102 protein-coding genes and 4 tRNA genes (1 of these 106 only partly in view) are annotated in these 113927 nt (G+C 64.7%); 73 read left to right on the top strand and 33 right to left on the bottom strand.

Annotated features, from left to right (window positions below):
- Positions 1–55: 55 nt before the first annotated feature.
- Both JQ566_RS16345 and JQ566_RS16340 read right to left on the bottom strand, forming a co-directional pair.
- Positions 56–694: a glutathione S-transferase family protein gene (locus JQ566_RS16345; RefSeq protein ID WP_212373455.1), complete on the bottom strand. Its 639-nt coding sequence runs from the start codon at positions 692–694 to the stop codon at positions 56–58.
- Between the two features lie 383 nt (positions 695–1077).
- Positions 1078–1530 (bottom strand): VOC family protein, encoded by a 453-nt coding sequence (locus JQ566_RS16340; protein ID WP_212373453.1) that lies wholly within the window; start codon positions 1528–1530, stop codon positions 1078–1080.
- Positions 1531–1884: 354 nt separating this feature from the next.
- Between JQ566_RS16340 and JQ566_RS16335 the strand changes: the two genes are divergently transcribed.
- On the top strand, positions 1885–3471 hold the full coding sequence (locus JQ566_RS16335) for a hypothetical protein (protein WP_212373451.1): 1587 nt from the start codon (positions 1885–1887) through the stop codon (positions 3469–3471).
- Positions 3472–3624: 153 nt separating this feature from the next.
- On the opposite strand, the gene JQ566_RS16330 is transcribed toward JQ566_RS16335, so the two are convergent.
- Positions 3625–4284, bottom strand: a complete 660-nt coding sequence (locus JQ566_RS16330; protein WP_212373449.1) for an oxidoreductase — start codon at positions 4282–4284, stop codon at positions 3625–3627.
- Positions 4285–5182: 898 nt separating this feature from the next.
- Between JQ566_RS16330 and JQ566_RS16325 the strand changes: the two genes are divergently transcribed.
- Together JQ566_RS16325 and JQ566_RS16320 are read left to right on the top strand one after the other, a co-directional pair.
- Positions 5183–5383 (top strand): hypothetical protein, encoded by a 201-nt coding sequence (locus JQ566_RS16325; protein WP_212373448.1) that lies wholly within the window; start codon positions 5183–5185, stop codon positions 5381–5383.
- 10 nt (positions 5384–5393) lie between these two features.
- Positions 5394–5969: a Fic/DOC family protein gene (locus tag JQ566_RS16320; RefSeq protein ID WP_212373447.1), complete on the top strand. Its 576-nt coding sequence runs from the start codon at positions 5394–5396 to the stop codon at positions 5967–5969.
- Here JQ566_RS16320 and JQ566_RS34580 read toward each other — a convergent pair.
- Positions 5944–6090: a DUF3072 domain-containing protein gene (locus JQ566_RS34580; protein ID WP_249139495.1), complete on the bottom strand. Its 147-nt coding sequence runs from the start codon at positions 6088–6090 to the stop codon at positions 5944–5946. The genes JQ566_RS16320 and JQ566_RS34580 overlap by 26 nt on opposite strands.
- A gap of 130 nt (positions 6091–6220) precedes the next feature.
- On the opposite strand from JQ566_RS34580, the gene JQ566_RS16310 reads away from it, so the two are divergent.
- On the top strand, positions 6221–6415 hold the full coding sequence (locus tag JQ566_RS16310) for a hypothetical protein (RefSeq protein ID WP_349643327.1): 195 nt from the start codon (positions 6221–6223) through the stop codon (positions 6413–6415).
- On the top strand, positions 6409–6636 hold the full coding sequence (locus JQ566_RS16305; RefSeq protein ID WP_212373445.1) for a hypothetical protein: 228 nt from the start codon (positions 6409–6411) through the stop codon (positions 6634–6636). Before JQ566_RS16310 ends, JQ566_RS16305 begins: the two co-directional genes overlap by 7 nt.
- Positions 6637–6854: 218 nt before the next feature.
- On the opposite strand, the gene JQ566_RS16300 is transcribed toward JQ566_RS16305, so the two are convergent.
- On the bottom strand, positions 6855–7157 hold the full coding sequence (locus tag JQ566_RS16300; protein ID WP_212373444.1) for a hypothetical protein: 303 nt from the start codon (positions 7155–7157) through the stop codon (positions 6855–6857).
- Between the two features lie 427 nt (positions 7158–7584).
- On the opposite strand from JQ566_RS16300, the gene JQ566_RS16295 reads away from it, so the two are divergent.
- The 4 genes from JQ566_RS16295 to JQ566_RS16285 all read left to right on the top strand — a co-directional run bounded on the left by JQ566_RS16295 (position 7585) and on the right by JQ566_RS16285 (position 9234).
- The gene (locus JQ566_RS16295) at positions 7585–7881 is read left to right on the top strand and encodes an HU family DNA-binding protein (RefSeq protein ID WP_008558895.1); all 297 of its coding nucleotides are present in this window, start codon (positions 7585–7587) and stop codon (positions 7879–7881) included.
- Positions 7882–7932: 51 nt separating this feature from the next.
- The gene (locus JQ566_RS16290; protein ID WP_212373443.1) at positions 7933–8088 is read left to right on the top strand and encodes a hypothetical protein; all 156 of its coding nucleotides are present in this window, start codon (positions 7933–7935) and stop codon (positions 8086–8088) included.
- Positions 8089–8298: 210 nt separating this feature from the next.
- Positions 8299–8433: a hypothetical protein gene (locus tag JQ566_RS34865; RefSeq protein WP_283814352.1), complete on the top strand. Its 135-nt coding sequence runs from the start codon at positions 8299–8301 to the stop codon at positions 8431–8433.
- A 603-nt stretch (positions 8434–9036) separates the two neighbouring features.
- A complete protein-coding gene (locus JQ566_RS16285; protein WP_212373442.1) occupies positions 9037–9234 on the top strand; it encodes a hypothetical protein in 198 nt (65 codons plus the stop codon).
- On the opposite strand, the gene JQ566_RS34860 is transcribed toward JQ566_RS16285, so the two are convergent.
- Positions 9231–9356 (bottom strand): hypothetical protein, encoded by a 126-nt coding sequence (locus JQ566_RS34860; RefSeq protein WP_283814351.1) that lies wholly within the window; start codon positions 9354–9356, stop codon positions 9231–9233. The genes JQ566_RS16285 and JQ566_RS34860 overlap by 4 nt on opposite strands.
- 380 nt (positions 9357–9736) lie before the next feature.
- On the opposite strand from JQ566_RS34860, the gene JQ566_RS16280 reads away from it, so the two are divergent.
- Positions 9737–10024, top strand: coding sequence for a hypothetical protein (locus JQ566_RS16280; RefSeq protein ID WP_212373441.1), 288 nt, complete (start codon positions 9737–9739; stop codon positions 10022–10024).
- A gap of 78 nt (positions 10025–10102) precedes the next feature.
- Here the strand turns inward: JQ566_RS16280 and JQ566_RS16275 are convergent, their stop codons facing one another.
- Positions 10103–10267 (bottom strand): hypothetical protein, encoded by a 165-nt coding sequence (locus JQ566_RS16275; protein ID WP_162832225.1) that lies wholly within the window; start codon positions 10265–10267, stop codon positions 10103–10105.
- 253 nt (positions 10268–10520) lie between these two features.
- Here JQ566_RS16275 and JQ566_RS16270 point away from each other — a divergent pair, with 253 nt between their 5' ends.
- The 4 genes from JQ566_RS16270 (at position 10521) to JQ566_RS16255 (ending at position 12968) form a co-directional block, all read left to right on the top strand.
- Positions 10521–11282 carry an SIR2 family NAD-dependent protein deacylase gene (locus tag JQ566_RS16270; protein ID WP_212373439.1) on the top strand — a complete coding sequence of 254 codons (762 nt, stop codon included), beginning with the start codon at positions 10521–10523 and terminating at the stop codon, positions 11280–11282.
- Between the two features lie 198 nt (positions 11283–11480).
- The gene (locus tag JQ566_RS16265) at positions 11481–12143 is read left to right on the top strand and encodes a cold-shock protein (protein WP_212373438.1); all 663 of its coding nucleotides are present in this window, start codon (positions 11481–11483) and stop codon (positions 12141–12143) included.
- 151 nt (positions 12144–12294) lie between these two features.
- On the top strand, positions 12295–12780 hold the full coding sequence (locus JQ566_RS16260) for a DUF192 domain-containing protein (protein ID WP_027574477.1): 486 nt from the start codon (positions 12295–12297) through the stop codon (positions 12778–12780).
- Between the two features lie 111 nt (positions 12781–12891).
- A tRNA-Pro gene (locus JQ566_RS16255) sits at positions 12892–12968 on the top strand.
- Between the two features lie 235 nt (positions 12969–13203).
- Here JQ566_RS16255 and JQ566_RS16250 read toward each other — a convergent pair.
- Positions 13204–13362 carry a hypothetical protein gene (locus tag JQ566_RS16250; RefSeq protein ID WP_212373436.1) on the bottom strand — a complete coding sequence of 53 codons (159 nt, stop codon included), beginning with the start codon at positions 13360–13362 and terminating at the stop codon, positions 13204–13206.
- A gap of 242 nt (positions 13363–13604) precedes the next feature.
- Positions 13605–14777: an OpgC domain-containing protein gene (locus JQ566_RS16245; protein WP_212373434.1), complete on the bottom strand. Its 1173-nt coding sequence runs from the start codon at positions 14775–14777 to the stop codon at positions 13605–13607.
- Between the two features lie 254 nt (positions 14778–15031).
- Between JQ566_RS16245 and JQ566_RS16240 the strand changes: the two genes are divergently transcribed.
- The 4 genes from JQ566_RS16240 to JQ566_RS16225 all read left to right on the top strand — a co-directional run bounded on the left by JQ566_RS16240 (position 15032) and on the right by JQ566_RS16225 (position 18299).
- Positions 15032–15337, top strand: coding sequence for an ETC complex I subunit (locus JQ566_RS16240; RefSeq protein WP_212373431.1), 306 nt, complete (start codon positions 15032–15034; stop codon positions 15335–15337).
- 296 nt (positions 15338–15633) lie between these two features.
- Positions 15634–16128: an Lrp/AsnC family transcriptional regulator gene (locus tag JQ566_RS16235; RefSeq protein ID WP_212373429.1), complete on the top strand. Its 495-nt coding sequence runs from the start codon at positions 15634–15636 to the stop codon at positions 16126–16128.
- 220 nt (positions 16129–16348) lie between these two features.
- Positions 16349–16648, top strand: coding sequence for a DUF3551 domain-containing protein (locus tag JQ566_RS16230; RefSeq protein ID WP_212373427.1), 300 nt, complete (start codon positions 16349–16351; stop codon positions 16646–16648).
- A gap of 265 nt (positions 16649–16913) precedes the next feature.
- Complete coding sequence (locus tag JQ566_RS16225; protein ID WP_212373425.1) at positions 16914–18299, top strand: TIR domain-containing protein; 1386 nt, start codon at positions 16914–16916, stop codon at positions 18297–18299.
- A 12-nt stretch (positions 18300–18311) separates the two neighbouring features.
- Here JQ566_RS16225 and JQ566_RS16220 read toward each other — a convergent pair whose 3' ends face one another.
- Positions 18312–19340 (bottom strand): AraC family transcriptional regulator, encoded by a 1029-nt coding sequence (locus JQ566_RS16220; RefSeq protein ID WP_212373423.1) that lies wholly within the window; start codon positions 19338–19340, stop codon positions 18312–18314.
- 111 nt (positions 19341–19451) lie between these two features.
- Here JQ566_RS16220 and JQ566_RS16215 point away from each other — a divergent pair, with 111 nt between their 5' ends.
- From JQ566_RS16215 to JQ566_RS16200, 4 genes are read left to right on the top strand one after another with little or no spacing between them, the layout of a single operon-like run.
- A complete protein-coding gene (locus JQ566_RS16215; RefSeq protein WP_212373417.1) occupies positions 19452–20624 on the top strand; it encodes an isovaleryl-CoA dehydrogenase in 1173 nt (390 codons plus the stop codon).
- Positions 20625–20648: 24 nt separating this feature from the next.
- Positions 20649–22253: a carboxyl transferase domain-containing protein gene (locus JQ566_RS16210; RefSeq protein WP_212373414.1), complete on the top strand. Its 1605-nt coding sequence runs from the start codon at positions 20649–20651 to the stop codon at positions 22251–22253.
- A gap of 4 nt (positions 22254–22257) precedes the next feature.
- Positions 22258–24261 (top strand): acetyl/propionyl/methylcrotonyl-CoA carboxylase subunit alpha, encoded by a 2004-nt coding sequence (locus JQ566_RS16205; RefSeq protein WP_212373411.1) that lies wholly within the window; start codon positions 22258–22260, stop codon positions 24259–24261.
- Between the two features lies 1 nt (position 24262).
- Complete coding sequence (locus JQ566_RS16200) at positions 24263–25174, top strand: hydroxymethylglutaryl-CoA lyase (protein ID WP_212373409.1); 912 nt, start codon at positions 24263–24265, stop codon at positions 25172–25174.
- 127 nt (positions 25175–25301) lie between these two features.
- Here JQ566_RS16200 and JQ566_RS16195 read toward each other — a convergent pair whose 3' ends face one another.
- The 4 genes from JQ566_RS16195 to JQ566_RS16180 all read right to left on the bottom strand — a co-directional run bounded on the left by JQ566_RS16195 (position 25302) and on the right by JQ566_RS16180 (position 29197).
- Positions 25302–26228 (bottom strand): dihydrodipicolinate synthase family protein, encoded by a 927-nt coding sequence (locus JQ566_RS16195; RefSeq protein WP_212373407.1) that lies wholly within the window; start codon positions 26226–26228, stop codon positions 25302–25304.
- Between the two features lie 76 nt (positions 26229–26304).
- Positions 26305–27285 (bottom strand): TRAP transporter substrate-binding protein, encoded by a 981-nt coding sequence (locus tag JQ566_RS16190; RefSeq protein ID WP_212373406.1) that lies wholly within the window; start codon positions 27283–27285, stop codon positions 26305–26307.
- Between the two features lie 23 nt (positions 27286–27308).
- Complete coding sequence (locus JQ566_RS16185; protein ID WP_212373405.1) at positions 27309–28574, bottom strand: TRAP transporter large permease; 1266 nt, start codon at positions 28572–28574, stop codon at positions 27309–27311.
- Positions 28574–29197, bottom strand: coding sequence for a TRAP transporter small permease (locus tag JQ566_RS16180; protein WP_434057822.1), 624 nt, complete (start codon positions 29195–29197; stop codon positions 28574–28576). The genes JQ566_RS16185 and JQ566_RS16180 overlap by 1 nt, the downstream gene beginning before the upstream one ends.
- Positions 29198–29416: 219 nt before the next feature.
- On the opposite strand from JQ566_RS16180, the gene JQ566_RS16175 reads away from it, so the two are divergent.
- The gene (locus JQ566_RS16175) at positions 29417–30100 is read left to right on the top strand and encodes a GntR family transcriptional regulator (RefSeq protein WP_212373404.1); all 684 of its coding nucleotides are present in this window, start codon (positions 29417–29419) and stop codon (positions 30098–30100) included.
- Between the two features lie 117 nt (positions 30101–30217).
- On the opposite strand, the gene JQ566_RS16170 is transcribed toward JQ566_RS16175, so the two are convergent.
- From JQ566_RS16170 to JQ566_RS16160, 3 genes are read right to left on the bottom strand one after another with little or no spacing between them, the layout of a single operon-like run.
- Positions 30218–31576 carry a TRAP transporter large permease gene (locus JQ566_RS16170; RefSeq protein ID WP_212373403.1) on the bottom strand — a complete coding sequence of 453 codons (1359 nt, stop codon included), beginning with the start codon at positions 31574–31576 and terminating at the stop codon, positions 30218–30220.
- Positions 31573–32127, bottom strand: coding sequence for a TRAP transporter small permease (locus JQ566_RS16165; RefSeq protein ID WP_212373400.1), 555 nt, complete (start codon positions 32125–32127; stop codon positions 31573–31575). Before JQ566_RS16165 ends, JQ566_RS16170 begins: the two co-directional genes overlap by 4 nt.
- Positions 32124–33146, bottom strand: coding sequence for a TRAP transporter substrate-binding protein (locus JQ566_RS16160; protein ID WP_212373398.1), 1023 nt, complete (start codon positions 33144–33146; stop codon positions 32124–32126). The genes JQ566_RS16165 and JQ566_RS16160 overlap by 4 nt, the downstream gene beginning before the upstream one ends.
- A 331-nt stretch (positions 33147–33477) precedes the next feature.
- Between JQ566_RS16160 and JQ566_RS16155 the strand changes: the two genes are divergently transcribed.
- Positions 33478–33723, top strand: coding sequence for a pentapeptide MXKDX repeat protein (locus JQ566_RS16155; RefSeq protein WP_027574497.1), 246 nt, complete (start codon positions 33478–33480; stop codon positions 33721–33723).
- Between the two features lie 128 nt (positions 33724–33851).
- Here the strand turns inward: JQ566_RS16155 and JQ566_RS16150 are convergent, their stop codons facing one another.
- On the bottom strand, positions 33852–34199 hold the full coding sequence (locus JQ566_RS16150) for a DUF6481 family protein (RefSeq protein WP_212373396.1): 348 nt from the start codon (positions 34197–34199) through the stop codon (positions 33852–33854).
- Between the two features lie 266 nt (positions 34200–34465).
- Between JQ566_RS16150 and JQ566_RS16145 the strand changes: the two genes are divergently transcribed.
- The 3 genes from JQ566_RS16145 (at position 34466) to JQ566_RS16135 (ending at position 35958) form a co-directional block, all read left to right on the top strand.
- Positions 34466–34702, top strand: coding sequence for a hypothetical protein (locus JQ566_RS16145; RefSeq protein ID WP_100230447.1), 237 nt, complete (start codon positions 34466–34468; stop codon positions 34700–34702).
- 76 nt (positions 34703–34778) lie between these two features.
- The gene (locus JQ566_RS16140; protein ID WP_212373394.1) at positions 34779–35015 is read left to right on the top strand and encodes a hypothetical protein; all 237 of its coding nucleotides are present in this window, start codon (positions 34779–34781) and stop codon (positions 35013–35015) included.
- Positions 35016–35187: 172 nt separating this feature from the next.
- Entirely contained in the window at positions 35188–35958 is a 771-nt protein-coding gene (locus JQ566_RS16135; protein WP_212373392.1) for a hypothetical protein, read from the top strand.
- Between the two features lie 374 nt (positions 35959–36332).
- Here JQ566_RS16135 and JQ566_RS16130 read toward each other — a convergent pair whose 3' ends face one another.
- A complete protein-coding gene (locus tag JQ566_RS16130; RefSeq protein ID WP_212373390.1) occupies positions 36333–36494 on the bottom strand; it encodes a hypothetical protein in 162 nt (53 codons plus the stop codon).
- 215 nt (positions 36495–36709) lie between these two features.
- Here JQ566_RS16130 and JQ566_RS16125 point away from each other — a divergent pair, with 215 nt between their 5' ends.
- Positions 36710–36853 (top strand): hypothetical protein, encoded by a 144-nt coding sequence (locus JQ566_RS16125; RefSeq protein ID WP_249139493.1) that lies wholly within the window; start codon positions 36710–36712, stop codon positions 36851–36853.
- A gap of 552 nt (positions 36854–37405) precedes the next feature.
- On the opposite strand, the gene JQ566_RS16120 is transcribed toward JQ566_RS16125, so the two are convergent.
- Together JQ566_RS16120 and JQ566_RS16115 are read right to left on the bottom strand one after the other, a co-directional pair.
- Positions 37406–37624: a hypothetical protein gene (locus JQ566_RS16120; protein ID WP_249139492.1), complete on the bottom strand. Its 219-nt coding sequence runs from the start codon at positions 37622–37624 to the stop codon at positions 37406–37408.
- Positions 37625–37764: 140 nt separating this feature from the next.
- Positions 37765–37841: transfer RNA gene (locus JQ566_RS16115), tRNA-Arg, on the bottom strand.
- A 404-nt stretch (positions 37842–38245) separates the two neighbouring features.
- Here JQ566_RS16115 and JQ566_RS16110 point away from each other — a divergent pair.
- The 6 genes from JQ566_RS16110 (at position 38246) to JQ566_RS16085 (ending at position 49471) form a co-directional block, all read left to right on the top strand.
- Positions 38246–43450, top strand: a complete 5205-nt coding sequence (locus tag JQ566_RS16110) for an alpha-2-macroglobulin family protein (RefSeq protein ID WP_212373387.1) — start codon at positions 38246–38248, stop codon at positions 43448–43450.
- Positions 43451–43573: 123 nt separating this feature from the next.
- A complete protein-coding gene (pbpC, locus tag JQ566_RS16105; protein ID WP_212373585.1) occupies positions 43574–45682 on the top strand; it encodes a penicillin-binding protein 1C in 2109 nt (702 codons plus the stop codon).
- A gap of 50 nt (positions 45683–45732) precedes the next feature.
- On the top strand, positions 45733–47475 hold the full coding sequence (locus tag JQ566_RS16100) for an ArnT family glycosyltransferase (protein WP_212373385.1): 1743 nt from the start codon (positions 45733–45735) through the stop codon (positions 47473–47475).
- A gap of 1 nt (position 47476) precedes the next feature.
- Positions 47477–48322, top strand: coding sequence for a phosphatase PAP2 family protein (locus JQ566_RS16095; RefSeq protein WP_212373384.1), 846 nt, complete (start codon positions 47477–47479; stop codon positions 48320–48322).
- A 76-nt stretch (positions 48323–48398) separates the two neighbouring features.
- Complete coding sequence (locus JQ566_RS16090) at positions 48399–49136, top strand: glycosyltransferase family 2 protein (RefSeq protein ID WP_212373383.1); 738 nt, start codon at positions 48399–48401, stop codon at positions 49134–49136.
- On the top strand, positions 49133–49471 hold the full coding sequence (locus JQ566_RS16085; RefSeq protein ID WP_027574511.1) for a lipid-A-disaccharide synthase N-terminal domain-containing protein: 339 nt from the start codon (positions 49133–49135) through the stop codon (positions 49469–49471). Before JQ566_RS16090 ends, JQ566_RS16085 begins: the two co-directional genes overlap by 4 nt.
- Positions 49472–49480: 9 nt before the next feature.
- On the opposite strand, the gene JQ566_RS16080 is transcribed toward JQ566_RS16085, so the two are convergent.
- Complete coding sequence (locus tag JQ566_RS16080) at positions 49481–51172, bottom strand: Na/Pi cotransporter family protein (protein WP_212373382.1); 1692 nt, start codon at positions 51170–51172, stop codon at positions 49481–49483.
- A gap of 132 nt (positions 51173–51304) precedes the next feature.
- Positions 51305–52489, bottom strand: coding sequence for a cystathionine beta-lyase (gene metC, locus JQ566_RS16075; RefSeq protein ID WP_212373381.1), 1185 nt, complete (start codon positions 52487–52489; stop codon positions 51305–51307).
- Positions 52490–52869: 380 nt separating this feature from the next.
- On the opposite strand from metC, the gene JQ566_RS16070 reads away from it, so the two are divergent.
- The 7 genes from JQ566_RS16070 to JQ566_RS16040 all read left to right on the top strand — a co-directional run bounded on the left by JQ566_RS16070 (position 52870) and on the right by JQ566_RS16040 (position 64455).
- A complete protein-coding gene (locus JQ566_RS16070; RefSeq protein ID WP_212373380.1) occupies positions 52870–53886 on the top strand; it encodes an amino acid ABC transporter substrate-binding protein in 1017 nt (338 codons plus the stop codon).
- Positions 53887–53911: 25 nt separating this feature from the next.
- Positions 53912–55117 (top strand): amino acid ABC transporter permease, encoded by a 1206-nt coding sequence (locus JQ566_RS16065; RefSeq protein WP_212373379.1) that lies wholly within the window; start codon positions 53912–53914, stop codon positions 55115–55117.
- Entirely contained in the window at positions 55114–56634 is a 1521-nt protein-coding gene (locus JQ566_RS16060; RefSeq protein WP_212373377.1) for an amino acid ABC transporter permease, read from the top strand. The genes JQ566_RS16065 and JQ566_RS16060 overlap by 4 nt, the downstream gene beginning before the upstream one ends.
- Before the next feature lie 11 nt (positions 56635–56645).
- The gene (locus tag JQ566_RS16055; protein WP_249139490.1) at positions 56646–57383 is read left to right on the top strand and encodes an amino acid ABC transporter ATP-binding protein; all 738 of its coding nucleotides are present in this window, start codon (positions 56646–56648) and stop codon (positions 57381–57383) included.
- Between the two features lie 98 nt (positions 57384–57481).
- A complete protein-coding gene (locus JQ566_RS16050; protein WP_212373376.1) occupies positions 57482–59713 on the top strand; it encodes an O-linked N-acetylglucosamine transferase family protein in 2232 nt (743 codons plus the stop codon).
- Between the two features lie 114 nt (positions 59714–59827).
- Entirely contained in the window at positions 59828–62098 is a 2271-nt protein-coding gene (locus tag JQ566_RS16045) for an O-linked N-acetylglucosamine transferase, SPINDLY family protein (protein ID WP_212373375.1), read from the top strand.
- 119 nt (positions 62099–62217) lie between these two features.
- On the top strand, positions 62218–64455 hold the full coding sequence (locus tag JQ566_RS16040; RefSeq protein WP_212373374.1) for a tetratricopeptide repeat protein: 2238 nt from the start codon (positions 62218–62220) through the stop codon (positions 64453–64455).
- 58 nt (positions 64456–64513) lie between these two features.
- Here the strand turns inward: JQ566_RS16040 and JQ566_RS16035 are convergent, their stop codons facing one another.
- Positions 64514–65548: a cysteine synthase A gene (locus JQ566_RS16035; RefSeq protein ID WP_212373373.1), complete on the bottom strand. Its 1035-nt coding sequence runs from the start codon at positions 65546–65548 to the stop codon at positions 64514–64516.
- A gap of 865 nt (positions 65549–66413) precedes the next feature.
- On the opposite strand from JQ566_RS16035, the gene JQ566_RS16030 reads away from it, so the two are divergent.
- The 7 genes from JQ566_RS16030 to JQ566_RS16000 all read left to right on the top strand — a co-directional run bounded on the left by JQ566_RS16030 (position 66414) and on the right by JQ566_RS16000 (position 76802).
- Positions 66414–67871, top strand: a complete 1458-nt coding sequence (locus JQ566_RS16030; RefSeq protein ID WP_434057824.1) for an efflux transporter outer membrane subunit — start codon at positions 66414–66416, stop codon at positions 67869–67871.
- Positions 67861–69252 (top strand): efflux RND transporter periplasmic adaptor subunit, encoded by a 1392-nt coding sequence (locus JQ566_RS16025; protein ID WP_212373371.1) that lies wholly within the window; start codon positions 67861–67863, stop codon positions 69250–69252. The genes JQ566_RS16030 and JQ566_RS16025 overlap by 11 nt, the downstream gene beginning before the upstream one ends.
- A 37-nt stretch (positions 69253–69289) precedes the next feature.
- Positions 69290–72439, top strand: a complete 3150-nt coding sequence (locus JQ566_RS16020; RefSeq protein ID WP_212373369.1) for an efflux RND transporter permease subunit — start codon at positions 69290–69292, stop codon at positions 72437–72439.
- The gene (locus JQ566_RS16015) at positions 72439–75543 is read left to right on the top strand and encodes an efflux RND transporter permease subunit (protein ID WP_212373368.1); all 3105 of its coding nucleotides are present in this window, start codon (positions 72439–72441) and stop codon (positions 75541–75543) included. The genes JQ566_RS16020 and JQ566_RS16015 overlap by 1 nt, the downstream gene beginning before the upstream one ends.
- Positions 75544–75580: 37 nt before the next feature.
- Entirely contained in the window at positions 75581–76321 is a 741-nt protein-coding gene (locus tag JQ566_RS16010) for a tRNA-uridine aminocarboxypropyltransferase (protein WP_212373367.1), read from the top strand.
- 84 nt (positions 76322–76405) lie between these two features.
- Positions 76406–76479: transfer RNA gene (locus JQ566_RS16005), tRNA-Cys, on the top strand.
- Positions 76480–76655: 176 nt separating this feature from the next.
- Entirely contained in the window at positions 76656–76802 is a 147-nt protein-coding gene (locus JQ566_RS16000) for a hypothetical protein (RefSeq protein WP_212373366.1), read from the top strand.
- A gap of 80 nt (positions 76803–76882) precedes the next feature.
- Here JQ566_RS16000 and JQ566_RS15995 read toward each other — a convergent pair whose 3' ends face one another.
- Positions 76883–77077, bottom strand: a complete 195-nt coding sequence (locus JQ566_RS15995; protein WP_212373365.1) for a hypothetical protein — start codon at positions 77075–77077, stop codon at positions 76883–76885.
- 258 nt (positions 77078–77335) lie between these two features.
- Here JQ566_RS15995 and JQ566_RS15990 point away from each other — a divergent pair, with 258 nt between their 5' ends.
- The 15 genes from JQ566_RS15990 (at position 77336) to JQ566_RS15920 (ending at position 96270) form a co-directional block, all read left to right on the top strand.
- Positions 77336–77596, top strand: a complete 261-nt coding sequence (locus JQ566_RS15990) for a hypothetical protein (protein ID WP_212373364.1) — start codon at positions 77336–77338, stop codon at positions 77594–77596.
- A 479-nt stretch (positions 77597–78075) separates the two neighbouring features.
- Positions 78076–78960: an ABC transporter substrate-binding protein gene (locus JQ566_RS15985; RefSeq protein WP_212373581.1), complete on the top strand. Its 885-nt coding sequence runs from the start codon at positions 78076–78078 to the stop codon at positions 78958–78960.
- Positions 78960–80582: an amino acid ABC transporter permease/ATP-binding protein gene (locus JQ566_RS15980; protein WP_212373363.1), complete on the top strand. Its 1623-nt coding sequence runs from the start codon at positions 78960–78962 to the stop codon at positions 80580–80582. The genes JQ566_RS15985 and JQ566_RS15980 overlap by 1 nt, the downstream gene beginning before the upstream one ends.
- 43 nt (positions 80583–80625) lie before the next feature.
- Positions 80626–81867, top strand: coding sequence for an acetamidase/formamidase family protein (locus JQ566_RS15975; protein ID WP_212373361.1), 1242 nt, complete (start codon positions 80626–80628; stop codon positions 81865–81867).
- A gap of 274 nt (positions 81868–82141) precedes the next feature.
- Positions 82142–84472 carry an acetamidase/formamidase family protein gene (locus JQ566_RS15970; RefSeq protein WP_212373579.1) on the top strand — a complete coding sequence of 777 codons (2331 nt, stop codon included), beginning with the start codon at positions 82142–82144 and terminating at the stop codon, positions 84470–84472.
- Positions 84473–84485: 13 nt separating this feature from the next.
- Entirely contained in the window at positions 84486–84869 is a 384-nt protein-coding gene (locus JQ566_RS15965; protein WP_212373359.1) for a RidA family protein, read from the top strand.
- Between the two features lie 693 nt (positions 84870–85562).
- Positions 85563–86726 carry a PspA/IM30 family protein gene (locus JQ566_RS15960; RefSeq protein ID WP_212373357.1) on the top strand — a complete coding sequence of 388 codons (1164 nt, stop codon included), beginning with the start codon at positions 85563–85565 and terminating at the stop codon, positions 86724–86726.
- A gap of 10 nt (positions 86727–86736) precedes the next feature.
- A complete protein-coding gene (locus JQ566_RS15955; protein WP_212373355.1) occupies positions 86737–87402 on the top strand; it encodes an OB-fold-containig protein in 666 nt (221 codons plus the stop codon).
- A 31-nt stretch (positions 87403–87433) separates the two neighbouring features.
- Complete coding sequence (locus tag JQ566_RS15950; protein ID WP_212373352.1) at positions 87434–89128, top strand: flotillin family protein; 1695 nt, start codon at positions 87434–87436, stop codon at positions 89126–89128.
- A 222-nt stretch (positions 89129–89350) separates the two neighbouring features.
- Positions 89351–89425 (top strand) — tRNA-Asn (locus tag JQ566_RS15945).
- 212 nt (positions 89426–89637) lie between these two features.
- Complete coding sequence (locus tag JQ566_RS15940; RefSeq protein WP_212373350.1) at positions 89638–89817, top strand: hypothetical protein; 180 nt, start codon at positions 89638–89640, stop codon at positions 89815–89817.
- A 139-nt stretch (positions 89818–89956) separates the two neighbouring features.
- Complete coding sequence (locus JQ566_RS15935; protein ID WP_212373348.1) at positions 89957–90619, top strand: protein-L-isoaspartate O-methyltransferase family protein; 663 nt, start codon at positions 89957–89959, stop codon at positions 90617–90619.
- A 204-nt stretch (positions 90620–90823) separates the two neighbouring features.
- Positions 90824–92209: a TolC family outer membrane protein gene (locus JQ566_RS15930; RefSeq protein WP_212373577.1), complete on the top strand. Its 1386-nt coding sequence runs from the start codon at positions 90824–90826 to the stop codon at positions 92207–92209.
- 302 nt (positions 92210–92511) lie between these two features.
- Positions 92512–93267 (top strand): PopZ family protein, encoded by a 756-nt coding sequence (locus tag JQ566_RS15925; protein ID WP_212373346.1) that lies wholly within the window; start codon positions 92512–92514, stop codon positions 93265–93267.
- A 126-nt stretch (positions 93268–93393) separates the two neighbouring features.
- On the top strand, positions 93394–96270 hold the full coding sequence (locus tag JQ566_RS15920) for a valine--tRNA ligase (protein ID WP_212373345.1): 2877 nt from the start codon (positions 93394–93396) through the stop codon (positions 96268–96270).
- Between the two features lie 14 nt (positions 96271–96284).
- Here JQ566_RS15920 and JQ566_RS15915 read toward each other — a convergent pair whose 3' ends face one another.
- Positions 96285–96887, bottom strand: coding sequence for a DNA-3-methyladenine glycosylase (locus JQ566_RS15915; RefSeq protein WP_212373344.1), 603 nt, complete (start codon positions 96885–96887; stop codon positions 96285–96287).
- A gap of 130 nt (positions 96888–97017) precedes the next feature.
- Between JQ566_RS15915 and lipA the strand changes: the two genes are divergently transcribed.
- Positions 97018–97974, top strand: a complete 957-nt coding sequence (gene lipA / locus JQ566_RS15910; protein ID WP_212373343.1) for a lipoyl synthase — start codon at positions 97018–97020, stop codon at positions 97972–97974.
- 6 nt (positions 97975–97980) lie between these two features.
- Positions 97981–98451, top strand: a complete 471-nt coding sequence (locus JQ566_RS15905) for a type II toxin-antitoxin system RatA family toxin (RefSeq protein ID WP_212373342.1) — start codon at positions 97981–97983, stop codon at positions 98449–98451.
- Positions 98452–98620: 169 nt separating this feature from the next.
- Here JQ566_RS15905 and JQ566_RS15900 read toward each other — a convergent pair whose 3' ends face one another.
- Together JQ566_RS15900 and JQ566_RS15895 are read right to left on the bottom strand one after the other, a co-directional pair.
- The gene (locus tag JQ566_RS15900; protein WP_212373340.1) at positions 98621–99229 is read right to left on the bottom strand and encodes a CinA family protein; all 609 of its coding nucleotides are present in this window, start codon (positions 99227–99229) and stop codon (positions 98621–98623) included.
- Between the two features lie 3 nt (positions 99230–99232).
- Positions 99233–100429, bottom strand: a complete 1197-nt coding sequence (locus JQ566_RS15895) for a bifunctional 2-C-methyl-D-erythritol 4-phosphate cytidylyltransferase/2-C-methyl-D-erythritol 2,4-cyclodiphosphate synthase (protein ID WP_212373338.1) — start codon at positions 100427–100429, stop codon at positions 99233–99235.
- Positions 100430–100706: 277 nt separating this feature from the next.
- Between JQ566_RS15895 and dusB the strand changes: the two genes are divergently transcribed.
- From dusB to ntrC, 3 genes are read left to right on the top strand one after another with little or no spacing between them, the layout of a single operon-like run.
- Entirely contained in the window at positions 100707–101708 is a 1002-nt protein-coding gene (dusB, locus tag JQ566_RS15890) for a tRNA dihydrouridine synthase DusB (RefSeq protein WP_212373575.1), read from the top strand.
- On the top strand, positions 101705–102880 hold the full coding sequence (locus JQ566_RS15885; protein ID WP_212373336.1) for a two-component system sensor histidine kinase NtrB: 1176 nt from the start codon (positions 101705–101707) through the stop codon (positions 102878–102880). Before dusB ends, JQ566_RS15885 begins: the two co-directional genes overlap by 4 nt.
- A 9-nt stretch (positions 102881–102889) precedes the next feature.
- A complete protein-coding gene (gene ntrC / locus JQ566_RS15880) occupies positions 102890–104332 on the top strand; it encodes a nitrogen regulation protein NR(I) (protein ID WP_100230498.1) in 1443 nt (480 codons plus the stop codon).
- A 183-nt stretch (positions 104333–104515) separates the two neighbouring features.
- On the opposite strand, the gene JQ566_RS15875 is transcribed toward ntrC, so the two are convergent.
- Positions 104516–104662 (bottom strand): hypothetical protein, encoded by a 147-nt coding sequence (locus JQ566_RS15875; protein ID WP_212373334.1) that lies wholly within the window; start codon positions 104660–104662, stop codon positions 104516–104518.
- Between the two features lie 177 nt (positions 104663–104839).
- On the opposite strand from JQ566_RS15875, the gene JQ566_RS15870 reads away from it, so the two are divergent.
- The 4 genes from JQ566_RS15870 to hflX all read left to right on the top strand — a co-directional run bounded on the left by JQ566_RS15870 (position 104840) and on the right by hflX (position 110483).
- Entirely contained in the window at positions 104840–107206 is a 2367-nt protein-coding gene (locus JQ566_RS15870; protein WP_212373332.1) for a sensor histidine kinase, read from the top strand.
- Positions 107207–107223: 17 nt separating this feature from the next.
- Positions 107224–108594, top strand: a complete 1371-nt coding sequence (gene ntrX, locus JQ566_RS15865) for a nitrogen assimilation response regulator NtrX (RefSeq protein WP_212373331.1) — start codon at positions 107224–107226, stop codon at positions 108592–108594.
- Positions 108595–108840: 246 nt separating this feature from the next.
- Entirely contained in the window at positions 108841–109089 is a 249-nt protein-coding gene (gene hfq / locus JQ566_RS15860; protein WP_007591126.1) for an RNA chaperone Hfq, read from the top strand.
- An 11-nt stretch (positions 109090–109100) separates the two neighbouring features.
- Positions 109101–110483: a GTPase HflX gene (gene hflX, locus JQ566_RS15855; protein ID WP_212373330.1), complete on the top strand. Its 1383-nt coding sequence runs from the start codon at positions 109101–109103 to the stop codon at positions 110481–110483.
- 44 nt (positions 110484–110527) lie between these two features.
- Here the strand turns inward: hflX and mazG are convergent, their stop codons facing one another.
- Positions 110528–111382 (bottom strand): nucleoside triphosphate pyrophosphohydrolase, encoded by an 855-nt coding sequence (gene mazG / locus JQ566_RS15850; protein WP_212373329.1) that lies wholly within the window; start codon positions 111380–111382, stop codon positions 110528–110530.
- 127 nt (positions 111383–111509) lie between these two features.
- On the opposite strand from mazG, the gene queC reads away from it, so the two are divergent.
- A complete protein-coding gene (gene queC, locus JQ566_RS15845) occupies positions 111510–112223 on the top strand; it encodes a 7-cyano-7-deazaguanine synthase QueC (protein WP_212373328.1) in 714 nt (237 codons plus the stop codon).
- Between the two features lie 171 nt (positions 112224–112394).
- Here the strand turns inward: queC and JQ566_RS15840 are convergent, their stop codons facing one another.
- The 3 genes in view from JQ566_RS15840 to nthA are tightly spaced (each overlapping or abutting the next) and all read right to left on the bottom strand, a layout consistent with a single transcriptional unit that may run on beyond the window.
- Positions 112395–112772, bottom strand: coding sequence for a nitrile hydratase accessory protein (locus JQ566_RS15840; RefSeq protein ID WP_212373327.1), 378 nt, complete (start codon positions 112770–112772; stop codon positions 112395–112397).
- Positions 112772–113431 carry a nitrile hydratase subunit beta gene (nthB, locus tag JQ566_RS15835; protein ID WP_212373326.1) on the bottom strand — a complete coding sequence of 220 codons (660 nt, stop codon included), beginning with the start codon at positions 113429–113431 and terminating at the stop codon, positions 112772–112774. Before nthB ends, JQ566_RS15840 begins: the two co-directional genes overlap by 1 nt.
- Positions 113428–113927, bottom strand: partial view of a nitrile hydratase subunit alpha gene (gene nthA, locus JQ566_RS15830; RefSeq protein WP_212373324.1) — the 3' portion only. The gene runs 130 nt beyond the window's last position; 500 of the gene's 630 nt are visible here — the last part of the coding sequence; the start codon falls outside the window, past its right edge — the gene reads right to left on this strand; it ends in the stop codon at positions 113428–113430. The genes nthB and nthA overlap by 4 nt, the downstream gene beginning before the upstream one ends.

The following is a 113927-nucleotide window of genomic DNA, read 5'->3' as shown; positions in this document are numbered from 1 at the left end:
CGCGCCGGCACGCCGATTCCTCGCGCGATCGTCGCAGCTTGCGCCGTGCCAGCGCTCACGACATCGGCGGTGCGACGAATTGCGCAAATCCGGGCCGCTTGCCGAGCTCGGCGAGCCAGCGGGTGAGGTGCGGCTGCGCCGGCCGGCTGATGCCTTCGACGCCGAGCCAGCGCCGCGCATAGGACCCGATCGCGATGTCCGCCAGCGTGAACTGTTCGCCCTCGATGAAGCGGCGCGTGGCGAGCAGGCGGTCGGCGATGGCCCAGACCTCGGCGGCGGCATCGGCATCGCGCTGTACCTGAATCATGTCGCGCTCGGCGGGCGCCGTGCGCACGATGCCCCAGAACACCGGGCGGTCGACCGGCTGCACCGTCGACAGCGTCCAGTCGAGCCAGCGGTCGATCGAGGCGCGCGGCTTCGGCGCGTCAGGGTAGATCGGCGTGCCGTGCCCATGCGCGAGGCAGAGATAGCGCATGATCGAATTGGACTCCCACAGCACGAAGTCGCCCTCGACCAGCGTCGGGATCCGCGCGTTGGGATTCATCGCCAGATACTCGGCCTCGCGGGTCTTGCCGTATTGCATGCCGGCGTCGATGCGTTCGTAAGCGAGGCCGAGCTCGGTGAGGCACCACAGCACCTTCTGCACGTTGACCGAATTGGCGCGGCCCCAGATCGTCAGCTTGGCGTCAGGCATGAAAGCGTCCCCCGCGGCGTTGTTGTGTCGTAGCCCGGATGGAGCGAAGCGCAATCCGGGGTGCTTCGATTGTGGCAGTCCCGGATTACGCTTGCGCTCCATCCGGGCTACAAATCCACCTCGCGTGGGTGATAGCGGAATTCGGTGCCCGGAGCGATGCGCGTTGCCGCGCGCCCCTCATGCAAAAAGCTCCGCACGCGGCGGAGCTCTCATTGCAAAGTTGAACCCGACGGTCAGCGGCCGAAGAACAGCCACAACAGAATGATCACCGGGATCGGCACGCCAAGCATCCACAGCAACAGCCCTCTCGCCATCGCATCCTCCTCCAATCGGCTTCGTTGGAGGGTGAACGCCGGCCGCGAGTGCTCGTTCCCGCGCAAAACCTACCAGTGGCCGGTGTTGGGCATCGATGCCCACGGCTCCTGCGGCGGCTTCGGCTCGCCCTTCTGCAACAGCTCGATCGAGTGCAGGTCCGGCGAGCGGACGAAGGCCATGTTGCCGTCGCGCGGGGGACGGTTGATGGTGACGCCGGCCTTCATCAGCCTCTCGCACGTGGCGTAGATGTCGTCGACCTCATAGGCGAGATGGCCGAAGAAGCGGTCCTCGCCGTACTTCTCTTCATCCCAATTGTAAGTGAGCTCGACCAGCGGCGCGCCGCGCGTCTGCGGCTGCTTCTTCAGCCCTTCGAGATCGTCCGCAGAACAGAGGAAGACCAGCGTGAAGCGTCCCTTGTCATTCTCGATCCGCCGCACCTCCTTCAAGCCCAGCGCATCCTGGTAAAACTTCAGCGCGACATCGAGATTGCGCACGCGCAGCATGGTGTGGAGGTATCGCATGGTTGTTGCTCCCTGGTGGAGGGTTTTGTCTTGGGCCGGGACGGCGGGGGTAGGAAATAGCAGGAAAAGGGCAGGAGGGGCAGGGGCGGGATGCACATGCGGGTGAAGGAAGCGGCTGTTCAAACGGAGATAAGGCCGCTGAGGACGGATGCCGTCCAATTTGATGCACTAGACCGCACCCGCGAAGCGAGATGATGATTCCGGAAGTTCCTTCATTTGCCGCACGATCTATCGAATGTTATCATCAACAAATTGTTCTCCTGCCCAGCCCGAGCGACAAAACTGATCGCCCCCGTGGAAATTGACCCATCCCTCCTTTATAGCGCACTCCGCGCCGGAGAGTCCGCCGGGAAGTTGAACGCAACCTTGAAGGCTCACGGCCTTTACAGCTCATTCCAGTATGTGTTGCGACTCTCCCCCGCTGTACACAAGAAGCTTGCGGAAGTGGGAGGTGGAATAAAGACGTCACGTGAAGCCGGCTTCGACGGCGCGCAGGCCTTTTCCACCTTGCTCCACGAGACGGTTCACTGGTGGCAGCATATCGGCTCGACTTACGGCCTCATGCTGAGCCTTACCTACCCCGTGCAGGCGCACGCAAATTACAAGGCCCTGAAAGAACTCGCCGACAAAGTCGGATTCAAAAAGTCGGTACGGCAGCTTATCGGGCAACTCTCCGGCCCGACGGGGCCCGGAACAATCAGAGGGCTTGCGAATACGATTGTAAACAATCACTTCGATTTCGGGGCATTCCGCGACCTGACCTTCAATCAGAAGACGGCCCGTGCGGCAGCAGAGAATCCTTTCTTTGAATCTGTCGGGCATTCACACGAGATAACCTACGGCAACAACTTGTTGGTTCTGGCCGCAACGCTTGACCCGGAGTTTCGCGCCTTCCAACACCCCCGCGATTGGGAAGGTCCCTTTCAAGAGCTAAGGGAAGCCAAGACACCCGGCTTCTACTACGGATCCCGTGTCACACTCTGGCCGGTCGGGGTGCACGAAATATTCGAAGGGCAAGCCTGCTTCTGCCAACTCCAATATCTAACCTTCGCATCTGGCGGGCGCTTGGGTTGGGATGACTACCGCATGCTTGGTATGCTGCATGGCGTCTATGAAAGGGCCTTTCAATTATTCCTGAAGGAGACCGGCTTGCCATGGCCATCTACGGTCGATCATCCAACGGTCGCCTTGTTCCTGCTGATTTGCGACATGGCCATTAATCCCGGGGCGGGCTTTCCATTTCCCATTACGCATCACTTTGCGTCGTTCATCACCGATACCGATCCAGGTGCGCGGTTCACGATGCTCTCAGCGCTTGTTCGGATGAAGTGCCCTGACGCGGCAACCATGATACGCCGCTATTCCAGAGCAGAGTATGAAGCTGTATCGACCATGCTGGCAGCCCAACTGCTCGTCGAGAGTCCCATGTCTATCGCCGAACGCTGCTCCAAATGGAGTGCACCGGGCGCACCCTTTGAGAGTTTGATGCGGGAAAAAGACACCTTTGACTACGCGCCTACAAACCTGCCAGTGCGCGTCTTGTTCTCTCACTTCCTCGCATTCATGCAGGACAAGTTCAGCCGGCCCGAATACTTCTGCTGGCCGGGCGCGTGGATGGCTGGAGAGCGCGCGGCAGAGGAGGCAAGGCGGCTCTTCGAGAAGCATCAGGCGCTTTTCATTGACAAGGAAGATGATGACGGCGTCTTCCCCCGGCTGCACCCGGACAAAGAAGAGGCGCAAGTGCAAAAAGTCTTTAGCGCGTTCTACGCGACTACCGTCACCTACGACTTGACGGACCAATGGATTTCGCAACCTGGGCCCTTCCGCTACGGCTATGACTGGCTTTCGCAGACGACCGACACGAGCGTGATGAAGGCTTTCGCAGATGGAAACTTCCGCCAGGTCTACGGGATATATCCCGATGATGTTGAGTGCCTCTGAATTGGCCTCGAACTCGGATTTCAGAATGGGTGCATTATCGCTTGGTACGGGTACGGTGACAGTTTCGTCACGCCACAAGGCCCTTGATGGGTTTCGCTTCGCTCTATCCATCCTACGAGCTTTCACCGCGATGGCGATTCCGCTCGGACTGCATCACGTTCGAAGCAGTGCCGCCATTTCTTTCCAATGATAGATCCGCACCTTCTCGGTTTGATGCCGCGCGGCTTTGGCGATGGCGTGCGCGATGTCGTTGCCGGAGAGCCCGCGATAACGGTCGGCCGGGCCAACGAGCAGCGGATTGAGCACGCCCCATATCGCGATGATGAGGCGTTCACGCGGGCGGTCTTCGTCCCGCGCGCCGAGGATCATCGACGGGCGGAAAATATGCGTGTGCTCGAAATCGAGCGAGAGAATGTCCCGCTCCACCTCGCCCTTGGTCCTGAGATAGAACACGCCGGAGCCGGCATTGGCGCCAACGGCCGTGACCAGAAACACCGACCGCGCGCCGTTCGCCCTGGCGATCTCGGCCGCCAACACCGGATAATCATGATCGATCTTGTAGTACTCGGCCTCGTCAGGGGTGTGCTTGCGCGTCGTCCCCAGCGCGATGAAGATCTCGTCCGCAACCAATTGCGGCTTGAGTGCGGGCAGGGAAGCGAGATCGCCGATCAGCACCGTGAGCTTCGGATGGCTCACCGCCAGCGGCTTGCGGGCCACCGCCACAACCCGCGAATAGTCGGGACTGTCCAACAGGTCGCGCAGCAAATGCGAGCCGATGAAGCCGGTTGCGCCGAAGACAAGTGCGGTTTTCATTCAAGCCACCATTTTGCGTTGATTGCCTGATCGCTTGTTGAAAGTCAGCTCGTAGGATGGGTAGAGCACTTGCGAAACCCATCATGTTTCGTCGCGCAACAAGGCCCTCGATGGGTTTCGCTTCCCTCTACCCATCCTACGAGCTACGAGCTGTCACCGTAATTCTCACCATTCCTCTCGCGTGACGAGGCCAGACGGATTTCCAAGGCGATCTCTCGTATCCCCGATTTGCTGAAGCCTCGAGGGTGAGTGCCGGGGCGTACCCCGGCGCTCGTGCTCAGTAGCGTGCCCGGTTGCCGCCGCCAGGGCTGGGAGCGTTCTTGAGGGCCGCTCTGGCAGCGGCACATTGCCCGGCGTTTCGCAACTGTTGGCAGGTGGGATTCTGGTTACAGACCATGTTGGCACAGGAATTTTGCTGGCTAAGACTCTTTAGGGTCTCTCGGGCTGCGGCACACTTCCCTGCATCACGCAGCTGCTGGCACGTCGGATTCTGATGACAAACTAAGCTGGCACAAGAACTCTGCGCTTGAGCAGTCACTGTCAAAGCAAGCATCGAAAAAACAATTATGCAGATCGATTTCATAGATAACTCCCCCAATGAACGGGAGGACCTTATCGACTGCCAACAAAACCACAAGTAGCCGTTGCAAGAACACTCAATGTTCTGCATCATCGGGATATGGAGAACATTCATAAGCGCGGAGGCCGGCGGAATTACGGTGCAGCTCGTAGGATGGGTAGAGCACTTGCGAAACCCATCATGTTTCGTCACGCAACAAGGCCCTCGATGGGTTTCGCTTCGCTCTACCCATCCTACGAGCTGGGGAGTCATCGGGTCCGAAGGTTTTTTGGGGGGAGGATGCATGGTAAAACGACAAGAACGTGATAGGTTCGAACAATGCCAAAGCAAAAGCGACAGATTGGAAAAACCGGCAAGGGCGGCTTCGTTGTTGGCCGTGCCGGCTTTGCGAAGATCAGCGCTGTTGAAGGCATTCGGCTGAAGCCTGCCATGACAAAACGGGCCGCCGAAGCGGCGGCCAAGGGCCTCTCGGCGGAGGAGTATCGCCGTACGATCTTGCGTAGCTATCGCAAGGGCTAATCGTATTCGCATGTACGATGGGATTGACGATCCCTATACATACGAAAACTCCACCGTTCTTGTTAACAAGCTCGGCCTGCGGAAGCAGGAAGACCTCGACGATTTCGAAGCCGAAATCTCCAGCGCTCGATCGGCCGAGCCATTGCCTGAAGGCCAGCTGGACTTCGCGCACTACTGTGCCGTTCATCATCACCTCTTTCAGGACGTCTACGAGTGGGCAGGGAAACCACGGACGGTCCGAATATCGAAGCAAGGCAGCCCATTCTGCTTTCCTGAATATATCGACGCCCAGGCGGCGAAGCTTTTTCGGCAATTGAAGGCCGACCATTTCTTGAAGAACCTACCCGCGGCCGAGTTCGCAGCAAAAGCCGCGCACTTCCTTGCTGAGCTGAATGTCATCCATGCGTTCCGCGAAGGAAACGGGCGTTCTCAACTGTCGTTTTTTGCCATGTTGGCTGAGCGGGCAGGTCATCCCCTCGATCTTGAAAGGCTCGATCCCGGTGCCATGCTCGACGCCATGATCGCCAGTTTTGACGGGGATGAAACCGAGTTGGCCCAAATCATAGCGCGCCTCGTGAGGGCATAATTCTCGGGCAGGTCTTGATGCGCCTGCTCGGCGAGGGTCTTGAGTAGGATTCCTGGGCTCCCGTCATCGGGTTGTCCCCGGAAACCCAGTCCTTTGGTTCCTTCCGGGTGTTGCCCGCCATCGCAAGCCTCCTTTTTCCGTAGAACGTCGGACTCGACTCTTCGTTCCGTTTTTGTTCTCTTTGAGCCATATTCAAATCGCGAGGCCCAGACATGCCGGACCTGGACTTTGTCAGGCGGGAGATCGAACGGATGCGCATCCAAATCGGCAGGCAGAGGAAGGAGATCCTCCAGCTGCAGCGGGCGGGCATCGGGACGGCTTCGGCCGAAGCGCTGCTGTCGCGGATGGAGGCGAAGGTCGAAAGTCTCTGCGCCCAGCGCGACGCGCTGAAGAGTGCGGAGCCGCATCACAACAAGGGCAGGGTGCTCGGTGGGAGGACATGGTGAGCAGGCGATGGTTCGACGATGAGAGAGACCTGTCGCCCTTCTTGACTGCGCTCGAGGACGTTCGCCGCAAGGCGACGCGGGAAGGGTGGTGCTATGCCCACGTCCAGGCCATCATCGTGGCGATCGACCAGTATGCGGAAGCCGCGACAGGCAACCGCGAGTATTTCCTCAACAAGCCGGTTTCGATCGGCGACGGCCGGAAGGCCGCGGACATTCCGTGAGCGGGCAATGCCCTCGTATCGTTGCCCGTGCATCGCATCGAGGCTCGTCGCTGGTTCTACGCCGATGTTCGCCAAGCGACGGCGCGCAGCTACGCCGTCATCGCAAACTTTCCGCTGCGCTCTCGTTACGAAGGCGAGATCGCAGCATAAGGTGAAAGCACGCGCGCTCGCTGCTCTGCTGCGGAGCGGCGTCGCCGGCAAGCAAGCCTTGCAGGAGGCTAGGCCGCAAGCCGTTGATCGACAGGGACCGTCAGCAATTTGAGCGCTTCTGCATGTGCAAGGTCGGGGACCGCGATCGCCGTGTGGCTGTACATCGCATGCGTCCGCGATTTTGCAATCCTGTCCAGGATCTCGCTGCCCTTGATGACGTGGAGGCCCATGCCATCATCGGTGGGGAAAATCGCCAGCACCACGTCGTAAGCCGCGATGACGGCCCTGAGCGCTTCGGCTTTGTCTTCGGCGACGTCGACAAAAATACGAACATCAGCTGCGAGTTCACGCAGCTCGTTAAAATCCAGCACTGTGAGGATACTCCAACGCAACCAACCTGATTGGAGCTTGGCCGCGTTAGGTTACTGAAGTGTCAACAACGCCTGCGGAGCCACAGGTTTCACGCCGGGGTGACACGGCGGGTGGGATCAACAGGAGTCTCGAACAGCGAAAGCCCCGCCTGGGGGACAGCGGGGCTCTCTGGCGGGGTGAAGCTTCAAGGACTGCAATCATAAGACGCGGCAGCCGCCGAGTGGTTCAAAAGAAAGCGGGCATGTCCCGGCGGCATCGTTCACAGCAGGCCGGGCATCCCTGAGAACCCGTGCTTGCGTTTTCGGCCTCGATGGGTTCTAAGCCCGATCACTTCATGACTTCTGGCATGAATCAGCAGCGTGCCCCCGCGGTCCGGCGGCGTCCCCAGCAGGAATTGCGCGCGCCCCCATTCAGAGGAATTCAGACATGGCGAAGATGACGAAGACCCAATTGATCGATGCAATTGCCGAGGGCACGCAGCTTTCGAAGAACGACGTGAAGTCGGTGATCGAGTACATGGCGACGGTCGGCTACAAGGAGCTCAACGAGTCCGGCGAGTTCGTCATTCCCGGCTTCGTGAAGATGTCGGTGGTGAACAAGCCGGCGACCGAGGCCCGCATGGGCATCAATCCCTTCACCAAGGAGCCGATGCAGTTTGCGGCGAAGCCCGCGAGCAAATCGGTCAAGGCCTCGCCGTTGAAGGTGGCGAAGGACGCCGTCTGAGCCGCCGGCGATGTCGTTGCGGCGGGCTCTTTCGCGACGGCGCAACGATCAATGACTGAAGAAGAGGTGGTGCTCGGCGATGGCGATGCCGAACACCGCCACGACGATCGGGGCTTCGCAAGAAAAAACCCCGCGCTTTCGCGCGAGGCTCTTCTCCTGACGGCGTTGGGATTTCAGCGCCTGGCCGTCAGCATACGCGTAACTTAAAGTTGAAATTCCAAAAAGCAACAGCGCCGCGATGACGGAGTATGTTCGTCAGGCGGCGCTGCCGTGTGACTGGGCGCTGAAATCCCCAGCATCCATAGGTGCTTGCCGCGCCGAAAAGGTTCAGCGCGAAAATCTCTCGCGGGAGGCTGGACTTTTCGTTCTCTTTTTGTTCTAGTATGAGCCGCCTTGGTGGACCATTGGGAGGTGCTCATGACCGTCGAAAAGCAGCGCGAAGTGATCAGGCTGTGGAACGAGCTCAGGAAGCTCGAAGGCCCTGCCGCAGAAGAGCTCCGCATCCAGATCCTCGAATGCTTCGCGAAGGACAAGCCGAAGCGGGCGGCTTGATCTACCGTCGACGACACGCGGCAAGGCGCAAGCGCGGCCCCGTTCTGGCGGCTCGCGCTTGTTTGTCGCCGCAGAGTTTGCCCGCGAGGAGTCCTGCCGCTGACGCTGCGAGCGCGCACGCTTTCATCGATCGTTAGGAATCGCTCCACGCTGATTTTTGCGACTCCGATTCGTTCTTCGAGAACGAAATGGAGTCGGATGCAGAACAAGTTGCGCCTGCCGGCGCTTGCGCAAAGGTAAGGCCATCGGAGCCGCAAGTGCCGCGGCCGGAATCGACGTCGACCGATGAGACGTGATCGGAGCGTGGCGCACCGTTTGTTAAGAACTGCTCCGCGCCGATTTCTGCGATTCCGATTCGTTCTTCGAGAACGAAATGGAATCGAAGCTGGAACAAAACCGCGGCCGGTGTTTCGCCGCTCGTTGCGGCAGAGGTGCCGCCTCTGGTCTGCCTAACGATAGCTTGCGCGGATGCCGATAACCCTATCCGGTTAGGTTAAAAGCCCAATCGCGTTGCGCGTGCCGCGGGTTGGGGTAGGTGTCTGGCAAAGACAAGCAAGAAACGACTTTGCCAACAAGCAATTTTGGCCAAGAGGCGATTTTGCCATGATGCCTTTTTCAGAGCCGTCCTTTTACCAAGGCGACCGGCACACCTACCGGCGCGTCGCCATCGTCGGCGCGCTGTTCTGTCTCGCTTTCGTGATGATCAGCTTCTCGCTGCGGCCGCAGGCCGAGGACACGCGCGTTGCGGTCAAGGCCGACCGGCTGGTGCGCACGGCAGGCCAGGCGGCGCGCGCCAATTAGCGCTCGTCGCCGCAGCTGCGCTCGTCGGCCGGTGCTTGCGGCCAGGCGCCGCCGCGCGAGGCGAGCGCCACGAAGCCGGCATAGCCGGACAGGTTGAGCAAGATTTCGAGCCAGACGGGCATGTCGGGCCTCTTTCCTTCCGCTCAGCGTGGGGAGGACTCAACGTCCGCGCGCAATCCCGGTTCCTTGCTCCCGCAAAGAAACTCAAACGGGAGAGGAGGGGTCCTCCGCCCCGCTGGCAGCAATCATGGTCTGCTGCCCAATTGCTCCCGTGAAACTGAAAACCCCGCCAGCATCGCGGAGATGCTGACGGGGCTTCGTGCTGTTTGCCTCTACCCGGATGGCGGAGGCTCTCGCACTTAACAAGTCAATCCGCATCCGGCGATTTCGTTCCCGCTGCATCGACGTTTTTGACCGCGGTCGGTTCCCGGTCGGTTCCTGCCGCTTGCGCAACCATCGCAGGCGCCCGCGGTTATCCCCGCAAGACGCGAAGGAGGACATCATGAAGAGAACACTGGCAGTTCTGGCCACCATCGCGGCCGTCGGCGTGACGGCAGTTGCGGCTCCTGCGCCGGCCGAGGCGCACCGCCGCGGCATCGGTCCAGGCCTCGCATTCGGCCTTGCCGCCGGCGCGATTACCGCGGGCGCGATCGCAGCCTCTCGCCCCTATGGCTATTACGGTCCCGGCTACGGCGATTATTACGGCCCGAGCTATTATTATGGACCGGGTCCCTACGCCTATTATGGCGGACCGTACTACCGCCATCGCCACTACTGGCGCCATTGGTAGTCGCCAATAGCGAAAAGCCCGGAGCGAGGCTCCGGGCTTTTTCCATTCGCATGCTTCGCGCCTGCTTGCGCGACGATCCTACGGCCAGAGCGATGGCCGCTCGACCTTGCGGGCATTCTCCAGCGTCGACACGAAATATTCTTCGCGCTCGCGCTTGAACTTTTCCTGCGTGGCACGGAAGGCGGCGACACGGGCGGCGATCTCGTCACGCTCACGCGCTTTGCGTTCTTCGTCTTCGGTCATGTCAAATCCCCTCTATACATTGAGTATGGGCACATCCGAACCCAAGCGCTGCCGCCGCAATCACGTTGAGTCGCGTCAACACATCCATTGGCGCTCCTGAATGGGGCGTCAATGGGGAGGAGGCATTGCAGGATTGTGATAAGCGAAGGCCGAAAAAAATTGCCGGGCGCGTTGCGTTCGCGCTTGATAAGAGCGTCAACGATCTTGCCGCTTGCGCATGTTGCTGTCAGGCAAAACGAGTCGGGAGGCGTGATTGATCGCATCGGATCTTCAGCGCGGCGTCGAGCGCCTCGGCGACCTGATCGCCGAGGCCAGGGCCATCGTACCGTTCACCGGCGCCGGCATCTCGACCGAGTGCGGCATTCCCGACTTCCGCTCGCCGGGTGGGATTTGGACGCGTCACCGTCCGATCCCGTTCGACGAGTTCGTTGCGAGCCAAGAGGCGCGGGACGAATCCTGGCGCCGGCGCTTTGCGATGGAGGAGGTCTTCGCGGCGGCGAAGCCCGGCCTCGGCCATCGCGCCTTGGCCTCGCTCTACCGCGCCGGCAAGGTTCCCGCCGTCATCACCCAGAACATCGACAATCTGCACCAGGCCTCGGGCTTTGCGCCGGAACACGTGATTGAACTTCATGGAAATACAACTTATGCGCGTTGCATCGGGTGCGGGCAGTCCTATCAGCTCGACTGGGTGAAGCGCCGCTTCGACGACGATGGCGCGGCGCCCAACTGCACCGCCTGCGACGAGCCGGTGAAGACCGCCACGATCTCCTTCGGCCAGATGATGCCGGACGACGAGATGCAGCGCGCGACCGCGCTGTCGCAAGCCTGCGATCTCTTCATCGCGATCGGTTCCTCGCTCGTGGTCTGGCCGGCCGCGGGCTTTCCGATGATGGCCAAGCGCGCCGGTGCACGTTTGGTGATCATCAATCGCGAGCCGACGGATCAGGACGACATTGCCGATCTCGTCATCCACCACGACATCGGCGAGACGCTCGGGCCCTTTGTCGGCAATTGAGGCATCAATTTGATTCGCGGCTGTGCAAGCTGTTCATAGGTTCCGGCGAATCTCTTTTTTGTCTATGCGCCGCAACCGGGAGTGTTATCTTTTGAGTCGAAAGATTCGCGTCGCGTCGAATTGAGAACATTCTCTTAAGACGCGTGATTCGAGCGCCGCCAATGTGGCGGGTTGCATGGCAGTGTGGGGTCCGGGGTTATGGGGTCGTCGGACGGATTTGAGTCCAAGAAGCTTGGAGTTCCCGGGCAGGGCACGTCGCCCGGGCGAATGACGCCGGGCGAACACGGCGGTGCCGGCCGCGAGAGCGCACTCAGTCCATTCAGCGGGCTTGGTGAGGCCGGCGCCAATCTCGTCGAGGTCCACGGCGTCATCAAATGGTTCGACGCCTCCAAAGGCTATGGCTTCATCGTTCCCGACAATGGCTGGCCGGACGTCCTCCTGCACGTGACCGTGCTTAGGCGCGACGGCTTCCAGACGGCTTATGAAGGTGCTCGCATCGTCGTCGAGTGCATCCAGCGCGCCAAGGGTTACCAGGCCTTCCGCGTCGTCTCGATGGACGAGTCGACCGCGATCCATCCGGCGCAAATGCTGCCGCCGCGCACCCACGTCACGGTCACCCCGACCAGCGGGCTGGAACGGGCCCAGGTCAAGTGGTTCAACCGGCTGCGCGGCTTCGGCTTCCTGACCTGCGGCGAGGGCACGCCCGACATTTTCGTGCACATGGAGACGCTGCGCCGCTTCGGCATGACCGAACTCAGGCCGGGCCAGTATGTCCTGGTCCGCTTCGGGCCCGGCTCCAAGGGCATGATGGCGGCCGAGATCCATCCCGAGACCGGATCGCCGGGATTGCAGTCGCACTAAGCGCGGGGAGACTCTCGCTCTGGCTTCCAATCCCGCCAGCTTCCAATTCCCGCAATCGTGAGCAGAGGCGCGCTGGCAACCCAGTGCGCCTCTTTCTTTTCCGGCGGCCGCCGCGTAAGGACTGGCCCAGTCCCACGCCTCGAGAGCCCCCATGAACTTTGATCGAAAGGCCGTCTGGTCCGCTCTGAAGGGCTGGCTTGCCGCCATCCTCGTCATCGCCGGCTGGGCCGTCGCGAGCGCGCCTGTCGGCGCCGCCAGCTTCCAGCCGCTCGAGATCGTCACCAAGAACGGCGTGCAGGTGTTCTCGGTGGAAATGGCAACGACCGAGGAGGAGAAGCAGACCGGCCTGATGTATCGCAAGGAATTGGCCGACGGCAAAGGCATGCTGTTCGACTTCAATCCCGAGCAGGAAGTGTCGATGTGGATGAAGAACACTTATGTTTCGCTCGACATGATCTTCATCCGCGCTGACGGCCGCATCCTGCGCATCGCCGAGAACACCGAGCCGTTGTCGACGAAGATCATCTCGTCCCGGGGGCCCGCCCGGGCCGTCCTGGAGGTGGTGGCGGGAACGGCACAGAAGTACGGCATCCGACCTGGTGACCGCGTCGGCCACCCCCTGTTCGGCAGCAAATAGGGCGGGCAGGGGCGATTGCGCCCCTGGCCGGCGGCTTTGGAAGCTTGCTGGCGCCTTTGGAAGCTTGCTGGCGCTCCGGGAAGCGTGTATCGACGGGGCTCGCCGGACATTCGGGGTATAGCGCAGCCTGGTAGCGCGGCAGTTTTGGGTACTGCAGGTCGTTGGTTCGAATCCAGCTGCCCCGACCAGTCCCGAGGTTGAATGTCATGTGGCGCTGGCCTCAGGTCAGCATCTAACCGGCAATGGCCAGGCATCCACACGTCCAGCCGCCCGCGTCGCGCGGCATCGGAAAGGCTTCATCGAACCTTCGGGCGTCGCCATAGACAAATCTGTGTTGGGGATTTCAGCGCCCAATGTCTAAACGGACGCCGCCAAGCGATGATACTCCGCTTGCGCGGCGTTGCGCTTTTCCAGCCGCGCTGGTCAGCTCGACGCGTGCCAGCCGGGCGGAAACGGGACGAACGACCAGGCCGCCTGGTTGTCGTTGGCGGCTTGCGGCGGCTCTTGTGACGGCGTTCTCACCATCGGCGCGGGCGGCACCATTCGGAGCGCGAGGCGCAGACGCGCACATTGCAGTTTCATTATTGTTGTTCCCCCGCAAACCAATTGTTTCCAAACGTCCGGTTGCTTGCAAAGTTCAGTCTAGAAATCACCGTGCGCCGAAACGGCGCGCTCGTTCTCAAATCACATGCATTCTAGAGAACCCGGCGCTGGCTTTCAACCGATCGCGCCTGCTCAAGAAGTAAGGTTGATCGGTTAGGTTAAAGGCGCGCGGCTGTTGGCGAAGAGGCGGCGTAGCTGCCGCCTTTCTCAGGCAGCCTTTCTCAGGCAGCCTTCGGCTCTGCAGCCGGCTTTGCCGGTGGCGGCTTCAGCGGCTTGTCCTGCTTCTTCGACCACGAGATGTAATAGGCCACCGTCGTCATGATCGCGATGCCGGCGACGCTGACGAAGATCTGCGCGAGCAGCGAGCCCGAGCTCATCGACAGCTCGAAATGGCCGACGAAGGACAGGAACACGCCGACGCAGAACACGGCGAGCGACTGCTGGCCACAGACGATCAAGGGATCGAACACCCTCCACTCCAGCCCCGGCCACTCCTTCGGCACGAACCGGATCACCAGGATCACGATCACCACGAAATGGAGGAACCGGTACGGCGCAAGATTGGTCTTGTCATTGGGGTTGAAGGCCGAGAACAGCCATTCCGGGAACATGCCGCCGAGGGCGGGGAAGCGGCCGGCCATGGTCATGACCAGCGCGAACAGGAGATAGAAGAGGCAGACCCACAGGGTGATCGGCGAATTGATCAGCGCGATCGAGCGCCGCGCACCGCCCATCGCGCACCAGGCGCCGAACACGAACAGCACCTGCCAGCAATACGGGTTGAAGTACCACTGTCCGGCCGGATAGGCGTTCAGATTCCAGCCGAAGTGGCGCGCCGCCAGCCACAGCACGATCGCCAGCACCATCGTCAAATCGGGCTTGCGCAGCATGAACCACAGCACCGGCGGAAACAGGCCCATCAGGACGATGTACAGCGGCAGCACGTCGAGATTGAGCGGCTTGAAGCGCAGGAACAGGCCCTGGCGCAGCGTCTCGGTGGCGTTGTCGACGAGGCCGGCGACGTTGAACTCGTTGATCATCTCGGAATCGCCGAAGCGCAGCGCCAGATAGCTGATCGAGGCGATGTAGATCACGAACAGGATGATGTGGGCGACATACAGCTGCCAGACCCGCTTGGTCAGCCGCGTCGCGCCGACGATGAAGCCGCGCTCCAGCATCATCCGCGCATAGACGAAGGAGGCGGTATAGCCGGAGATGAAGACGAACAGATCGGCCGCGTCGGAAAAGCCGTAGTTGCGGGTCGTGATCCAGTTCACGACGTTGTCGGGGATATGGTCGAGAAAGATCGCCCAGTTCGCGACACCGCGAAACAGGTCGAGCCTGAGGTCACGGCCCTTTTCAGGGAGCGTGGCGTTGATGTTCAGGAAGGCCATGCGACGGGGGCTCTCGAAGAGGTCGAAGACGCTGATATCGGCGAGACGGTACCGCCGGGCGGGATGCCGGCGTGGGAGGCGGGTACGCAATTGTCACGGTGCAGCATAATGACTATACCGTTGCTGAGGGTGCCGGGGGCCGGAATCACCGTTCAGTTTCCAATCGGTGTCTCTATACTATCCCCGAGATTTCCACCAACTGCCACCGTGACGCATCGAAATCGAACGAAAAGACGAAGAGGCCCGGACCAGCCATGACCGCACGCATTTTCAAGCCCGCCAAGAACGCGATGCAATCCGGCCGGTCCAAGACCAAGGAATGGCAGCTCGACTACGAGCCGGAGCTGCCGCGATCGGTCGAGCCGCTGATGGGTTGGACCTCGTCGAGCGACATGAAGCAGCAGATCACGCTGCGCTTCCACAGCAAGGAAGAGGCGGTCGCCTATTGCGAGCGCAAGGGCATCGCCTACCAGGTGATCGAGCCGCAGGAATCGATCCGCCGGCCTGCCGCCTATGCCGACAATTTCTCGTTCCGCCGCGGCGAGCCCTGGACGCATTAAGGGGCCGTTCTGATCAGAGATGGGGCCGCGTGAGCTCGGCCTGCATGGTTCGCCCGGCGATGCGGAGCATCGTCCGGACGCCCGCTTTGGGCGGGCCCCTCACCATGAGGGTCTAATATCCTGCCGCGAAACGTGACCTCATCCTGAGGGCCCGTCGGAGGCGGGCGTCTCGAAGGATGGGCCGCGGGCAAGCTTCCCGCCACGCTTTTCCAGCCTCGGGGAAGCCTAAGGTGGTTGGCACCAATCTCGCCCCGTGCTTCGCTGCCTCGCATGACACGACCATGGCGAGGTAGGGTATGGCGGGGCGTGACCAGCTCGACGGCGTCGACCTGAAGATACTATCCGAACTGCAGCAGGACGGGCGGGTGCGCAACAACGAGCTGGCGCTGCGCGTCGGGGTGTCCGCGCCGAACTGCCTGCGGCGGCTGAAGTCGCTGTTCAGCCGCGGCGTGATCCGGGCGGTGCGCGCCGTCATCGACGAGCGACGGCTCGGTTTTGAGGTGGTGTCGTTCGTCTCGATCCAGCTCGGCAGCCAGGCCCAGCCGGTGCTGGAGGCGTTCGAGAACTCGATCGCCGCGATTCCGCGCATCCAGCAGTGCTGGCGGATTTCGGGCGACACCGACTATCTCCTCAAATGCGTCGCGCCGAGTGTCGAGAGCATGCGCCAGCAGCTCCTGCATTTCGCCGCGATGCCGAACGTAAGGAACGTCCGCAGCTTCCCCGTGCTGGGCGTCGCAAAGGATGTGCCGCTGCCGTTGCAGGAGGTCGCTGCGGCGGCGCCGGCGGGATAGGGATCCGAATGCTCCCGCGGACAAAACGGAACTTCACGCAATCCGAATTATGATGCATGAGTCAATCACCTAACTGTGACATGTGAGTTGCGAAGTCCTGCAATGCGCTGAGCCGTGATTGTCGGTTTCCCGGGCCCGCCTAGATGCCAGGTGTGACCCTCAGCGCGCCCGGGCATGCCGAGGGACTCTTTTGTGGGACCCTGAAGCAGGAAAAGACGCCATGACATCGATTTCGAGGACGTTCGTCGCATCCGCTGCGACGCTGTTTGCATCTGCGTTTCTCATGATGACCGCACCGGCTGCCAAGGCCGATGACTTCTGCATCACCAACGGCGCGCAGGCCGCGCACGGCTGCGGCTATCCGACGATGGAAGCCTGCCGCCAGGCCGCCGGCGGCATCGGCGGTACCTGCTCGCAGGTCGGTGGCGCGAAGACCAATACCGACGCATTCGCTTTCCAGCCGAAGCAGACCCAGCCGCGCGGCAAGCTTCGCTCGGGCGGCCAGACCAACTCCAAGTGATGCCTGAATTCGAGACCGGTTTTGAGGTCTTGCGGCTTCCGAGGCTTATCTCGGGGGCCGTAAGTTCTTGAGAGGCGCGACATCGCGTGCCGCATGTCTCATCGCGAGCCTCAGCCCCAGGCGATGCCGAAGGGGAGGACGTCGACCCCAAAATTAGACGCGGCCGTGTGAACTGCCTCACAGAGTGGCGATCCGCGCGGGTCCATGCTTTCCAGAGGTCGCCCGAATTGTAGACGGGCCGGATTGAAACCTGGGGAAGCGCGTCATGGCTCCCAACCCGATTTTCATCAGCCACCGGTCTGAATACGGCCGGATAGCCCGTGCGATGAAGAAGGTCATTGAGACCGCTTCGCACGGACAAATCGATGTCTTCATTTCGGAGGACATCCCGCGCGGCAATGAATGGCGGCCCTCTATCGAGCAACATCTTCGCACAGCGCAAAGCCTGTTCCTGCTTTACGGCGCGCCCTATGAGGACTGGTCCTGGTGCTTTTATGAAGCCGGATATTTTGCCGCCGCAAAACCGGCAGCCACCGATCGCCGGATCTTCTGCCTGATCCGCCCGAACGTGACCCCGCCGGGTCCGCTCAGCCACCTGCAGATGCTGACGAGCAAGGATCAGCTCATCAAGGAGTTGATCGGCATTTTCGAGAGGAACGCCATCGACGTCGATGCCAGCGAGTTGCGCGGGCTGGTCGGCAAGCTGGATAGCGGTCTGTTCAGCGAGATTCGCGAATTCGACGGCTATCCGCGCGTGCATTTCGTGGCCTCCGACGCCGAACTCGCCCATGGGGAGATTCCCCCTGCGGCCCAGTTCACCGGCGACGACAATGTGCTCGGCGATCTCTTCACCATCCAGGCGCAGTCCGTACCCTGGTGCAGGGTCCAGAGGCTGGCAAATACCGAAACTGGAAGGCAGAACTTCGTCTACAAATGGCTCGAGGAAACCGCGCAGATAGTGCTTGCGGCGCGCGAGAACGAATTCGTTGCGCCGCAGGCCGTACTGATCGGGCGCGGCGGCCGGCGCTACCGGACCTTGCTGCACCGGGCTCGTGTCCAGGGCGATGGCGATTACCGCTGCGAATTCCTGGCGATCGAGGAGGTCGGCGGGCCCCTGACCGGATTGTCGAGCAAGCTGCTCTCGCTATTGACCGCCATCCGCATGGGCTACCGGTTCAGGTCCGAGATCATCCAGAAATTCCCTGCCGATTTCGACGCGCAATCGTCCGACGAGCGCGAGCGCCGGATCCAACAGATCCCGCGCGTGATCGAGGACCTGACGGTTGAATCGCGCACACGTGGCAATATCAGCACGGAGGACTTTCTGGCGGCATTCGACGAGGTCGAAACCGAGAAGATGTCGCGTCTGCTGGACTACTGGCCGATCCTGGCCCGCGAGATGTACAAATCGCTGGGGCTGTCGAGCGATGGAAAAACCGTCATTCGGCCGGGCCTTGTCGGTTCGGAGGTCGAACGCTATCGCACGGTCCTCAAGGCCATGCGGCTGCTCAACATCGAGTTCCTGTCGCGGAGCTGCGCGCGCGTCGCACAGATGATGAAGCGATCCGAGCAGGAATTGACCGACAACGCCAAGGCGCTCGAAGACGCCGTCAAGGCGCTGACCGGTCCGGATGTCAAGACGGCGGCGTGATGCCTGCGCGGCTCACCGATACCGGCCGCGAAAATCGCGCGGGCTTGTGCCGGTCCAGCTGCGGAAGGCGCGCGAAAAGCTCTTCTCGTTGCGGAAGCCGGCGATCTCCGCGATGCGCTTGATCGAGGTGCGGCCGCGCATCAGCTCCTGCTTTGCCAATTCGAATTTTGCTTCTTCCTTGAGATCGCGCAGCGAGGTGGACTCCTCTCGCAGGCGGCGATGCATGGTGCGGGTGGAGAGCGCGAGCTCGCTCGCGACGTCCTCGGCACCGAGCACCCGCCCGCGCGCAGTGCGCAGCACGCGGCGGACGCGCTCGACCAGCAGCCGGTCGCGCCGATAGGGCAGCACGGTGAGCCGGAGCGCGCCCTTGAGCATGTTGTCGAGATCGGCGGCGCTGCGGGTCAGCGGCAGCGAGAGATAGTGCTTGTCGAAGACGATGGCCGCGCGATCCGCATCGAAGCGGACGGTTCGGCAAAAGATGGTCGGATAGACCGACACGTGGGCGGGCTCGGGGAAAGGGAACCCAGCCGCGCGGAGCGCGATCTGGGAGTCGACAGCCCAGCACGAGAAGCCGAGCACGTAGCGGAACAGGGTGACGAGACAAAACTCGCGGAAGGGCCCGAGGTCGCGCAGCTCGCGGATCGAAACGACAGCGGTCTCGTCGCCAACCTCGAGATCGAGCAGCACATCCTCGGTGACCAGGCGGTGATGCCGGCACCAGCGCTTGAGCGCGACCTCCAGCGTCGGTGCGGCGATCGAGGCCCGGCACAGCATGCCATAGGTGCCCCATGGCAACCGGCGCGAGAACCAGCCGAGCGCCTCATCGTCGAGCTCGCGCATGGCATGGTCCGCCAGGGCCTCGAACTGGGCGGCGGTGACCCTGCCATCCGGAGAATTGACAAGCTCCGGGGTGACCTGGCCCCGGCTCAGCGCCGCCGCGGGATCGCGGCCGTATCGCTCATAAGCGGCGACCACGCCGCGGACGAAGGCGGCGGGGGTCACGGCGCGGCGCGGGATTGCGGTGGCAGCTTGAAAAGGCATCGGAATTCCCTTGGAAAATCCTCGCCAAGTTTGGCAGAAAATGCAACCTTTTCGACCGCAACAGGGCCGGGACCGGGCTAGGTTCGGACCCCAAAACACGGAGGAATCGCCTTGAACATCCCGAGCATCGATTTCGATCTGGGCGAGGACATCAGCCTGCTGCGCGACACGCTTCGCTCCTTCGTGGAGGCGGAGATCACCCCGCGCGCCGCCGAGATCGAGAAGGCCAATCTTTTCCCCGCAGACCTCTGGAAGCGCTTAGGCGACCTTGGCCTGCTCGGCATGACCGCGCCGGAGCAATATGGCGGCTCCAACATGGGCTATCTCGCCCATATCGTCGCCATGGAGGAGATCTCGCGCGGCTCGGCGGCCGTGGGCCTGTCCTACGGCGCCCATTCCAACCTCTGCGTCAACCAGATCCGCCGCAACGGCAATGACGCGCAGCGCCAGCGCTATCTGCCCAAGCTGATCTCCGGCGAGTATGTCGGCGCGCTCGCGATGTCCGAGCCCGGCGCCGGCTCCGACGTGGTCTCGATGAAGCTACGCGCCGACAAGCGCGGCGACCGCTACGTGCTCAACGGCTCGAAGATGTGGATCACCAATGGCGGCGACGCCGACGTGCTGGTGGTCTACGCCAAGACCGATCCGGAGGCCGGCCCGCGCGGCATGACCGCGTTCCTCATCGAGAAGGGTTTCAAGGGCTTCACCCACGGCCAGCATCTCGACAAGCTCGGCATGCGCGGCTCCAACACCTATCCCTTGTTCTTCGACGAGTGCGAAGTGCCGGAGGAGAACGTGCTCGGCAAGGTGGGCGAGGGCGTCAAGGTGCTGATGTCCGGCCTCGATTATGAGCGCGCGGTGCTCTCCGGCGGCCCGCTCGGGATCATGGCGGCCTGCATGGACGCTGTCGTGCCCTACATGCACGAGCGCAAGCAGTTCGGCCAGCCGATCGGCGATTTCCAGCTGATGCAGGGCAAGCTCGCCGACATGTATTCGACCTGGCAGGCCACGCGCGCCTATGTCTATGCGGTCGGGCGCGCCTGCGACCGCGCCGACCACGCGCGCAGCTTACGCAAGGATGCGGCGGCTGCGATCCTCTATTCCGCAGAGAAGGCGACTTGGATGGCGGGCGAAGCGATCCAGGCGCTCGGCGGGGTCGGCTATACATCCGAATTCCCTGTGGGGCGTCTCTGGCGCGACGCAAAACTCTACGAGATCGGCGCCGGTACCTCCGAGGTGCGCCGCATGCTGATCGGCCGCGAGCTGATGGCCGAGACGGCTTAAATCCTTCACCTCATTGGAATCAACATGCAGCTCCATTCCAGCATCGATCCTTCTTCGTCGGACTTTGCACGCAACGCCGAATCCATGCGCGGCCTCGTCGCCGATTTGCGCGAAAAGCTCAGCCAGGTCTCCGGCGGCGGCGGCGAGGCCTCGCGCAACCGCCACACCGCGCGCGGCAAGATGCTGGCACGCGAGCGCGTCGACCTCCTGGTCGATCCCGGCACCTCGTTCCTGGAGCTGTCGCCGCTCGCGGCCTACGGTCTCTATGGCGGCGATGTGCATTCGGCCAGCGTCGTCACCGGGGTGGGGCGCATCTCGGGGCGCGAATGCGTGATCGTCGCCAATGATGCCACCATCAAGGGCGGCACCTACTATCCGATGACCGTGAAGAAGCATCTGCGCGCGCAGGATATCGCGCGACAGAACAATCTGCCCTGCGTCTACATGGTGGATTCCGGCGGCGCCTTCCTGCCGCTGCAGGACGAGATCTTTCCGGACGAGCGCCATTTCGGCCGCATCTTCTACAATCAGGCGCAGATGTCCTCGCAGGGCATTCCGCAGATCGCGATCGTGATGGGCTCCTGCACGGCCGGCGGTGCCTATGTCCCCGCGATGTCCGACGAGAGCATCATCGTGCGCAACCAGGGCACCATCTTCCTCGGCGGTCCGCCGCTGGTGAAGGCCGCGACCGGCGAGGTCGTGAGCGCGGAGGAGCTCGGCGGCGCCGACGTGCATTCGCGGCACTCCGGCGTGACCGATCACTATGCCCAGAACGATGCCCATGCGATCGGGATCGCCCGGCGCATCGTCGGCACGCTCAAGCCTTCCACGCGGCCGAACCTGAACATGCATCCGCCGCGCGATCCGCTGTTCGCGGCGGAGGAAATCTACGGCGTGGTGCCGGTGGACGGCCGCAAACCGTTCGACGTGCGCGACATCATCGCGCGTGTCGTCGACGGCTCCGAGTTCGACGAGTTCAAGAAACTCTACGGCACGACACTGGTGTGCGGCTTTGCCCATATCTGGGGCTATCCCGTCGGCATCATCGCCAACAACGGCATTCTGTTCAGCGAGAGCTCGCTGAAGGGCGCGCATTTCATCGAGCTGTGCTGCCAGCGCGGTATTCCCCTGGTGTTCCTGCAGAACATCACCGGCTTCATGGTCGGCAAAAAATACGAGGCCGGCGGTATCGCGCGCGACGGCGCCAAGCTGGTGACCGCAGTTGCGACCGCCTCCGTGCCGAAATTCACCGTCGTGATCGGCGGCTCCTACGGCGCCGGCAATTACGGCATGTGCGGCCGCGCCTACGCGCCGCGCTTCCTCTGGATGTGGCCGAACGCGCGCATCTCGGTGATGGGCGGCGAGCAGGCCTCGATGGTGCTGAGCCAGGTCCGCCGCGACAATATCGAGGCCAAGGGCGATAGCTGGTCCAGGGAGGAGGAAGATAAATTCCGCGAGCCCATCCGCGCGCAGTATGAGAGCCAGGGCCACCCATATTACGCGACCGCGCGCCTGTGGGACGACGGCGTGATCGACCCCGCCGACACGCGCCTCGTGCTCGGCCTCGGGCTCTCGGCGGCGTCGAATGCGCCGATCGAGCCGACGAAATTCGGCCTGTTCAGGATGTGATGCGATGGACCGCTCAAAGCTCTACCGCCGTTTTCGCACCCTCCTGATCGCCAACCGCGGCGAGATCGCCTGCCGCGTCATCCGCACCGCGCGGGCCATGGGCCTGCGCACGGTCGCGGTCTATTCCGACGCCGATCGCGACGCGATGCATGTCGCGCTCGCAGACGAAGCCGTGCTGCTCGGGCCCGCACGTGCCCGCGACAGCTATCTCAATGTCGAGCGGCTGATCGAGGCCGCGCGCAAGACCGGCGCCGAGGCCGTGCATCCCGGCTACGGCTTCCTTTCGGAAAATGCCGAATTTGCGCGAGCCTGCTTCGACGCCGGGCTGGTGTTCGTCGGCCCGACTGCCGGGATGATGACGGCAATGGGCTCGAAGTCCGGCTCGAAAGAGCTGATGGAGAAAGCCGGCGTGCCGCTGGTGCCCGGCTATCACGGCGATGCGCAGGACAATGCGACGCTGGCGAAGGCGGCCGAGAAGGTCGGTTTCCCGGTTCTCGTGAAGGCCTCCGCCGGCGGCGGCGGCCGCGGCATGCGCATCGTGCGCTCTGCGGCCGAGCTGGAACCTGCGATCGTCAGCGCCAAGCGCGAGGCGCTGGCCGCGTTCGGCGACGACCGCATGCTGATCGAAAAGTACGTCGATAATCCCCGGCATATCGAGGTGCAGATCATCGGCGACAGCCACGGCAATCTCTTGTCGCTGTTCGAGCGCGAATGCACGTTGCAGCGGCGACACCAGAAGGTGATCGAGGAGGCGCCATCGCCGACGCTCAATCCTGCCCAGCGCGAGACGGTCTGCGCCGCCGCGCGGAAGGCGGCGGGCGCGGTGAACTATGTCGGCGCCGGCACCATCGAGTTCGTCTCCGACGGCAAGGACGTGTTCTTCATCGAGATGAACACGCGCCTCCAGGTCGAGCATCCCGTGACCGAGCTGATCACCGGCGTCGATCTCGTCGAATGGCAGCTTCGCGTCGCCTTCGGCGAGGCGCTGCCGCTGAAGCAGGACGAAATCCGGCTCAACGGCCACGCCGTCGAGGCCCGCGTCTACGCCGAGAACCCGACCAAGAATTTCATGCCGTCGGTCGGGAAGATCTCGACCTGGCGGCTGCCGGCGGAGACCGGGGGCCTCCGCATCGACGCCGGCTATCGCGAAGGCGATACGGTCTCGCCGTATTATGACGCCATGCTGGCCAAGGTGATCGCGTGGGCGCCGACGCGGGATGTTGCGATCGAACGGCTCAATCGCGGGCTGGAAGAGACCGACGTCCGCGGCATCGTCACCAACATCCCGTTCCTGTCGTCGCTGATGACGCATCCGAAGGTGCGGACGAATGCGATCGACACCGGCTTCATCGAGCGCGAGCTGGCGGTGCTGACCGCCGCAGCGCCGGCGCCCGGAGAGCTAGAGCTCTGCGCCGCCGTCGCCGCAATCGTCAACGAGGAGCGGCAGGCCGCGCTAGCCGACGCGAGTTCACCTTGGCAGACCTTCGGCTGGCAGCCGGTCGGTCGCCGCCAGCGCAGCTTTGCCTTCCGCGTCGGCCATGGGCCGGAGCAGAAGATCACGCTGAACTATGGCAGCGGGCCGTCCACGCTGGTGATCGGCGAACGCGAGCTGGCGTTCACGATCACGGCGAAGGACGGCGGCTTCGATCTGACGCTCGACGGCGTCAAATCGTCCGTCGCCGCCGTGATCGACGGCCATGAGCTGTATTTGCGCACGCGCAACGGCCGCTTCGACCTGCACTGGGTCGATCCGTTCGGCGGCGAGAGCGAGGAGCATGTCGGCGAGGACAAGATCGCAGCGCCGCTGCCGGGCACGGTCGTCGCCGTGCTGGCCGAGGAGGGGGCCAAGCTGGAGAAGGGTGCGCCGATCCTCACGCTCGAGGTGATGAAGATGGAGCAGACGCTGCGCGCGCCCTTTGCCGGCGTGCTGAAGTCCATCAAGTGCAAGATCGGCGATATCGTGCAGGAGGGCGTCGAGCTCGCCGTGGTCGAGCCTGCGGGAGAATGACATGAGCGATCAGGTCCGCATCATCGAGATGGGGCCGCGTGACGGCCTCCAGAACGAGAAGACGCCCGTCAGCGTCGAGGCGCGCATTGCCTTTATCGAGGCGCTGGTCGGGGCCGGCCTCGATACGGTCGAGGTCGGCGCCTTTGTCTCGCCCAAGGCGATCCCGCAGATGGCAAGCTCGGACGCCGTGCTGCGCGGCGTCGCGCATGTGAAGGGCGCCGAATTTCACGTGCTGGTGCCGAACGAGAAGGGCTATGACGCCGCGCGTGCCGCGGGCGCCAAAGTGGTCTCCGTGTTCGCGGCGGCCTCCGAAGGGTTTTCGCGGGCGAACATCAATTGCACGATTGCGGAGTCCATCGAGCGCTTCAAGCCTGTGCTGGCGCGCGCCAGGGACGATGGCGTCAAGGTGCGCGGCTATATTTCCTGCGTGCTGGGCTGCCCGTTCGATGGCGAGATCAAGCCGAAGGCGGTGGCCGATCTCGCGAGCACGCTGTTCGAGCTCGGCTGCTACGAGATCTCGCTCGGCGACACCATCGGCGTCGGCACGCCTGTTAGGGCGAAGGAGATGCTGCGCGCGGTCGCCGCCGACATCCCGGCGGCCAAGCTCGCGATGCATTTCCACGACACTTACGGCCAGGCGCTCGCCAACCTCTATGCGGGGCTGGAGGAGGGCGTCCGCGTCATCGACGCCGCCGCGGGCGGCCTCGGCGGCTGTCCCTACGCGCCGGGCGCGACGGGTAACGTCGCGACCGAAGACGTCGTCTACATGCTCGAGGGCATGGGCATCAGGACCGGCGTTGATATGGAGAAGCTGCTGGCGGCGACGAACGCGATGAGCATCGTGCTCGGCAAGCCGCCGGTGAGCCGCGTGGCATCGGCGTTGAATGCGAAGAAGAAGCGGGCTGCGACGTAAACCCGCTTGCGGCGCATTCAGGTGCCCTAGGGTGGGCAAAGGCGCGAAGCGCCGTGCCCACGATCTTTCGCGATCATTGGCAGAAGGTGGGCACGCTTTCGCTTTGCCCACCCTACGAGACCTGCCGTTAAGCCGCCTTCAGCCCGACATCCGGCAGGCGCGGGCGGTTCTTGAGCGCCCTGGCCATCATGGCCTCGACCTCGGCCTTCTCCTGCGGCAGCAATGCAAGGCGGGGCGGGCGGGTCAGCGCGGTGCCGCGGCCCATGATGTGCTCGCACAGCTTGATGCACTGGACGAGATCGGGGCGGGCATCGAGATGCAGGAGCGGCATGAACCATTCGTACAGCGGCATGGCTTCGGCATAGCGCCCAGCCTTGGCGAGGCGGAACAGCGTCTCGCCCTCGCGCGGGAAGGCGTTCGACATGCCGGAGACCCATCCCACGGCGCCCATGGCGACGCTCTCGACGATGACGTCGTCGAGGCCTGCGAACAGCACGAAGCGGTCGCCGACCATGTTGCGGGTGTCGATGAAGCGACGCGTGTCGCCCGAGGAATCCTTGAAGCAGACCACGGTCTCGACGTCCGCGAGCGAGGTCAGGATATCCGGCGTGACGTCGTTCTTGTAGATCGGGGGATTGTTGTAGAGCATCACCGGCAGGTCGGTGGCGCTGGCGACGGCGCGGAAATGCGCGGCGGTCTCGTGCGGCTTGGACGAATAGACCAGCGCCGGCATCACCATCACGCCGTCGATGCCGACACGCGCGGCTTCCTTGGCGGTCTCGACCGCAAAGGCGGTGGTGAATTCGGCGATGCCGCACAGCACGGGCACGCGGCCGGCCGCGACCGACTTCGCCGCTTCCATGATCGCGACCTTCTCCTTGCGCTCCAGCGAGGTGTTCTCACCGACCGAGCCGCAGACGATCAGGCCGGAGACGCCGTCGCGGATCAGTCCGTCCATGACCCTGGCGGTCGCATCGATGTTGAGCGACAGGTCGTCGTTGAATTGCGTGGTAACGGCCGGGAAGACGCCTTCCCAGGAGATGCGTGGGCTCATTGTTTGGCTCCGATTGACATTGTGCCGGCGGATCGTTCGATCCGCCGGGCATTTGACGTGAAGGTGGTGGACGAGGTCAGAGCGTCGCGCCGACCTTGCGCAGCTCGGCGAGGACGGGGGCTTTCGGCAGCCAGATCTTGTCGAACTCGGCAATGACGGCCTCGGTGTCCTTGGCATCGACCTGGCGGATCGGGATCGGCGCGTTCTTGAAGTTCTCGATCAGCGTGGGCTCGTTGCCGGCGAGCCCGTCGATCTGCGCGTCCAGCGTCGACTTGATCGTCTTGGTGATCAGCTCGCGGTCGGCCGCGGGGAGCGATTGCCAGACCCGGCCCGAGACGACCGCCGCCATCGGCATGAAGACGGCATTCATCTGCAGGATCACCTTCGACACCTTGTCGAAGCGCTGGTTCCAGGAGAATTCGAGATCGGCCTCGAGGCCGTCGACCTGGCCGTTGGCCATGGCGTCGAACACCTGGGGCGTCGGGATCGGCGTCGGCGCCGCGCCCAGCGAGGAATAGAAATCGCGATAGACCGGCGTCGGGTTGATGCGCAGCTTCATGCCGCGGATGTCCGCCAGCGTGTTCAGATCCTTGGAGGAGAACACCGCGCGCATGCCGGTGATGCCCCAGCCGAGCCCGATGGTGCCGGTCTCCTGCGGCAGCACGTCGAACAGCTTCACCGCTGCCGGATGTCGCACGAACTTTGCCACCGCCGGCGTCGAGCGGACGATGTAGGGCGCGTTGATCGCGGCGATGTGCGGCACGCGCGAGCCGAGCTCGGCGGCCTGGATGAAGCCCATATCGAGCGCGCCGGACTGCAATTGCTGCATCATCGCGGTCTCGTTGCCGAGCTGGCCGGAGTGGAACACGGTCAATGTCAGGCGGCCGTTGGTGGCGGCCTTGAGATCGTCGCCGAATTTGAGCGCAGCCTTGTTCCAGGAATGGCCGTTCGGCGTGATCAGGCCGAGGCGGAATTCCTTGGCCTGGGCGAGCGCCAGCGATGGTGCGAACACCGAGGCGGCAGTGGCAGCGAGAAAACGGCGGCGTGAAAGCGGCATGGTCGGGTTCCTTTCGGATAGGCCTATTTGACGAGGATCAGCGAGAGTGACGGGTAGAGCGAGAGCAGCACCAGGAGGACGCAGGAGATGACGAAGAAGGGCAGCGTCACCATGAACATCTTGCCGGGCTTGGCGCCGGTGACAGCGGCCGCGACGAAGAAGCAGAGCCCGACCGGCGGCGACAAAAGGCCGAGCACGAGGTTGATCACCACCACGACGCCGAACTGCCGGGGATCGATGTGATAGACCTCGGTCGCAACGGGCAGCAGGATCGGCACGGTCATGATCAGGCCGGGAATGCCGTCGATGACAGTGCCGATCACCAGCAGGATGACGTTGCAGATCAGCATGAAGCTGACCGGGTCCTTGGCGGCCGTCTGGATCCAGGCGGCGGTCTCCTGCGGCACCTTGCCGAAGATCAGGACCCAGGAGAACACGGCCGCAGCCGCCACCAGGAACAGCACGATCGCCGAATAGATGGCGCTGCGCAGCATCATCTGCGGCAGCTGCGAGAACTTGAATTCTTTGGTCCAGTATTTTCCGACCAGCGCCGCTGCGACCGCACCGACTGCCGCCGATTCCGTGGCGTTGGCGAGGCCGCCAAGGATGGTGCCGACGATGACGATCGGGATCAGCAGCGTCGGCGAGGTCCGCAGGATGGTCATGACGCGCTGGCGCGGCGTCTGGTGGTCCGCGCGGGGATAGTTGTAGATGTATCCCATCAGCGCGATGACGAGGCAGAACATCACCGTGAGAATGACGCCCGGCACGATGCCGGCGATCAGCATGTCGCTGACCGAGACCTGCGCCAGCACGCTGTAGACCACGAACATCACCGAGGGCGGGATGATCGGGCCGAGCATGCCGCCATAGGCGGTCAGGCCCGCCGCGAAGGTCTTGTCGTAGCCCTTCTTCTCCATCTCCGGCACCATGATCTGGGCCATGATCGCGACCTGCGCGGTCGCCGATCCCAGGATCGAGGAGATGAACATGTTGGCGAGGATGTTGACGTAGGCGAGCCCGCCCTTGAGCGAGCCGACGAACGCCATCGCCATGTCGACGATGCGTCGCGTGATGCCGCCGCCGTTCATGATCTCGCCGATCAGGATGAAGAGCGGAATGGCAATCAGGCCGTAGCTGTCGACGCCGCCGAACAACTGGAGCGGATAGGACTGGAACAGCACCGGGTTGCCGGACGCGGCGATGTAGACCAGGCCGGCGAGGCACAGGCACAGGCCGATCGGCACGCCGACCAGCATGAACGCCATGAAAGCCGCTGACGTGATCATCAGTTGACCCCGTCCAGCTCGGAGAGCTGAAAGCCCGTCAGTGGCGTACGCGGGACCAGCTCGAGATCTTCCAAGAGATTGGCGAGACCGTGGATGGTCATCGACACCGCGAAGATCGGCAGCGTCAGATAAAGCATCCAGGTCGGCCAGTTCAGCGTCTGGGTGCGCTCGGTGTAGAGGAAGTTGAAGGTCTCGGCCGCGAGCTTGCGCCCGTCGAAACCGGCGCGGGCGAGCCCGACCGGGTCCATCCAGAGCACGCAGGTGACGATCAGGGCGACGCCGAACACGACGACGAGGCCGGTCGAAATCACCTTGGCGATCTTCTGGTGCTGCGGCGAAAGACGCTCCGTCAACATGTTGACCGCGAAGTCGAGCCGCAGCCGCGTCATGGCGGAGGCGCCGATGAAGGTCAGCCAGACCACGCAATAGACGGCGGATTCATCGATCCAGTAGATCGGGAAATGCGAGTAGCGGGTGACGACGTTCACCAGGATCAACCCGGTGAGCAGGTACATCAGGCCCATCAGCGCCAGACGCTCGAAGGCGAGCAGGGCGCTCGACATCCGGACGATCGTATGTCGGAGGCTGAGCGCGTGCGTGGCCGGCATGGTCTGCTCGATCATGAAAGAGGCCCCAGCCCCCGAAAGATTTGTCGTGCGATTGCCAAATGTATAATTTATACATTTTGGGAGTCAAACGGAGTTTGCGGTCATTTCGGCGGCTGGGCGCGCTTATGCTGGGCACTTTGCTTTTGCGGCGTGCTCGGCTTTTGCCGGCCCCCTCAACATGCAAGACAGGGACCGCTTCGGCCGAACGAGTCGAGAAGGACAACAGACGATCAGATGAGACAGCCTCTGAAGCATCGCACCTTGTCGGCTGCGATCGTCGACCAGCTCCGGCAGGCGATCCTCGACGGCACCTATCCGGCCGGATCGCAACTGCGCCAGGACGCGCTTGGGGATGCCTATGGCGTCAGCCGCATCCCGGTGCGCGAGGCGCTATTCCAGCTCGAGGCCGAAGGGCTGGTGCGGATCGTGCCGCAGAAGGGCGCCATCGTCTCGGAGCTGTCGCTGGATGAGATCAACGACGTCTTCGACCTGCGCCGCATCCTGGAGCCGCGATTGCTGGCGCAGTCGGCGCCGCGCTTCACCGCGGAGGATTTCGAGGGGCTCGACGACATCCACAGGAGCTTCGAGAAGGCGATCAAGGCGAGGAACGTCAGCGAATGGGGCCAGCTCAACGCCGACTTCCACATGGCGCTCTATGTTCACGCGCCGCAGCCCCGCACGCGCGCGATCGTGCTGTCGCTGCTCCAGACCAGCGACCGCTACACCCGCCTGCAGCTCTCCAACACCAAGGCGATGGGCATTGCCGAGAAGGAGCACGCCCAGCTGGTCGCGCTCTGTCGCGCAGGGAAGGTCGAGGAGGCCTGTCGGTTCCTGGAGCGGCACATCGAAGCTGTGCGCAAGGATCTGTTGCAGGTGGTGGCGACGGCGCCGAAGTCACGGCGGAAGAGCGAGCCATAACAACTACACTCGTAGGGTGGGCAAAGGCGCGCAGCGCCGTGCCCACCATCTCTTCCTGATCGCCGACAGGTAGTGGGCACGCTTCGCTTTGCCCACCCTACGATAGCTACCGCAGCGTCACCTGCTGCCGTCCGGCCCCATCACCAGATCCGGCAGCCAGGTCGAAATCCCCGGCACGAAGCACAGCAGCAGCACCGCCAGCATCATCAGCAGCACGAACGGCAACGTGCCCCAGATCACCTCGCGCAAGGGGATGTCCGGCGCGACGTTGCGAATGACGAAGATGTTGAGGCCGACCGGTGGATGGATCAAACCCATCTCCATCACGATGGTCATGACCACGCCGAACCAGATGATGTCGAAATTGGCGGCGCGGAGCGGTGGCAGGATGATCGGCGCCGTCATCAGGATGATCGAGACCGGCGGCAGGAAGAAGCCGAGCACGACGACCATGACGAGGATCGCGAACAGCAGTTCCCAGCGCGGCAGGTGCATCGCGACGATGGATTCGGCGACCGATTGCGAGATGTGCAGATAGCTCATCACGTAGGAATAAAGCAGCGACATGCCGATGATCATCATCAGCATGGTCGATTCCCGGATCGTCGATTTCATGATGGGCGCGAGGTCACCCGGCCGCCACACGCTGTAGATCGCGGCGATCAGCGCCAGTGCCAGGAGGCCGCCGAGGCCGGCGGTCTCCGACGGGGTGGCGTAGCCGCCATAGAGGGCGATCATGACGCCGGTGAGCAGCAGCACGAACGGGATCACCCGCGGCAGCACGCTGAAGCGTTCGGCGAGCGTGTACTCGTCGCGGATCAGGATCGCAGCCTCCGGGCCGCCATTCTTGTAGGCCGCTTCGGCCGCGGCATATTCCTGGCGGAAGCGGATCACGGCATAGGCTCCGAACAGGGTGACCAGCAGCAGGCCCGGCCCGATGCCGGCGAGGAACAGTCGCCCCAGCGACTTTTCGGCCGCGACCGCAAACAGGATCATGGTGATCGAGGGCGGCAGCAGGATGCCGAGTGTGCCGCCGGCGGCGATGATGCCTGCGGCAAAACCGCCGGAATAACCGCGCTTGCGCATCTCGGGAATGCCGGCCGAACCGATCGCCGAGCAGGTCGCCGGGCTCGAGCCCGCCATCGCCGCGAACAGCGCGCAGGCGAAGACGTTGGCGACCCCTAAGCCGCCGGGGACGCGATGCAGCCAGGCATGCAGGGCCGAATAGAGATCCTGGCCGGCGCGCGACTTGCCGATCGCGGCGCCCTTCAGGATGAAGAGCGGGATCGACAGCAGCGTGATCGAGGCCATTTCCTCGTAGACGTTCTGCGTCACCGTATCGAGCGAGGCCGAGGGCATGTAGATGCCCATGAACACGACCGCGACCGCGCCGAGCGCGAACGCAATCGGCATCCCTGAGAACATCACCAGCAGGGTCGCAATCCCGTAGGCGAGGCCGATACCGAAGACACTCATGAACGCCTGGCTCCGGTGAAGGGCAGCGCAAGCTGCACGAGGATCTGGATGCAGAGCAGGCTCATCCCGAACGCCATCAGCGAATAGGGAATGGCGAGTGGCGGGGACCACATCGAGTTCGAGACCTGGCCGTCGACATAGGCCTCGTGGGCCAGTGTCCAGGATTTCCAGGTGAAGAAGGCGCAGAACAGGAACGTCGCGGCGTCGACCAGCCAGAGCCGGACCCGGTTCGCGAATGGCGACAGCAGGCCGACGAAGGCCTCGATGCCGATGTGACCGCGGTTCTGCTGCACATAGGCGGCGGTCATGAAGGTGGCGCCGACCAGCAGGAACACGGCGGCCTCGTCCTGCCAGTAATTGGCGGCCTTGAACAGCGCGCGGCTCAGCACGCTGTAGCTCAGGATGGTGCAGGCCGCGACCAGCGCGATCGCGGCGAACACGACGATGATGCTGTTGAGGACGGCGAGACCGCGATCGATTGCCGCCGCAGGGCCGGTCCCTGCGGCAACGCTCGCCTGGTCGTCACGATCCGGAAGCGGACCGTGGCTCATGCCGCGACGTCGATGGCGAGCTTGAGCAGGTTTGCGGCGGTCGCGGTCTTGGCGCTGTAATCCTTCCACGCGGTGTCGCGCGCGATGTCACGCCATTTGCCGACGGTGGCGGCATCGAGCACCGAGACCTTGGCGCCGGCCTTCTCGTAGACCTTGGCGACCTCGACGTCGTCGTCCTGCGCGCCCTTGCGGCCGAAGGCTTCGAGCTCGGTGCCGACCGCGAGCAGGATGTCCTGATGGTTCTTCGGCAGCTTGTCGAAGATCGCCTTCGACATCATCAGCGGCTCGAGCATGAACCAGTACGAGGTGCCCGCGCCCGAAGTCAGGGACTTCGCGACCTCTTCGAGGCGGAACGAGATCAGGCTGGTGGAGGAGGTGATGCCGGCATCGCAGGCGCCGGTCTGCATCGCCGCGTAGATTTCGTTCGAAGGCACCGACAGCACCGAGGCGCCGGCGGTCTGCAGCACCATGTCCATCTCGCGCGAGCCGCCGCGCACCTTCATGCCCTTGGCTTCCTCGGGCGCGACGATCGGCTTGGAGCGGCTGGCGACGCCGCCGGCCTGCCAGACCCAGGTGAGCAGGATGATGCCCTTGTCGGCGAGGAAGTCGGTCAGTGTCTTGCCGACGGGCTCCTTCTTCCAGCGCAGGCCCTGGTCGTAGGTGGTCACCAGGCCCGGCATCAGGCCGATATTGGTTTCCGGCAGCTCGCCGCCGGCATAAGGCATCGGATAGAGCGAGATGTCGAGCGCGCCCTTGCGCATCGCGGAGAACTGCGCGTTGGTCTTGATCAGCGATGAGTTCGGATAGATCTCGGCGGCAATGTCGCCGTTGCTGCGCTTGGCAACTTCAGCGGCGAACATGCGGCAGAGCCGGTCGCGGAAATCGCCCTTGTCGATGGTGCCGCCCGGAAATTGATGTGAGATCTTCAGCGTGGTCGCGGCCTGCGCGGTGCCGGTGCCGAAGCGCAGGATGGCGGGTGTCGCGACGGCGGTCGCGATCAGATGTCGGCGCGTAATCATGGTGTGATCCCCTTGAACGTTTCTTTGGACTGTTCTTGTCGGCGTGATTTGGGTCGGGTCTTGTCAGACCGGCGTTCAGGCCCATCCTAGCCGGTCTTCCACCCGATCTTCTCTCATTTGATAGTTCGAGACCGAATGCCCCGGCAAGTGCCGGCCGTGCTGCGCTGCACACTTCCGATCCCGGTTGCGAGCGCGGAATACGCCGTACAACGGATAGCGGTGGGCTCGCCAAAATTTACCGGCGGCGGCGTAACAAGTCCGGATGTCGATCCGTCGAGATCAAATAGCGGCGTCCGTCGCTGACAACACCATCTCGAAGGGAAGATGAACCATGACCATTCGCACCCGCATCGTGCTCGGCGTCTCGGCTGCCGCTCTTTCGCTTGGCCTCGCGTTTGCCCCGGCCGCCTTTGCTCAGGACAAGATGAGCAAGGATGACGGCATGATGAAAAAGGACACGATGTCCAAGGACGGCATGATGAAGAAGGACACCATGTCCAAGGACGACGGCATGAAGAAGGACCACATGTCGAAGGACGGCATGAAGAAAGACGACGGGATGATGAAGAAGAATTGATCCTTCGGCGTCGTCGCGCAGCGCCCGCCTCGGGCGGGCCGCGCACTCGCGAATTCCGGCGGCGGCCTTTGAGACCGCCTCCGGAATGGTGCTTTCGTTCAAGTTCAATTGAACGTGAGCAGCGACCCTTACTTGCGCTTGGCCTTGCGGGCGGCGTAGCGCGCATCGCGCTTGGCCTTTTGCTCGGCTTCGAGGGCAGCCTGTCTCTCGGCGGCTTCCTGGGCCTCGAGCGCGATCCGTGCGGCTTCGGCGGCCTTGGTTTCTTCCTCGAGACGCTTCTGCTCGGCCTTTTCCGCCTCGCGCGCAGCCTTCGCTTCGGCGCGCTTGGCCGCGAGTGCCTCACGTTCAGCACGGCGCGCAACCACGGCCGGATCGTCAGGTCCCGGTTGCGATTTGAATTTGTTCAAAAGATTCTTGCGGGCTTCCTGTGCCGCCTTTTGCCGGTCTGTAAAGCCGGGTTCCCTGAATCCACTCATCGACGAGCCTTGTCTTCCTCGCTTTCGATCCTACATCGGTGCCTGTTGGTACGTCGGCTGGGCATAGCAGGCGCAACGTGACGCAGAAGCGTGTACATCGGCGCGCGTCGCGAAGCCACCCATAATCGCAGCCGATCAGGTCAACGAAAAATCGCCCCCTCCGACGATCTCTCGTAGCCCGGAAAAACTGCTGAATTGTGATGTCCCTCATAAGGGCGCACGCGGGCGACGCCTAGCGTCCGCCCGGTACGAGACGGAGCACGGGCATGACGATCTCAAGACCAAGCCTTAAGGCGCTCGCGATTGCCTTCGCCCTGGCAAGCGTGGCCGGCGCCGCACTGCTGCTCGTTCGTCCGCAGCCCATCGAGAGTGCGGTGCTGGGGGCGGATTGGGAATGCACCCGGACCGCATTGGTGCTCACGAGCTGCGCACCGCGGGTCCAGGAGGCAATTCCGGCGGTCGAAACCTTGCGCCGGGATGCGATTCGGCAGACCCGGGGCTGAATTGGGCCGGCTGATCGGGATGTGACGTGACGCCGCAGAGGTGATAAAGCCGGCTCGCCAGCGCGACCGGACGGCCATGTCGAAGCCAGAGTCCAGATCCAAACCCGGCGAGGAGCCCAATCCTCGACCGAACCGTCAACCCGAGCGCCAGTCGGGCGGCGACCGCCGCGGCGCGATCGCGGGATTGATCATCGCGGTCGTGATCCTCGGCGTCGGCTGGTGGCTTGCCCGGGATCTCACCGCAGCCAGCAAGATGCAGGATTGCCTGATGTCCGGGCGAAGCAACTGCAATGTGATCGAGCCGGCTCGCTAGGCGCGCTTCAGCGTGGCCGGTAGGGCCGAAAAATGCCCTGATCTTAATCATTTGTAACGGGACTTAGTCGATCAAGCAGGGCAGTTGTGTCGGCCGGCATCAGCCCGGCGCGCGGCGATTCGTCGAGCGCGCCAGGGCCCGCGGCCATCGAGAGAGTAGGGGGCGAGCACGCATGAGTGCGTCCAGACGCATGAAGATCATCATTCCCGTGATTTCGGCCATGTCGTTGCTCGCGCTGTCGGCGCAGGCGCAGGACGCCAGGCCATCGAGGGACGCTGGCCAGCCCGCGGCCCGTCCGAGTGCGGGAGCGCCGTCCCCGACTAATCAGGACATGCACAGGGGCCCGCGGCCGCGGCAGGCGGCCCAGCCCACGCCGCAGCCGGATAGCCGGCCTCATTCCGCTCCCGGTCCGCGCAACGCGGGCGGCCCGCCGTCCGGACGCAATTACGCCAGGGGGCCCGCACCGACGCGCGATTGGGACGGACAGGCCTATCGCGGCAACCGCGCTTGGGACGGCGGGCGTTGGCGCCATGAGGTCCGCAACGGCCGCTCCGGCTGGTGGTGGGACGTGGGCGGCGTCTGGTATTATTATCCGCAGCGCATGGCTGGCCCGCCTGCCTACATCTCAGACGACTATATCGACGACGTGCCGGTGGCCTATGCCCCGCCTCCGGTCGCCTATGCGCCGCCACCTCCGCCTCCGCCACCGGCCGATCCCGGCGCCAGCGCGCTTGGCGGCGCGATCGTCGGCGGCCTGCTGGGCGGCCTGATCTCAGGCAATGCAACAGGGGCTGCGGCAGGCGCGGTTGTCGGCGGCGCGACGGGCGCAATCGCCGGCGCGACCGCTGCGTCCCAGCCCGGCTACTACTGGGCGCAGGGCACCTGCTATTACCGCTATCCGAACGGCCAATATGTGCAGGCCGATCCCCGCGCATGCTACTGAGTTTTCCAGGCCGGATTGGCGCACGGAGGCGGGCCCAGGCCCGCCTCTTTTTTTGCACAGGGGCGATTGCTTCAAATTAGCGCTGGCGCTCGTTGCCGCCTGACGCAAGTCTCAAAGAAAAATGTCGGGATGATTCGCGGGGATGTGGGACATGCTGGATGCCATCCAGATCAGCATGGCGCTGTGGGCCATGATCGTTTGCGGCGGGATCAAACTCTCGCAGCTGCTGCCTTACCTGTTCTAGCTGGAGTGTGATCCGGAAGACTGCGCGGCGTGTTTTCCGAAAAGGATCATGCTCAACAACAACTCCAGTGCGATGAAGATTCATCTCATCGCACTTAGGCGCACGACCGTTGCGCGCATCGCCTCGCGCGTCAGGACACGAGCCAGCTGAAGAATGCGATCGCGGCCCAGACCAGGCCGGCGATCCAGGCCAGCATCACGATGGCGATGGTCCCGAGATAGGCGATGCCGAGCAGATCGGACCTATGTCGTTGTGTCGGGACGACGATCTCGGCTGCTGCTTTGCGTGTCATGGCCTGAACTCCACCGTGGAGCGTAGAAGCGCTGTTTAGCGGAGATGCCGGGGGCAGGCTGTGACGCAGTTCACAGATCCCTCGAACGAAGCCTGTGCGGCGAGGAAGTCACCCCGCAATCATACGGGCGAAATTGACATGCGCTTGTCCAGATCGGCCGTCTAAAGTCGGTCATGTGTACCAAGTACGACCCACAGCACGAAGCCGAGGCCGCAATGAAGCTGGCTGCGGCGTCTGAAGGCGCCGATCGGCAACGACTGATTCAGCTGGCCCTGGCATGGCATCAGCTCGCCCGCAATCCGCGCGAGGAGCAAGGGGACCCGCCGGATGCCGCCGGGCGCATCCGCACCAGCTGGTAGGCCGCTCCCCAAGAGAGAACCATGAGAAAAACCCCGTGCTCGGGGGACAGCACGGGGTTCTTCAAAGCCGACCGGGGCTGGCAGGTCGGCACCACTCAAGTCGGTTGTCGAACGCTGTGATCGCGCGTTCGTTCCGTATCGATCCGCGGTGCTGAAATCCTGTACGGCTGGAGGCAACTTCCCACGCTAGGCAGGAAGGAACATTCGTTCCGCGGCAGCTGCGGCCGTCCTCGTGAGTGCATGATCGCTCGGATTGAACCAGTCATTAACGAATGCTCGGCCCTTCGATTTGTGATCGCGATTCGTGCTTTGCGAACGAAGGGGAGTCGGAGCGTGAACAAACAAAAAGCCCCGAAGGGGCTTGGTGTTTCAGGCGGCCTCCGTCTTCGGTACGGCGTCGGCATTCACCGACAGCTTGACGATATCGCCCGGATCTTCCGACGGAAGTGTGGGGCAATCTCACCGCTGCCATTGCGCGGTGGTGGCGGGATCACCAGTCGGCGGGTGGTGAAGGATGAATTTTGTCGATAGCCCGGAAGGAGGGCGCGTCAATCAGTCGACCGCCAGGCAATGCTCCAGTTGCGGCTTCTCGTGGCCGCGGCGCGTCCAATCCTGAACGGCGAAGGCAAGGCGATGCTGGCCCATTGCGGCGCCAATGATCGAGGCCTGGGCCATCTTGACGGGCCTCGTGACCACATTGGTGTTCACCACGCCAGCGTCGACTGCCAAATACGATATCGCAACGATCGCGACCGCAGATGCGATCGCCATTCTCGTCAACTCGGATTGCTGCATCAAGAAACCTGTCGGGCGCATCTTGCCCGGCGCTTACATAAGGCTGATCGGCGCCGTGCAAAGGCCGGCATATGGTTACCCACGCGTTCGTGAAGGGCGGCTGACTGGCAATGGACTGGCGATCCCGGCAGGACTCGAACCTGCAACCCGCGGAGTAGAAGTCCGCTACTCTATCCAGTTGAGCTACGGGACCGTCTTGAGCCGGCCGGTTTGGGCGGCTGGCCGTTCATCTAGCATGCCAATATGAAAAATCTGGTGTTTCGCCAAGCCTGAACCGAACCGTTTTCCTCAATGCGGCGACAAAGCGGAACGGTGGGGTGTCAGGGTGCCGGGTTGAGCGGCAGCGGACTGGACGATGGATCACATCGCCGGGACCGCTGAACAGCTTCCGGGACACCGCCGCCGGTCGACTGGTCTGGTAGTGCTGCGCCATCAGGACGGCGTGCGCGGCGGTATCTCGATCGGTCTCCTCTGGGCTTGCCTTGTCATGGCGAATGCGACGATTTGCACCTCTGGTTCCATCGCCTTGAGTCCGTCACCTTTCCGCGCATTTCATGCGACAAGCGGCGTTCGTCCGCGATTTCCGGGAGTCCATCCATGATCGGTCTTGTTCGCGCCGTCACAATCTGCGCCGCGCTGGCGCTCGGCCTTGTCGCGGCGCAGGCCGCCGACAAGGCCTTCAAACGCGACGATCTCGCCGATTCTGCGATCAAGCTGGAGGCCCAGATCAAGAGCGAGGCGGGACCGGTCGCCAAGACCAGCGCGACGCTGAAGACGGACGCCGACGCCGCCTTCCGGCGCAATGATTATCGCACCGGCCTCTCGGTGCTCGGCCAGATCGCCGCGACCACGCCCGAGGATGCCGGCAACTGGCTGCGGCTCGCCAAGGCCATCTTCCAGATCTCGCCGAAGAGCTCGAGCGAGCAGACCTTCCTGCTGGAGCGCGCCTCGACCGCGGCCTACATCGCCTATCAGCGAGCCGGCAATCCGGGCGAGGAGGCCGACGCGCTCGCCGTGCTCGGCAAGTCGCTGGCCGAACGCAAGCTGTGGCGGCCGGCGCTGGATTCACTGCGGCTGTCGCTCGACCTGCGTGAGGTCGCCGACGTCCGCGGCCAATACGAGAAGATGCGCGACGAGCACGGCTTCCGGCTGCTCGACTATACCGTGGACTCGGATTCGGCGAGCCCGCGTGCCTGCTTCCAGTTCTCGGAAGAGCTTGCCAAGCGCACCGATTTCGCACCGTTCCTGGCGCTGGCGGGGCAGGACAAGCCGGCGCTGTCGGCCGAAGGCAAGCAGCTCTGCGTCGACGGGCTGAAGCACGGCGAGCGCTACAACATCAATCTGCGCGCCGGCCTGCCGTCCACCGTGAAGGAGGGGCTGCCGAAATCAGCCGAGTTCAACATCTATGTGCGCGATCGCAAGCCGTTCGTGCGCTTCACCAGCCGCGCCTATGTGCTTCCCAAGACCGGCCAGCGCGGCATTCCCGTGGTCAGCGTCAATACGCCCGCGGTGAACATCAACGTCTTCAGGATCGGCGACCGCAATCTGATCAACACGGTGGTCGACAGCGACTTCCAGAAGACGCTGTCCAAATACCAGCTCTCAGATCTCGGCGACGAGCGCGGCGTCAAGGTCTGGTCCGGCGAGCTTTCGACCGCGATGACGCTGAACCAGGACGTCACCACGGCATTCCCGGTCGACCAGGCGCTGGGAGAGCTCCAGCCCGGCGTCTATGTCATGACCGCCGCGGCCAAGGGCCCAGGCTCGGACGACGACTACCAGCTCGCGACGCAATGGTTCATCGTCTCCGATCTCGGCGTCTCCGCTTACTCCGGCAATGACGGCATCCACGTCTTCGTCAATTCGCTGGCTTCGACCGATCCGGTCGGCAAGGCCGAGGTGCGGCTGGTCGCCCGCAACAACGAGATCCTGGCGACCCGCAAGACCAACGAGTCCGGCCACGTGCTGTTCGAGGCCGGCCTTGCGCGCGGCGAGGGCGGTCTGTCGCCGGCGATGCTGACGGTCACGGGCGAGAAAGCCGACTATGCCTTCCTCAGCCTGAAGACCTCAGCCTTTGATCTGTCCGACCGCGGCGTCTCGGGGCGCGCGGTGCCTGCCGGCGCCGATGCCTTCGTCTATGCCGAGCGCGGCGTCTACCGCTCCAGCGAGACCGTCTTCCTCACCGCGCTCTTGCGCGACGGGCAGGGCAATGCCGTCACCGGCGGGCCGATGACGCTGGTGATCGAGCGTCCTGACGGTGTCGAATTCCGCCGCGCCGTGCTGGCGGATCAGGGTGCCGGCGGCCGTACGCTGGCCGTGCCGCTCAATTCGGCCGTCCCGACCGGGACGTGGCGGGTGCGCGCCTTCACCGATCCGAAGGGCTCCTCGGTCGGCGAGACCACCTTCATGGTCGAGGATTACGTCCCTGACAGGATCGAATTCGACTTGTCCGCCAAGGACAAGCTGATCAAGGCTAACGCTCCAGTGGAGCTGAAGGCGGACGGTCATTTCCTCTATGGCGCGCCGGCTTCGGGCCTCGCGCTCGAAGGCGACATGCTGGTGGCGCCTGCGAGCGAACGTCCTGGCTTTGCCGGCTATCAGTTCGGCGTCGACGACGAGGAGACCACCTCGAACGAGCGCACGCCGCTGGAGAACCTGCCCGAGGCCGACGCCAATGGCGTCGCGACCTTCCCGGTGACGCTGGACAAGCAGCCGGCCTCGACGCGGCCGCAGGAGGCGCAGATATTCGTCCGCATGGTCGAGACCGGCGGGCGCGCCGTCGAGCGCAAGATCGTGCTGCCGGTCGCGCCCGCCACGGCGCAGATCGGCATCAAGCCCCTGTTCGGCGACAAGAACGTCGCCGAGGGCGACAAGGCCGAGTTCGACGTCGTGTTCGTCTCGCCTGAGGGCGAGAAGCTGCGCCGCGACGGCCTGCGCTACGAGCTCCTGAAGATGGAGTCGCGGTATCAGTGGTATCGCCAGAACAATTACTGGGAGTACGAGCCGGTCAAGTCGACCTCGCGCGTCGCCGACGGTGACGTCACGATCGCGGCCGACAAGCCGGCGCGCATCTCGCTCAGCCCGCAGCCCGGCCGTTATCGGCTCGATGTGAAATCGAACGATGCGGACGGTCCGGTGACCTCGGTGCAGTTCGACGTCGGCTGGTACTCCGACGGCAGCGCCGACACGCCGGATCTCTTGGAGACCTCGATCGACAAGCCGCAATACGCCTCCGGCGACACCATGACGGTCTCTGTCAATGTGCGCAGCGCCGGCAAGTTGACCATCAACGTGCTCGGCGACCGCCTGCTGACGACGCAGACCATCAACGTCAAGGAAGGTACCGCGCAGGTCAAGCTCACGGTCGGCAAGGACTGGGGCACCGGCGCCTACGTGGTGGCGACGCTGCGCCGTCCGCTCGATGCGGCTGCCCAGCGCATGCCGGGCCGGGCGATCGGCCTGAAATGGTTCGGCATCGACAAGCAGACCCGCACGTTGCAGGTGAAGCTGGCGCCGCCGGCCCTGATCCGGCCGAACTCCGCGCTGAAGATCCCGGTCAAGCTCGACGGCCTCAATCCGGGCGAGGACGCCAAGGTCGTCATCGCCGCGGTCGATGTCGGCATCCTCAATCTCACCAATTACAAGCCGCCGGCGCCGGACGATTACTATCTCGGCCAGCGCCGCCTGACCGCCGAGATCCGCGATCTCTACGGCCAGCTGATCGATGGCATGTCGGGCACGCGCGGCCAGATCAAGTCCGGCGGCGATGCCGGTGCGGGCGAGCTGCAGGGCTCGCCGCCCGCGCAGAAGCCGCTCGCGCTCTATTCCGGCATCGTCACCGTCGCTGCCGACGGCAGCGCGGATTTGAGCTTCGACATTCCGGAGTTCGCCGGCACCGCGCGCGTGATGGCGGTGGCCTGGACCGCGACCAAGCTCGGCCGCGCCAATACCGACGTCGTGATCCGCGATCCCGTGGTGCTGACGACGACGCTGCCGCGCTTCCTGCTCAACGGCGACCACGGCACGGTCAATCTCGAGATCGACAATGTCGAGGGCCAGGCCGGCGACTACGTCATCAACGTCAAGACCGGCGGCCCGGTGAAGATGACCGGCAATCCCGCCACCACGGTCAAGCTCGCGGCCAAGCAGCGCAATTCGTTCTCGCTCGCGCTCGATGCGACGGCGGCGGGGCAGGCGACGCTCGACGTCGACATCAAGGGGCCGAACGGCCTCGCGCTGGCCCGCCACTACGCGTTCGACGTCAAGGCGGCAACGCAGGTGCTGGCACGGCGCTCAATCCGGACGCTGGCGAAGGGCGAGAGCCTGACGCTGACCTCGGACATGTTCTCCGACCTCGTGCCGGGCACCGGCAGCGTCTCGGTCTCGGCCAGCCTGTCGACCGCGCTCGATGCGGCGACGATCCTCAAGGCGCTCGACCGCTATCCCTATGGCTGCTCGGAGCAGATCACGAGCCGGGCCATGCCGCTGCTCTACGTCAACGAGCTCGCGGCCGGCGCGCACCTCGCCATGGACACCGAGATCGACCAGCGTATCCGCGACGCGATCGAGCGGCTGCTGGCCCGCCAGGGCTCGAACGGCTCGTTCGGCCTGTGGTCGGCCGGCGGCGACGATGCCTGGCTGGATGCGTATGTGACGGACTTCCTCACTCGCGCCCGCGAAAAGGGCTTTGCGGTGCCGGACGTGCTGTTCAAGAACGCGCTCGACCGCATCAGAAACTCCGTCGTCAATGCCAACGAGCCGGAGAAGGACGGCGGGCGCGATCTCGCCTACGGCCTCTACGTGCTCGCGCGTAACGGCGCAGCTCCGATCGGCGACCTTCGCTATCTCGCCGATACCAAGCTCACCAACCTCGCAACGCCGATCGCGAAGTCGCAGCTTGCTGCAGCCCTGGCGCTGGTCGGCGATCGCAATCGCGCCGAGCGAGTGTACGGTGCCGCGCTCGACAGCCTCGCGCCAAAACCGGTGCTGGAGTTCGGCCGCACCGACTACGGCTCGCAGCTTCGCGATGCCGCAGCATTGGTGTCGCTCGCCAGCGAAGGCAATGCGCCGAAGGCGACGCTGACCCAGGCGGTGTCGCGGGTTGAGACCGCGCGTGGGCTGACGCCCTACACCTCCACGCAGGAGAATGCGTGGCTGGTGCTGGCGGCGCGGGCGCTCGCCAAGGAGAACCTCTCGATCGAGGTCGACGGCCAGCCGGTCAAGACTGCGCTGTACCGCAGCTACAAGGCGGATACGCTGAGCGGCAAGCCGCTGAAGATCACCAACACCGGCGACGCACCGGTGCAGGCGGTGGTCTCGGTGTCGGGCTCGCCGGTGACGCCGGAGCCGGCGGCGTCGAACGGCTTCAAGATCGAGCGCAGCTACTTCACGCTCGACGGCAAGCCCGCCGACATCAGCAAGGTCAAGCAGAACCAGCGCTTCGCGGTGGTGCTGAAGATCACCGAGGCGAAGCCCGAATACGGTCACATCATGGTGTCGGATTACTTGCCGGCCGGTCTCGAGATCGACAACCCGAAGCTGGTGTCCTCCGGCGACAGCGGCACGCTGGATTGGATCGAGGATGGCGAGGAGCCCGAAGACACCGAGTTCCGCGACGACCGCTTCACGGCGGCGGTCGACCGGGCCTCGGACTCCAAGTCGGTCTTCACCGTCGCCTATGTCGTGCGCGCGGTCTCGCCCGGCAAATACGTGCTGCCGCAGGCCTATGTCGAGGACATGTACAATCCCTCGCGCCATGGCCGCACGGGCACCGGCACTGTCGAGGTGCGAGCGGCGAAGTGAGATGGTGATTGAATGAACGAGGCCGTGCCTCATACTCCGTCGTCATGCCCGGGCAAAAGCGCGAAGCGCGTCTTCGCGCAGATATCCCGGGCATCCACGGATTGTGGCGCCGTGGGCAACAACGTGGATGGCCGGGACAAGCCCGGCCATGACGGAGTGCGGGGCAGGGGTCATCGCCTCCTCTCCGCCCTCGCACTCACCATCATCCTTGCCATCATCGGTTTCGTCGGCTGGGTCTACTCCCTCGGCCCGTTGCCACTCGACGAAGCGCGCCAGGTCTCCACCACCATCGTCGACCGCAACGGCAAGCTGCTGCGCGCCTATGCCATGGCGGACGGGCGCTGGCGGCTGCCGGTCGATGCCAAGACCAACGTCGATCCGACCTACCTGAGACTGCTGTTCGCCTATGAGGACCAGCGCTTCTACGCCCATGACGGTATCGATCCGCTGGCGCTGGGGCGCGCGGCGTTGCAGCTCGGAACGCGCGGCCACATCGTCTCGGGCGGCTCGACCATCACAATGCAGCTCGCGCGACTGATGGAGCCGCGGCGGCACCGCTCGCTTCATGCGAAGCTGCGGCAGATCGTGCGCGCGATCGAGCTGGAGCGGAGGTTGAGCAAAGAGCAGATTCTCGATCTCTATCTCGCGCTCGCGCCTTACGGGGGCAATCTCGAAGGCATCCGTGCGGCGTCGATCGCCTATCTCGGCAAGGAGCCGAAGCGGCTGTCGCTGGCCGAGGCCGCGCTGCTGGTGGCGTTGCCGCAATCGCCGGAGACGCGCCGGCTCGATCGCTATCCCGAGGCGGCTCGCAAGGCGCGCGACCGGGTGCTCGACCGCATGGTCGAGGAGCAGGTGGTCAGTGCCGACGACGCCAAGCAGGCCAAGGCCGTGCCCGTGCCAAAGCTGCGCAAGCCGATGCCGATCCTGGCGCCGCATGCCTCCGACACCGCGCTGTCGACCGTCAAGGATACGCCGGTCATCAAGCTGACGCTCGATGCGAACCTACAGAAGGTGCTGGAGCCGCTGGCGCGCGACCGCGCCATTGCGCTCGGGCCCAACATCTCGGTCGGCATTATCGTGGTGGACAATGAGAGCGGCGACGTGCTCGCCCGCGTCGGCTCGGCCGATTATTTCGACGAGAGCCGGGCAGGGCAGGTCGACATGACCCGCGCCGTCCGCTCACCGGGCTCGACGCTGAAGCCCTTCATCTACGGGCTCGCCTTCGAGGATGGCTTCGTCCATCCGGAGAGCCTGATCGACGACCGGCCGGTTCGCTTCGGCTCCTACGCGCCGGAGAATTTCGACATGACGTTCCAGGGCACGGTGCCGGTGAGAAAGGCGCTGCAATTGTCGCTGAACGTGCCGGCCATCGTGCTGCTCGACCGCGTCGGATCGAGCCGTCTGACCTCGCGGCTGCGCCAGGCCGGCGGCAATCTGGTTTTGCCCAAGGACGAGACGCCAGGGCTCGCCATGGGTCTCGGTGGCGTTGGCGTCACGCTCCAGGACCTCGCCCAGCTCTATGCGGGCTTCGCCCGTCTCGGCACCACCAAGCCGTTGCGCGAGGTCATGGCTGACAAGGACGACCGCGAGCCGCTCCGGCTGCTGGATCAGGTCGCGGCCTGGCAGGTCGGCAACGTGTTGCTGGGAACGCCGCCGCCGGAGAACGCAGCCCACAACCGGATCGCCTTCAAGACCGGAACCTCTTACGGCTATCGCGACGCCTGGTCGGTCGGCTTCGACGGCCGCATGACCATCGGTGTCTGGGTCGGCCGGCCCGACGGCGCTCCGGTTCCCGGCCTGATCGGGCGCGTCGCTGCCGCACCGATCCTGTTCGACGCCTTCGCCCGGACCGGCAAGACGCTCGCCCCATTGCCGAAGGCGCCCAGGGGAACCCTGGTGGCCGGCAACGCCAAGCTGCCGCTGCCCTTGAAGCGGTTCCGCCCGGTGGGGGAACTGGTGCGCGCCGGGGGCGAGCAGGCGCTGCACATTCAGTTTCCGCTCAACGGCTCGCGGATCGACGTCGGTCGATCGGGTGGCCGGGAGAGCGCAGCCATGCCGGTCAAAGTCGCCGGCGGCGTGCTGCCCATGACGGTCATGGTTAACGGCACCGCGCTCGGCGAGATTGACGGGCGCCGCCAGCGGCTGATCGATCCGCCCGGTCCGGGCTTTGCCCGGCTCACCGTGATCGACGCCACGGGCGCCGCGGACACAGTCGTCATTCGAATTCAATGACCCTGCCTTAAGCGGTTGTGGCGATGGCGGTTTCAGCGTAAGCGGAACCAATGGCCGAGACCTACCCAAGCCCTCGTTTTGGAGCCCCCCGCGAGTCGAAATCGCCCGCAAATCCGGGCAGCGGGCTCGTGCGCATGCTCGACATCGCCACGGCCAGCCACGCGCGCGCGGTCGGCTTCCTGGTGCTGTGCGCGCTGCTGCTGTTCTTGCCCGGCTTCTTCACCATCCCGCCGATCGATCGCGACGAAGCGCGGTTCGCCCAGGCCACCAAGCAGATGGTCGAGAGCGGCGACTATGTCGACATCCGCTTTCAGGAGGACGTCCGGTACAAGAAGCCGGTCGGCATCTACTGGTTGCAATCGGCGACCGTCGAAGCCGCGTCGATGCTCAAGCTGCCGAAGGCCGAATTGCGCATCTGGGTCTACCGGCTGCCGTCGCTGATGGGCGCGATCGGCGCCGTGCTCATGACCTATTGGGCCGCGCTCGGCTTCGTCACGCGGCGCGCCGCGGTGCTGGCGGCGCTAATGATGTGCGCGTCCGTGCTGCTCGGCGTCGAAGCGCGACTGGCGAAGACCGATGCCATGCTGCTGTTCTGCGTCGTCGCCGCGATGGGGGCGATGGCGCGGGCCTATCTGTCCTGGCAGCGCGCCGAGGACGAGACACATCCGCCCTGGAGCTGGCCCGCGATCTTCTGGACCGCGCTTGCTCTGGGCATCCTGATCAAAGGTCCGCTGATCCTGATGTTCGCGGGCCTGACCATCGTCGCGCTTGCGATCCAGGACCGCGATGCCTCCTGGCTGTGGAAGCTGCGCCCGCTCTGGGGCCTGATGTGGACGCTGGTGCTGGTGCTGCCCTGGTTCGTCGCGATCTTCTGGCGCGCGGGCGATGCCTTCTTCGCCGATTCCGTCGGCGGCGACATGCTCAGCAAGATCGGCGCTCAGGAATCTCATGGCGCGCCGCCTGGACTATATCTGGCGCTGTTCTGGATCACCTTCTGGCCGGGCGCGCCGCTTGCGGCGATGGCCGCGCCTGCAGTGTGGCGGGCGCGGCGCGAGCCCGGCGCGCAGTTTCTGCTGGCCTGGCTGATCCCGTCCTGGATCGTGTTCGAGGCGGTGCTGACCAAGCTGCCGCATTACGTGCTGCCGCTCTATCCGGCGATCGCCATCCTCACCGCCGGCGCGGTGGAGCGGCGTGTGCTGTCGCGGTCCTGGCTGATGCGCGGTTCGGCCTGGTGGTTCGCGATCCCCGCAGCCGCCTCGATCATCGCGGTGGTCGGCGCGGTGATGCTGACGCGGCAGCCGGCCTTCGTGGCCTGGCCGTTCATCGCGGCCTCGCTGATCTTCGGCCTGTTCGCCTGGTGGCTCTACGACAACAATCGCGCCGAGCGCTCGCTGCTCAACGCGCTGGTCGCGGCCCTGATGCTGGCGGTGACGGTCTACGGCATCGTGCTGCCGTCGCTGACGCCGCTGTTTCCGAGCATCGAGATCGCGCGCGCGCTTCGCAACGTCACCTGCGTCGGACCGAAGGCGGCTGCGGCCGGTTATCACGAGCCGAGCCTCGTCTTCCTGGCGGGCACCCAGACCTTGCTGACCGACGGCTCCGGTGCGGCGGATTTCCTGCGGCAGGGCAGCTGCCGCTTCGCGCTGATCGAGCAGCGCACCGAGCGCAGCTTCGTGCAGCGCGCCGAGGCGATCGGGCTGCGCTACAAGGTCGGGGCGCGCATCGACGGCTATAACTTCTCGCAAGGGCGCGCGATCTCGATCTCGATCTTCCGGTCGGAAGGCACCGAATAGGATGCGGGCTCTGACCGACATTGCGCCGCGTGGCGGCTATCCCGCGCAGTTGCTCGCCGTGTCCTGGCGCGCGCTGGCGCAGCTCGTGCGCTCGCCATCACATTCGTGCCGGGCCGAGGCCGCCCGAAAGCTGGCGCGGCATTCGCTCTGGCTCAGCGCAGCGGGCGCAGCGCTGGTCATCGCGCTGATGGTCGGGTTCGATCAGACCGAGATCCTGCTGATGCCGCCGCGCGGCACGCCCAGCCTCTGGCCGATCCGCATCCTCACCGATTTCGGCAAGGACGAGTATGTGCTCTCGGTGCTGGGGGCTGCGCTGGTGACACTGGCGCTTGTCGCGGCCGGGCTGCACGGAAGCCGCCGCGCGCTGCTGCTCGGCTTCGGCACGCGGCTGCAGTTCATGTTTCTGTCGGTTGCCGTGTCAGCGTTCGTCGCCGAAATCTTGAAATATCTCATCGGCCGCGGACGTCCGTTCGTCGGCGGCAAGGCCAATCCGTTCAACTTCGTGCCGTTCGAGGGGACGGGGGCTTATGCCAGCTTGCCGTCGGGCCATGCCGTGGCAGCGTTCGCCCTGGCGTTTGCGGTATCGGCATTGTGGCCGCGCCTGCGCGTGTTCATGTTCACTTACGCAATCGTGATCCTGCTGACGCGCCTGGTGCTGGTCGCGCACCACCCGAGCGACGTCGTGGCCGGCGCTCTCGTCGGAACGGTCGGCGCCATGGCCGTCCGTTACTGGTTTGCGGCCCGAAGGCTCGGCTTTGCCATCCGCGCCGACGGCACCATCGTGCCGCTTTCAGGGACGGTTTCGGACCGCCTCAAAAGGGTTGCCCGCGGGGCATCCGCCCCATAAAAGCGGCTGCCTGCCGGGACGCCGGTTCCTTGGGGCGCTCCTTGGGGCAGGTCAAATTCCAACCACGAGCCTCGATTTGTCGACGTCCCAGCCTTCGGTTTCCATCGTCGTTCCCGTGCGCAACGAAGCCGACAACATCGCGCCCTTGATCGCGGAGATCACGACGGCGCTCGATGGCCGCTGGGCCTATGAGATCATCTACGTCAACGACGGCTCGACCGATGCGACCGGCGAGCGGCTCGGCGCCATCATGAAACAGCGGAGCAATCTACGTCAGCTCCGTCATGCGAGATCGGGCGGCCAATCGGCGGCCGTGCGCAGCGGCGTGCGCGCGGCGCGCGGGGAGATCGTGGCGACGCTCGACGGCGACGGCCAGAACAATCCAGCCTTCCTGCCCGACCTGATCGCGGCGGTCGAGAAGGGGGCAGGGCGCGTCGGTCTCGCTGCCGGCCAGCGCGTCGGGCGCAAGGACACCGGCTTCAAGAAATTCCAGTCGCGCGTGGCGAACGGCGTTCGCAACGCCATCCTGAAGGACGGCACGCGCGACACCGGCTGCGGACTGAAGGCGTTCCGGCGCGACGTCTTCCTGATGCTGCCTTACTTCGACGGGCTGCATCGCTTCCTCCCCGCGTTGGTCCGCCGCGAAGGCTACGACATTGCCTATGTCGACGTGATCGACCGGCCGCGCCATTCCGGCGTATCGAACTATGGCTTCTTCGACCGGCTGTGGATCGGCATCATGGATCTCGCCGGCGTGTGGTGGCTGATCCGCCGCAAGAAGCCGACGCCTGAAGTGACCGAGGTGAATGCATGATCATCCAATACGGTCAGGCGCTGAGCAATTATCTCTACGACGTCTTCGTCGCCAAGTTCGACTTCTGGCTGGCGTTCGGCCTCGTCGCGCAGCTGTTCTTCACCGCGCGCTTCCTGGTGCAATGGATCGCGAGCGAGCGCGCCGGCAACAGCGTGGTGCCGATGGCATTCTGGTTCTGCTCGATGGGCGGCGGGCTGATGACGCTGGTCTATGGCGTCGTGAAGCGCGAGCCCGTCATCATCCTCGGACAGTCGCTCGCGACCATCATCTATGTCAGAAACATCATGCTGATCTGGAAGAACCGCGGCACCGCCTCGAAGACGCTGGACCGCTGATCCGAGATGTTATCGCGGCAGCGCCGACGCCGCGCCTGATGCAGGCAGGGGGGGCGTATCCGCCTCGGTTCTGCGGTAGGGCTCGCCGGCCGCGTCGAGCACGGGATATGCGACCGAGCAGATATGCGAGTGGATGCGCCTGAGGTCGCGCAGCACGTCGAGATGCAGCGAAGTGGTTTCGATGGTTTCGGGGCGGCCCTCGCGCAGGCGGTCGAGATGGCGCTCGACCGCGGCAAGCTCGGTGTTGCGCAGCGCCGTCTTCTCCACCAGCAGCTTGCGCGCCTCGTTGGCGTCACCCGACATGAAGACGCCGAAGGCGATGCGCAGCGAGTCCATCGTGCGCTTGTGGAAAGCGGCGAGCTCCTCGGCCCCTTCCGCCGAGAACTGGAAGCGCCGCTTGATCTTCTTGGTGGCGAGCTCGCTCAGGCTCTTGTCGATGATATCGCCGATATGCTCGAGGTTGATGGCGAAGGAGATGATCTCCATCGCGCGCCGTCCTTCGCTCTCGTCGAGGCTGCCCCGCATCAGTTTCGTCACGTAGAGCTTGATGGCCTCGTCGAGACCGTCAACGAGATTGTCCGTCTTCGAGACCTGGTCGACCAGCGCGCGGTCGCCGGTCATCATCGCGGCCATCACCTTGCGCAGCATGACCTCGACGAGATCGCCCATGCGCAAGGTCTCGCGGGCGGCGTCGGCGAGCGCCAGTGACGGCGTCTCCAGCGCGGTCTCGTCGAGATAGCGCGGCCGGGCGGGATCGGCCTCTTTGATACGATCGGGCAGCAGCCGGTTCAGCAGGCGCGACATGGTGTCGAGCAGGCCGATGAAGAGCACGGCCGTGCCGACATTGAAGGCGATGTGGAAAGCTGCCGTCATCTTGGCGAGATCGGGTTGCCAGGCGTGCATGTGCTCGGCGATCGCGGCCAGGAAGGGCAGGACGAGCGCAATCCCGACCACGCGGTTGACGAGATTGCCGACCGGCAGGCGATAGCTCGCGGGATCCTCACGCTTGGCGCCCTCGAACACGGGATTGATGGCGCTGCCGAGATTGGCCCCGAGCACCAGCGCCAGCGCCGCGTAAGGCGTGACGAACTGCGCATAGGCCAGCGACATGATCAGCAGCACGCTGGCGACGCTCGAATGCACCGCCCAGGTAACGAGGGCGGCGATGACGATGCACAAGACCGGGTCGCCTGTGATGGCCGACATCACGACGCGGACGCCGGGCGCGTTCTCCGCCGGCGCCAGCGTGTCGAGCAGAATGTGCAGCGAGAGCAGCATCAGGCCGAGGCCGATGCAGACACGGCCGATGTCCTTGATCCGGGATCGCGGTCCCGAGCGGAAGGCGACGAGCCCGAGCACGAACAGCACCGGCGCCACGGCGGCGATGTTGAACGACAGCACCTGCACGATCAGCGTCGTGCCGACATTGGCCCCGAGCATGATGGCGAGCGCGGCGGCGAGGCTGACGAGACCCTCGGCCGCGAACGAAGAGGTGATCAGCGCCGTCGCCGTGCTGCTCTGGAGCAGCGCGGTGAGCGAGAGCCCGGCGGCGAAGGCGCTGGCGCGGTTGCTCAACGCCTTGCCGAGCAGGCGCCGCAGGTCGGGGCCGAAGGCGCGCAAGATACCGCTGTGGACCATGTGCAGGCCCCACAACAACAGCGCAACGCCGCCCATGAGATCGAGCAGAACCAACGTTCCCATGCTCCGTGTCCGGATTGGAGTCGATTGGTGAGGCTAGCGCCAAATGCTCGAGGATCAACCCTTTGTTGGCGCGTCGACCCTAACGTTTGCGCCGATTGCTCGTTCCCGCGGCGCAATGCCTTGTGCGCAGGCTCACATTGCCGCTTTGAGGGCAGCGAAGCCGCGATCGAGATCGGCCTTGAGGTCGTCGATGCTCTCGAGCCCGATGTGGAGACGCAGCGTCGGGCCGCCGGGCGCCCATTTGGTCGCGGTGCGATAGGCATCGCAATCGAAGGGAATCGCAAGGCTCTCGAAGCCGCCCCAGGAAAAGCCCATGCCGAACAGTTTGAGCGTGTTGAGCATGGTGTCGACGGCCTTCTGCGGGGCCGGCTTCAGCACGATGCTGAACAGGCCCGACGCACCGGTGAAGTCGCGCTTCCAGATCGCATGGCCGGGATCGGTCTCGAGCCCAGGATGCAGCACGCGCGCGACCTCAGGTCTCGCCGCCAGCCAGCGCGCCATGTCGAGCCCGGAGCGATGATGCTGCGCGAGCCGCACCGACAGCGTGCGCAGGCCGCGCAGCGCAAGGAAGACGTCGTCGGGGCCGGCGCAGACGCCGAGCAGGCGGATGCCTTCGGCAACTATCGGCCAGGCCGTGGCGTTGGCCGAGATGGTGCCGAACATGATGTCGGAGTGACCGCCGATATATTTGGTGGCGGCCTGCATGCTGATGTCGACACCTTGTTCCAGCGAGCGGTGATAGAGCGGCGTCGCCCAGGTGTTGTCGTCGATGACGAGCGCGCCGCGCGCATGCGCGACCTCGGCGATGGCGCGGATATCTGGCATCTCGAACGACTGCGAGCCCGGGGCCTCCACCAGCACCGCGCGGGTGTTGGGCTTGAACAGCTTGTCGATGCCGGCGCCGATCAGCGGATCGAAATAGGTGGTCTCGACGCCATAGCGGGTCAGCATGCCGTTGCAGAAATTGCGCGAGGGCCGATAGATGTTGTCGACAACCAGAATGTGGTCGCCGGCCTTCAGCACAGAGAGCAGGGTGGTGGAGATCGCCGAGAGCCCCGACGGCACGATGCCGACGCCGGCGCATTGCGGCCCCTCCAGCGCCATCATTGTATCCTGGAAAGCCCGGGTCGTCGGGGTGCCGTGGCGGCCATAGGTGAACTCGCCGCGATGGGCGTGCAGGTCCTCGGCGGTCGGATAGAGCACGGTCGAGCCGTGGAACACCGGCGGATTGACGAACCCCTTCTGCGCCTTGGTGTCGCGGCCGGAGGTGACCAGCCGGGTCTCGGCGTGCTGCTCTTGGGGGGGCGAGGAATCCATGCGTCTGCTTTCAAAACCGCGTTTCCACCGGACGCATCGCGCCCGCGGGCCGGCCGAAAGGCCGCTGTCGTTAATAACAGAACACAGAAGAGTCCCGTCAACCCCTTGACCCGGCAGGCCAGTCGTTCTGTGATGCGCAGGTGCTATTCAGTCGCCGCATGTTGAGGGGCCTGCCGCGACCTTCGATCCATCGTCTGACCGGACCTTGCGCCACAGCCAAAAATGGCGGGCGCCAGCGGCGGGGTGAAGGTATGGCCTCCCGAGATCGGCGAGTGTTCGGCAAGGTTTTCCAGCATGACTCTTGCAGGGCTCCCCCTGGCAGAGACGATCCTGAGACAACATTCCTGACCTTTGAGACGACCTTGAAAGGCCCCAAGCCCATGAAACGCGTAACCCTGGCTCTCACCCTCGCTCTCGCTGCCGGCCTCTCCGCCCAAGCCGCCGATGCGCAAACGCTCAAGACCGTCAAGGACCGGGGCATGCTGTCCTGCGGCGTCAGCCAGGGCTTGCCGGGCTTCTCATCGCCCGACGACAAGGGCAATTGGACCGGCATCGACGTCGACGTCTGCCGCGCCATTGCCGGCGCGATCTTCAACGATCCGACCAAGATCAAGTTCGTGCCGCTGTCCGCCAAGGACCGCTTCACGGCGCTGCAATCCGGCGAGATCGACGTGCTCTCGCGCAACACCACCTGGACCATCTCGCGCGACACCTCGCTCGGCGCCAATTTCACCGGCGTGACCTATTATGACGGGCAGGGCTTCATGGTGAAGAAGTCGCTCAAGGTGAATTCGGCGCTCGAGCTCAACAGCGCATCGGTCTGCGTGCAGACCGGCACCACCACCGAGCAGAATCTCGCCGACTACTTCAAGGCCAACAACATGAAGTACGAGGTGATCGCGTTCGCCACCAACGACGAAACCGTCAAGGCCTACGAAGCCGGGCGCTGCGACGTCTTCACCACCGACCAGTCGGGCCTGTACGCCAATCGCCTCAAGCTCGCCAATCCCAACGACCACATGGTGCTCCCGGAGATCATCTCGAAGGAGCCGCTCGGCCCGATGGTGCGCCACGGCGACGACCAGTGGTTCGACATCGTGAAATGGACGCTGTTTGCGATGGTCACCGCTGAAGAGCTCGGCGTGACCTCGAAGAACGTCGACGAGAAGGCGAAACTGGAAAATCCGGAGCTGAAGCGCGTGCTCGGCAGCGACGGCAATTTCGGCGAACAGCTCGGCCTGACCAAGGATTGGGTGGTGCGGATCGTGAAGACCGTCGGCAATTACGGCGAGGTGTTCGATCGCAACGTCGGCGCGGGCTCGCCGCTCGCCATCAATCGCGGTCTCAACAATCTCTGGAACAAGGGCGGTCTTCAGTACGCGCCGCCGATCCGCTGATCAGCCCTGATCGGCCGGCAGCGGCATGAGCACCGAGGCCCGAAAACCGCCGCCCCAGATCGCGCTGAAGATCCGGCGCATTCTGGGTGGCAAGGCAGGCTGGAACGGCGTTGCCGTCCAGTTTGCCTTCGCGGCGATCCTGGGCTGGATCGGCTATGAGATCGTCTCCAATGCTCGCGCCAATCTCGAGAACCAGCACATCGCCGCCGGTTTCGGCTTCCTCAGGAACAATGCCGGCTTCGACGTCAACCAGACCCTGATCTCCTATACCGGCTCGGACACGTTCCTGCGCGTGTTCGTGGTCGGGCTCTTGAACACGCTCGTGGTCTCGGTGGTGGGCATCGTCTTCGCCACCGTGATCGGCTTCATCGTCGCGCTGTGTCGGCTATCGCCCAATTGGCTGCTGTCGCGCGTCGGCGAGATCTATGTCGAGGTCATCCGCAACCTGCCGGTGCTGTTCCAGATCCTGTTCTGGTACCTCGCGGTGCTCGCCGCCTTGCCCAATCCGCGGCAGAGCATTTCGCTGCTCGGCATTGCCTTTCTCAGCAATCGCGGCCTCGTCGTTCCCAGTCCGATCGGCCAGAGCGGCCTTGAGCCGTTCCTGGCGATGCTGGCGCTCGGCGTCGTCGCCTCGCTGGCGCTGCGCTTCCATGCGCGGCGCGCGCTGTTTCAGGAAGGGCGAATGATCCGGATCTGGCCCTACGTGCTGGGGCTGCTGCTCGGATTGCCGCTCGCCACCGTGCTGGTGTTCGGTCTGCCCTTCACCTTCGAGCTGCCGCAGCTCAGGGGCTTCAACTTCGCCGGCGGCTCGCGGATCATTCCGGAATTCGTGGCGCTGACGGTGGCGCTGTCGACCTATACCGCCGCCTTCATTGCCGAGATCGTGCGCGCCGGCATCCTGTCCGTTCACAAGGGGCAGATGGAGGCGGGATCCTCGCTCGGTCTCAGCCGCGGCGCCACGCTCCGCCTGATCGTCGTGCCGCAGGCCATGCGCGTGATCGTGCCGCCGCTGACCAACCAGTACCTCAATCTCACCAAGAACTCGTCGCTGGCGGTCGCGATCGGCTATCCTGACCTGGTGTCGGTGTTCGCCGGAACGTCGCTGAGCCAGACCGGGCAGGCGATCGAGATCATCGCCATGACGATGGGCATCTATCTCCTGATCTCGCTCCTCACCAGCGCCGTCATGAGCGTTTACGGTTGGCGCGTCAGCCGGAGTCTGGGCGCATGAGCGATGCCTTCTCGTCCAGCTTCGTCCGCCGGGACCTGCTCGCCGAGCGTCCCGCGCCGGTGAAGACCACGGGCTTCATCGGCCTGATGCGCACGCGCCTGTTCAACTCGCCGACGAACATCCTGCTGACGATCCTGGGCGCCTTGCTGCTCTGGTTCACCATCGTTCCCTCCGTCAAGTTCCTGATGGTCGACGCGGTCTGGAGCGGTAAGGACCGCACCGCGTGCATCGCCGAGAACGCCGGCTTTGCGGTCGGCGCCTGCTGGCCCTACATCCAGGCGAAGCTCCCGCAACTGATCTACGGCTTCTATCCCGAGGCCGAACGCTGGCGGGTGAATCTGACGCTGTTGCTCGCAGCCGTCCTGCTGTTGCCGCTGCTCGTTCCGCGGCTGCCGGCGAAGAGCCTGAATGCCGGCCTGTTCTTCGCCGCCTTTCCGGTGGTCGCATTCTTCCTGCTGCACGGCGGCGGCATCAAGGGCTTCGGGCTCAGCTGGACGGCCGGCCTGCTGCAACTGTTCGACGAGAGCATCGTCGGCGCCGGACAGGCGCTGCTCACCTCGAGCGAGACCTCAGCGATCGCACCGCTGCTCTGGATCGTCGGGAGCCTCATCGTCCTGCTCGGCACAGCGATCCACTGGCTGATCTTTCCGCTCACCTGGCTGCGCGATTATATTCAGGGCACGGGGCAGCCGGTCTGGGCCGATTTCGCCATCACGGCCGCGATTGTCTGCCTGGTCGCCTTCGTCCTTGGCGGCGGCGTTCGCACCGGCGGGCGGGCTCTGGCATCCAGCATCGCCACCTTCATTGGCATCGCCATCGTCATCAAGCTGATGGATCTTGACCACGGCGGATTGCCGGTCGTGACGACGAATCTGTGGGGTGGCCTTCTGGTGACGCTGGTGGTCTCCGTCACCGGCATCGTCACTTCGCTGCCGATCGGCATCGCGCTGGCGCTCGGCCGTCGCTCCACCATTCCCTTGATCCGGATATTCTCGATCGCCTTCATCGAGTTCTGGCGCGGCGTGCCGCTGATCACCGTGCTGTTCTTCGCAACCTATATGCTGCCCCTGTTCCTGCCCGGCAATTTCAGCGTCGATGGTCTGGTCCGCGCGCTGATCGGTATCGCGCTGTTCACCGGCGCCTATCAGGCCGAGAACGTCCGCGGTGGGCTCGCTGCGATCCCGCGCGGGCAAAGCGAGGCGGCGGCCGCCCTCGGACTGTCCTGGTGGAAGACGACCTCGCTGATCGTGCTGCCGCAGGCGCTGCGTCACGTCATTCCGAACCTCGTCAACAGCTTCATCTCGCTGTTCAAGGACACCTCGCTGGTTTCGATCGTGGCGCTGTTCGACCTCTTGGGCTCGCTTCGCGCCTCGTTCTCGGATCCGAAATGGTCGACGCCGTCGACCGCGTTCACCGGATTCGCCTTCGCCGGGATCATCTACTTCATGTTCTGCTTTGGAATGTCGCGCTACTCGCTGTTCGTCGAGCACCGCCTCAACGCCCACCGCCGCAACTGATCGAGGCCACCATGTCCGACCCCATCGTCAAGATTTCCGGCCTGAACAAATGGTATGGCGAATTCCACGTCCTGCGCGATATCGACCTCGAGGTCCGGAAGGGCGAGCGCATCGTGATCTGCGGACCCTCGGGCTCCGGCAAGTCGACCTTGATCCGCTGCATCAATGCGCTGGAGGAATTCCAGGAGGGCGAGATCGTCGTCGACGGCATCGAGCTCGGTCCCAACCTCAAGCACATCGACGCGGTCCGCCGCGAAGTCGGCATGGTGTTCCAGAGCTTCAACCTGTTCCCGCATCTGACCGTGCTCGACAATTGCACGTTGGCGCCGATCTGGGTCCGCAACATTCCCAAGAGGGATGCCGAGGCGACCGCGATGAAGTTCCTGGAGCGGGTCAAGATCCCGCACCAGGCCAACAAGTTTCCGGGGCAGATGTCCGGCGGCCAGCAGCAGCGCGTCGCGATCGCGCGGGCCCTGACCATGAACCCGAAGGTCATGCTGTTCGACGAACCGACCTCGGCACTCGACCCCGAGATGGTCAAGGAGGTGCTCGACACCATGGTCGACCTCGCCGAGGAGGGCATGACCATGCTGGTCGTCACCCACGAGATGGGCTTTGCCCGCGAGGTCGCCAACCGCGTCGTGTTCATGGACGCCGGCCAGATCATCGAGGCCAACACGCCGAAGGAGTTCTTCGCCGCCCCGCAGCACGCCCGCACCAAGCTGTTCCTGAGCCAGATTCTGCGGTGAGCCGCCGCAACCAGCTGGCCTCGCGGTCTGGCTGACCGCAAGCTTGGCACCATCCGAATCAGCTCGTCTCTTTTCGGACCATCCTCCGGAGAGAGACCTTGCAGAGCAGTGCCGGCGCGCGCGCATACCAGAATGCGCGACTGGAAAAGAAGCTGAAGAAGCAGGCGGACGCCGTCATGGCCTTCGCGATCGAGGCACTCGGGCAGGGCAGGCTTGCCGAGGCCGAGACACTCTGCCGCGAGATCTTGAAGGAGGTTCCGGATCATTTCCACGCCACGCATCTGCTCGGCCTGCGCGCGTTTGACGGCGGACGGCTCGACGAGGCGGAATTCCTGCTCGAGCGTGCGACCGCTCTCGATCCGCGTTCGCCCGATGCGCATGGCAATCTCGGGGCTGTCTATTTCGCGCTCGATAAATATAGGGACGCCCGCGCATGCCAGGAGAAGGCCATTGCGCTGAAGCCGAATTGTCCGATCACCCTGACCAATCTCGGCAATACGCTGCTGCACATCGGCCTCGGCAAAGAGGCGATCGGGCTGCACGAACGCGCGATCAGGCTGAAGCCGGACTATGCCGATGCGTTTTGCAACCGCGGCATGGCGGAATTGATGACGGGCCAGTTCGAGCGCGCCGAAGCGAGCTTCGACCGCGCCCTGTCATTTCAGCCATTTCACGCCGAGGCGATCGCCGGCAAGGGCATGGTCAGCCTCGAGCTCCGGCACTTCGCGGAAGCGACTGCGGCCCTCGACGCAGCGCTCGCGATCAAGCCGGGTTCACCCAGGATTCTGCTGCAGCGCGGACGGCTCAATCTAAGCCTGTCCCGGCTGGAGCAGGCGGCCGCGGACCTCGATGCGGCGCTGGCGCAATCGCCACGGCTCGAGCTCGCACTGTGCTGGAGGGCGCAGATCGACATTCTCGCGGGAAACACGGCGCGGGCGATGGTGGGCGTCAAGACGCTGCTCGAGGTCAATCCGCGATCCGAGATGGGATTGGCGCTGCTGGCGGCTTGCCATGTGAACCAGGGAGACATCGCGACGGCGCTCGAGCATCTCGACGCGGCGCTGGAGATCGCGCCGGACTTTCCGGAGGCCATCGGATACAAGATTTTCGTGCTGGATTATCTGCCGGAGGCGGATTTCGCAGCCCAGCAGGCGGCGCGAAAATATTGGTGGGATGCGATCGGCGCCAAGCTTCCGCAAAGGACGCTGTTGCCGCGCAAGCTCGATCCGGACCGGCGGATCGTGATCGGATACGTCGCGTCCGAATTCAGGAATCACTCGGCTGCCTACTCTCTGTTGCCGGTGCTGCGCCATCACGATCACGCCAGGTTCAAGATCGTCTGCTATTCCTGCTGGCCGCTGCAGGATGAGATGACGGAGAGATTCAAGCCGCTCGCGGACGTCTGGGTCGATGCCGCGCAGCTTTCGGACGACGAACTGGCCGACCGCATCCAGGCCGATGGGATCGATATTCTGATCGATGTGTCCGGGCATACCACCGGCAGCAGGCTTCATGTCTTCGCCCGCAAGCCGGCCCCCATCCAGGTCACGGGCTTCGGGCACGCCACGGGGACGGGGCTTCGGACCATGGACCATGTGCTCGCCGACCCGATCTTCATTCCGCAATCGGCGCGGCATCTGCTGGCCGAAAAGGTCTATGATCTGCCCTGCCTGATCACGATCGATCCCATCCTGGATGTGCCGCCTTCCGAGCTTCCCATGCTCCGCAACGGTTACGTGACTTTCGGCGTGTTCAACCGCATCTTCAAGATATCGGACGAGGCCATCAGGGTGTGGTCGAACGTGATGCGCGCCGTGAGCGGATCGAAGATCATCATCAAGAACGGGCTGCTCGACGATCCCTTGCTGCGTGACCGTCTGGTCGCGCGGTTCGTGGCACAGGGCATTGCCGAGGAGAACGTGATCTGCATGGGCTCGACCCCGCGCGCCGAGCATCTGCGGGCCTTCGCGAATGTCGACATTTCGCTCGATACCTTCCCGCAAAATGGCGGCATCAGCACCTGGGAGTCTCTCTATGCCGGCGTTCCCGTGGTCGCCAAGCTCGGCAACGGCGCCTCATCGCGCGCCGGCGGCTCCATCGTTGCGGCCGTCGGTCTCGGCGACTGGGTTGCCGAGGATGACGAGGGCTATGCCGCGATCGCGTGCAAATATGCGGCGCAGCCGGCCCATCTGGCGAAGCTGCGCGCAGAATTGCCGGCCCAGATCGCAGCCTCGCCCGCCGGCAACGTCGAGATCTACACGCGCGAGGTCGAGGCGGCCTATCGTCGGTTCTGGCGCGATCATTGTGCCGCCGCCTCGGAGGTGGCGTAGGAAGATCTTGCGCCGGGCCCCGGGAAATCCCGGAGGCGATGGAGTTCGGGTGACCGGGCGGCCAGGCTCGCGAATCAGTTAGACTCTGCCTGGGGCATCCTCCGGAGAGACACCTTGCAGCAGAGCGGCGGCGCGCGCGCATTCCAGAATGCGCGATTGCAGAAGAAATTGATGAAGCAGGCCGACGCCGTGATTGCCGCCGCGGCGAACGCCTATGGCCAGGGGCGATATGCCGAGACGGAGGCGCTGTGCCGCGAGATCCTGAAAGCCCTTCCGGATCATGTCGACGCCATGCACCTGCTCGGCATGTGCGCCCATGACGGCCGGCGCCTGGAGGAGGCGAAGGAGCTGCTCGAGCGCGTGATTGCGCTCGATCCGCGCCTGCATGATGCCCACAACAACCTCGCAACCGTGCATTTCGACCTCGGCAATCTAGAGGAGGCGCGGCGGTGCCAGGAGAAGGCCATCGCGCTGAAGCCGAATTTCGCGGTGGCGCTGACCAACCTCGGCAATACGCTGATGCATCTGGGGCAGTACGAACAGGCGCTCGAGCTGCACGAGCGCGCAATCAAGATCAAACCGGATTATGCCGATGCGTTCTGCAATCGCGGCATGGTCGAGATCGTGCTTGGGCAGGTCACTCGCGCCAAGGAAAGTTTCGATCGAGCCCTGCTGTTTCAGCCGCGTCACGCGGAGGCCATCGTCGGCAGCGGCATGGTCAGTATGGAGCTGCGGCATCACGAGGAAGCGGCGGCCAAGCTTGCCATGGCGCTCGCGATCAAGCCAGGCGCGCCGAGGATCCTGGCCCAGCGTGGACGGCTCAGTTACGAGTTGCAGCGCCTCGAGCCCGCGCTTTCGGATTTCGAAGCGGCGCTCGCGATCTCGCCCAAGCTCGAACTGGCGCTCCGCGGGAAGGCACAGGCCTGCCTCGTGATGGGAAAGACCGCGCAGGCGATGGCGGCCGCAGCGGCGTTGATCGAGCAGAATCCGCGCTCCGAGATGGGGCTGGCGCTGATGGGCTTTGCCTATTCGAACCAGGGCGAGATGGACTCCGCGATCGAGTATCTCGATCGCGCGCTGGCGATCCGACCGGATTATGGAGATGCGATCAGGGGCAAGATCTTCTTGCTCGACTACCTCGCGGAGGCCGATTTCGCGGTCCAGCAGGCTGTGCGGAAGTCCTGGTGGGATGCGATCGGCTCGAAGATACCGCAAAGGACGCTGCCGAAGCGGCCGCTCGATCCGGAAAAGCGGATCGTGGTCGGCTATGTCGCCGCCGAATTCCGGCAGCACTCGGCGGGCCTCACCTTGCTGCCGGTGCTGCGCAACCATGATCACGCCAAGTTCGAGATCATCTGCTACTACTCCTGGCCGGGAGCGGACGAGTACACCGCCAAGTTCAAATCATTGGCGGACGTCTGGGTGGACGCCTGGGGGCTTTCTGACGACGAGCTCGCCGACCGCATTCAGGCCGACAATGTCGACATCCTGATCGACGTGTCCGGCCACACGACCGGCAACAGGCTGCAGGTTTTCGCGCGGAAGCCCGCTCCGATCCAGGCCACGGGCTTCGGACATGCGACGGGCACGGGCATGCAGACGATGGACTATGTGCTCGCCGATCCCATCTTCATTCCGCCCTCGGCCCGGCATCTGTTTCCCGAGAAGATCCACGATCTGCCATGCCTGATCACGATGGAGCCGGTTACCAATCTGCAGCCCTCCGAGCTGCCGATGCTCCGCAATGGCTACGTCACCTTCGGCGTGTTCAACCGCATCTACAAGATCTCGGATGATGCGATCCGTGTGTGGTCACGCATCATGCGGGAGGTGCCGGGATCGAAGATCATCCTCAAGCATGGTCTGCTCGACGATACCCTGCTGCGCGATAGCCTGGTCGCACGCTTCATCGCGCAGGGCATTGCGCAGGAGGACATCACCTGCCTCGGCACCACCTCGCGCGACGACCACCTGATGGCCTTTGACAAGATCGATATTTCCCTCGACACGTTCCCGCAAAATGGTGGCATCAGCACCTGGGAATCCCTCTACAAGGGCGTTCCGGTCGTGGCCAAGCTCGGCATTGGAGCCTCCTCGCGTGCCGGCGCCTCCATCGTGGCGGCCGTCGGCCTCGGCGACTGGGTCGCGGAGGACGACGACGGCTATGTCGAGATCGCCCGCAAGTTTGCCTCGCAGCCCGAGTATCTGGCGAAGTTGCGTGCGGGCTTGCCGGCCCAGATCGCAGCCTCGCCCGCCGGCAATGTCGAGATCTACACGCGTGAGCTCGAAGCGGGGTACCGCAAGTTCTGGCGCGACCATTGTGCCGCTGCCGCCGCGCGCGGTGACGCTGCGGTCAGCGGGACGGAGGCACCTGGCGGTTCCTGAGCGGCATCCTGCCGGCGAGCCCCGGGATATCCCGGACGGATTTCTGGTCCGGCAGTTCGGCCGGGCCGGTACGCGAATCAGTTAGACTCGGCCTTGGGCCATCTTCCGGAGAGACACCTTTGCAAAGCAGCGCCGGCGCGCGCGCATTCCAGAATGCGCGATTGCAGAAGAAATTGAAGAAGCAGGCCGACGCCATCATTCCCGCCGCGGCGAACGCCTATGGCCAGGGCAGGTATGCGGAGTGCGAAGCGCTCTGCCGCCAGATCGTGCAAGCCGTTCCGGATCATTTCGACGCCACGCACCTGCTCGGCCTGAGCGTGCAGCAGGGCGGGCGCCTGGAGGAGGCGCAACAGCTGCTCGAGCGCGCGATTGCGATCGACCCGCGTTCGCACGAGGCTCAGAGCAATCTCGCGACCGTCTACGTCGTCCTTCAGAAATTGGAGGCGGCCCGCGCCTGTCAGGAGAAGGCGATCGCACTGAAGCCGAATTTTACGCCGGCCCTTGTCGGCCTCGGCAACACCTTGCTCCAGATGAACCTGCCCGCACAGGCCATCGAGGTGTACGATCGCGCCATCAAGCTGAAGCCCGACTACGCCGCCGCGCTTTGCAATCGTGGCGTGGCGGAGCTGGCGCTGTACCGTTTTGACCGCGCCAGGGAGAGCTTTGATCGCGCGCTGTTGTTTCAGCCGCGCCACGTCGAAGCGCTCATCGGCAAGGGCATGGTCAGCATCGAGCTCAAGCGCTACGATGAGGCGGAAGCTGCGCTCGCGGCGGCGTTCGCGATAAAGCCGGATTCGGCGAAGATCCTGGCGCAGCGCGGACGCCTCAACTCGGCGCTGTCGCGGCTGGAACAGGCGGCAGCGGACTTCGATGCGGCACTTGCACTTTCGCCCCGGTTCGAATTGGCCTTGCGGGGAAAGGCGGAGGTCTCGCTCAGCATAGGGAACACCGCACAGGCGATCCTGGCCTGCACGACCTTGCTCGAGCAGAATCCACGTTCCACGATCGCATTGGCGCTGCTGAGCTCCTGTTTTGCAAATCAGGGAGAAATCGCGTCCGCAATCGAACATCTCGACACGGCGCTGGCGATCTCGCCGGATCCAGACTTGATGGCGCGGAAGATCTATTTTCTGGACTTTCTCCCCGACGCCGATTTCACGATCCAGCAGGCGACACGAAGGTCCTGGGGCGAGGCGATCGGCGCCCGCGTGCCGCAGAGGAAGCTCGCCCCCCGGCAGCTCGATCCCGACAGGCGGATCGTGATCGGCTATGTTTCTGCCGAATTCTGGTATCACTCGGCGGCATTCGGCCTGCTGCCGGTGCTGCGCCATCATGATCATGCCAGCTTCGAGGTGGTCTGTTATTCGTGTTCGCCGACACAAGATGCGGTCACGGCCGAATTCAGGTCGGCGGCAGACGTCTGGGTCGATGCCTGGCAGATGTTCGACGACGAATTGGCCGATCGTATCGAGGCCGACAAGGTCGATATCCTGATCGACGTGTCCGGGCATTCGTCGGGCAACAGGCTCCAGGTCTTCGCCCGCAAGCCGGCTCCCATCCAGGTCACGGGCTTCGGACACGCGACCGGTACGGGCCTTCGGACGATGGACTACGTGCTCGCGGACCCGGTCTTCATTCCGCAATCGGCACGGCATCTGCTGACCGAAAAGGTCTATGACCTGCCGTGCCTGATCACGATCGATCCCATCCTGGATGTGCCGCCGTCGGAGCTTCCCATGCTCCACAACGGCTACGTCACCTTCGGCGTGTTCAACCGCGTCAACAAGATCTCGGATGAGGCCATCCGCGTTTGGTCGAACGTGATGCGGGAGGTGGCCGGATCGAAGATCATCATCAAGCACACGCTGCTCGACGATCCCCTGGTGCGCGATGGTCTCCTCGCGCGATTGGTCGCTCACGGGATTGCCGAAGAGAGGATCACTTGCCTCGGCTCGTCCGAGCGCGCCGATCATCTGCGAGCCTTCGCGTTGGTCGATATTTCGCTCGATCCATTTCCGCAGAACGGTGGCGTCAGCACCTGGGAATCCCTCTATGCGGGCGTTCCGGTCGTCGCCAAGCTCGGCCACGGCGCATCCTCGCGCGCTGGCGGCTCCATCGTGGCGGCCGTCGGTCTTGACGACTGGGTGGCCGAGGATGACGCGGGCTACGCCGCGATCGCGTGCAAATTTGCTGCCCAGCCCGCGCTTCTGGCAAAGTTGCGCGCGGAATTGCCGGCCCGGATCGCAGCTTCAGCCGCGGGTAATGTCGAAACCTACACGCGCAAGGTCGAGGAGGGCTACCGCAAGTTCTGGCGCGACTATTGCGCCGCAGCCTCCGAAAGCGGGGAGGTCGCTTAAAGCTGATCTGCGCAGAGCTTGTGGACGTGTGCCCTCGGCCCGAGGACGTGCGCGACGATCACACGAAGGGCGGCTTGATGTTGCTGCGTTTCTCCAGCCACTCCGGCACCGGCAGGTTCTTGGCGCGCATGAAGTCCGCATTGAACAGCTTCGACAGATAGCGGCTGCCGGAGTCGCACAGCACGGTGACGATCGTCTTGCCGGGCCCAAGCTGCTTCGCAAGTCGCATCGCGCCGACGACATTGATGCCCGTCGAGCCGCCGAGGCACAGGCCTTCGTGCTGGAGCAGCTCGTAGATCGAGGTAACGGCTTCGGCGTCGGAAATGAGATAGGCGTCATCGACCTTGGCGGTCTCGACGATCGCAGTCGCGCGGTTGAGGCCGATGCCCTCGGTGATCGAGCCGCCGGGCGTCGCCTTGGGATCGCCGGTCCTGAAATATTCGTACATGCCGGCGCCGTGCGGATCGGCGCAGGCGATGCGGATGTTCTTGTTCTTCTCTTTCAGATAGCGGCTGACGCCGGCCAGCGTGCCGCCGCTGCCGACCGAGCAGACGAAGCCGTCGACCTTGCCGCCGGTCTGCTCCCATATCTCAGGCCCCGTGGACTCGTAGTGGGCCTTGGCGTTGTCGAGGTTGTTCCACTGATCGGCGAACAGCACGCCATTCGGCTCGGTCTTGCGCAGCTCGTCGGCGAGCCGCCGGCCGACATGCTGGTAGTTGTTGGGATTGGCGTAAGGAAGGGCCGGCACCTCGATCAGCTCGGCACCGCACAGCTTCAAGAAATCCTTCTTCTCCTGGCTCTGCGTCTCCGGGATCACGATCAAGGTGCGGTAGCCGCGCGCACTCGCCACGACCGCGAGCCCGATGCCGGTATTGCCGGCGGTCGCTTCCACCACGAGACCGCCGGGCTTGAGCTCGCCACGCTTCTCCGCCTCCAGGATCATCCATTTGCCGGCGCGGTCCTTGACCGACTGGCCCGGATTCATGAACTCGGCCTTGCCGAGAATGGTGCATCCGGTCAGTTCCGAGGCGCGCTTCAGCTTGATCAGCGGGGTATTGCCGATGGCTTCGACAACGTCGTTGCGAATGGTCATGTCGGGGGAAATCACTACCAAGGGGTTGATCAGGTTTGGCCAGAACCTAGTGCTTGGGAGGCCAAAGGGGAAGGCTTTTGCGCTGCGGCGAACCCAACCGAAACGCCCGTCCAAACAGTGATATGCTTGAGAGGCGAGGCCGGCGATGATGCGCTCGGCCGCGAGGCGGGATATCGGTAGGAGGAAATGGTCGCACTCCGTCAGGGCACGACACGATAACGCTCGCGATGCGCGGTCTTGCAACCAATTTTTGCCACGGGCGAGACCGGTCGCGACAGGGCGCGCGATGCTTCGGCATCGGGACTGGGCGGCTCCCTCTCCCGCTTGCGGGGGAGGGCTGGGGTGGAGGTGCCTCGCGCGGTGGGACTGTCGAGAAACGCGGAGGCCGTCCCTGGGTGGCAAGAGCCCTCACCCGGCGCGCTCGGGACGATGCTTCGCATCGCCCGGGGCGCGTCGGCCTCTCCCGCAAGCGGGAGAGGCGAAGCGAGCCCGCGGACAATCCTCGTGAAATTCATATGCAATAGCCCTGCAGCAACGGTGTGGCCGCACGATCACATGAAATCTTGGTAAGCTTGCTTACGTTCCCCAATGTTTCGTAATGAAGGAAGTCTCTGCGAGACAGACACTTTTCGCATTCTTGTCGGTTCGCTCGCGGCTCGTTGGCACGGACATCTCGCAACTGCGGCACTGTCCCGCCGTTCCGCGCCCGGCTAGTATGGATCTCAGGTTCCGCAGAAAGCATCACCGCTGTGAACGCGTTGTCCAAAGCCTCCCGACCATCCCGCCGCGAATCGGTTAATCCGGCAGCGTTGCGGCGGCTTGATCTGCCCGGCGGGGGGTGGATGTGACAGAGCAAGTTCCAGCGATCGCCTGGCGGCGGTCTCTCGGTTCTGCATTCGGAACGCTGCGCGCGGCGCGATGGATTGCGGTGCTTTGCCTTGCCGCCGGTTCGGGGGCTTGCGTGCTGACCCAGGATCTTCCCGATCCCGCGCTCGACGTACCCATCCAATACAAATATGCCGGCAAAGGCGATGCGCCGCCGTCGCTGGATTGGTGGCGTGGCTTCCGCTCTGCGGAGCTGACCCAGCTGATGGAGGAGGCGCAGACCGTCAACCTCGACATCGCCGCCGCGGTCGCGCGCATCGTCCAGGCCGATGCCCAGGCGCGGCAGGCCGGCGCGGCGCTGCTGCCGAGCGTATCGACAGGCGGATCGGAAACCTACTCACGCACCTCGGGCTCGAGTGCTTCGGGCCTGTCCATCGGCGGACGCGAGGTCGTCAATTATTCGGCTTCGCTGAGCGCGAGCTATCAGCTCGATTTCTGGGGCCAGAACCGCGACGCGCTGCAATCGGCGGAAGAGACGGCGAACGCCAACCGCTTCGATCGCGACACCGTGGCGCTGACCACGCTCGCCGCCGTCGCCAACGCTTATTTCCAGGTGCTGGCCTCGCAGGACCGCATCAGGACCTCACAGCGCAATATCGCGAGCGCGCAGCGCATCCTTGATGCGGTCAGGGAGCGCCGCAGGGCCGGCACCGGCACCGATCTCGACGTCGCCCAGCAGGAGAGCGTGCTTGCCAACCAGAAGGCTCTGGTGCCGCCGCTGCGCCAGACGCTCGACCAGAACGTCAACGCGCTCGCCGTGCTGGTGTCGCGGCCGCCGGAGAGCGTGCGCGTGCTCGGCGGCTCCCTGGACCGGATCGCGATCCCACGCGTGACGCCCGGCCTGCCGTCGGAGCTGCTGACGCAGCGGCCGGACATCCGCCGCCAGGAAGCCCAGCTGGCCTCGGCGACCGCGAATATCGGCAATGCCCGCGCGCAGTTCTTTCCGACCATCCAGCTCACCGGCAATGGCGGCTATCAGAGCTCGGCGCTTGTCTCGCTGTTCCAGCCGCATGCGGCGTTCTTCCAGCTCGTCGGCAGCGCGACGCAGCCGATCTTCGACGGCGGCAAGATCCTCGGCAATTTCGAATTCGCCAAGGCGCGGCAGGACGAGCTGCTGCAGACCTACCGCAAGACCATCGTTCAGGCCTTTGCCGACGTCGACAATGCGCTGTTCTCGATCAAGCAGACCACGATCAAGCTGCAATTGCAGCGCGACGTCGTCGTCGCCTCGCGCCGCGCCTTCGATCTCTCCGAGCAGCAATTGCGCGCCGGCACTGCCGACATCGTGACCGTGCTCAACACCCAACTGACCCTGTTCCAGGCGGAAGACGCGCTGTCGCAGGCCCAACTCGCACGGCTTCTCGCCATCGTCAGCCTGTACCAGGCGCTCGGTGGCGGCTGGGAGCCGAGGATGGAGAAACCGGTCAATGCTCTTTAAGCCGGAGGCGAAGCAAGACGCGAAGGAGGGGACGGCGAAAAGATCGCGCGGCCGCGGCTGGATCATGACCCTGATCACGCTCGCGATCCTCGGCGGCCTTGGTTATCTCGGCTGGACCGCCATGCACCAGCAGCAGGCGAACAACCGCAACCAGCGGCCCGACCTGCCGGTGCCGGTGCTGGCGGCGAGCCCGCGCATCCAGGACGTGCCGGTCTATCTCGACGGCGTCGGCGCGATCCGCGCGCTCAACACCGTGACCGTGCGCTCGCAGGTCGACGGCAAGCTGATCGCGGTCAATTTCACGGAAGGCCAGGACGTCAAGAAGGGCGACGTGCTCGGCGAGATCGATCCGGCGATCTATCAGGCACAGTACGACCAGGCGGTGGCCAAGAAGGCGCAGGATCAGGCCCAGCTCGCCAACCAGCGCATCGATCTTGCGCGCTACGAGCAGCTCGCCGCCTCCAACGCCGGCTCCAAGCAGCAGGCCGACACCCAGCGCGCGCTGGTGGCGCAGACCGAGGCGCTGGTGAAGGCTGACCAGGCTGCGATCGACAATGCCGCAGCAACGCTGAGCTACACCAAGATCGTGGCGCCGATCTCGGGACGCGTTGGCCTGCGTCAGGTCGACCAGGGCAACATCATCCACGCCTCCGACACCACGGGCCTCGTGGTGATCACGCAGTTGCAGCCGATCGCGGTGCGGTTCAGCCTGCCGCAGCAGCAGATCATGCGCGTCAATGCGGCCGCCGCCAAGGGCACGCTGGCCGTCGATGTGTTCGGCAATGACGGCATCACGGTGATCGATACCGGCAAGCTCACCGGCATCGACAACCAGGTCGACCAGACCACCGGCACGCTCAAGCTCAAGGCCGAATTCCCCAACGCCAATTACCAGCTCTGGCCAGGCCAGTTCGTCAATGTCCGCCTCAAGGTCGAGACCTTGAGGCAGGCGCTGGTGGTGCCGACCTCTGCGGTGCAGCGCGGCCCGATCGGGACCTTCAGTTACGTCATCGGCGAGGACAATGTCGTCTCGGCCAAGCCCGTGACCGTGACCCAGCAGAACGAGCATGACGCGGTGATCGCCAGCGGCCTCTCGGCCAGCGACAAGGTCGTCACCACGGGCTTTGCCAATCTGTCCGACGGCTCCAAGGTGATCGTGGGCCGCGGCGACCAGACCCCGTCGGCCGATCTTGCCCCGCGCAAGCGCTCGCGCGCGCCTGACGCCCAACAGAAGGATGGTGCCAAAGAAGGCCAGAAGGACGGACAAGGCAAGGACGGCGAGTTCCGTGCCAAGCGCAAGAGCAGCGAAGGCGACCAGAAGGGACAGACCGGGCCGGCACCGGGGCCGGGGGCATCGGGATCTGGAGCCAAGCAGCCATGATCCCGACAACAGCCGCTTGAAGCGGCAGGCATAAACCATGGGTGTCTCCGAACCCTTCATCCGCCGGCCGATCGCGACCTCGCTGCTCGGCATTGCGCTCTTGATCGGCGGGCTGCTGGGCTATTTCGCGCTGCCGGTCTCGGCGCTGCCGCAGGTCGATTTCCCGACCGTGCAGGTGACGACGCAGCTTCCGGGCGCGAGTCCGGACGTGATCGCCTCGCTGATCACCGCGCCGCTGGAGCGGCAGCTCGGCCAGATCCCCTCGCTGTCGGCGATGAACTCGACGAGCTCGTTCGGCGTCAGCCAGATCTCGCTCCAGTTCGACCTCAACCGCGATATCGACGGGGCGACGCAGGACGTGCAGGCCGCGATCAACGCGGCGGCCGGCGTCCTGCCCAAGACGCTGCCTTATCCGCCGACCTACGCCAAGGTGAATCCGGCGGATGCGCCGGTGATGACGCTGGCGCTGCGTTCGGACACGATCTCGCTGCGGGCGATGAGCGACATCGCCGATACCATTCTGGCGCAACGCCTGAGCCAGATTTCAGGGGTGGGGCGCGTCTCCGTGCTCGGCGGACTGAAGCCGGCCGTGCGCATCCAGGCGGATCTCGCGCGCCTTGCCGCCTATGGCATCGCCATGGAGGATCTGCGCACAGCGATCGCCAATGCCAACGTATCAGGGCCGAAGGGCTCGCTCGACGGCGCGCAGCAATCCTACATCATTGCCGCCAACGACCAGATCGCCGCCGCCGACGCCTACAGGCCTGTCATCATCGCCTATCGCAACGGCTCGCCTGTCACCATCAGCGACGTCGCCCAGATCGTCGACGGCCTCGAGAACGACCGCACGGGCGGCTGGTACCAGGGCACGCCGGCCGTCATCATCGACATCCAGCGCCAGCCCGGCGCCAACGTCATCGACGTCGTCAGCCAGATCCGCACAGAGATCCCGAAACTGCAGCGCGCGATTCCGGCCGGCGTGAACCTCACCATCGTCTCTGACCGCACCGTCACCATCCGCGCCTCGGTGCGCGACGTGCAGTTCACGCTGGTCCTTGCCGTCGTGCTGGTGACGCTGGTGGTGCTGCTGTTCCTGCGCTCGCTGCGTGCCACGCTGATCGCGGGCGTGGCGCTGCCGCTGTCGCTGATCACGAGCTTCGGCATCATGTATTTTGCCGGCTTCAGCCTCGACAATCTGTCGCTGATGGCGCTGACGATCGGCACCGGCTTCGTCGTCGACGATGCCATCGTCATGATCGAGAACATCGTCCGGCACATGGAGAACGGCGACGGCGCGATGGAAGCCTCGCTGAAAGGCGCCAGCGAGATCGGCTTCACCGTGATCTCGCTGACGGTGTCGCTGATTGCGGTCTTCATTCCGCTCTTGTTCATGTCGGGCCTCGTCGGGCGCATGTTCCGCGAATTCGCGCTGACCTTGACGATCGCGGTCGTGACCTCGGCGGTGGTCTCGCTGACGCTGACGCCGATGATGTGCTCCCGCCTGCTCAAGCATGCCCATCAGGAGCTGGCAGTGCCGGGATTGGCCGCGATCAGCCGCTTCATCGACCGCACGGTCGATGCCTATCACAGATCGCTCTTGTGGGTCCTAGAGCGTCAGCGCGCCACCCTGGTCGTGACCTTCGCCACGCTGATCGCGACCCTCGTGCTCTATGTCGTCGCGCCCAAGGGCTTCCTGCCGCTGCAGGACACCGCTTCGATCACGGCCGTGACGGAGGCGGGGCCCGACGTGTCGTTTGCGGAGATGCAAAAGCGGCAAGCCGAGGCGGCCGACGCCATCAGGGCCGACCCTGATGTGGTCGGCGTGGTCTCGGTGATCGGTGCGGGCTCCGTCAACCCGACCACCAATGTCGGCCGCCTCGTCATGAGCTTGCGGCCGCGCGGCGAGCGGCGTGACGACGTCGCAGGCGTCGTCACCCGGTTGAAGGAGCGGGTGTCAGGCATCCCCGGCATGACCGTCTATTTCCAGCCGGTGCAGGACGTGCAGATCTCGACCCAGTCGAGCCGCTCGCAATACCAGTACACGCTGACCGGCACCGATGCGACGCTGGTCTCGGAATGGGCGCGCAAGCTGGTTGCGGAGATGCGGCGCGATCCCTTGTTCCGGGACGTCTCCTCCGAGGCGCAGGAGGGCGGCCTGCGGGCGCAGCTCGATGTCGACCGCACCCGTGCCGGCCAGCTCGGCGTCAGCCTGCAAGGAATCACCGACACGCTGAACGACGCCTTCGCCCAGCGTCAGATCTCGACCATCTACGGCCAGGCCAACCAGTACCGCGTGGTGCTGGAGGCGCTGCCGATGTACCAGCGCGATCCCTCGATCCTGTCAAAGCTCTATCTGCCGGGCGCGGCCAGCACCACCGTCGGCGCGCCGAGTGCCCAGGTGCCGCTCTCGGCCGTGGCGACGCTGAAGCGCACCACGGCGCCGCTTGCGATCTCGCACCAAGCGCAATTCCCGTCCGTCTCGCTCAGCTTCAACCTCGCGCCGGGCGCGGCGCTCGGCGATGCCGTCCAGGCCGTCAAGGCGATCGAGACCCGCATCGAAATGCCCAACAGCATCGTCGGTGTCTATGCCGGCGATGCCGCCGAATTCGCCAAGGCGCTGGCCGGTCAGCCCTGGCTGCTGCTCGCCGCCGTCATCACGATCTATATCGTGCTGGGCGTGCTCTATGAGAGCTACATCCACCCGATCACCATCCTGTCGACGCTACCCTCGGCCGGCGTCGGCGCGATTCTGGCGCTGATCTTGTGCGGTCAGGACCTCTCGGTGATCGGCCTGATCGGCATCATCCTCTTGATGGGCATCGTCAAGAAGAACGCGATCATGATGATCGACTTTGCGCTCGAGGCCGAGCGCGGGCAGGGCATGTCGCCGAACGAGGCGATCGTGCAGGCGTGTCTCCTGCGCTTCCGTCCGATCATGATGACGACGCTGGCGGCACTGTTCGGCGCCCTGCCGCTCGCGATCGAGAGCGGCACCGGCGCCGAGCTGCGCTTCCCGCTCGGCATTTCGATCATCGGCGGCCTGCTGCTCAGCCAGCTCCTGACGCTCTACACCACGCCCGTGATCTATCTCGCGCTCGACCGCATCAACCGCCGGCTCGAGCAGGCACTGCCGCCGGCCGAATCCGGCGGCCCGCCGGTCGCGGGCGCGACCGAGGGGATGCAGTGATGGCATCGATCTCGGAGCCCTTCATCCGCCGCCCGGTCGCGACCACGCTGCTGTCGATCGGGTTGTTCCTGCTGGGTGTCGTCGCCTACGAGTTCCTGCCCGTCGCCTCGGTCCCGAACGTCGATTTCCCCGCCATCTTCGTCTCGGCCAGCCGGCCCGGCGCCGACCCGTCCGTGATGGCGGCCACGGTGGCCTCGCCCCTGGAGCGGCGGTTGGGCGAGATATCGGGCATCAACCAGATCACCTCGACCTCGACCCTCGGCACGACCAGCATCCAGCTCCAGTTCGACATCGGCCGCAACATCGACAAGGCCGCACGCGACGTGCAGGCGGCGATCAACGCTGCGATGGTCGACCTGCCGAGCGATCTGCCGACGCTGCCGCGCTTCCGTAAAGCGAACACGGCCGGCGCGCCCGTCTTCGTGCTGGCGCTGACCTCGAAGACGCTGTCGGCAAGCGCGATCTACGACGTCGCCGACACCGTGCTGGCGCAGCGCATCTCGCAGGTGCCGGGTGTCGGTGACGTCACGGTGTCCGGCGCCGACCAGCCGGCCGTGCGGGTGCAGCTCAACCCCGTCGCGCTGTCGAACGCCGGTATCGCCACCGATGACGTCAGGACCGCGATCATCAACGCCAACCCGCTCGGTCCCGTCGGCATCTTCGAAGGCGAGCGTCAGAGCGAGACGCTGGCGCTCAATCGACAGATGCGTACCGCGAAAGAGTTCCGCGACATCGTCATCAAGAGCTCCAACGGCAATTTCGTGCGGCTCTCCGACGTCGCCGATATCGAGGATTCCGTCCGCAACGCCCGCTCGATCGCCTGGTTCAACAAGCAGCCGGCGGTGCTGATCCAGATCACCAAGCAGGGCGATGCCAACGTCATCGACACCGTCGACAGGGTGAAGGCGCTGATCCCCGCGCTGAAGCAGTGGATCCCGGCCAGCGTCGAGATATCCACCCTCGTCGATCGCACCGGCACGATCCGCGCCAGCGTGCTGGACATGCAATGGACATTGCTGGCGACGGCCGTTCTGGTGATGGTCGTGGTGTTCGTGTTCCTGCGCCGCCTGACCCCGACGATCGCGGCCGGCATCTCGGTGCCGCTGGCGCTGGCCGGCACCTGCGCCGGCATGTGGGTCGCGGGCTTCTCGATCGACAATCTGTCGCTGATGGCGCTCGCGATCTCCGTCGGCTTCGTGGTCGACGACGCCATCGTCATGATCGAGAACATGTATCGCAACCTCGAGCATGGCATGCGGCCGTTCCGGGCGGCGCAGGAGGGCGCGAAGCAGATCGGCTTCACGGTGGTCTCGATCAGCCTGTCGCTGATCGCCGCGTTCACGCCGCTGATCTTCATGGACGGCATCGTCGGCCGCCTGCTGCGCGAATTCTCGCTGACGCTGACCTTCGCGATCCTGGTCTCGACGCTGGTGTCGCTGACGGTCACGCCGATGATCTGCGCCCATTACATCCGGCAGACCACCTCCGGCACCGCGACCTTGTTCGATCGGCTGATCGAAGGCTCGCTGTCGCGCATCGTCGCCTTTTATGCCCGCACCTTGCGCACCGTGCTGGAATTCCCTCTGCTGACGCTGCTGGTGTTCTTCGCGACCATCGCGCTCACGGTGACGCTCTACATCAAGGTCCCCAAAGGTTATTTCCCGACCGACGATTCCGGCTTCGTGATCGGGGCGACTCGCGCCTCGGCCGACATCTCGTTCCAGTCGATGCTCGGACTGCAGCAGCGGCTGGCCGACATCGTGATGAAAGATCCGGCCGTGGCCGGCATCGGCTCGACCATCGGAAGCGGCGGGGGGCCGGGCGGGGCGACCTCGAACCGCGGCACCATGTTCATCAGCCTGAAGCCGCCGGAGGAGCGCGACCACGTCTCGACGCAGGTCGTGATCGACCGCCTCAGGCGGGCGCTGTATCCCGTGCCCGGCATCCGCCTCTTCATGTTCGCCGCACAGGACGTACGCGCCGGCGGGCGGCAGAGCGATTCCGATTACCAGTACACGCTCTCCAGCACCGATCTCGGCCTGTTGCAGAAATGGGCTCCGATCGTGGCCAAACGCATGGAGAGTGTCGACGGCATCACCGACATCTCCAGCGATCGCGACCCCGGCGGGCTTCAGCTCACGCTCTCCATCGACCGCCAGAAAGCCTCGGCGCTCGGTGTCAGGGTCCAGGACATCGACAATGCGCTCAACAATGCATTCGCGCAGCGGCAGATCTCGATCATCTATACCCAGCGCAACCAGTACATGATCGTGCTGGAGATCGATCCGAAATTCCAGGTCGATCCCTCCAACCTCGATCGCATCTATGTCGCCGGCGCGGGCGACGCCCAGGTGCCGCTCTCCGCGGTGGTGCATGCGACGCGCGGCCTCGCCGCACTGGCCGTCTATCACTCGCAGTCGTTCCCCTCGACCACGGTGTCGTTCAACCTGCTGCCGGACGTGCCGTTGCAGACCGCGACGCAGAACATCCAGCGCGCGGTCGAGGAGCTGCACATGCCCGAAGGCATTCGCGGCAGCTTCGACGGCAATGCCGGCGATTTCGCCAGGACCAGCGGCCGCCAGCCGCTGCTGATCCTCGGCGCGCTGGTGGCGATGTATATCGTGCTGGGGGTGCTCTACGAGAGCCTCGCCCATCCGCTCACGATCATCTCGACGCTGCCCTCGGCCGGGTTAGGTGCGCTGCTCGCCTTGCAGCTGACCAACACACCGCTGACGGTGATCGCCTTCGTCGGCATCATCCTCTTGATCGGCATCGTCAAGAAGAACGGCATCATGATGGTCGACTTCGCGCTCGACGCCGAGCGCCGGCGCGGCCTGTCCTCGGCGGAGGCGATCTTCGAGGCCTGCCAGGCGCGCTTCCGCCCTATCCTGATGACGACCATGGCGGCGCTGTTCGCCGGCATTCCGCTTGTGGTCGCGACCGGCCCCGGCACGGAGCTGCGCCGCCCGCTCGGCATCACCATCATCGGCGGCCTGTTCGTCTCGCAGATCCTGACGCTCTACACCACGCCCGTGATCTACCTCCTGATCGACCGCCTGCGGCGCCGCTCCGAGCCGCGTCCGCTGGCTGCGCCGGCGGAATAGGTTGTTGCAGCGCCGCGCGAAGCGTATAGCGGCGACCATGTCGAACCCATCCGAGACGACGGCCGCCGCGCCCGAGGCGATTCCCGAATGCCCGCACTGCCAGAAGCCGATGCCGCTGTGCATCTGCGACAGTGTCACGCCGATTGAGAACCGGCTCTCGCTGCTGATCCTGCAGCATCCGCAGGAGCAGGACAGGGCGCTCGGCACCGCGCGGTTGCTTGCCAGGCATTTCGCCGATGCCACGGTGCGGGTCGGCCTGTCCTGGCCGAGCCTGTCCAAGGCACTGGGGCGGCCGGTCGAGAATGCCTCGCACTGGGCCGTGCTCTATCTCGGCTCGGCCCGCGCGGCCGATCTCGAGGCCGAGGGCGAGATCGTGGCGCTGACCCGCAAGGGCGAGGTCGCCGAGAACCAGCGTGCGATTCTCGGCAAGCTCGAAGGCATCGTGCTGCTCGACGGCACCTGGAGCCAGGCCAAGGCCTTGTGGTGGCGCAATCCCTGGATGCTGAAATGCCAGCGCGTGATCCTCAACCCGCAGAAGCCCTCGCGCTACGGACGCCTGCGCAAGGAGCCGCGCCGCGACGGGCTCTCGACCATCGAAGCGGCGGCGACGATTCTCGCCGGCCTCGAGCGGCGTCCCGACATCGCCGAGACATTGCATGCCAGTTTCGAACGGATGCTGGCGCGCTACCGCGAGGTCCAGGCCGAGATGCCGGAACTCGCACCCAAACCCGCGCCCAAGGACCGCCGGCGCGATTTCCGGCGTCGCAAGCGCGCCTGACTTCGGCCGGACATTTCGCTGTGCTGCCGGCGGGCCGTGGGGTTGCCTAAGCCATTGATCCCCTATATTGGTCCGCCCTTACGGGGCCACGTGGCGGAGTGGTTACGCAACGGTCTGCAAAACCGTGTACACCAGTTCAATTCTGGTCGTGGCCTCCATCGCAACCTTCTGATTTCCCAACGGAAACCGTCATCACCGCGAGTTCCGCCGAACGCGCGGATGAGGCTTGCCGCGCCTTGGCCACCGGGTTTGCCCGGGGGTGCGATTCAGGCCCTGTGGCATAGACTTCGCATCTGCGAAGGGACGCATTCAAAACCCTGGAGCTGGAGAGCACGTGGGCGAAATCGTCCGATTTGTTCCAAAATCCGAGCTGGAGCGGGCCCGCCTCATTGCCGAGGCGCGTGCGATCTATGACAGCATCTTTCCGCCGGCTGAACCCGAGCGGGCACCGCCGCATGGCGAGGAACGCGTCAAGAATTGATCTCGGTGGCGCCAGGCCCGTGGCTCGGTGATGCCGAACCGCACGCAAGGCGGGCGCATCCGTTCACGGGGAAGCCGGTCTCAGCAGGCCGCGTACCAGCCGTCGGGAAAGGGCAGGAGGGGCCAGGCGCCCTCGTTGTCATTGGCTGCTTTGGGCGTCGCGTCGAAACTCCACGAGCGGGGCACGAATTCCTCCTCCGGCGCGAGCGCGAAATCATCAATGATCATGGCGTCCCGAACGGCATCCAGCAGCAAGTTGAATTCGGCTTCGCTCATCACACCCTCGCAGAACGCGGATGGCGCAATGTCGCAAAGCCGGCTTGTTACCCGATTGAGCCGATCGTTCGCATTTTAACGATCCGGCGATCGGGTCCCGTTTGGTTAGCGATTCCTGAAAAAATCCCCGGCGAACCCTACGTGCCGCCACCGCGCAGCCGGTGTGAAAGAGATCACATTCCCAGCGGTTTATTTCTCCTACCTCTTCGCACCATACCGGCCAATGCAGGCCGGGGCGGGCAGGGCGGGAGACTGGTCATGAAGGCGAGGTTCTTGCGGTTTGCGGGCGTGAAAAGCCGGGCGCGTGGCGCCTCGACGGTCGGGCTGTTCCTGACGCTGTTTGCCTCCGCCGCTCACGCACAGGGAACAGCGGAGCAGCGGCGGGCCTGCACCCCCGACGTCTACCGGCTCTGCGCCGGCGAGATCCCCAACGTCCGCGCCATCACCGCCTGCCTGCGCCGTAACCGATCAAGCTTGAGCGAGGCTTGTCGCACCGTGTTCGACCAGGCCGGCGGCTGACATGCCGGCTCTGTGAATTTGTGCGCAGCAAGTGGCTCGTACGGTCTGGCGAATCCGCCATAGTCGGCCTGTGGATATGCTGCGGACAGGCTGTGGAGTGCTGTGGATACCGGCCGCAGCTGCGTTCGCCCGGCGCCGTATCTCCGTCGGCAGGCGTCATATCTCTGTCAAATAGCCTCACCAAATCATTCCGGGATCGTACCGATTGCTGCGCCATTCGGAATGATCTGGTTCCCCCGAATTCGGAATCCCGCACCTGCATCGGCTTGCACCCCCGATCAGTTTTTGTGCAGCCGCTTGCCCAAATCGCGGGCTGCCTCCGTCCAATTTTTTGTACGCCCGCGGACAAGCTTTTCCGTCCGCTCTGCACCTAGGCTGACCTTCGAGTTCAGCAACATGGCCGAGTCCAGCCACCTGGCCATGCCAATTCGGAGGAGCAGCACATGGACAGACGGGTTTTGCCCCAGGCGCGGCGGGGAATGGCGCGCGCATCGATGCCGTGGCGCAAGGCCGCGCTCGGAGCGGCCGTCGCTTTCGGCCTCGTCGCCGCCGCACCACTGAGCGCACAGGCCGCGGCGCCCGCCGCCTGCGCCACGCTCCAGGAGAAATACCCGGACTGGAAGGGCAAGACGCTCGTCAACGCCATCAACCCGCACACGCCGGGCTATGAGACGATCGATCCCAAGGACCCCAGCAAGTACATCGGCTTCGATATCGATCTCGGTGAAGCCATCGGCGAATGCCTCGGCTTCAAGCTGACCTACAAGCCCGTGGTGTTCGCGGCACTCCTCACCACGCTTGCCGCGGGACAGGCCGACATCGTGATCTCCGACATCTACGCCACCAAGGAGCGCGCCAAGGCTGCCGACTTCATCACCTACTCGAAGGTGTTCGACGGCGTGCTGGTCGCCAAGGGCAATCCGAAGGGCATCAACGGCATCAACATGTCGATGTGCGGCGCGGCTGCCGCCGAGAACACCGGCTATGTCGAGGTGCCCCTGATTCAGGCCTTGATGCCGGAGTGCAAGAAGGCCGGCAAGCCGGAGCCGACCATCCAGCTCTACGACAACAACGCCAACTGCATCCAGGCGATCCTCGCCGGCCGCGCCGACACCTATGTCAACGACGTCAACACCGTCGACAGCGCCGTGAAGGCCTATCCGGACAAGCTCGAGAAGGCGATTGCGGTGACGATCCCGTATTCGGTCGGCATCGCCGTTCCCAAGGACAAGCCGAAATTCCGCGACGCCGTGCTGGCCGCCCTGATCGAGGTGCAGAAGGCCGGCACGCACATGGAGCTTCTGAAGAAGCATGGGCTCGATGTGAACAACTTCAAGGAACCCGACATTCTGACCGCTGACTGATGTCGCTGTTCCTCCATTACCTGAGCATGCCGTATCTGCTCGAGGGCATCGAGCTCACCCTCGAGGTGACCGCCCTCGGGCTCGGCGGCGGATTGATCCTCGGGCTGATCCTCGCCGGCATGCAGCTCTCCCGCTTCTGGCCGCTGGCGGCGGTCGCCAGGGCCTACACCGTGATCTTCCGCGGCACGCCGCTGATCCTGCAAATGGTGTTCGCCTACGACGCGCTGCCGCATATCGGCATCAAGCTGCCGGCGGTGCTGGCTGCCGGCCTCGCGCTCGCTTGCAACGAGGCGCCGTTCATCGCGGAGATGCTGCGCGCCGGCGTGCTCGGCGTCGACCGCGGGCAGCTGACTGCGGGACAGGCGCTCGGCATGACGCCATCGGTGCTGATGCGCAGGGTCATTGCGCCACAGGCCATCCGCACCATGATCCCGGCCTTCGGCAACGAGGCGGTGAGCGCGCTGAAGAATTCCTCGCTGGCCTCCGTCGTCGCGGTGCAGGAGCTGACCTTGCGCTCGACCCAGCTGGCGTCCTCGACCTTCGACTTCTTCTCGATCTTCTTCGCTTCGGGTCTGCTCTATCTGGTGCTGACCGCGACCATCAGCGTCATCCAGCTTTTCATCGAATGGTTGCTCGATCTCGACCGCGCCAAAGGACGTGAGCGCAAGCTCGCCGATTATCTGCCGTGGCGCCGGGTCGATCTCGTCACCAAGCTCGAACTCGCCGATGCGGCCGTCGCCGATCCCGGGCCCGCACCAGCAGAGTTGACCGACACGCCGCCGCTGACCTTGACCCGCGAGGAGCGCGCCCGCCGTGCCGCGACCATCGCGCGTAACAACATCGCGGTCGAGGTCAAGGATCTCACCAAGAGCTACGCCCCGCAGAAGGTGCTCGACGGCCTCGACCTCACGGTGCGGGTCGGCGAGGTTGTCGCACTGCTCGGGCCGAGCGGCTCAGGCAAGAGCACGCTGCTCCGCTGCATCAACCATCTCGAAAACTGGGACGCCGGCACCGTGCGCGTCGGCGGCCGGCGCCTTGGCTTTGGCGAGGACGGCAAGGCACTGTCGCCGCGGGCCATCGCCAACGAGCGCGCCAGTGTCGGGGTCGGCATGGTGTTCCAGCAGTTCAATTTGTTCGCTCATCTGTCGGCGAAGGAGAACATCGCGGGTCCATTGCGCTGGGTCCACGGCATGACCCGGATCGATGCCGATCGCCGCGCCGCCGAGCTGCTCGACCGCGTCGGTCTCTCGCATCGCGCCGATGCGCTGCCGCGGCATCTCTCCGGCGGCCAGCAGCAGCGCGTTGCCATCGCCCGCGCGCTCGCGCCCAATCCAAGTGTGTTGCTGCTGGACGAGCCGACCTCGGCGCTCGATCCCGAATTGGTCAACGAGGTGCTGGAGGTGATCCGCCGCCTCGCCATCGACGACGGCCTCACCATGATCATCTCGACACACCAGATCCGCTTCGCCGACGAGGTCGCCGACCGCGTCGCTTTCTTGAGCGGCGGTGCGATCATCGAGGAGGGGCCCGCGCACGAGGTGCTCTCCAATCCCCGCAACCCGCTGACGGCGCGATTCCTCAGCGTGATGGAAGCCGACAGGACTCCGGAGACGGTGCGATGAGCGGCGCCTCCACAAGGTTCAAGACTCCCGAAGAGGCCACCTCATGAAGCATGTCACGCTGCCGGTTTCGCCGAAAACCGTCCACTGGGGCTATTTCTCCAAGACAGTCACGCCGGCCCTGACGCTGCGCTCCGGGGATCGCGCCACCATCGAGACGCTGACCCATCATGCCAACGACGACTATGAGCGCATGATCCAGGGCGATCCCGGCGCCGAGAGCGTGTTCCAGTGGACGCGCGAGCACAAGGCGGTCGCACGCCGCGGCTCAGGCCCGACGGAAGGCCCGTTCATCCGCGGCGCAGGCGAGGGGATCGGCGTGCATTTGCTCACCGGCCCCGTCACGATCGAGGGTGCCGAGCCCGGCGACATTCTGGAGGTGCGTATCCTCGATATCAGGCCGCGGCCGAGCTGCAGCGCCTGCCATGCCGGCCGCTGCTTCGGCTCCAACGTCGCCGCCAACTGGGGCTTTCACTATCACGACCTGATCGAGGAGCCGAAGCCACGCGAGGTCATCACCATCTTCGAGCTCGACACGTCGGGCGAGCCCTTTGCAAAGGCCGTCTACAATTACGTCTGGACGCCGCAGACCGACCCTGACGGCATCGTGCATCCAACCATCGACTATCCCGGTGTCCGCGTCGATCACGCCACCATCAGGAAACGCGAGAACATCCTCTCCAGCGTGAAGGTGCCCGCACGATTGCACTTCGGCACCATGGGCCTTGCGCCGTCGGAAGCCGATTTCGTCAGCTCGATCCCCCCGAGCTACACCGGCGGCAATATTGACGACTGGCGCATCGGCAAGGGCGCGCGGATGTTCTATCCGGTTGCTGTGCCCGGCGCTTATTTCTCGGTCGGAGATCCTCATGCCGCGCAGGGCGACAGCGAGCTCGGCGGCACCGCGATCGAGACCTCGCTGACCGGCGATTTCGAGTTCATCCTGCACAAGAAGGCCGACCTTGCCGGCACCAGCCTCGAAGGCCTCGACCATCCCATGCTCGAGACCGAGCACGCCTGGTCGTTCTACGGCTTCACCTATCCGAACTATCTCGCAGCCCTTGGCACCGACGCGCAAACCGAGATTGCCAATCACAGTAGTCTCGACCGTGCGATGCGCGATGCGTTCAGAAAACTCCGCCGGTTCCTGATGACCGTGCATCGCCTCAGCGAGGACGAGGCGATCTCGCTGATGTCGGTCGGCGCCGATTTCGGCGTGACCCAGGTGGTCGACGCCAATTGGGGTGTCCATGGCACGATCCGAAAGAACATGTTCCGGTGCGACTGAATCTCTCAACTTCGTCATTCCGGGGCGACGCAGCGCATCGAACCCGGAATCCATTTCACCACCGTCTTCTGTGCGCAATGGATTCCGGGTTCGCGCTTGCGCGCGCCCCGGAATGACGAAGGGGGATCGCCATACTCTAACACTTTGAAGAACAGTCCAATTCCCGGATGAACACTTGACCAACGAACCCCATCTCCGGCCCGTCGCTGCGACGGATGACCGCGTTCGTCTGGCACAGAGGTTGCTTCGATCGACCGCAATCTGGGTCGATCCGATGAGCTTCCGGCCGTTCACGAGCGAGTCCTACGCGCAAGACGATCGCCCCGAAGCCTGGCGGGACGTGCTGGCGGCGGTCGGCCTGCAACCGGCAGGCGGTCATTTCTTCTTTGACGGGCACGCAACCGCCTCGCATCGCCATGCCGCAGGTGTTGCGCTGACGCGCATGGCCGCGGGCGCGCAGAGCGTCGGTCCGCTCGCACGAGCGAACCAAGACCTTCCGATCGCGCTGATGCCGGTCGAGGACGGCATGGTGCTCAGAAGCGCCGGCGGTCACCGCATCGTTCCCGTCGGCCATCTCGTGCTGCTGCCGCGCAGCGGCGACTGGAGCATCGTGTTCCAGCGCGACATGCGCGCCATCGTGCTGTCGGTCACGTCGGAGGCGCTGCACGGACGCCTCTCGGGCAAGCCGCGGCTCGGCGAGCCCTGTGTCGTTCCGCCGGGCGGCTTTGCCGACGTGTTCGCGCGCCTGCTGGACGCGACCGCGCGCACGCTGGATAGTTTGAGCGATGCCGAATGGAATGCACTTGCGCAGTCGCTGGTCGATCTTCTCCTGACGCTCGCGCATCAGCTGGCGGCCTCGAGCTCCGATGCCGGATCGAGCGCGACGCAGGCTGCGCTGCTGCACCGGATCTGCCAGACCATCGAGCGTCGCCTCGACGATCCCGATCTGGTGCCGGCGCGCGTCGCGCAAGCCGAGGGCATTTCCGAACGTTATTTGCAGAAGCTGTTCGAAACGGTCGGCGACAATTTCACCCACTACGTTCGCGAGCGTCGTCTCCAGCGCGCCTGGGCCGACCTTTCCAACCCGACCGAGGCGCATCGCTCGATCTCGGAGATCGCCTACGCCTATGGCTTTGGCGACTCCGCGCATTTCAGCCGCGCCTTCCGCCATCGCTTCGGCCTGCCGCCGCGCGAGTTTCGCCAGCAGGAGGCGGAGCGAGCGACTGCACAGCACGGCGTCGCCGGCCAGCGCGGCTGGCCACAGGAGGCGCTGGCGCAATTACGCGCGCCTCAGAGCATGGAGGCCCGCAGCAGTGTCGCCTGTGCCGTCGCCGGGGAGCGGACGACCACCGAACGCCGTCATCACCATCTCCCGGTCGAGGCCAGCCGCGTTCATTGGGGCTATTTCAGCCGCTCGCTGCCGCCGCAGATCGAGATCGCGTCAGGTGACACCATCACCATCGAGACACTGACGCAGCACGCCTCTGACGCCCCCGACATGATGATCGCCGGCGATGCCGCCGCCGAAAGCGTGTTCGGCTGGACGCGGAACAAGAAGAACGTCGACCGCCGCGGCGCAGGACCGATGGATGCCAGCGTGTTCGGCCGCGGGGCCGGCGAGGGGTTTGGCGTGCACATCTGCACCGGGCCCGTCGCTGTGAAGGACGCCCAGCCCGGCGACGTGCTGGAGGTGCGCATCCTCGACATCGTGCCGCGCGCGAGCCGGAGCCCGAACCATGCGGGCCGTGTGTTCGGCTCCTCCGTCGCAGCGTGGTGGGGCTATCACTACAACGAGTTTCTCGGCGGTCCCAAGCCGCGCGAAGCCGTCACCATCTATGAGATCTTCGACGCGGCCGAGGTGCCGCACGCCCGCGCCCTCTATTCCTACCGCTGGGAGCCGCAGACCGATCCCTTCGGCGTCGTGCACACCACCTACGACTATCCCGGCGTTCCCGTCGCACCCGCCACGATCAAGCGCCGGCACGCCGTGCTCGACGGCATCAAGATTCCGCTGCGTCCGCATTTCGGCGTGATCGCGCTGGCGCCGCGCGAGGTCGATTTCGTCGATTCCGTGCCGCCGTCCTATTTCGGCGGCAATCTCGACAATTGGCGGCTGGGGAAGGGGGCGACCGTCTATCTTCCGGTCTCGGTGCCCGGCGCGCTGCTGTCGGTCGGCGATCCCCACGCCGCGCAAGGCGACGGCGAGCTCAGCGGCACCGCGATCGAATGCTCGATGACCGGCACCTTCGAGGTGATCCTGCACAAGAAGGCCGATTTCGCCGGCCGTCCCTTCGCCGATCTGTCTTATCCCTTGATCGAGACCGAGAGCGACTGGGTGCTGACCGGCTTCAGCCACCCGAACTATCTCGCGGAATTCGGCGCGCAGGGGCAGAGCGAAGTCTACGCCAAGTCCTCGCTCGACCTCGCCATGAAAGACGCCTTCCGCAAGATGCGGCGCTTCCTGATGAACGTCAAAGGCCTCAGCGAGGACGAGGCGATCGCGCTGATGTCGGCGGCGGTCGATTTCGGCGTCACGCAAGTCGTCGACGGCAATTGGGGTGTGCACGCCATCATCAGCAAGCGCCTGTTTCAGGACGCACCTTAACAAGGACACCCAAGTGAAATTCCACATGATCAGCGGCGGACCGAAGCCGGTCGCGCCCTTCAGCCACGCGGTGGAGACCGATGGCTTCGTCTTCGTTACCGGCCAGATGCCCGATACGCCGCAAGCGCCAAGCGTCTTGCCCGAGGGCATCGTCGCGCAGACCCGCGCGGTGATGGAGAATTTGAAAGTGGTCCTTGCCGGCCTCGATCTCGGCCTCGAGCACGTCGTGATGACGCGCGTCTACCTGACGCGCTTCAAGGAAGACTATGCGGCCATGAACGAGACCTATCGCGGCTTCTTCGCGCCGGATCGCCTGCCGGCCCGCACCTGCGTCGGCGTCACCGGCCTTGCCTATGACGCGCTGATCGAGATCGACCTGGTGTGCCGGAGGCCGTGATAGTCCGCCTCGTCTCGTAGGGTGGGTTAGCCTTGCAGCCGCGCGCCTTCTGACTTCGGAGGGCGATGAGATGAAGCAAAGCTCGGGCGAGACAAGCCGCGAGGACGCGAAGGTGTGTCTGCGCTCTGAAATGAGAGTTGACGAAGAGAGGTGTCGCGTCAGACTCCGTCATTGCGAGCGCAGCGAAGCAATCCAGAATCCCTCCGCGGAAAGATTCTGGATTGCTTCGTCGCAAGAGCTCCTCGCAATGACGAGGAGAGATGTGTGCATCAAACTCTGTCTCGTGCCCCGGACGCAGCGCAGCGCTTCCCCGGCGATGCGAAGCATCGTCCGGTTCAGCGGTGCGCTGCAGAGCCGGGGCCCATGCCACAGCGTTCAGCACGGCTCTCTGGGTCCCGGCTCTACGCCGCAACGCCATAAGCGCGTTCACGCGCGTCTTCGACGCGCTATGGGCGTTGCAGCTTGTCCGGGACATGAGCGCGGCGGGGCCCGGTCACGGGCTGCCAAACGCTCCCGCCATTTCGTCTCAAATTGCAACCGGCGCGTGCAGGAAGTCTTGATCGGCGGTGAGCTAGAGGTGATCGGCGGGTTTTGAACGCTGGGCAGGACCGCCGCGACTAACTTGCAGAGTGCAATGGGATCAGTGGAACGTGATCGAGCTTCCTCTTCCTAAAGCACTAAAATGGTGCTTTAGTGCTTTTCATGAGCCCATCGCCCAAAAACGCTCCGTCCGCGCTGCGTTACAGGCTTGCCCCTGACCCGGCCGCCAAGGCCGCCATCGAGGCGACGTTCAGGGCTTATGACCGCATGATGGAGATCCTCGACGAGGTGGCGCGGACCCACAATGTGGGTTCCAACGTGGTCCTGCTCCATGCCCATGCCTATGAGCCGATCCGTAAGCAGACCGCGCTGCCCTCGCGGCTGGTGACGCTGGGCCTGCGCGACCGCGCCGAGTATCGCGCCGCGCAAGGGCGCCGCCTGCCGCTCGACGACAAGCTCGCCAAGATCAAGGGGCCCGCCACCATTTCGATCGCGACCGTGCAAGGGCGCTTCAGCGTGCCCTTCGACTACGCCGGCTATGCCGAAGGCTGGGGGCAGAGCGTGCCCGCGCGCCTCATCCGCACCGACGACGGTTTTGAAGTTCACTACGGCGTCACGCCGAACAGCCTGCCAGAGGAGGAGAACGCCATGGATACCATCGCTGCCGCTCCCGACAATTTCCTGTCCCGGGTCGGACGCCTGATCGCCGGGATCGCTTATGACGCGATCGAGCAGGCGGAAGGCAAGAACAAGCTGAAGGTGGTCGGACAGGCCATCCGCGAGATCGAGCGTGCCGAGAGCGAGGCGCGTGATGCGCTCGCCGCCGCGCGTGCCGAGGAATACCGCCTCAACGCGCGCCGCACCGAGATCGAGCGCGAGATGGCCGATCTCGCACCCAAGATCGAGGGCGCGATCGCCGATAGCCGCGACGATCTCGCGCGCGCCGGCATCGCGCGGCAAATGGATCTGGAGGCGCAGTTCGAGGTGCTCTCCCGTGCCATCGACGAGAACAACGAGAAGATCGAGCAATGCGTCACCTCGCTGCGCGCGGTGCTGTCGGCGCTCCAGGATGCCGAGCAGCGCCGAGCCGATCTCGAAAAGAGCGAAGCACAGGCCAGCCATCAGGCCTCGACGGCGCCCCGGAAGTCGGGCGGGGCTTCTGCAGCAGCCAAGGCCATGCGGGCGGGCAGGGCGGTGGCACGCACCACCGGCGTGCCGCAGGGCATCCCGTATTCGAGCGACATCGACGAACTGAGCGCGCTCCATCGCGACAAGGAAATTGCGGCGAGGCTCGCGCGGTTGAAGTCGCGCTCCTGAGTGCCGTGCCATGAGCGCATTGCTCGAACACGTCATGTCGCCGGAGGTCAGGCCGTTCGCGATCGCGGCGGCCATGATCGTCATCGTCGGCTCGGTCGAGGTGATCTCGATGCTGGTCGGGGCCTCCTTGAGCGAGATGCTCGGCACCAACATCGATTTCGCTCACCCCAGCGACAATGGGGTGATCAACGCCATCTCCTGGGTCAATGTCGGTGGCGTGCCGCTCTTGATCTTCCTGCTGCTGTTGCTCGGCGCCTTCTCCATCACCGGCTTCCTGATCCAGGATGTCGCGCGAATGATTGCGGGTCCCTTGCCGGCGACGGTCGCCTCGGTCGGGGCCGTCGTGGTCTCGGTTCCGCTGGTCCGCACTGCCAGCAGGGCCATCGCGCGGGTCATTCCCAAGGACGAAAGCTACGTCGTCGGCTTGGGGGATCTCGTCGGCCGCATCGGTGAGGTCGTCATCGGCCCGCTCGACCAGGGGCCGCCCGGCCGCGTCAGCGTCGCCGATGTCCACGGCAACCGCCATTTCGTCTCGGCGGTCGCGGCGCCGTCGTCGGGACCTCTGCCGCAGGGAACCATGGTCCTCCTGGTCGACCGCGATGGCACGCGCTTCGTCGCGGTGAAGGCCGACGATGAACTCAAGCCGTCCAAGCCGACTCTAACAAGCCCACTCTAAGCAGCAGTTAAGTCATTCATTGGAGAAAGTCATGTTCGACATCGCAGTCCCGGCCATGATCGGCGTCGCGCTGATCGTCGTTCTGGGGATCGTCTTCACCATTCTCTACAAGCGCGCCACCCGCGACGAGGCCTTCGTGCGCACCGGGCTAGGCGGCAAGAAGGTCGTGCTCGACGGCGGCGCCATGATCCTGCCGATCTTCCACTCCTATGCCAGCGTCAACCTGAAGACGCTGCGGCTGACCGTGGAACGCAAGGAGCGGGAATCCCTCATCACCAAGGACCGCCTGCGCGTCGACATCGTCGCCGAGTTCTATGTGCGCGTCCGCCCGGACGAGGAAAGCATCGCGCTCGCGAGCCAGACGCTGGGCGCGTTGACCAACGACGCCGAGGCGCTGCGCAACCAGGTCGAGGCGAAATTCGTCGACGGCCTGCGCTCGGTCGCCGCGACCATGAGCATCCTGGAGCTTCAGGAGAAGCGTTCGGACTTCGTCAAGCACGTGCAGTCGACTGTCGAGTCCGACGTGAAATCGAACGGGCTCGAGCTTGAATCGGTGTCGCTGACCAAGCTCGACCAGACCGACGTCAAGTTTTTCAACCCGGAGAACTTCTTCGACGCCGAAGGTCTCACCCAGCTCAAGACGGTCACGGAAACCCGCCGCCGCGATCGCAACGCCATCGTGCGCGACAACGAGGTGGCGATCGCGCAAAAGGACCTCGAGGCGCGGCAGCAGACCCTCGGGATCGAGCGGACCAAGAAGGAAGCCGAGCTCTCCCAGGAGCGCGACATTGCCAACAAGACCGCGAGCACCCGCGCCGAGGTCGCAACCGCGACGCAGACCGCACGCCTGACCGAGGAGAATGCCCGCATCGACACCGACAGGGCGGTTGCCGAGAAGGAGGCCGGCGCCAAGCAGGTCAAGGAAACCGCGGTGATCGAGTCGGACCTCGCAATCAACAAGCGCAAGACCGACGCCCAGCGCGAGATCCAGATCGCGACGCAGGAGAACGAGATCCAGATTGCGGCCAAGAGCAAGCAGACCTCGGAAGCCGTCACCGAGGCCAAGACGGCCGAAGCGCTGGCCGTCTCGGCGGAGGAAAAGGTGGTGACCGCACGCGCGGTCGAGGTCGCCGATCGCGCCCGTCTCACCCAGGTGCTGGCCGCGCGCACCGAGGCCGAGCGCAAATCGACCGAACTGATCGTCGCGGCCGAGGCCGAGAAGAAGGCCTCGCTCGACCGTGCCGAGGCCGTCAAGACGCTGGCAACGGCGGAAGCCGAATCCAACAAGATCAAGGCGGTCGGTGTCCGCAACATCGGCGAGGCGGAAGCTGCCGTCATCGCCATGAAGAACGAGGCGCAGAACAAGCTCGGCAGCAACGTGATCGATTTCGAGATCGCCAAGAAGCGGATCGAGACCATGCCGTCGGCACTGGCCGAGATGGTGAAGCCGATCGCCAACCTCAAGGACGTCCGCATCCTGCACACCGGCGGCGCGTTTGGCGGCAACGGCGCCGGCGCAGGCAATGTCGGCTTCGGCGAAGGTCTCGCCGGCGAGCTGCTCAAGGTGCATGCGCTGCGTCCGATGATCGACGAGATCCTGCGCCAGAGCGGCTTTGCGCCGGGTGACGACCCCGTCAAGGCGCTGGTCGGCGCCGTGACGGGCAAGAGCAACGGCGCGGCCGTGCCGGCGCCAGTGCCGGAGAAAACAAACGCCGCCGATCTATGAATGCCCATTCATTGCTGGGGAGAATTCGAACCGAGAAGGACAGGCGCTTGCGGCACCAAGACCACCTCGTTTCTCGCGGAATGATGTTTGGCCGACCTGGCCGGAGGAGGGGCCATTCCAGGCCCTTCCTTGCGCCGCGTTGCGGATGATGACGAATTCGTCCTTTGCAAGCGCAAGCGGCTTTGTTATACGCAGCCGCGCGCGAACGAACGGTTCGCCTTTTCCTCGGTAGCTCAGCGGTAGAGCATCCGACTGTTAATCGGATGGTCGCTGGTTCGAATCCAGCCCGGGGAGCCAAATCTTGCTAACAATTCAATGATTTGCACCCACATTCTCATGCGGCGCGCGATCTTTTTGTCGTGATCTCTAAACGCTGCATTCGCGATCCGGCGCGCAAATCGCCCTCAAACAGATGTGTGTGCGGGCGCGGTCGCGCCATGCGGGCGGCGCCAAATCGACTCAATTCACATCGAGCATGAAAGCGCCGGACAATTACGGAGCTGATTCCCATGCCAGACATCCAGGTCGACCGTTCTGTGATCGCCCCCTCGATTCTGCCGGCCGGCATTCCCGAGCTCAGCGACGACGAATGCCTCGCTTGTCTGGCGCGCGCGGTCGAGACGCCGGATTCGGCGCGGCTGGACGAGGTCGCCGCTCTGATCGGACGCCTTGCGGTCGCGATCGAATAAGGCTGATCCGCGCCTCGATCGGGGGAGGTGCGGAAGCCCGATCTATCATGGCCAACGGCCATGTTGCGTTTTGACCGAGCATGCTCCAAAGATGCCGCGAATTTCCTCCGCGGCATTGTCCGCATTGCAGGGTCCGCAAATGTCCGGTTTTTCGACCGCGCGCCTTAAAATGGTCGATGGCCAGGTGCGCACCAGTGACGTCACCGACCGCCGTATTCTCGACGCCATGCTCACGGTTCCGCGCGAGGCTTTCGTGCCGGCCGGGAGGCAGGCGCTGGCCTATCTCGACCTCGACCTCGATGTGAGCGAGGGTGGCGCCAAGCGTTTCCTGATCAAGCCGCAGCTGACCGGCAAGCTGCTTCAGGCCGCCGAAATCGGCGAGGGCGATAACGTCCTGGTCGTCGGCTGCGCCACGGGCTACCTCGCCGCGCTGACCGCCAAGCTCGCGCGGCAGGTCACTGCGACCGAATGCGATTCGGCTTTGGCCGCGAAGGCCAGGGACGCCTTCACGGCCCTGGGGCTTGCCAACGTCACCTGCAAGGCGGCGGCCTGCACCGACGGGGAACCGTCCGCCGCTCCCTATGACGTGATCGTCCTCAACGGCGCGGCCGAGGTGATGCCGGAAGCTCTGCTCGGGCAGCTGAAGGAGGGCGGGCGTCTGGTGGGGGTGTCGGCCGAATCCAGGCCGCCGCGCGCCACGATCGTGACCCGTACCCACGGTGAATTCGGCCATCGGGCGCTGTTCGATGCCGCAGCCCCGATCCTTCCCGGGCTGGAACGGGCGGCTGCCTTCGTCTTCTGACGGCCTAAAAGCCGCCCAAATCCCGTTCTGAATCAGAAGTGTGGCCGGGATGCTGCACGTGAAGAGTTTCCGCCGAGAACTACCTTGAGGTAGTTCCGTCGCGCCAATCCGCGTCCTATGTTGCGGCGGGGCAACGACTCCACTCGTAGACGTAACCCAGCTCGCGGGCACGAGCTGGGCGTTAAGATGAACGGAAATTTTGGGATGCATGGGGTGAAGCTCTTCACCGGAGCTGCGGTTTCGGTCCTGCTGCTGGCGCTGGCCGGGCCGACGCCTGCCTTGGCGGATACGATCGAGGCCGCGCTGGTGCGCGCCTATCAGAACAATCCTCAGCTCAACGCGCAGCGTGCCCAGGTGCGCTCGACTGACGAGGGCGTGCCTCAGGCTTTGTCGGGCTACCGGCCCAAGGTCAATCTGACGGCGAGCGGTGGCTATCAATATCAGGACTTGCAGAGTGGCGTGGGCACTGACTCAATCCACGGAACCAGGGTACCTCGCAGTGTCGGAGTTACCGCGACGCAGACGCTCTACAATGGCAACCAGACCGCCAACCGGACCCGCGCAGCGGAGAGCCAGGTGTCCGGTACGCGTGAAGCGCTGCGCGGTATGGATCAGAGCGTGCTGCTGAGCGCTGCAACGACCTACATGGACTATCTGCGGGATGCCGCTACGCTTGAGGTCCAGCGCAGCAACGTGCGCGTCCTCGAACAGACACTGAAGCAGACCCGTGATCGTTTCAATGTGGGCGAAGTGACGCGCACGGACGTCGCCCAATCGGAAGCGCAGTTGGCGGCCGGCAAGACGCAGGCCCTTACCGCGGAAGCAAACCTCACCACGACCCGCGCCGCCTTCCGGCGCATCATCGGCAACGATCCGACGAACTTGGCGCCGGGCTCACCGGTCGACCGTTTCCTGCCCGCGACGCTCGCTGCGGCCGTCGAACTCGGCCTCGTCGAGCATCCCAACGTCACGGCTGCCATGTACGGCATCGACGTCAATTATCTGCAGGTCAAAATCGCCGAAGGAGCATTGCTGCCGACACTTTCGGTTACGGCAACGGCCCAGCGGGCCGACGAACAGTCCTTGATTCAGCTGCGTTCGTACACCGCATCGGCGGTCGCGCAGCTCTCCGTGCCGATCTATAATGGCGGTGGTGAATATTCGCTGATCCGCCAATCCAAGGAAAACCTGGCGCAGCAGCGTCTCAATCTCGAAAACACGCGCGACCAGACTCGCGCGACCGTGGTGCAATGGTGGGGTTCGTTGCAAGCCAGCAAGGCGCAGGTGCAATCGGCGCAGGCGCAGGTGACGGCGTCCGAGATCGCGCTGAACGGCGTGCGGGAAGAAGCCAAGGCCGGTCAACGCACGACTCTCGACGTCCTCAATGCACAGCAGGCGCTGGTCAATGCGCGCGTCGCGCTGGTGACCGCACAGCACGACCGCGTCGTCGCATCGTACAACGTCCTTGCCGCCGTCGGCCGTCTCGCACCGCAGGTGCTCGGTCTCAACACCACGGTCTACGACCCCAGCGTTCACTATCATCAGGTCCGCGACAGCTGGGCCGGCGTGCGCACGCCCGACGGGCGCTGATTCCCGCAATCAACCGGTCGACCTCGCGAACAGCCGAGGTCGACCGGCGCTTTGCTTGCAATCACCAAAATCCCTGACATAGCCTTGCCAAGATGATGCGGATCGATTCGCCCCGCGTTGTCGTATTTGCGTATCGCTTGAGTGCCGGGGGCAGGGGCGCACCGCTGCACGTTGAGCCGTGATCTGGGGACAAGTCGGGCTGCCGCGACGAAAATCACGGGCCTCCCGTCCGGAACCGGCCAATCCTGTCGTGCTTGGTGTAAAACAACGCATGCGAGGGCGTTGATGATGTGGAGTCGGAGATGACGCAGCCTGCAAAGGTCACAGAACCCTCCATGGAGGAGATTCTGGCCTCGATCCGGCGCATCATTGCCGACGATGAGGCAAAGCCCCCGCCGGCAGAGGCCGCCAAGCCCGAGAAGGCTGCGGCGCCGAAGCCGCAGGCCATGAACGACATTCCGCCATCCAAGGTCGCTCCCGCAAAACCTGCCGCCGAGAAGCCTGCGCCGCCAGCTGCGAAGCCGGCGCCGCCGCCATCCGCGCCTGCGGCGGACGCATCCAACAGCCAGGACGATATCGACGCGCTGCTGGCGGGACTCGACGCGGCCACGCCTGCGCCCGAGGCCCGCGCTCCAGAGCCAGAGCCGGAGCTGGAGCCGGAGCCCGACGTGCTCGAACTGACGGACGAGATGGCGGTGGATCCGACGCCGCCTCCACCGCCACCAAGCTTCCGCAAGGTCGAGCCGCGCGACGATCTGGAATTCGCCGAATCGCCCCCACCGCGTCCTACGCCGCCGTCCTACGCGCCGGTGGACTTTGACGCCCCGCCGCTGCCGCCGCAGCAGCCGATACTGGCGCAATCGACGGTCTCCGCGGTGGAATCCGCCTTCAACTCCCTGGCCCATACGGTGCTCAGCAGCAATGCACGGACGCTGGAGGACCTGGTCAAGGAGATGCTGCGGCCGATGCTGAAGTCCTGGCTCGACGACAACCTGCCGGGCCTCGTTGAACGCATCGTGAAGGCCGAAATCGAGCGGGTCTCGCGCGGCGGCCGTTAGGAAGGGCCGTCCGGCCCCGATAAAGCCCTGCTCCTGCGTCATATTCGGGCCTGCGACCCAGGCCGGAGTGCCTGCCGTTGAGCTTCCCGTTGACTTGACCCGCGCGCGCGGCTTTCTAGCAGCCCCATGATCGAGAAAAATTACCAGCCCGCCGATATCGAAACCCGCATGTCCGTCGTTTGGGAGGACAGCCTTGCCTTCAAGGCCGGCCGCCCCGACCGCCGTGATGCTGTGCCCTTCACCATCGTGATCCCGCCGCCGAACGTGACGGGCTCGCTGCACATGGGGCACGCCCTCAACAACACCCTGCAGGACATTCTCTGCCGGTTCGAGCGCATGCGCGGCCGCGACGTGCTGTGGCAGCCCGGCACCGACCATGCCGGCATCGCCACCCAGATGGTGGTCGAGCGGCAGCTGATGGAGCGTCAGCAGCCCGGCCGCCGCGAGATGGGCCGCGAGAAATTTCTGGAGCGGGTCTGGCAGTGGAAGGCCGAGAGCGGCGACACCATCATCAACCAGCTCAAGCGGCTCGGCGCGTCCTGCGACTGGTCGCGCGAGCGCTTTACCATGGACGAGGGCCTGTCGAAGGCCGTCGTCAAGGTGTTCGTCGAGCTGCACCGCGAGGGCCTGATCTACAAGGACAAGCGGTTGGTGAACTGGGACACCAAGCTCTTGACCGCGATCTCCGATCTCGAAGTGCAGCAGACCGAGGTCAAGGGTAGCCTCTGGTATCTGCGCTATCCGATCGAGGGCAAGACCTTCAGCCCCGAGGATCCCTCGAGCTTCATCGTCGTCGCGACCACGCGCCCCGAGACCATGCTCGGCGATACCGGCGTGGCCGTGCATCCCGAGGATGAGCGCTATCAAAAGCTGATCGGCAAGAACGTCATCCTGCCGCTGGTCGGCCGCAAGATCCAGATCGTCGCCGACGACTATTCCGATCCGGAGAAAGGCTCGGGCGCGGTGAAGGTGACGCCGGCGCACGACTTCAACGACTTCGAGGTCGGCAATCGTCACGGCCTGCGCCGAATCAGCGTTATCGACAGGGAGGGCTGTCTCGATCTGCTCGACAACGAGGACTATCTGCACGACCTCCCCGAAGGCGCTGCGCAATTCGCCGAGGAGTTTCACAAGGTCGACCGCTTCGCGGCGCGCAAGCGCATCGTCGAGCGGCTGGAATCGTTCGGCTTCGTCGAGCGGATCGAGCCGCACACGCACATGGTGCCGCACGGCGATCGTTCCGGCACGGTGATCGAGCCGTATCTGACCGACCAGTGGTATGTCGACGCCAAGACGCTGGCCAAGCCTGCGATCGCGGCGGTGCGTTCGGGCGAAACCAATTTCGTGCCGAAGAACTGGGAAAAGACCTATTTCGACTGGATGGAGAACATCCAGCCCTGGTGCATCTCGCGCCAGCTGTGGTGGGGTCACCAGATCCCGGCCTGGTACGGTCCGGATGGCAAGGTGTTCGTCGCCGAGACCGAGGAGGAGGCCGTCAGCCACGCGCTCGGCTACTATGTTGAGCAGGAGGTCATCACGGTCGAGCAGGGCCGCGAGATGGCGCTCGACCGCAACAAGCGCGAAGGCTTCATCACCCGTGACGAGGACGTTCTCGACACCTGGTTCTCCTCGGCGCTGTGGCCGTTCTCGACGCTCGGCTGGCCCGACGATACGCCCGAGGTGCAGCGCTATTATCCGACCAATGCGCTGGTGACCGGCTTCGACATCATCTTCTTCTGGGTCGCCCGCATGATGATGATGGGCCTGCACTTCATGAAGGAGGTGCCGTTCTCGACCGTCTACATCCACGCCCTCGTCCGCGACGAGAAGGGCGCCAAGATGTCGAAGTCGAAGGGCAACGTCATTGATCCCTTGCATCTGATCGACGAATACGGCGCCGACGCGCTGCGCTTCACGCTGGCCGCGATGGCGGCGCAGGGCCGCGACATCAAGCTCGCCACCAGCCGCGTCGAGGGTTACCGCAATTTCGCGACCAAGCTCTGGAACGCGTGTCGGTTCGCCGAGATGAACCATTGCGCCGTGCCTGAAGGCTTCGAGCCGGCGAAGGCGAAGGAGACATTGAACCGCTGGATCGCGCATGAAAGCGCGCACACCACGCGCGAGGTGACCGAGGCGATCGAGGCCTATCGCTTCAACGATGCCGCAGGCGCCATCTATCGCTTCGTCTGGAATGTTTATTGCGACTGGTATGTCGAGCTCGCAAAACCCGTGCTGCTTGGGCCGGACAGCCCGGCCAAGGACGAAACCCGTGCCATGGTGGCCTGGGCACGCGACGAGATCCTGAAGCTGCTGCATCCCTTCATGCCCTTCATCACCGAAGAGCTGTGGGAGGTGACGGCCAAACGCGACGGCCTGCTCGCGCTGGCGCCGTGGCCGCTGAAGCCGGCTCAGCCTTCACCGGAGCAGCTCGCGATGCTCGCCGCAGCCGCCGGGCCGATCGATCCGCTGATCTCGCCGGCGCTGGTCATGCCGATCTTCGACCATGCCGATTTCACCGATCCCAAGGCGGAAGCCGAGATCGGCTGGGTCATCGATCTCGTGACGCAGATCCGCTCGGTGCGCGCCGAGATGAACATTCCGCCGTCGACTCTGACGGCGTTGGTGCTCGCGGGCGCCTCGGCCGAGACCAGAGAGCGCGCGCCGCGCTGGACCGATGTCATCAAGCGCATGGCGCGGCTGTCGGACATCTCCTTCGCCGACCGCGCGCCCGACGGCGCGGTTCAGCTTTTGGTGCGCGGCGAGGTGGCTGCGCTGCCGCTGAAGGGCGTGATCGACGTCGCCGCCGAACGCACGCGCCTCGACAAGGAGATCGGCAAGGCCGACGCCGACATCAAGCGCGCCGAATCCAAGCTGGCCAACGAGAAGTTCGTCGCCAACGCGGCCGAGGAGGTCGTCGAGGAGGAGCGCGAAAAGCGCGAGGCCGCGCTGGCGCGCAAGGCCAAGCTGCTCGAGGCGCTGGAGCGACTGAAGCAGGCCTCGTAAGTCGAATCTCGGGCCTATTTCGGAAACGGCTTGCTGAGGAATTTCGAGCCCCTGACGCCATAGCGCCAGGGCAGCTCCACCGCCTTGGTGATGCCGATGCGAATGCCGGTTGCGACCTCCACATCCTCCGTCCGCGCATGCAGCGCGATCGGCGGCCGGTCCAGCGGCAGCGCGTTGTGCGCGATGGTGATGCCGAGCGCCTCCGTCAGCTTGCCCGGGCCTGAGCACAGCGCATGCACGTCCTGCAGATGCCTGCGTCGGCGCATCGCGGCGAGGCCGTGCGTCGGCTGCAGCGCGCGGATCAGCACGGCGCTGGCCGAGCCTTCCTCCTCGCAGACGAAGTTCACGCACCAGTGGATTCCGTAGGAACGGTAGACATAGGCATAGCCGGGCGGGCCGAACATCACCTGGTTCCGCGGCGTCTGGCCATTGTAGGAGTGTGCGGCCGGGTCGGTATGGTGATAGGCCTCGACCTCGACGATGATCCCGCCGACGCCGTCGACGAGCATGGTGGCGCCGATCAGGTCGGGAGCGACCTCATGGACGCTGCGGCCGAAAAAGGTCCGCTTCAGCGGCTTGCCGAGCCGTGGTGTGGAAGGTTTCGAGATTGGAGCCATTCGAGGAGAGAATCGCCTGAGAACAGAGCAAGATATTGCCCATATCTGCCATGTTCCCTGAAGCGGTGCGAGCCGGGTTGCGATGCTTGCCCAGACCGACTAGGTAGGACCTGAACAGACCGGACACCCCATGGTCGTTATTGTCGATACCATCTCGAACCCACTGCGCCCGCGCCACCCCGAAAAGGTGAACCGGCCCGATTCCGCTTCGCCGCCGAAGCCGGACTGGATCCGCGTGCGCGCGCCGAATACCCGCGGCTATGCCGACACCCGCAACATCGTACGGTCCAACGGCCTGCATACGGTGTGCGAGGAGGCGGGCTGCCCGAACATCGGCGAGTGCTGGGACAAGAAGCACGCGACCTTCATGATCATGGGTGACACCTGCACCCGGGCCTGCGCCTTCTGCAACGTCAAGACCGGCCTGCCGAATGCGCTGGATGCGGCCGAGCCGCAGAACGTCGCCGAGGCCGTGGCGAAGCTGGGCCTCGCCCACGTCGTCATCACCTCCGTCGACCGTGACGACCTCGCTGACGGCGGCGCCGAGCACTTTGCCCAGACCATCCGCGCCATCCGCGCTGCGTGCCCCTCGACCACGATCGAGATCCTGACGCCCGACTTCCTGCGCAAGGAGGGGGCACTCGAAATCGTCGTCGCGGCGAAGCCGGACGTGTTCAACCACAATCTCGAGACCGTGCCGTCGCGCTATCTCACGGTGCGGCCAGGCGCGCGCTATTTCCACTCGATCAGGCTGTTGCAGCGGGTCAAGGAACTCGATCCCACCATCTTCACCAAGTCCGGCATCATGGTCGGCCTCGGCGAGGAGCGCCACGAGGTGCAGCAGGTGATGGACGATCTGCGCTCGGCCGACGTCGACTTCCTGACCATCGGGCAATATCTGCAGCCGACCCGCAAGCATCACGCGGTGATGCGCTACGTGCCGCCGGACGAGTTCTCGTCCTACGAAAAGATCGCCTACACCAAGGGCTTCCTGATGGTGTCGGCAAGCCCGCTCACCCGCTCGTCGCATCATGCCGGCGAGGATTTCGCGAGACTGAAGGCTGCGCGGGCAGCTCACGCCCGCTGACGTACCATGCATCGAGTTTCGAGCAAGCACCGTGTCAACCACAGCGCGTCCGAGATGTTTGATCTGGTCGCCGATGTCGAGCGCTACCCGGAATTCGTGCCGCTGTGCAGCGCGCTGAAGGTGCGCCAGCGCATGGCGAAGCCCGACGGCACCGAGGTGCTGGTCGCCGACATGACGGTGTCGTTCAAGCTGGTCAAGGAATCCTTCACCAGCCGCGTGACGCTCGACCGCGCCAATCTGAAAATCCTGGTCGAATATCTGCAAGGTCCGTTCCGGAATCTGGAAAACCGCTGGACGTTCGAGCCCAAGGGCGAGGGCGTCTGCGACGTCGGCTTCTTCCTCGCCTACGAATTCAAGAGCCGCATGCTGGCGATGCTGATGGGCTCGATGTTCGACGCCGCCTTCGCGCGGTTCTCGACCGCGTTCGAGAAGCGGGCGGATGCGATCTACGGCCGGCCGAAGCTGGCGCCGACGTAATTTTACGACCAAGGCACACTCTCTCCGCCGTCATTGCGAGGAGCCCTTGCGACGAAGCAATCCAGAATCCCTCCGCAGAGAGACTCTGGATTGCTTCGCTCGCAATGACAGTGAGGCTTTACTGCCGGTGTTCCGGGTATCGCTTCGCTCACCCGCGCTACGGGACCATTCAGCCCCGCGGCGAACGGGGCGGCCTGCGTTTCACCGCATGCCGGCGCGGCGAGCGGGTCACGCGCGGGCGCAGGCGGCTCGCGACGGCACGTTGCGGCTTGGCTGCGACTTGCGGCCCGCGGGCCAGATCCATCAGCATGCGCAGCGCCTCGACCACGGAGCGGGCGCGAACTGCGCTGCGGCCGATTGCGCCGAAGCGGTGCTCGCGATGGATGATGCGGCCATCGCGCGCGGCGGCGGCGAAGTGCACGAGACCGACCGGCTTGCCGGGCGTGGCGCCGCCGGGGCCGGCGATGCCGGTGATGGCGACGGCGAGATCGACATCGGCACGCTCCAGCGCGCCGATCGCCATCGCGGTCGCCGTCTCCTTGCTGACGGCGCCGAAATTGGCGAGCGTGCTCGCCTCGACCCCAAGCATCGCGCGCTTGGCGTCGTTGGAATAGGTGACGAAGCCGCGGTCGATGACGTCAGAGGAGCCGGGGATGTCGGTCAGCGCGCCGGCAACGAGGCCGCCGGTGCAGGATTCAGCGGTCGCGATCGTCAGCTTGCGCATCCGGCACAAATCCAGCAGCGAGCGGGAGAGGGCGCGTGCGTCGCTGCCGCCCATGGCCTAGGCGCTCCAAGTCTTTTCGTTAAATGGAAGGCGGATGGTGGCGCTCGCGGTGGCCGCGATGCCTTCCTCGCGGCCGGTGAAGCCGAGCCGCTCGCTGGTGGTTGCCTTCACCGCCACGCGCGAGATGTCGACGCCGGAAATCTCCGCGATGCGCGCGCGCATGGTGTCGCGCAAGGGACCGATCTTCGGCCGCTCGCAGATCAGCGTCACCTCGAGATTGGCGACGCGGCCGCCACGCGCCGTGACGCGCTCGATGGCGTATTTCAGGAACTGGTCGGAGGAGGCGCCCTTCCACTTCGCATCGCTCGGCGGAAAGTGCGAGCCGATGTCGCCGTCGGCGAGCGCGCCGAGGATGGCATCGACCAGCGCATGCAAGCCGACATCGCCGTCGGAATGGGCCAGGAAACCCTTGGTGTGCGGCACGCGCACGCCGCAGATCATGACATGGTCGCCTTCGCCGAAGGCGTGCACGTCGTAGCCGGTTCCGGTCCTGATGTCGCCGAGCTGAGCGGCCAGGCGCGCTTCCTCGCGCACGAAATCCTCGGGAGTGGTGAGCTTCATATTGGCAACATCGCCTTCAAAGGTTGCGACCGTCAATCCCGCCCATTCGGCAATCGCGGCATCGTCGGTGAAATCCGAGCGTCCGTCCTTTGCCGCGCGACGATGCGCCTCGAGGATGACGTCGAAACGAAAGGATTGCGGCGTCTGTGCGATTCGCAAGGAAGCGCGGTCCGGCGTGTCTTCGACGTTGCCGCTTTCGCCGGTGACCTTGATGGTGTCGGTGACGGGAACGGTGGGGATCGCAGCACCAGTTCGGCTCGCCGCCTCGATCGCGCGCGAGATCACGCCTTCGGAGACGAAGGGGCGTGCGGCGTCGTGGATCAGCACGATGTCCGGCTTGTGCTTCGCCAGCGCTTCGAGGCCGGCGAGCACCGAGGCCTGCCGCGTCGCGCCGCCATTGGTCGGCGGCTCGTGCTCGAGCCCTGCGACCGCTGCGGTGAATATGGCGCTGTCGTCGGGGTTCACCACCGGCTGCACCGCGAACACATCAGCGTGGCGGCTGAAGGCTTCCATGGCGCGGTAGATCACAGGCACACCACCGATCTCGCGATATTGCTTCGGCCCGCCGGCGCCGGCGCGCAGGCCGCGTCCGGCCGCCACGAGGACGACAGCGGTGCGTTGTGATTTCGCCATAGGACTCAAATACTCAGTTGCTAATGAAAGAGCAGGGGGTGATTTGCCGGCATGCCTCTAGCACGGCAAGCCCGCAAAAAAAGGGGGTTTCCCCGGATTGTGGGAAACAGCATTTTGCTGCACTGCACTTGAAAGATTTGCAGAACTGTCTAAACTGTAGGCATGACGCTTGACTGCACAAGAATTGTGCGCAAGATAGATCATGGCAGGCGCGATGAGGCCCTGCCTAGTCAACGAGACCCCCGTGACCGGCTCGGCAATATCCGGCTCTAAGCCGTTGAAAATTGGCGATATTGATGTCGCCACCCCGGTCTTCCTGGCACCGATGTCGGGGGTGACTGACTCGCCCGTTCGCCGGCTGGCCGCCGAGCTTGGGGCCGGACTCGTCGTGTCCGAAATGACCGCGAGCGATGAGCTCGCCAATGGCCAGCGGATGTCCCGGTTGCGCTGCGAAGCCACCGGCATCGGCCCCCATGTGGTCCAGCTCGCCGGCTGCGAGACGCACTGGATGGCCGAAGGTGCCCGGATCGCCGAAGCCGAAGGCGCCGACATCATCGACATCAACATGGGCTGTCCCGCCCGCCACGTCACCGGCGGCCAGTCCGGCTCGGCCTTGATGCGCGACCTCGACCATGCGGTCAGCCTTATCGATGCGACGATCGCGGCGGTGAAGGTGCCAGTGACGCTGAAGATGCGGCTCGGCTGGGACGACCGCACGCGCAACGCGCCAGAGCTGGCGCGGCGCGCGGAGGCCGCCGGGGTCAAGCTCGTCACCGTTCATGGCCGCACCCGCTGCCAGTTCTACAAGGGTGAGGCCGATTGGGATGCGATCCGCGCCGTGCGCGAGGCCAGCTCCATTCCGCTCGTCGTCAACGGCGACATCACGTCCTACGAGAAGGCGCTCGCGGCATTGGAGGCCTCAGGCGCCGACGCCGTGATGATCGGCCGCGGTGCGCAGGGCCAGCCCTGGCTGCCCGGTCAGATCGGCCGCCGCCTGCAGGGCGGGGCTGAGGAAGCTGTGCCATCGCTCGAGACGCAGCTGCATTATGTCCGCACGCTCTATGATGGCGTCTGCGCGCTCTATGGTCTGCGCATCGGATTGAGGCATGCCCGCAAGCATCTGGGCTGGGCGCTTGATGTCGCAGCGCAGGTGAGCCGTGCGCCGGCCGAGAAGCTGAAATCCTGGCGCCAGAAGATCCTGGTCTCGGAGGATCCGCGCCTCGTTCACAATTCACTGCAAGACGCCTTCGACGACTTCGCATGGAGCGCTGCTGCATGAGCTCAGCCGCTGAACATCGTCGGCAGCTTCAGTCCGACAGCGACGCAATCCTGGATGCCTTGCCCAATCCCGTGCTCATGATCGGGCCGGACGGCAAGATCGTCGCCGCCAATATCGCGACCGAAGCCTTCTTCGAGATCTCGACGCAGTTCCTGAAGCGGCAATCGTTGAAGGAGCTGGTGCCGTTCGGCAGCCCCTTGCTGGCGCTGATCGACCAGGTGCGCTCGTCGAACTCGCCGGTCAACGAATACAAGGTCGATCTCGGCACGCCGCGCATGGGCGGCGACCGCCAGGTCGATCTGCACGTGGCCCCGCTCACCGAGCGGCCCGGCCATATCGTGGTGATGCTGCAGGAGCGCACCATCGCCGACAAGATGGATCGCCAGCTCACCCATCGCAGCGCAGCGCGCTCGGTGATAGCGCTAGCAGCGATGCTCGCGCACGAAATCAAGAATCCGCTTTCGGGCATTCGCGGCGCGGCGCAGCTCTTGGAGCAGCAGGCCTCGTCCGAGGACCGCATGCTGACGCGCCTGATCTGCGACGAGGCCGACCGCATCGTGACGCTGGTCGACCGCATGGAGGTGTTCGGCGACGAACGTCCCGTGGTGCGCGGCCCCGTCAACATCCATTCGGTGCTCGACCACGTGAAGCGGCTGGCGCAGTCGGGCTTTGCCCGCAACATCCGCTTCATCGAGGACTACGATCCCTCGTTGCCGCCGGTGCTGGCGAACCAGGATCAGCTGATTCAGGTGTTCCTCAATCTCGTGAAGAATGCCGCCGAAGCCCTGATCGACGTGCCCGATGCCGAGATCCAGCTCACCACCGCGTTCCGCCCCGGCGTGCGCCTGTCAGTCCCCGGTCAAAAATCCCGGGTATCCCTGCCGCTCGAATTCTGCGTGAGGGACAACGGGCCTGGCGTGCCCGACGATCTGCTGCCCAACCTGTTCGACCCGTTCGTGACCACCAAGCAGACCGGCTCGGGTCTCGGCCTGGCGCTGGTCGCCAAGATCGTCGGCGATCACGGGGGCATCATCGAATGCGAATCTCAGCCGCGCAAGACCACCTTCCGCGTGCTGATGCCGATGTATTCCACGTCGGTGAAACATGCCGATCAAAGCAGTCGCGACGGCTCTGCCGGGAAGTCGTCGCCTGCGTCACAGGGGGCAAAATGAGGATCAACGATGCCCGCAGGTAGCATTCTTGTAGCCGATGACGATACCGCCATCCGCACCGTTCTCAATCAGGCACTGTCACGCGCCGGTTACGAAGTGCGGCTGACCGGCAATGCCGCAACGTTGTGGCGCTGGGTCAGCCAGGGCGAGGGCGATCTCGTCATCACCGACGTGGTGATGCCGGACGAAAACGCCTTCGACCTGTTGCCGCGGATCAAGAAGATGCGGCCGAATCTGCCCGTCATCGTCATGAGCGCGCAGAACACGTTCATGACGGCGATCCGCGCCTCCGAGCGCGGGGCTTACGAATATCTGCCAAAACCCTTCGACCTCAAGGAGCTGATCGCCATCGTCGGCCGCGCGCTTGCCGAGCCGAAGGAGCGGTCCTCGACGCCGGACGAAGACGCCGAGATGGAGGCGATCCCGCTGGTCGGCCGTTCGCCGGCGATGCAGGAAATCTACCGCGTGCTGGCGCGCCTGATGCAGACCGACCTCACCGTGATGATCACGGGCGAGTCCGGCACCGGCAAGGAACTGGTGGCGCGGGCGCTGCACGATTACGGCAAGCGCCGCAACGGCCCGTTCGTCGCCGTCAACATGGCGGCGATCCCGCGCGATCTCATCGAGTCCGAACTGTTCGGTCACGAGCGCGGTGCCTTCACCGGCGCCAACACCCGCGCCTCCGGCCGGTTCGAGCAGGCCGAGGGCGGCACGCTGTTCCTGGACGAGATCGGCGACATGCCGATGGAGGCGCAGACCCGCCTGCTGCGCGTCCTTCAGCAGGGCGAATACACGACGGTCGGCGGCCGCACCCCGATCAAGACCGACGTGCGTATCGTCGCGGCCTCGAACAAGGACCTGCGCGTCCTGATCCAGCAGGGCCTGTTCCGCGAGGATCTGTTCTTCCGCCTCAACGTCGTCCCCTTAAGGCTGCCGCCCTTGCGCGAGCGCATCGAGGACCTGCCCGATCTCGTGCGTCACTTCTTCACGCTGGCCGAGAAGGACGGCCTGCCGCCGAAAAAGCTGGATGCGCTGGCGCTGGAGCGGCTGAAGCAGCATCGCTGGCCCGGCAACGTACGCGAGCTGGAAAATCTCGCCCGGCGCCTCGCCGCGCTCTATCCGCAGGATGTGATCACGGCCTCCGTCATCGACGGCGAGCTCGCGCCGCCCTCGGTCAGTCCGGGCGCCGCGGTCCAGCAGGGCGTCGACAATCTCGGCGGCGCCGTGGAGGCGTATCTGTCCTCGCACTTCCAGGGCTTTCCGAACGGTGTGCCGCCGCCCGGCCTCTATCACCGCATCCTCAAGGAGATCGAGGTGCCGCTGCTCACGGCCGCGCTCGCCGCCACCCGTGGCAACCAGATCCGCGCCGCCGACCTGCTCGGCCTCAACCGCAACACGCTGCGGAAGAAGATCCGGGATCTCGATATCCAGGTGTATCGGAGCGGGGGATAGTCTTTCGAAGCGGACAGTGGCTCAGCTCCCCCTACCAAGGCAGAGCTGAGCCTGTCCGGATCGCGCTGGCCGTTGTGGCTGACGCGGTGAGCAGAAGTCCTGATAGGACCCAAATGTTCCGCTCGCACATTCAAATTGGTCGTTCGCAAATTGGTCGTTCGGCCGCAGCGCGCGGCATCGCATCTATCTGACCAGTCGGCCGGATGCCGGCATCACGCTGGCGAGATTCACCGGGGCCTGCTGAAGGGCGACGCCGTTGACCAGGAGGTCGGCGGCCACGATCAGCAGAAGGACCGCCGAAACCATCGTCGCGAGAAAGATCTTATCCATGCCGGATCAAGCCGGGATGGTGGGAATCCGTTCCCGGCCAGCCGGCATGTGCCTGTGGATTGCACCGCTCCGCAGCAGGCGGCGCGCCGCGGAATTGTCGCAATTCGGCAACAATGTGGTACGAATACATCAGTATCCGCCCGTCGCGGACCCGTTTTCAGCACCACCATTGCCGGAATGACCAGCGCAGACACCTCGGCCGCACACTTTGACACGGCCCCAGCGGAAGAGCCCCGGCGTTGGTCGGTGCGGCGCTGGCTGGCACCCGTTGCCGTGGCGCTGGCGCTGCTGTCGGCCTTCCTGACCTTCCTGGTCCTGACCGGTCTCACCAAGATCGAGCCGACGCCCGAGGTTGTCCGCTCGTTCTACCTGATCAATGCGGCCACGATCCTGCTGCTGGTCGGGATCATCATCCGCGAACTCTGGCAGTTGATCCTGGCGCGGCGGCGGGGCAGGGCGGCGGCGCGCCTCCACGTCCAGATCGTCAGCCTGTTCTCGATCGTGGCGGTGCTGCCGGCGGTGCTGGTCGCCGTCGTCGCCAACGTCACCATCGAGCGCGGCCTCGACCGGCTCTTCTCCGGCCCGACCAAGGAGGTGATCCAGAACTCGCTGACGATCGCGCGGGCCTATATGCAGGACCACGCGCAGCTGATCCGTGGCGATATTCTCGGCATGGCCAACGACATCGCCCATGCCCGGCCGCTCTACGACCAGGACCGCCGCTCGTTCCGCGAGATGCTCACCGCCAGTGCCAGCTCCCGCAATCTGCCCGGCGCGATGATCATCGACAAGAACACCAACATCCTGGAGTCGGCCGACACCGGCATGCGGCTCGCTTATTCGCCGCCGGCGCCGGACTTTCTCAGCAATGTCAACGAGAACGAGCCCGAGATCGCGGTGCTCCCCGATGCGAGCTTTGTCGCCGCGGTGATCCGCCTGCGCGCCTTCAACGACACCTTCCTCTATGTCGCCCGTCCCCTTGATCCGAATGTCGTCAATCAGCTCAAGCAGACCGAAGTCAGCGTCGCCGAATACGCCCAGATCGAGTCGCGCCGGCTCGGCATCCAGGTCGCCTTCGCGCTGATGTTCGCGGTGATCGCGCTGACCATCCTGATGGCCTCGGTGCTGATCGGCCTCAACTTCGCCAATTCGCTGGTCTCGCCGATCCGGCGGCTGATGAACGCGGCGCACACGGTCTCGACCGGTGACCTCCATGTCAAGGTTCCCGTGCATCAGTCGGAAGGCGATCTCGCCCAGCTGGGTGAGACTTTCAACAAGATGACGCAGGAACTGCGCAGCCAGCGCGACGAGCTCGTCAACGCCAGCGACCTCATCGACAGCCGCCGCCGCTTCATCGAAGCCGTGCTGTCCTCGGCGAGCGCCGGCATCATCGGCGTCGATGCGTCCGGCAGCGTCGGCATCCTCAACCGCTCCGCCGAGAAGCTGATCGGGCACTCCGAAGCGGAGACGCTCGGCCATCCGCTCTCCGACGTGCTGCCCGAGCTGGACGAGATGATGAAGGCGGCGCGGGAAGGCAGCCAGCGCCTGGTGCAGGGCCAGATCACGATCACCCGCGACGGCACCGAGCGCAATCTGTCGGTCCGCGTCAGTGCCGAGAAGAACCAGCCGCACGACAGCTACATCATCACGCTCGACGACATCACCGAGCTGGTCTCGGCGCAGCGCACCTCGGCGTGGGGCGACGTCGCGCGGCGCATCGCGCACGAGATCAAGAACCCGCTGACGCCGATCCAGCTGTCGGCCGAGCGCATCCGCCGCAAGTTCGGCAAGGACATCACCGAGGCCAAGGACAAGCAGATCTTCGACCAGTGCACCGACACGATTGTGCGCCAGGTCGATGACATCAGGCGCATGGTCGACGAGTTCTCGCGCTTTGCGCGGATGCCCAAGCCTGTGATGGAAGGCGAAGACGTCGCCGACACCGTGCGGCAGGCCGTGTTCCTGATGAAGGTCGCCCATCCCGAGATCGACATCGAGGCCGAGTTCAAACAGGATCCGCTGCGCGCCCAGTTCGACCGGCGACTGATCTCCCAGGCGGTCACCAACATCGTCAAGAACGCCACCGAGGCGATCGAGCAGGTCCCGCCCGAGGAGCTCGGCAAAGGCCGCATCGACGTCGTGGTGTCACGCGAGGGCGACGACGTGCTGATCGACGTCATCGACAACGGCATCGGCCTGCCCAAGGTCGCGCGCTCGCGCCTGCTCGAGCCGTACGTCACCACGCGCGCCAAGGGCACCGGGCTGGGCCTGGCCATCGTCGGCCGCGTGCTGGAAGACCATGGCGGGCGGATCGAGCTGAAGGACGCCTCCGACTTCCGTGAAGGCCAGCGCGGCGCCTGGATGCGGATGCGCTTTGCCATCTCAGGGCAACCTGCAAAGTCCGAGACAGCCGAGCCCGACATCAAGCAAACGGTGACGGAATCCGGCAGGAACCAGGAAACAAAAGAGCCGGCCGCCGGAACCAAAGAGCCGGCTGAAAAGACCAATGATTCAACCAAAATCGAAGCCTCAACAGGCAGCTGACAAGACAGGCGCGATCCATGGCAAGTGAAATTCTGATTGTCGATGACGAGGCCGATATTCGGGATCTGGTTGCGGGCATCCTCGAGGACGAGGGGTTCGTGACCCGGACCGCGCGCGACAGCGATACGGCACTCGCAGAGATTGCCAATCGTCGGCCGCATCTGGTGTTTCTCGACATCTGGCTGCAGGGCTCCAAGCTCGACGGCCTGCAGCTCTTGGAGCAGGTCAAGAAGGACAATGCCGATCTGCCCGTCGTGATGATCTCCGGCCACGGCAACATCGAGACCGCGGTCGCCGCGATCAAGCGCGGCGCCTACGACTTCATCGAGAAGCCGTTCAAGGCCGACCGCCTGATCCTGGTCGCGACCCGAGCGCTGGAGAACTCGCGGCTCAAGCGCGAGGTCAAGGAGCTGAAGCAGCTCGCGCCGAGTGCCAGCCAGCTGGTCGGCCGTTCGCCCAGCATGAACCAGCTGCGCCAGACCATCGAGCGCGCAGCGAAGGCCAACAGCCGTATCCTGATCGTCGGGCCTGCCGGCGCCGGCAAGGAGCTGACCGCGCGCACTCTGCATGCGGCCTCGGGCCGGGCCGACGGTCCCTTCGTGGTGATCAACGCCGCCGCGATCACGCCCGAGCGCATGGAGCACGAGCTGTTCGGTATCGAGCAGTCCAATGGCGAGCAGCCGCGCAAGCCTGGCGCGCTCGAGGAAGCCCATGGCGGCACGCTGTTCATCGACGAGATCGCGGACATGCCGCGCGAGACCCAGAACAAGATTTTGCGCGTGCTGGTGGAGCAGTCGTTCCAGCGCGTCGGCGGCACGGGCAAGGTGCAGGTCGATGTGCGCATCATCTCATCGACCGCGCGGAATCTCGAAGAGGAGATCGCAGCCGGCCATTTCCGCGAGGACCTCTACCACCGGCTCTCGGTGGTGCCGATTCGCGTCCCCGCGCTGTCGGAGCGGCGCGAGGACATCCCGGAATTGATCGACTATTTCATGGAGCAGATCTCGGCCGGCAGCGGCCTGCCCAGGCGCCAGATCGGGCAGGACGCGATGGCGGTGCTGCAATCGCATGTCTGGCCCGGCAATGTGCGTCAGCTCCGCAACAATGTTGAAAGAGTCATGATTCTGGCGGGCGGCGGACCGGAGGTGATCATCACCGCCGACATGTTGCCGCAGGACGTCGGCTCCATGGTGCCGGCGATGCCGACCAGCAACAACGGCGAGCACATCATGGGCCTGCCGCTGCGCGAAGCGCGCGAAGTGTTCGAGCGCGACTATTTGATTGCACAGATCAGCCGTTTCTCAGGAAATATTTCTCGCACGGCCGAGTTCGTTGGCATGGAACGGTCGGCACTGCATCGGAAGCTGAAGGCGCTCGGCGTCGGCTAGGGCCGCGACGTCGCAGTCGCCCTCGGCAATAGGCGAGGAAAATCATCGATTTCCGTAGTTTTTCGGGGCAATAGGGCGCCGGCTGCCGCGTGAAGCGGCTTGCCTAATATCCCGACCTGTCCTCTAATCGAACCGCTGTTCCTTCCGAGGGGGATCTCATGAGGAACGGCAACCGGAGGAGGCCCCGAACTCCACAAAGAGGGCCGTATCCGGCGCAATAAAAAGAAACTCAAAGCGAGAAAAAAAATGGCGGCAGACCGCGCACAAAACCTACAGGACACCTTCCTTAATCACGTTCGCAAAACCAAGACGCCACTGACGATCTTTCTGGTCAACGGAGTGAAGCTCCAGGGTATCGTGACCTGGTTCGACAATTTCTGTTTGCTGCTTCGGCGCGACGGTCACTCGCAGCTTGTCTACAAGCATGCGATCTCGACCATCATGCCGGGCGCTCCGATTCAGCTGTTCGAAGGCGGCGAGGACCAGCCGGCTTGAGAGTGATCTGATTGGAACCCCGGAATCTCGACGGGGATGCCGACCGACCGCGGTCGGCAGGGGCTAAGCAGACGGGGCGGGTGCTTGTCATCGGCCCCTATTTGCGGGTGCGCGCGGGAAGTGCCGACGCGCAATCGGATAGTTGTGTCGTGCGAGACGCCGAGGCCCGGCTCGATGAAGCTGCCGGCCTTGCGCGCGCGATCGATCTCGTCATTGCCGATGCGATCATCGCGCCGATCGGCCAGATCCGGCCCGCCACCTATATCGGCAAGGGCAAGGTCGAGGAGATCGCCGCGCTGGCCAAGAGCCTCGACGTCGAGCTCGTGGTGATGGATTGCGCGCTGGCGCCGATCCAGCAGCGCAATCTCGAGAAGGAATTGCACGCCAAGGTGCTCGACCGCACCGGGCTCATCCTGGAAATCTTCGGTCGCCGCGCCAAGACCAAGGAGGGCTCGCTCCAGGTCGAGCTCGCGCATCTCAATTACCAGCGCTCGCGTCTGGTGCGTTCGTGGACCCATCTGGAACGCCAGCGCGGCGGTTTCGGCTTCATGGGCGGTCCGGGCGAGACCCAGATCGAGGCCGACCGCCGCCTGATTCAGGAGCGCATCTCCAAGCTCGAGAGCGAGCTGAAGAAGGTGCAGGCGACGCGGCGTCTGCATCGCGCCGGCCGCCAGCGCGTGCCGTACCGCGTCGTGGCGCTGGTCGGCTACACCAATGCCGGCAAGTCGACGCTGTTCAACCGCCTGACCCGCGCCGACGTGCAGGCGGCCGACATGCTGTTCGCGACGCTCGACCCGACCCTGCGCGCACTCAACCTGCCGCATGGCGGCAAGGCGATGCTGTCCGACACCGTCGGCTTCATCTCCAACCTGCCGACACAGCTCGTCGCCGCCTTCCGCGCCACGCTGGAGGAGGTGCTTGAGGCGGACGTCATCCTGCATGTCCGCGACATCTCGCATGAGGACGCCGAGGCGCAGCAGAGCGACGTCGACGCGGTACTGCGCCAGCTCGGCATCAATCCCGACGATAGCGGCCGTATCATCGAGGTCTGGAACAAGATCGACCGTTTCGACGCAGAGCAGCGCGAAGAGCTCTTGAACATCGCCGCGCGCAGGCCGGAGGATCATCCGGCGATGCTGGTGTCCGCCGCATCAGGCGAGGGCATCGATGCACTGCTCGCCGCGATCGAGGAGCGCTTGGCCGCCAAGCGCACCACGCTCGATCTCTCCATCGACGCCGCCGACGGCGCCGGCATTTCCTGGCTGCACCGCAATTCCGAGGTGCTGGCCAAGGAGCTGCACGACGGCCGCTTCGACATGACGGTGCGGGTGGATGAGACCAAGCGGGATATCGTGGTGTCGAGGTTCGACGCCGTGCCGCATCACGCGACGTAGGTCCCGCCGCGGGAGTTGCGCCAACTGCTTCCTCGACGGCGGAGTTAGCTGCGGGCTTCCTTGCGTCCCTCTGGCGCCGGCCTCTCATCACCCTTCGCCGCATTCCACAGCGCGTCCATCTCCGCCAGCGACGCTTGCTCGAGCGTCCGCCCCTGTGCCTCCAACGCCCGCTCGATATAGGCAAAACGGCGCTCGAATTTTGCATTCGTCGCGCGGAGCGCAGCCTCCGGATCGGCATCGACATGGCGGGCGAGGTTGACGAGTGCGAACATCAGATCGCCGGTCTCCTCGGCCAGCTCCTGCTTGTCGTTACGATCGAGCGCAGCCTCGATCTCGTCAGCCTCCTCGCGGATCTTTTGCAGGACCGCGCGCGGGTCGTTCCAGTCGAAGCCGACGGTGGAAGCCTTGCGCTGCAGCTCCATCGCACGGGTCAGCGCGGGCTGGCCGGCCTTGACGCCCGAAAGCAGTGACTTGTGCGCCGGCGCGTCCTCCGGCGGCCGGCGCGCGGCGCGCTCGGCTTTCTCCTCGGCCTTGATGCGGTCCCAGACTTCCTTGACGTGGTGCGGGGCGAGATTGCCGTCCTTGTCGGCGAAGATGTGCGGATGGCGGCGGATCATCTTGCGGGTGATGGCCTCGACGACGTCACCAAAATCGAACGCGTTCTGCTCCGAGGCCATCTGGGCGTGGAACACGACCTGAAGCAGGAGATCGCCGAGCTCCTCTCTGAGATCGTCGAGGTCGCCGCGGGCGATGGCGTCGACCACCTCGTAGGCTTCCTCGATCGTGTAGGGCGCGATGCTCGCAAAATCCTGCTCGAGGTCCCAGGGGCAGCCGGTCACCGGCGTGCGCAGCGCCGCCATGATCTCGATCAGGCGGGAAATGTCGCGGGAAGGGGTCATTGCAGCGCAGTCTCCTGGGGTCCAGAGCCTTATGCCAAAAGCGGGCCGCCGTTCCCAGCCGGCCGCAGCGGAACAGACCGATTTCCACCGATTGGCGGGCGAGGTGGGCAGTGCTAAAGCGCGGGCCATGAGTGACGCATTTTCCTCCGAAACCGCGCTGGTGCTGTTCTCCGGCGGCCAGGATTCCACCACCTGCCTCGCCTGGGCGCTCAGCCGCTTTGCCCGCGTGGAGACGCTGGGGTTCGACTACGGCCAGCGCCACGCCATTGAGCTTGCCTGCCGCGACCGCCTGCTCGACGGCATCAAGGGGCTGCGCGCGGATTGGGCCGCGAAGCTCGGCGAGAGCCACACGCTGTCGATCCCGACGCTCGCCGCCGTCTCCGAGACGGCGCTGACACGCGACGTCGCGATCGCGATGGGCGCGGATGGCCTGCCCAATACCTTCGTGCCGGGCCGCAACCTGGTGTTCCTGACTTTTGCCGCGGCCCTGGCCTATCGGCGCGGCATCACCCACATCGTCGGCGGCATGTGCGAGACCGACTATTCCGGCTATCCCGATTGCCGCGACGAGACCATCCGCGCCATGCAGGCCGCGCTCTCGCTCGGCATGGCGAGACAATTCGAGCTGCACACGCCCTTGATGTGGATCGACAAGGCCGCGACGTGGCAGCTCGCGCAGGATCTCGGCGGCGAGGGGTTGGTCGATCTCATCCGCGAGCACTCCCACACCTGCTATCTCGGCGAACGCGGCGCGCAGCATGAGTGGGGCTACGGCTGCGGCGAGTGCCCGGCGTGCAGTTTGCGGGCGAAGGGGTGGAACGAGTACGTGGCGGGGCGCTGATGGCGCTCCGGTCTCCGCTGTTACGGTCGTCACCGCTGTCATCGCCCGCGCAGGCGGGCGATCCAGTATTCCAGAGACCATGTTTGAGCCGAGAGGCCGCGGCGTACTGGATTCCCCGCCTTCGCGGGGAATGACAGCGGAAGGCTTGGCATGAGCGTGCCTCTTACCAAGCTAGTCAAAATCCTCCGGCACGAGCTCGATCGGCTTGCCATGCGGCGTTCGATCCGCGGCGTGGTCCCAGGCGTCGCGGTAGCGATGCAAGGTCTCCATCGAGGCCACGCCCTTGCGAGCGACGAGGCCTTCCAGCGTGGCGAGCCAGTGCAGATAGTAGGTCTCGCCCGTATCGGGATCGCCGGCGGCCTGTGCGCGCTTGATCTCGTCGGCGAGCGCTGCGGCCCATTCGGGCCAGGTGAAGACGCCGCGCTCGTGCAGCGTCAAGGCCATCGCGAACGCATGCGCCTCCCAGGGTGCGCGAAACACCGGGCCGTCGTCATCGCGCGGAATGCTCGGAATCGCCGCCGTGGCTGCGGCAGCAGCGGTGCTGCTCATCACGCCGGATCCAGATACGGCTCGAACGCGTCGATCGAGACTTTCAGCGTCGGATCGCCGTCCTCGCCCCAGAGATCGCGTCCCTCGAACACGACGGTGTAGAGCCATTGCGGATTCTCGCCGCGCTCCATCGCCGCCGTGTCGGGAAACACGTGGCAGCCATGGTTCAGCTCGACGACGCCGACATGGCCGCGCACGTAACGCGGCAGCCTTGTGTGCGTCGCCGGATGCATATTCTTCGCGCGCACGCGATCGCCGATGTTGAACCTCGCCGGAGCCGGGGCAGGGCGGTCAAACTTGCCGCGCACCATCACGCGCTCGACATTGGCGAGATCGAACTTGCCGCGCTTGAGCGCCTTTGCGGGCTGCATCGCATGGCCGGCGGCGACCTCCTCGCGGGTGAGGTAGCCCTTGTCGATCAGCATCTCCTCGAGCCCCAGAAACCATTTCTTGTAATAGGAGCTCGAGAGATAGACATGCGGCGGCAAGGTCTCGCGATAGAAGCGCGAGGTGTCGATGTTGAAGGCGCCGGCCGCGCCCATCGCGCGCACCATGGCCAGCACGCGCGACTCCCATTCCTCGTGAAACATCGGCTCGTTCGGCTCGGGCTCGACCTTGCCGAACCCGTCCATGCCGCCCATGTCGTGCACGCCGTTCATGACGGCGCCCCAGGCTTCCGCGGCAAGCCGGTGCCGATCATGGAGTCGCGGGTGACGAGCTCGGCGAGCTGTTCCTCGCTCCAGCCCTCCGTGCCCTCGGGCCGCATCGGCAACACCAGGAAGCGCGTCTCGGCGGTGGAATCCCACACCCGGATTTCGATGTCCTTGGGCAGCGCGACGCCGAAATCGGCGAGCACACCGCGTGGGTCCTTCACCGCGCGCGAGCGGTAGGGCGCAGCCTTGTACCAGACCGGCGGCAGCCCCAGCATTTCCCAGGGGTAGCAGGAGCACAGCGTGCACACGACCATGTTGTGTCGCTCTGGCCTGTTCTCGACCACGACGAGATGATCGCCGACGCGGCTGACATGGCCGAGCGTACCGATCGCCTTGCTGCCGTCCTCCAGCAGCGCCTTCTTGAAGGCCGGATCGGTCCAGGCCTTGGCGACGACGCGCGCGCCATTGTGCGGGCCTATCTTGGTCTCATAGGCCTGGATGA

It is taken from the genome of Bradyrhizobium sp. SZCCT0231, assembly GCF_018130245.1.
Lineage (GTDB): Bacteria > Pseudomonadota > Alphaproteobacteria > Rhizobiales > Xanthobacteraceae > Bradyrhizobium > Bradyrhizobium japonicum_F.
The sequence above is the reverse complement of the archived record's forward strand: the minus strand, read 5'-3'. Positions and strand labels throughout refer to the sequence as shown.

Excerpts from the sequence above, each read along its gene's own strand:
- JQ566_RS16345 (WP_212373455.1), bottom strand. The coding sequence starts at position 694 with ATGCCTGACGCCAAGCTGACGATCTGGGGCCGCGCCAATTCGGTCAAC.
- JQ566_RS16340 (WP_212373453.1), bottom strand. The coding sequence starts at position 1,530 with ATGCGATACCTCCACACCATGCTGCGCGTGCGCAATCTCGATGTCGCG.
- JQ566_RS16330 (WP_212373449.1), bottom strand. The coding sequence starts at position 4,284 with ATGAAAACCGCACTTGTCTTCGGCGCAACCGGCTTCATCGGCTCGCAT.
- JQ566_RS16325 (WP_212373448.1), top strand. The coding sequence starts at position 5,183 with ATGCCAAAGCAAAAGCGACAGATTGGAAAAACCGGCAAGGGCGGCTTC.
- JQ566_RS16320 (WP_212373447.1), top strand. The coding sequence starts at position 5,394 with ATGTACGATGGGATTGACGATCCCTATACATACGAAAACTCCACCGTT.
- JQ566_RS34580 (WP_249139495.1), bottom strand. The coding sequence starts at position 6,090 with ATGGCGGGCAACACCCGGAAGGAACCAAAGGACTGGGTTTCCGGGGAC.
- JQ566_RS16310 (WP_349643327.1), top strand. The coding sequence starts at position 6,221 with ATGCGCATCCAAATCGGCAGGCAGAGGAAGGAGATCCTCCAGCTGCAG.
- JQ566_RS16305 (WP_212373445.1), top strand. The coding sequence starts at position 6,409 with ATGGTGAGCAGGCGATGGTTCGACGATGAGAGAGACCTGTCGCCCTTC.
- JQ566_RS16295 (WP_008558895.1), top strand. The coding sequence starts at position 7,585 with ATGGCGAAGATGACGAAGACCCAATTGATCGATGCAATTGCCGAGGGC.
- JQ566_RS16290 (WP_212373443.1), top strand. The coding sequence starts at position 7,933 with ATGACTGAAGAAGAGGTGGTGCTCGGCGATGGCGATGCCGAACACCGC.
- JQ566_RS34865 (WP_283814352.1), top strand. The coding sequence starts at position 8,299 with ATGACCGTCGAAAAGCAGCGCGAAGTGATCAGGCTGTGGAACGAGCTC.
- JQ566_RS16285 (WP_212373442.1), top strand. The coding sequence starts at position 9,037 with ATGATGCCTTTTTCAGAGCCGTCCTTTTACCAAGGCGACCGGCACACC.
- JQ566_RS34860 (WP_283814351.1), bottom strand. The coding sequence starts at position 9,356 with ATGCCCGTCTGGCTCGAAATCTTGCTCAACCTGTCCGGCTATGCCGGC.
- JQ566_RS16280 (WP_212373441.1), top strand. The coding sequence starts at position 9,737 with ATGAAGAGAACACTGGCAGTTCTGGCCACCATCGCGGCCGTCGGCGTG.
- JQ566_RS16275 (WP_162832225.1), bottom strand. The coding sequence starts at position 10,267 with ATGACCGAAGACGAAGAACGCAAAGCGCGTGAGCGTGACGAGATCGCC.
- JQ566_RS16265 (WP_212373438.1), top strand. The coding sequence starts at position 11,481 with ATGGGGTCGTCGGACGGATTTGAGTCCAAGAAGCTTGGAGTTCCCGGG.
- JQ566_RS16260 (WP_027574477.1), top strand. The coding sequence starts at position 12,295 with ATGAACTTTGATCGAAAGGCCGTCTGGTCCGCTCTGAAGGGCTGGCTT.
- JQ566_RS16250 (WP_212373436.1), bottom strand. The coding sequence starts at position 13,362 with ATGAAACTGCAATGTGCGCGTCTGCGCCTCGCGCTCCGAATGGTGCCG.
- JQ566_RS16245 (WP_212373434.1), bottom strand. The coding sequence starts at position 14,777 with ATGGCCTTCCTGAACATCAACGCCACGCTCCCTGAAAAGGGCCGTGAC.
- JQ566_RS16240 (WP_212373431.1), top strand. The coding sequence starts at position 15,032 with ATGACCGCACGCATTTTCAAGCCCGCCAAGAACGCGATGCAATCCGGC.
- JQ566_RS16235 (WP_212373429.1), top strand. The coding sequence starts at position 15,634 with ATGGCGGGGCGTGACCAGCTCGACGGCGTCGACCTGAAGATACTATCC.
- JQ566_RS16230 (WP_212373427.1), top strand. The coding sequence starts at position 16,349 with ATGACATCGATTTCGAGGACGTTCGTCGCATCCGCTGCGACGCTGTTT.
- JQ566_RS16225 (WP_212373425.1), top strand. The coding sequence starts at position 16,914 with ATGGCTCCCAACCCGATTTTCATCAGCCACCGGTCTGAATACGGCCGG.
- JQ566_RS16220 (WP_212373423.1), bottom strand. The coding sequence starts at position 19,340 with ATGCCTTTTCAAGCTGCCACCGCAATCCCGCGCCGCGCCGTGACCCCC.
- JQ566_RS16210 (WP_212373414.1), top strand. The coding sequence starts at position 20,649 with ATGCAGCTCCATTCCAGCATCGATCCTTCTTCGTCGGACTTTGCACGC.
- JQ566_RS16205 (WP_212373411.1), top strand. The coding sequence starts at position 22,258 with ATGGACCGCTCAAAGCTCTACCGCCGTTTTCGCACCCTCCTGATCGCC.
- JQ566_RS16200 (WP_212373409.1), top strand. The coding sequence starts at position 24,263 with ATGAGCGATCAGGTCCGCATCATCGAGATGGGGCCGCGTGACGGCCTC.
- JQ566_RS16195 (WP_212373407.1), bottom strand. The coding sequence starts at position 26,228 with ATGAGCCCACGCATCTCCTGGGAAGGCGTCTTCCCGGCCGTTACCACG.
- JQ566_RS16190 (WP_212373406.1), bottom strand. The coding sequence starts at position 27,285 with ATGCCGCTTTCACGCCGCCGTTTTCTCGCTGCCACTGCCGCCTCGGTG.
- JQ566_RS16185 (WP_212373405.1), bottom strand. The coding sequence starts at position 28,574 with ATGATCACGTCAGCGGCTTTCATGGCGTTCATGCTGGTCGGCGTGCCG.
- JQ566_RS16180 (WP_434057822.1), bottom strand. The coding sequence starts at position 29,197 with ATGATCGAGCAGACCATGCCGGCCACGCACGCGCTCAGCCTCCGACAT.
- JQ566_RS16175 (WP_212373404.1), top strand. The coding sequence starts at position 29,417 with ATGAGACAGCCTCTGAAGCATCGCACCTTGTCGGCTGCGATCGTCGAC.
- JQ566_RS16170 (WP_212373403.1), bottom strand. The coding sequence starts at position 31,576 with ATGAGTGTCTTCGGTATCGGCCTCGCCTACGGGATTGCGACCCTGCTG.
- JQ566_RS16165 (WP_212373400.1), bottom strand. The coding sequence starts at position 32,127 with ATGAGCCACGGTCCGCTTCCGGATCGTGACGACCAGGCGAGCGTTGCC.
- JQ566_RS16160 (WP_212373398.1), bottom strand. The coding sequence starts at position 33,146 with ATGATTACGCGCCGACATCTGATCGCGACCGCCGTCGCGACACCCGCC.
- JQ566_RS16155 (WP_027574497.1), top strand. The coding sequence starts at position 33,478 with ATGACCATTCGCACCCGCATCGTGCTCGGCGTCTCGGCTGCCGCTCTT.
- JQ566_RS16150 (WP_212373396.1), bottom strand. The coding sequence starts at position 34,199 with ATGAGTGGATTCAGGGAACCCGGCTTTACAGACCGGCAAAAGGCGGCA.
- JQ566_RS16145 (WP_100230447.1), top strand. The coding sequence starts at position 34,466 with ATGACGATCTCAAGACCAAGCCTTAAGGCGCTCGCGATTGCCTTCGCC.
- JQ566_RS16140 (WP_212373394.1), top strand. The coding sequence starts at position 34,779 with ATGTCGAAGCCAGAGTCCAGATCCAAACCCGGCGAGGAGCCCAATCCT.
- JQ566_RS16135 (WP_212373392.1), top strand. The coding sequence starts at position 35,188 with ATGAGTGCGTCCAGACGCATGAAGATCATCATTCCCGTGATTTCGGCC.
- JQ566_RS16130 (WP_212373390.1), bottom strand. The coding sequence starts at position 36,494 with ATGACACGCAAAGCAGCAGCCGAGATCGTCGTCCCGACACAACGACAT.
- JQ566_RS16125 (WP_249139493.1), top strand. The coding sequence starts at position 36,710 with ATGAAGCTGGCTGCGGCGTCTGAAGGCGCCGATCGGCAACGACTGATT.
- JQ566_RS16120 (WP_249139492.1), bottom strand. The coding sequence starts at position 37,624 with ATGGCGATCGCATCTGCGGTCGCGATCGTTGCGATATCGTATTTGGCA.
- JQ566_RS16110 (WP_212373387.1), top strand. The coding sequence starts at position 38,246 with ATGATCGGTCTTGTTCGCGCCGTCACAATCTGCGCCGCGCTGGCGCTC.
- JQ566_RS16100 (WP_212373385.1), top strand. The coding sequence starts at position 45,733 with ATGGCCGAGACCTACCCAAGCCCTCGTTTTGGAGCCCCCCGCGAGTCG.
- JQ566_RS16095 (WP_212373384.1), top strand. The coding sequence starts at position 47,477 with ATGCGGGCTCTGACCGACATTGCGCCGCGTGGCGGCTATCCCGCGCAG.
- JQ566_RS16085 (WP_027574511.1), top strand. The coding sequence starts at position 49,133 with ATGATCATCCAATACGGTCAGGCGCTGAGCAATTATCTCTACGACGTC.
- JQ566_RS16080 (WP_212373382.1), bottom strand. The coding sequence starts at position 51,172 with ATGGGAACGTTGGTTCTGCTCGATCTCATGGGCGGCGTTGCGCTGTTG.
- metC (WP_212373381.1), bottom strand. The coding sequence starts at position 52,489 with ATGGATTCCTCGCCCCCCCAAGAGCAGCACGCCGAGACCCGGCTGGTC.
- JQ566_RS16070 (WP_212373380.1), top strand. The coding sequence starts at position 52,870 with ATGAAACGCGTAACCCTGGCTCTCACCCTCGCTCTCGCTGCCGGCCTC.
- JQ566_RS16065 (WP_212373379.1), top strand. The coding sequence starts at position 53,912 with ATGAGCACCGAGGCCCGAAAACCGCCGCCCCAGATCGCGCTGAAGATC.
- JQ566_RS16060 (WP_212373377.1), top strand. The coding sequence starts at position 55,114 with ATGAGCGATGCCTTCTCGTCCAGCTTCGTCCGCCGGGACCTGCTCGCC.
- JQ566_RS16055 (WP_249139490.1), top strand. The coding sequence starts at position 56,646 with ATGTCCGACCCCATCGTCAAGATTTCCGGCCTGAACAAATGGTATGGC.
- JQ566_RS16035 (WP_212373373.1), bottom strand. The coding sequence starts at position 65,548 with ATGACCATTCGCAACGACGTTGTCGAAGCCATCGGCAATACCCCGCTG.
- JQ566_RS16025 (WP_212373371.1), top strand. The coding sequence starts at position 67,861 with ATGCTCTTTAAGCCGGAGGCGAAGCAAGACGCGAAGGAGGGGACGGCG.
- JQ566_RS16020 (WP_212373369.1), top strand. The coding sequence starts at position 69,290 with ATGGGTGTCTCCGAACCCTTCATCCGCCGGCCGATCGCGACCTCGCTG.
- JQ566_RS16015 (WP_212373368.1), top strand. The coding sequence starts at position 72,439 with ATGGCATCGATCTCGGAGCCCTTCATCCGCCGCCCGGTCGCGACCACG.
- JQ566_RS16010 (WP_212373367.1), top strand. The coding sequence starts at position 75,581 with ATGTCGAACCCATCCGAGACGACGGCCGCCGCGCCCGAGGCGATTCCC.
- JQ566_RS15995 (WP_212373365.1), bottom strand. The coding sequence starts at position 77,077 with ATGAGCGAAGCCGAATTCAACTTGCTGCTGGATGCCGTTCGGGACGCC.
- JQ566_RS15990 (WP_212373364.1), top strand. The coding sequence starts at position 77,336 with ATGAAGGCGAGGTTCTTGCGGTTTGCGGGCGTGAAAAGCCGGGCGCGT.
- JQ566_RS15985 (WP_212373581.1), top strand. The coding sequence starts at position 78,076 with ATGGCGCGCGCATCGATGCCGTGGCGCAAGGCCGCGCTCGGAGCGGCC.
- JQ566_RS15980 (WP_212373363.1), top strand. The coding sequence starts at position 78,960 with ATGTCGCTGTTCCTCCATTACCTGAGCATGCCGTATCTGCTCGAGGGC.
- JQ566_RS15975 (WP_212373361.1), top strand. The coding sequence starts at position 80,626 with ATGAAGCATGTCACGCTGCCGGTTTCGCCGAAAACCGTCCACTGGGGC.
- JQ566_RS15970 (WP_212373579.1), top strand. The coding sequence starts at position 82,142 with ATGAGCTTCCGGCCGTTCACGAGCGAGTCCTACGCGCAAGACGATCGC.
- JQ566_RS15955 (WP_212373355.1), top strand. The coding sequence starts at position 86,737 with ATGAGCGCATTGCTCGAACACGTCATGTCGCCGGAGGTCAGGCCGTTC.
- JQ566_RS15950 (WP_212373352.1), top strand. The coding sequence starts at position 87,434 with ATGTTCGACATCGCAGTCCCGGCCATGATCGGCGTCGCGCTGATCGTC.
- JQ566_RS15940 (WP_212373350.1), top strand. The coding sequence starts at position 89,638 with ATGCCAGACATCCAGGTCGACCGTTCTGTGATCGCCCCCTCGATTCTG.
- JQ566_RS15935 (WP_212373348.1), top strand. The coding sequence starts at position 89,957 with ATGTCCGGTTTTTCGACCGCGCGCCTTAAAATGGTCGATGGCCAGGTG.
- JQ566_RS15930 (WP_212373577.1), top strand. The coding sequence starts at position 90,824 with ATGCATGGGGTGAAGCTCTTCACCGGAGCTGCGGTTTCGGTCCTGCTG.
- JQ566_RS15925 (WP_212373346.1), top strand. The coding sequence starts at position 92,512 with ATGACGCAGCCTGCAAAGGTCACAGAACCCTCCATGGAGGAGATTCTG.
- JQ566_RS15920 (WP_212373345.1), top strand. The coding sequence starts at position 93,394 with ATGATCGAGAAAAATTACCAGCCCGCCGATATCGAAACCCGCATGTCC.
- JQ566_RS15915 (WP_212373344.1), bottom strand. The coding sequence starts at position 96,887 with ATGGCTCCAATCTCGAAACCTTCCACACCACGGCTCGGCAAGCCGCTG.
- lipA (WP_212373343.1), top strand. The coding sequence starts at position 97,018 with ATGGTCGTTATTGTCGATACCATCTCGAACCCACTGCGCCCGCGCCAC.
- JQ566_RS15905 (WP_212373342.1), top strand. The coding sequence starts at position 97,981 with ATGCATCGAGTTTCGAGCAAGCACCGTGTCAACCACAGCGCGTCCGAG.
- JQ566_RS15900 (WP_212373340.1), bottom strand. The coding sequence starts at position 99,229 with ATGGGCGGCAGCGACGCACGCGCCCTCTCCCGCTCGCTGCTGGATTTG.
- JQ566_RS15895 (WP_212373338.1), bottom strand. The coding sequence starts at position 100,429 with ATGGCGAAATCACAACGCACCGCTGTCGTCCTCGTGGCGGCCGGACGC.
- JQ566_RS15885 (WP_212373336.1), top strand. The coding sequence starts at position 101,705 with ATGAGCTCAGCCGCTGAACATCGTCGGCAGCTTCAGTCCGACAGCGAC.
- ntrC (WP_100230498.1), top strand. The coding sequence starts at position 102,890 with ATGCCCGCAGGTAGCATTCTTGTAGCCGATGACGATACCGCCATCCGC.
- JQ566_RS15875 (WP_212373334.1), bottom strand. The coding sequence starts at position 104,662 with ATGGATAAGATCTTTCTCGCGACGATGGTTTCGGCGGTCCTTCTGCTG.
- JQ566_RS15870 (WP_212373332.1), top strand. The coding sequence starts at position 104,840 with ATGACCAGCGCAGACACCTCGGCCGCACACTTTGACACGGCCCCAGCG.
- ntrX (WP_212373331.1), top strand. The coding sequence starts at position 107,224 with ATGGCAAGTGAAATTCTGATTGTCGATGACGAGGCCGATATTCGGGAT.
- hfq (WP_007591126.1), top strand. The coding sequence starts at position 108,841 with ATGGCGGCAGACCGCGCACAAAACCTACAGGACACCTTCCTTAATCAC.
- mazG (WP_212373329.1), bottom strand. The coding sequence starts at position 111,382 with ATGACCCCTTCCCGCGACATTTCCCGCCTGATCGAGATCATGGCGGCG.
- queC (WP_212373328.1), top strand. The coding sequence starts at position 111,510 with ATGAGTGACGCATTTTCCTCCGAAACCGCGCTGGTGCTGTTCTCCGGC.
- JQ566_RS15840 (WP_212373327.1), bottom strand. The coding sequence starts at position 112,772 with ATGAGCAGCACCGCTGCTGCCGCAGCCACGGCGGCGATTCCGAGCATT.
- nthB (WP_212373326.1), bottom strand. The coding sequence starts at position 113,431 with ATGAACGGCGTGCACGACATGGGCGGCATGGACGGGTTCGGCAAGGTC.